This window comes from Amycolatopsis sp. NPDC059657 (assembly GCF_042734395.1).
Taxonomy (GTDB): domain Bacteria; phylum Actinomycetota; class Actinomycetes; order Mycobacteriales; family Pseudonocardiaceae; genus Amycolatopsis.
Genome location: NZ_JBHWEB010000031.1, coordinates 4,014 through 85,477 on the forward strand (window position 1 = coordinate 4,014; position 81,464 = coordinate 85,477).

The window sequence follows — 81,464 nt, forward strand, 5'->3', positions numbered from 1 at the left end:
GGGCTTGTTTTTTGTTCGTGGTTTTGGTTTGGCCGTTACCCACCCCCACAACCAACCCACGACCCCAACTTGATCGAAGGCTCTGTTGACGTTGCGCCAATAGAGGAGGATGGTAGGAGGCTGAGCTTCTCGCCGAGGAGAGGTGCGCAGATGAGCAAGCTGCTCGATCGAGTACCGCCGTTGACCGCGCTGCCGCTGCCCCGCTCGGTCGACCGCCGCTGGCTCGCCAGCCAGGGCCCCGTCACCGAACTCGCGCCCGCACCGGAAGGCCTCAAGCCGATCCTCGGCGACGCCGGCGCGCCGATCGTCGGGCACTCGCTCAGTTTCATGCGCTTCGGCCAGGAATTCGGCCTGCACCGCTACGCCGAGTTCGGCCCCGTGTCGTGGATGGGCGCGTTCGGCAACCGCATCATCACGGTGACCGGCGCGGACGCCACACAGGCCGTGCTCACCAACAAGGACAAGGCGTTCTCCCAAGAGGCGTGGCAGTTCTTCATCGGCAAGTTCTTCCCGCGCGGGCTGATGCTGCTGGACTTCGCCGAGCACCACATGCATCGCCGGATCATGCAGCAGGCGTTCACCCGCGACCGGCTCACCGGCTATGTCGCACAGATGGGACCGACGGTCCGCGAAGGCGTCAAGGCGCTCGCCGCCGATCCGCATCCCCGGCTCTACCGCGCGCTCAAACAGCTGACCCTCGACATCGCGAGCCGCGTGTTCATGGACATGCCCAGCGGCAAGGACGCCGACGAGATCAACCGCGCGTTCGTGGACGCCGTCCGCGCCGGCACCGCGATCGTCCGCCATCCCGTGCCGGGCGGCCGATGGGCGGCAGGCCTGCGCGGACGCAAGACGCTCGAGGCCTACTTCGGGCGTAATCTCGCCGCCAAACGCCACAACGACGGCGCCGACCTGTTCTCCGCGCTGTGCCACGCGTCCACAGAGGACGGTGAGCGGTACACCGACGAGGACGTCATCAACCAGATGATCTTCCTGATGATGGCCGCGCACGACACGAGCACGATCACCAGCACGACCGCCGCCTACTACCTGGCGAAATACCCGCACTGGCAAGAAAAAGCCCGCGAGGAGTCACTGAAACTCGGCGACGGCATCCCGGACATCGAAGCGCTGGAGAGCCTCCAGACGCTCGAACTGGTCATCAAGGAGTCGCTGCGGCTGGTGCCGCCGGTGCCGACCATGGCCAGGCAGACCGTCAAGGACACCGAACTTCTCGGCTTCCACTTGCCCCAAGGCATGATGGTCAGCGTTTCGCCCACCGCCAACCATTTCGACCCCGCCCACTGGACGGACCCGCACGAGTTCGACCCGGAACGCTTCGCCGAGCCGCGCCGCGAGGACAAGGCACACCGGTTCGCGTGGATGCCGTTCGGCGGCGGCGCGCACAAGTGCATCGGGCTGCACTTCGGAATGCTGGAAGTGAAGGCGCTACTGCACGAGATGCTGCTCAGCTACGAGTGGCACGTGCCCGAGTCTTACACCGCGCGTTGGGACTATGTATCCTTGCCGGTGCCCGTCGACGGTCTGCCGGTGCACTTGGTCAAGCGTTAACACGGTTGGCATAACCCCCACCCGCCCAACGTCACGGAGAGTAGTCATCCCAGGCGTGATGATCACTCTTTCAGCCGGTAGACACCCCCCTTTCCACATGATGGCGTGGCATGACTCTCCGCCAGAATTGGTCTTGTGCCGACCGCACATGGCCTGACCTGGCGTTAATCCCCGTGTGAAGAGGTGGAGTGTGCCGGAACCTGGTGCCGCGCCAGGGTTGGTGGACGTCGCCCGCGAGTGGGCGGCGGCATTGGCTGACACTAAAGGAGTATCCCTTCCCCCGGAGGAGCTCGAAGGCATCCTGCTGAAGGTCGCGACCGACGCGATCGCCAGTACCCAGGCCGCGCAGTCCGCCGCGCTCCAGCGGTTCGCGGCGCTCTACTCCGCCTCACCGTCCGGCATCGCGCTGGCCGACCGCGACGGGATCATCGTCGAGGCCAACGACGCGCTCGGCGAGCTGCTCGGCTGCGCGCCGGAATCGTTGCGCGGCAGGACCATCAGCGGCCTCGCCGCCACCGAGCGCGACGCCACCACCCTGCGCATCGGGCTGGAAGACCTCGACTCCCCCTCGCTCAGCCGGTTCCGCGAGCGCGTGCTGCTGCAGCACGCCGAGGACGGCCAGCTCTGGACCGACGTCACGCTCGCGCACCTGCCGGGCGACGCGCCGGGCGCGCGATACCCGGTGCTGATGGTGTCCGACGCCAACGAGGTGCACCTGCTGCAGGAAACGCTGCGGCACCAGAACATCCACGACGCGCTGACCGGCCTGCCCAACGCCTCGCGTTTCAAGACGAAGCTCGAATCCGCGCTCGGCACCAGGGCCGGCGGCCAGATCGCGCTGATCTACCTGGACATCGACGGCTTCAAGGTGATCAACGACGGGCTCGGCGCCGGCGTCGGCGACCAGGTGCTGCGCGGCGTCGCGAGCAAGCTGTCCGCGGTGTTCACGCCGGTGCACGACGGCTTCGTCTCACGGCTCTCCGGTGACGGCTTCGGCATCCTGCTGCACGGCGCCGACATCGCCCCGACCGAGGTGATCGGGCTCGTCGAGCGCGCGCTCGAAGATCTCGCGGAGCCGATCTACCTGGGCGGCCACGGCATCGGGGTCAGCGCGAGCGCGGGCATCGTCGTCCGCCCGGTCACCGACGGCGGACCGGAAGAACTCTTGCGCGCCGCCGAAATCGCGTTGCACCGCGCGAAAGAGGCAGGCAAGGCGCAGTGGATGCTGTTCGATCCCGAGCTCGACGCCAGGGACCGTGCGCGCTATCAGCTCGGCGCCGTGATCGCGGGCGCGCTGGAGAACGGCGAGTTCTCGCTGATCTACCAGCCGACGGTCAAGCTCGCGAAGCCCGAGGAGCTCGCCGCGGTCAACGCCGGCCTGCGCTGGAACCACCCCGAGCTCGGCGAGCTCGACTCCGACGAGTTCTACCCGCTCGCCCAGACCACCGGCATGACCATCCCGCTCGGGCGCTGGCTGCTGGCCGAGTCGCTCGCGGCGACCTCGCGCTGGCGGTCCAGATTCGGCCCGGCGGCGCCGGATGTCTGCATCCGGCTGCCGAACCGGCTCGCCATCGACCCCGACCTGGTGCTGCTCGTCAAGGAACAGCTCGACCGGAACAACCTGCCCGCGCAGGCGCTGCGGCTGTGCACGGACCGCGAGTCCGTGCTCGACACCCGCGGCGAGGTGCTCGACTCGTTCGCGGTGCTCGCCGACCTCGGCGCCAAGCTGGTGCTGACCGTCACCGGCAGCGCCGACCTGGAGCTGATCCCGCAGCACCGGTTGCCGGTGCGGCACGTGATCCTGTCCGGCGCGGTCATCGACGCGCTCGCCGACACCCCCGGCGACGCGGCCGACCGTCACCTCGGCCAGCTCGTCACCCGTGCGCGCGAGCTGGGCCTGCGCATCGGCGCGGAGGGCGTGCGGCACGACGAGCAGGCCGCGAAACTCAAGTCACTCGGCGTGATCGCCGCACGCGGCGCGTTCGTCGCGGAGACGGCCACCGGCGACGAGGTCGACGAACTCATCGAGCGGCACGCCGACTAGATTCGGGCCAATCCCGGGCGGCAGCGGCGCCGAATACCGGAGAGAACCGCCGTCGACCCCGAAAGGACCTCCATGGACCAGGGAGACTTCGCCCCGGACTTCACCCTGCTCGACGACCAGGGTGAGGAGCGCAAACTGTCGGAGTTCCTGAACTCGGGTCCGGTGGTGCTCTTCTTCTACCCGGCCGCGATGACCGGCGGCTGCACGGCCGAGAGCTGCCACTTCCGCGACCTGGCCGCCGAGTTCGCCGAGGTCGGCGCGCAGCGGGTCGGGATCAGCCCCGACTCGGTCGCGAAGCAGCGGATGTTCTCGGAGGCCAACAACTTCGACTACCCGCTTCTGTCCGATGAGGACGGTGAGGTCGCGAAGCAGTTCGGCGTCTGGCGCCGCTTCAACCCGCTGCTGCACACGAAGCGGCACACGTTCGTCATCGACACGGACCGCAAGATCCTCGAGGTCATCAAGAGCGAGCTGAACTTCACGGTCCACGCCGACACCGCGCTCAAGGCGCTGAAGGCCCGCCAGGGTTCGTGAGCCGCCACACGACGTGGATGCCGTTGCAGGCCCAGCCACCGGGTTCGTCGGCCTCGTGCCGCTCGACCTCGGTGAAGCCCAGCCTGCGCGGGATCGCGCCGCTGCGGACGTTCTTCTCGTCGTGCATGATCTCGACCCGCGTGGCGCCCACCCGGAACGCCTCGTCGACGAGCACGCCGGCGACCCGGGTCATCAGGCCGCGGCCGGTGTGCTCGGGGGTGAGCCAATACCCGATCTCCAGGCCACCGTGCCCACGCCGGGTCATCAGCCCGCACGCGCCGGCCAGCTCGCCGCCGACGAGGATCTTGTAGTCGAAGGTCTTCCCTGCGTCCCAGGTCTCGCGGGCGCGGGTGATGAACTCGGTACCGTCGGCCATCGAGTAGCCGTTGCCGACCCAGCCGACCCAGGGTTCGAGGTGGCTCAGCGAACGGTTGACCGCACCGTGCACCAGCGCGACGTCGGAAGGCCGCCAGCGCTGTAGTTCGAAGCCGGGACCGGGCAGGGTTTCCGCGGGTCGCTCCATCGAAGCATCGTCCCGCGGAAACCCCGCCCGTGCCACCTAATTCACGATCACGTTGTCCGGGATCGCGGTGTCGTCGCGCAGCGCGTCGAACAGCGCCTTGGACTTGACCTTGTCCCACCGCTCGGCGGACGCGTCCGTGATCGGCACCGTGGTGGTGACGACGCCGCCGGTGGAGATGCCGCGCATCGCCATCGCCAGGCCCACCAGGTTGTGCAGGTGGTCACCGGAGTCGATGGTCAGCGCGTCCGGCGCCGTGGACAGCAGCGGGAACAGGTCGAACGGGTTGAGCAGCGTGGCGGGGCTGGCGATCTCGCTGACCATGGCGCCGATGAACTTGCGCTGGTTGGCCACCCGGTCGAGGTCCGAGCGCGGCGTCGCCGAACTGTGCCGCATCCGGACGAAGCCGAGCGCCTGCGCGCCGTCGAGGTCCTGGCAACCGGGTGCGAGCTTGACCCCGGTCATCGAGTCGTCCATTTCCTTGTCGAGGCACATGTTGACGCCGCCGATCGCGTCGACGATCTTCGCGAACCCGCCGAAGCCGATCTCGGCGTAGTGGTCCATCCGCAGCCCGGTCGCGCCTTCGACGGTCTCCAGCAGCAGCGGGGCGCCGCCGAGCGAGAACGCCGCGTTGATCTTGTTGGTGCCGTGGCCGGGAATCTTGACCTGTGAGTCACGCGGCAGGCTCAGCAGCGTCGGCGTGGTCGAGTTGTCGGGGATGTGCGCGACCATGATCGTGTCGGTGCGCTTGCCGCCACCGGCCGCCTTGCTGTCCCCTGTGGACAGACGCTCGATGTCGGCCTCGGTCAGGCCGTCGCGGCTGTCGGAGCCGACGATGAGCCAGTTGGTCCCCGAAGCGGCCGCCGGACGGCCCGAGTAATCGTGTACCGCGTCGGTGCGGTTGATCGAGAACTCGAGGTACACCCACACACCCGCGAGGAACACCACGAACACGAGCAGCAACGTGAGCAGCACGCGCCCGAAGCCCCATTTACGGCGCCTCGGCGGACGCTGGCCGCCCATCGGGGGCTGCTCCTGAGGCGGCATCTGACGGGGCGGAGGCGGCGGTGGCGGGGTGCGCACCGGTGAGTCGTCGTAGTACTCGCTTCGGCCGGATTGGCCTGGCAGCGGCATCATTCTGGTGTGCTGCCGTGGCCGCGGTGAGGACTGGCGAGGCCTCGCGGGCTGGCCGTAGCCGCCGTCGTTGCCGCCGTAACTCATCGCTCATCACCCGTTCTCATCGGCGTCTGGGGCCCCCAGTGAACCGCAGGCCCTCTGTGTAAGGACGCGCGGCACCCCGACAGGTTGGGTATTTGCCCGTTATCGGGCGAACCCAAACTGGTGCACCTTGAGGTAGCCCGAGCGGAAACCCGCCTCCGAGTAGGCGAGATAGAACTCCCACATGCGGCGGAACACCTCGTCGAAGCCATGTTCGGCGACCTCGGCCCACCGCTGGGTGAACCGCTCACGCCAGATTTTCAGCGTGCGCGCGTAGTCCTGCCCGAACTCACGCAGCCCATGCGGGGTCAGCCGCGCGTGCTCGGCCAGTCCCTGCTCGATCGAGGTGACCGACGGGATCAGCCCGCCGGGGAAGATGTACTTGTGCATCCAGGTGTACGACGCCGCGCTCGCCAGCATCCGGTCGTGGTTCATGGTGATGGCCTGCAGCCCGAACCGCCCGCCAGGCCGCAGCCGCTGCCCGATCGTGGCGTAGAACGCCGGCCAGTAGTCGGCACCGACCGCTTCGATCATCTCGACGCTCACGACGGCGTCGTACTCGCCCTCGGACTGGCGGTAGTCGCACAGCCGGACGTCGATCCGGTCACTGAGCCCCGCTTCGGCGATCCGGCGGGTCGCCAGCGCCCGCTGCTCCTCGGAGATGGTCAACGACGTCACCCGCGCGCCGCGCTGGGCCGCACGGATGGCGAGCTCTCCCCAGCCGGTGCCGATCTCGAGCACTTCACTGCCCTCGCGCACGCCCGCGTAGTCGAGCACGCTGTCGATCTTGCGGTGCTGCGCGGCGGAAAGGTCGTCCTCCGGGCCGAACAACGCCGATGAGTACATCATCGTCTCGTCGAGGAAGGTGGCGAACAGGTCGTTCGAAAGGTCGTAGTGGCGGTGGATGTTCGCCCGCGCGCCTTCGATGGTGTTGTGCTCGTCTGCCGGGTGCCGCCGGTCGACGAACCGCCGGAACCGTTGCAGCGTCGGCGGAATCAGCGTCGCCATCCGCGCGGCGAACGGGGTGAGCAGCTCCGCCAGCCGGTCGGAACTCCAGTCACCGGCCATATAGGACTCACCGAAGCCGATCTTCGCGTCGACCCCGAGCCGGTGGAAGAACGCCGACGGCCGGTGCAGCCGCATCTCGGGCGCGTCTTCGCCGCCCGAGCCCAGCACCTCACCGCCGGGGAAGACGACGCGCACGTCCAGCGGGCGCACGGCCCTGCGGAACAGGCTCTCGGCGATACGGGCGCGCAAGGGTGAACGCGGCGCGTCCGCCAGTCCCGGCCAAGGGTCCTCTTCGGACTCCCGGCGCGCGCTCCGGTCAACGCTCGACGTGGTCAAGGCACTTCCTCCCAACCTCATTCCGCCGATACCAATGGTATTCCAGCCCGGCGGTTCACACCGGGATTCGCAGCCGCTCCGGCGCCGGCTTGGTCCAGGCCGAGGCCAATGTCTCGTCTTCGGATTCACCCGATACGACGTCGAGCACGAACGCGACCACCAGCCGGGTCCAGACGGCGGCCCGGCGCAGCATCGCGTGCCCCTCGGCGGCCACCTCGAACCGGGCGAGCCTGCTCGCGCCCGGCTGGGCACGCCCCGCGTAGAAGAAGGATTCGGCCGGATCGGTCATCCGATCACTGGTGCCGTGCACGATCAGCACGGTCCGCCCGTCGAGCGCGCCGACCGGCTCCTTGGCAGGCGTCCACGGCGCGAGGCCGCACACGGCGACCACGGCCGGGTCGTCGGCGACGCGGAAGGCCACGCGTCCCCCCATCGAGTGGCCGATGAGGATGATCGGCACCCCGGGATGCTCCGCGTGGATGCGCTCCAGCGCCCACCGGGCGTCCTTGACCGGGTCGAGGTCGGGCGCGTTCCAGCCGCGGACGCGGTTGCGCAGCTGCCAGACCTCGGCACCCCGCTTGCGCGCCACCCGGTGCACCGCCTTGGCGAGCGGCACCATCCGCAGATAGGCCAGCCGCCACGGCTTGGTCGGGCTCAGCCCCCGTTCGGCGCCACCGTGCAGCACCAGTACCACCGCACGCACCGGTCCGGCCGCCCGCCTGACCGTCACCACCGGAAGCCCGTCACTCACCCGCGTACTCCTCCCGTCTGCTGGGACACGACCGCCCAGCTGGCCCAACCCGGTCATTCTGTCCCGCTGTTCCCCGCTCCCGCGCGATAGATTCGGCGCCGATCGTCAACTGGAAGGGCGGGTGTGGTGAGCACCACTCAACTGTGGGACCAAGCCTCGGAGATCCTGACCGAAGCGCAGCGTACGAACGAGAAGCAGATCGACGAGGCCGCCGGGCTGATCCTGGACACCATCCGCGCCGACGCGCTGGTGTTCAGCGCGGGCGCGGGGCACTCGCTGGCCGCGGTCGCGGAGACCTTCTACCGCGCGGGCGGCCTGGCCAACGTGTACCCGCTCTATCACCCTGAGCTGCTGCCGCTGCACGGCGCGCAGCACAGCACCGCCACCGAGCGCCGCAGCGGGCTGGCCGACGAGGTGCTCGACCAGAAGCCGCCGGGTCCCGGTGACGTGCTGGTCGTGTTCTCCACCTCGGGCGTCAACCCGTACCCGGTCGAGCTGGCCATCAGCGCCAAGAAGCGCGGCGCGTCGGTGATCTCGGTGACCTCGCGCGCGTGCATCGCGGCCGCGCCGAAGCGGTCTGTCTCGACGCTGGCCGCGGAGGGCACGGTCGTGCTCGACACCGGCATCAGGGTGGGCGACTCCAGTTACCCCGCGGAGTCACCTGTCACCGCGCCGCTGTCCACTGTGGTCAATGCCTATATCTGGAATCTCGTGCTGACGCGCGTGCTGGACCTCGGCACGGCGGCGGGCGTCGACGTGCCGCTGTGGCGAAGCTCCAACGTGGAGGGCGGCGACGCCGCCAACACTTCACTGCTTTCGCGTTATGTACCAAGGATTCCCGCCTTAGCGTAGCCGTACGGCTCCGGCTGGTAGTGCTCCTTGACTTCGGTCACAGCGGCTCACATGCTACGACATACCGACCAGTCGGTGTCCTCGCGTCAACGCTGACCAAGGGAGCGCCCCCATGGCGAACCAGACCCTCACAGTCCAGATACACGGCGAATGCGCCACCGGCTTCGAGCCGGTTCGCCAGGCCTTCGAGGAGAACTTCCACGCCAGAGGGGAACTGGGCGCCGCGTTCGCGGTGACCCAGCACGGTGAAACGGTCGTCGACCTGTGGGCGGGGTGGGCGGACGCGGGCCGGACCAGGCCTTGGGCGGCGGACACGCTGACCAACGTCTGGTCCACCACCAAGGGCGCGGTCGCGGTCTGCGCGCACCAGCTCGCCGAGCGCGGGCTGCTGGACCTCGACGCGCCCGTCGCCCGCTACTGGCCGGAGTTCGCGGCCGCCGGGAAGCAGGACATCCCGGTGCGGTGGCTGCTCGCGCACCGTTCCGGGGTGACCGGCGTCGGCCTCGATCACCCGATCGGCATCGAGACCGTCCTCGACTGGGACGCGATGACCGCGCTGCTGGCCGCGCAGGCGCCGCATTTCGAGCCGGGCACCGCGAGCGGGTACCAGGCGATGTCGTTCGGGTTCATGGTCGGCGAGGTCATCCGCCGCATCACCGGGCAGACGGTCGGCACGTACTTCCAGGAGAACGTCGCGGGCCCGCTCGGCCTCGACTTCCACATCGGACTCCCCGAGTCCGAGCACGCCCGCTGCTCCGAGATGGTCGAGCCGGTCCTGACCTCGGAGGCCGCCAGCGCGCTCGCGACGGCCTTCGCCAACGCCGGCCCGATCGCGCTCGCCGCGCTGGTCAACCCTCGGATCGAGGGCCACCACGCGAACGACCCGGCGTGGCGCTCCGCCCAGATCCCCGCCGCCAACGGCCACGCCACCGCCCGCGCGATCGCCTCGCTGTACGGCGCGCTGACCGACGGTTCGCTGTTGTCCCGGCAGACGGTCGAAATCGCGCGCACGGGCCAAGGCCGCGAGGTCGACCTCGTCGGCGGCCTCGGCAACGAGTGGGCGCTCGGCTTCTATCTCGGCAGCGAGGAGAAAGCGTTCGGCCCCAACCCGCGTGCCTTCGGCCACGACGGTTTCGGCGGCTCCACGGGTGGAGCGGACCCCGAGTCCGGTATCGCCTTCGGCTACACCATGAACCAGATGGGCCCGCTCCTGCGCGACGACCCCCGCAAAATGGCACTCGTGAACGCGGTCTTCGCCTCACCGGGGTCGTGAGTGGTATGGCCGGTTAGAACCGGCCGTACCACTCACGAGCCCTTATGCCGCAGCGGGTTCCTCGGCGAACTGGGTGTGGTAGAGGTCGGCGTAACGGCCTTCCAGTGCCAGCAGTTCGTCGTGGGTCCCGCGTTCGACGATCTCGCCGTGTTCCAGTACCAGGATCTGGTCCGCGGCGCGGATCGTGGACAGGCGGTGCGCGATCACCAAGGCGGTCCGGCCTTCGAGTGCCGACGAAAGTGCTTCTCCCACAGCGGCTTCCGACTCGGAGTCGAGGTGTGCGGTCGCCTCGTCGAGCACGATCACGCGAGGCTGCGCGAGCAGCAGGCGGGCGATCGTCAGGCGCTGGCGCTCACCGCCCGACAACCGGTATCCCCGCTCCCCCACCAAGGTTTCCAAGCCGTCGGGCAGGCTGCGGATCAGGTCCGCCAGGCGCGCGCGGTCCAGCGCGTCCCAGATCTCGGCTTCCGTCGCGTCCGGGCGCGCATAGGCCAGGTTCGCGCGGATCGTGTCATGGAAGAGGTGGCCGTCCTGGGTCACCACGCCCACGGTCTCCCGCAGTGACTCGAAACTCAGGTCGCGCACGTCCACATCGGACAGCCGGACCGAACCGGTGTCCACATCGTACAAACGCGGCAGCAGGGAGCCGATCGTCGACTTGCCCGCACCCGAAGAGCCGACGAGCGCGACCAGCTGACCGGCCTCGGCGCGGAAGCTGATGCCGTGCAGCACCTCTTCGCCGCCGCGGTGGTCCAAGGTGGACACGTCTTCCAGCGACGCGAGCGAGTACCGGTCCGCCGCCGGGTAGCCGAACCGCACGTCCTTGAACTCGACCGAGACACCCCCGGCGGGCACCCGCTCCGGGTCGGCCTTCTCCTTGATCATCGGGTCGAGGTCGAGCACCTCGAAGACGCGCTCGAACGACACCAGCGCGGTCATCACGTCCACCCGGACGTTCGCCAGCGCGGTGAGCGGAGAGTAAAGCCGGGTCAGCAACAGGGCAAGCGCCACAACGGTTCCTGGCGCGAGCTCACCCTTCAGCGCGAGCCAGCCGCCGAGCCCGTAGACCAGCGCCTGCGCCAGCGCGGACACCAGCGTCAAACTACTGAGGAACCAGCGGGTGAGCATCGCGGTCCGCACGCCGATGTCGCGGACCCGCCCGGCGCGCGCGGCGAAGTCGTCGGCCTCCACCTGCGGCCGTCCGAACAGCTTGACCAGCGTCGCGCCCGGCGCGGAGAAGCGCTCGGTCATCTGGGTGGTCATGCCCGCGTTGAGGTTCGCGGATTCCCGCTGCAGCGTGGCCATCTTGCGGCCCATCCGCCGCGCGGGCAGCACGAACACCGGCAGCAGCACCAGCGCGAGCGCGGTCACCTGCCACGAGAGCGTCATCATCACCGCGAGCGAGAGCGCCAGCTGGATCACGTTGGTCACCAGGCCGGACAGCGTCGCGGTGAACGTGCGCTGCGCGCCGATCACGTCGTTGTTCAGCCTGCTGACCAGCGCGCCGGTGCGAGTCCTGGTGAAGAAGGCGACCGGCATCTTCTGCACGTGCTCGAACACCGCGCGCCGCAGGTCGAGGATCAGGCCCTCGCCGATCCGTGCCGACTGCCAGCGTTCGGCCAGTCCCAATCCGGTGTCCGCGACCGCGAGCGCCGCGATCACCAGCGCGAGGCCGATCACCAGCCCGGTGTCGTGCCCGGCGATGATCCCGTCGACCACCTTGCCTGCCAGCACCGGCCCGGTGACCGCGAGCACCGCGGAGATCACGGTGAGGATCAGGAACACCGCGAGCCTGCGCCAATGTGGCTTGGCGAACCGGGCGACCCGGCGCGTCGTGCCGCGCGCCAGCGCCTTCGGCTTCTCCTTCATCGCCGAGCTCATCAGCGACCAGGTGTTGTCCATACCATCCCCAAATCTCTACTTAACCCTAGCTTTTTTCCGCATATTGCCTGGACAACGCGGGGTGCTACCGAAATCTTCCCGAACCGTACGCCTCTTTCCCGCACCGAGGCGACCTGGTTCCGGCCCGCTCGGTAACCTGCTGGTCAGCGGGGTTGACGGCGAAAAAACGGAGGTACGGGAATGCGGACGCTGACCGCGGGCGTCGGCACGGACCGCCGGGCGCTGTCCATCGACCTCGCGTTCTATCTGGGCTGTTTTGCCTTCGCCTTACCTACCGCGCTCGTTTCGGAGTTCTACGGCTATCGCGTGTGGGGCAATTTCGCGACCGTCGGCTATGGCATCGCCGCCGTTTACACCGGCTGGCTGCTTGCGAAGCCTATGCAAGAAAAAGCGTGGTCCCGCTGGGTCGGCATCGGTTCGATCGGTTTGTTCGCCATGGTGATCCCGCTCGGTGTGCTCGTCGTGCGGCGGCTCACCGGGGTGGACTGGCTGATCACGCCCTTCTCGTGGGCCGCGCAGCCCGAGGTGTGGGTGATCGAGCGCTCCGCACGGCTGCTGCTCGACCACGGCACGCCGTATGTCGACATCACCGCGCTCGGCCGCGCGCCCGAGGTCAACGACTACACGCCCTACGAGCCGGTGATGACACTGTTCGGCCTGCCACGGGCGCTGTTCGGCGGCAACCCGGTGACCAACGCGCTCACCGACGCGCGGCTGATGTTCGCGCTGGTGGCCGTTCTCTGTGTGCTGGCAACGCTTCGGCTGCTCAAGTGGCCGAAGATCCCCGTGCGCGGCGCCCAGCTGGCACTCGCTTGCCCGTTGACCACGCTGACCTGGGCGGTCGCCGGTCCCGATCTCGCGATCGCCGGGCTGCTGATCCTCGCCTGCGCGCTCGCGGCGCGCGACAAACCTGTCCTATCCGGACTCGTGCTCGCGCTTGTGGTCAGCGCCAAGGTGATCGTCGCACCCGCGCTCGTGGTGTTGGCCATTGTTGTGCTCAAGCGCTTGGGGAAACGAGCTCTCGGTGCGTTTTTGACCACCTTCACCGTGATCACGGCGGCGGTGAACGTTCCCGTGTTCCTGGTGGATCCGCGTGCCTACGTCGAGCACACGATCCGCTTCCCGTTCGGGTTCGGTGCGGTGACTTCGCCTGCGGCAAGCCCCCTGCCAGGGCATTTGATCGCCAGCCTAGGCCAAGTAGGCAAGGCGATGAGCTTCCTGCTGCTCGCCGCGGCGGCTGCCGCGATCCTCGTGTGGTTGGTACGCCGGCCCCCCGCGGCTGGCTGGGACGCATTGCTGCGTATCGCCACCGGACTCGGCGCCTTCACACTTCTCACGCCGGCGACACGATACGGGTACCTCGTCTACCCGCTCGTGCTGCTGGGCGCCATGCTTGTGTTTCGCGAGATGGAAGAGCCCCCCGCTCCCCTCCCGCAAGCAGCCTCAGCTACTTCTTCTTGACCCGGGTGGCGCCACCTCGCCCACGCAACTGGACGCCTGACTCCGAGAGCACGCGGTGCACGAAACCGTAGGAACGGCCGGTCGACTCGGCGAGCGCCCGGATGCTTGACCCTTTTTCGTACTTCTTCTTCAGGTCAGCGGCCAGTTTGTCGCGAGTGTTGCCGGTGATCCGTGCGCCTTTCTTCAGATCGGCCACGTCGATCCGCCTTCCGCCTGAGAGTGTTCTGGGCCACAATCAGCCCCTGCCGGGGCAATGATCGAACACTGAGCGCCGGAATGCCATACGACAGGCATAAAACTGCCGGAATTGCGATCACATTGGGCCATTCCAGTGCTTCTGGCGGACTCGCCTAGCACCCGAATGGCCGTATCGATCACGCAAGCTGGACAAGTTCGAGGTATTCGTCCGACCAATGATCCTCAGTGCCGTCCGGCAAGAGGATCACGCGCTCCGGTTCGAGTGCCTGCACCGCACCGGGGTCGTGCGTCACGAGCACCACGGCGCCCGCGAAGCTCCGCAGCGCGTCGAGAACCTGTTCGCGGCTGGCGGGATCGAGGTTGTTCGTCGGTTCGTCGAGAAGCAACACGTTGGCAGCGCTGGAGACCAGACCGGCGAGCGCGAGCCTCGTCTTCTCGCCACCCGAGAGCGTCCCGGCGGGCTGATCGAGCTGCTCGCCGGTGAACATGAACGAGCCGAGCAGGTTCCGCAATTCCTGCGCGCCTGTGTCGGGCGCGGCATGACGGATGTTCTCCCACACACTCGCTTCGTGGTCGAGTGTTTCGTGTTCCTGTGCGTAATAACCCAACCGCATACCGTGACCCGGAACCATCTCGCCGGTATCCGGCGTTTCCATTCCGCCGAGCAACCGCAAGAGCGTGGTCTTGCCGGCACCGTTCAATCCCAGAACGACGACCTTCGAACCACGGTCGATCGCGAGGTCGACTCCGGTGAAAATTTCCAACGAACCGTAGGATTTCGAAAGTCCCTCGGCGGTAAGCGGCGTTTTCCCGCACGGAGCCGGGTCCGGGAAGCGGATACGGGCGACCTTGTCGGCCACGCGCTGCTCGTCGAGGTTCGCCAGCATCTGGTTCGCACGACGTGCCATGTTCTTGGCGGCGACGGCCTTCGTCGCCTTCGCGCCGAGCTTCGCGGCCTGCTGCTGCAACGCCGACGCCTTCTTTTCGGCGTTGGCACGCTCACGGCGCCTGCGCTTCTCGTCGGTGGCGCGAGCGTCGAGATAGCGCTGCCAGGACATGTTGTAGTTGTCGAGTTCCCCGCGAGTGGCGTCGAGGAACCAGACCTTGTTGACGACATCGGCGAGCAGATCGACATCGTGGCTGATCACGACCAGGCCACCGTCATGCGACTTGAGGAACCCGCGCAGCCAGGTGATGGAGTCGGCGTCGAGGTGGTTGGTCGGCTCGTCGAGCAGCAGGATCGTCTCCGACTTGCCGCCAGCGCCCGCTTCCGCGGCGGCGAACAGGATCCGCGCCAGTTCCACGCGACGGCGCTGGCCGCCCGAAAGCGTCTGCAAGGTCTGCGAAAGAACCCGATCGGCGAGACCGAGATTCGAGCAGATTCGCGCGGCCTCGCTCTCGGCCGCGTAGCCGCCGAGCGACGCGAAGCGCTCCTCGAGGCGGCTGTACTTGCGGACGACCTTGTCCCGCTGGGCCTCGTCGACGAGTTCGGACATGGCGGTCTGCGCCTTCTCCATGTCCCGCACCAAGGTGTCGAGCCCGCGCGCGGAGAGCACGCGGTCCTTGGCGGTGACCGAAAGATCACCTTCGCGAGGATCCTGCGGCAGGTAGCCGAGTTCGCCGGTGCGGCGGACCTCGCCCGCGTGCGCCTCGCCTTCACCGGCGAGCACCTTCAGCGAGGTGGTCTTGCCGGCGCCGTTGCGGCCGACGAGGCCGATCCGGTCGCCCTGCTGGATGCGGAGTGTGGTGTCGGACAGGAGGATGCGCGAGCCAGCACGCAGCTCAAGGCCCGTGGCCGTGATCAAAGGAACTCCCAGAGATGGGGGTGGAGGTGGACAGCTTCGACGAGCCGATCGGCATGATCGGCACGGAGCTACTCCAAGAGGATGTCCACACGATCAGTGTACGGGGCCACGTCCACGGGTTTTCCACTTGGTGTCCGGCCTCACGGATACCGGGCGCCGTTGATGTTCACCCGCAGCGTGTAGAGCGAGCTCGAAGCGGTGATGAAGAGCTCGTTGCGGCGGGCTCCACCAAAGGTGAAGTTCGAGCAGACCTCCGGCATCCGCAGCTTCCCGATCAACGTCCCATCGGGCGCGAAACAGTGCAGCCCATCGCGCGCCGCGGACCAGACATTGCCCTTCGCGTCGACCCGGACGCCGTCGAAGCCGCCGCTGTCGCAGGTACCGAAGATCCCGCCGCCGGCGAGGCCCGCGCCCTTGACGTCGAAAACCCTGAGATGGCTGGGCTTCTGCCGGGTGTCGGCGATGTAGAGCTTCGACTCGTCGGCCGAGAAGGCGAGTCCGTTCGGCCTGACGAAGTCGTCGGCGACCATGGTCACGGAGCCGTCGGGGTCGGCGCGGTAGACGTTGCAGGCGCCGATCTCGCTCTCGGCCTGGTAGCCCTCGTAGTCGCTGTCGATGCCGTAGCTGGGGTCGGTGAACCAGAGCGAGCCGTCCGAGTGCTCGACGACATCGTTGGGGCTGTTGAGCTTTTTGCCGTTCCACGCGTCGGCGATGACGGTGATCGAGCCGTCGTGCTCGGTCCGCGTGACGCGGCGGGTGCCCTGCTCGCAGCTGACCAGCCTGCCCGTCCGGTCGACCGTGTGACCGTTCGCGTAGCCCGACGACTGGCGGAAGACGCCGACCTGGCCGGTCGTCTCGTCCCAGCGCAGCGTGCGGTCGTTCGGGATGTCGCTGAAGACCAGATAGCGGCCTGCCGGGAAGTACGCGGGGCCCTCGGTCCAGCGGCAGCCGGTGTGCAGACGCTGCATCCACTCGTCGCCGTTGATCCTGGCGAAGCGCTCGTCGAGCGACTGGAAGTCGGCTTTGACCATATCCATCGTGGCACCCCATACTCAGAATGATGTTCTGTATTCAGACTGCATCGCCGAAGCTGATATGGTCAAGGCGTGGATGATTTGGATCGCACTCTGCTGACGGAGTTGCAACGGGACGCCACCCAGGCGTATGCGGCGCTCGGCCAGGCAGTCGGCCTGTCGGCGGGCGCGGCGCATGAGCGCGTGCGGAAACTGCGGGACCAGGGCGTGATCCGACGCACCACGGTCGACGTCGACCCGGCCGCGGTCGGGCGCGGCGTGATGGCTTACGTGCTCATCGAAGCCAACGCGTGGATGGGCGACTCCCCCACGAAGACCGCGCTCGAGGAGTTGCCGGAAGTGGTGGAGGCACACGTGATCGCGGGTCCCGCGTCGCTTCTCGTGAAGGTGCGCACTTCCACGACCGAGGAACTCCAGGCCGCGCTGCGCAGGCTCTTCTCGATCGACGGCGTCACCGGAACCCAGACGATCGTCGTGCTCGAGTCCTTCTTCGAACGCCCCGTTGACGTGACTGGGTCGTGAGTGTTCCCGACGGTTAGAACCGTCGGGAACACGACCCTCAGCGAGCCAAAAGGTCCCTGAGATGGGAAAGCAGGTCGCTGCGGGTGGGTGCGCCGAGACGCTGGCGCATGCGGGCCATGTGGTGCTCGACCGTCTTGGCCGAGATGAACAGTCGCTCGCCGACCTGCTTGTACGTCAAGCCGTCCAGCACGAGCTCGGCGACCTCGATCTCACGGTCGCTCAGCTTCGGCGCGACGGCGTCCTCTGTGGACTCGGGTTCCGGGTCGCCGCGCAGCGCACGCGCGCAGTCCAGCAGCAGCACCATCGCCTTGCGATCCGAAGTCCGGATCGCCGCCTGACCCGCCAGTCGCGCGCCATCCCACCAAAGACCGGCCGCGTGCAGGCCACGCGCGGCCGCTTCGACCTCCACGGCGTCGACGTCGCCGCGCAACACCCGGAGCCAGCTGCGGGCCGCGGCCGCCAAGGCCGGCGGGAAATCGCCCAGCGCGGCCACGTGCTGCTCGGCTTCGGCCGGATGCTCGGCCAGGATCGCCGCGTGCAGGCCACTCCAGTGCAGCGGCGCCGACCACAGTGGAGGGTCGCCGAGCGCGGTCACCAAATCCCTGGCCTGCTTCAAATGCGGAGCGATCCTGGCCTCGTCGCCAAGTCGCGCGGCGGCCACTTCGAACTCGCCGAAGGCCAGCAGGGTGAACAGGTCGACGCGCTGCCGGATGACGGCTTCGCAGGCCTGGCCCCAGATGCGGCGCAGTGCGGTGAGATCGCTGCGGCGGCGGGCGAGTCCGACTTCCAGCGCGACCGACATCAGCCAATCACGCGGCTCCAAAGTGGACCCGGCCGCCGCGAGACGTTCGTCCGCGAGCGTCAAGTCGCCGCGGACCATCGCGATCCACGCCAATAGCAACCGGTGACGCGCGGCGAGAATCGTGCCGCCGGAACCGGCGGCCAGCGCGCGTTCCAGCACCGGCTCGGCGATCGACAACTCTCCACTGTGGAGCGCGACGATCGCGGCCAGCGCCGCCGGGGTGTCGGGGAGCAGCACCGAGTCGCCGACGGGCTCCAGCAACTCGGCCGCGGAGACCAAAGTGGACAAAGCGACCGCCGGTGATCCGGTGACCGACTCGGCGATTCCCCTTGCCATGGCGTCGATCGCACCGGACAGCAGTGTCGGCGGAGCGTCCTCATCGGACCCGCCGAGCTGAGCGAGCGCTTCGGCAAGTCGACCGGCGCCGAAGAAGCCGACCGCGGCGAACGCGCCCGACCGGGCCCAGCGGTGCAACTCCGCGCTGCGGTCGAGACTGCCCCGGTGTGCCAGCGCGACGGCCGCCACGCTAGCGGCGTCGCGGCGTTCCTCGGCCTCACGGTTCGCGACGACCTGGTCGGCCAGCCGGAGCGCCGTGTCGAGGTCCCCGGACCGGGCCGCGGCCTCGGCCCAGCGCGCGCCGATCTCGCCCGCGGGGGTGCCCGCGTCGACGGCCGCGCTGTACAAGCGGGCCGCCAGCGCCGGTTCGGCGGCCATCGCCTCACCAGCCGCCGACGTGAAGAAACCAGCGCAGTAGGTGCCGGAAAGCCCATCATCAAGCCAATTCCTGGCCATAGGCAGCAGTGGCCCGCCGCGCAGCAGGCTCAGTTCGGCCAGCCGCCGCCGTACCGCCTCGCGCTGTTCGACGGGCACGACCGCGCGCAGCGCCCGCACCGCGATCGGCAGCAAAGTGCCGTCTGGTCCCAACAGCCCGGTCGCCCTGGCCAGCTCGATCTGCCCGGCGACGTCGTCGAAATCCTCGGCGAGCAACTCGAAGTCGGCACCCGCCTCGATCGCGGTCAGCAGCCGCAGCGTGCCGGGATCAGAGTGGTCGAGGCTGTGTCCCAGCTCCGCGACATCGCGGCGCATCACCAGGCCCGGCACACCGCCGGTCTGCGCGTGCGTGAACGCCGCGCGCTCCGCGCCGACCGCCTGCTCGACCTGGCGCAGGTCGAAGGGCCGCAGCACGATCTGGCCCCGCATCCGGCCGAGCAGCTCGGTCAGCCCCGCCGGGCGTGGCCGTGGCCGGGCCGCGACGACGAGACCCACGTCCGAGTCCGAAGCCAGCTCGCTCAGCGCCGCGAGTTCGTCCACGCCGAGCAGGTGCGCGTCGTCGACGAGCCGGATTTTCGTGCTGTCGCACAGATTTCCGAGGTGATCGAGCAACGCGGTCTTGCCGTACTCCCCCGGCGCGACGACGGCGAGGCGGACGGGTGCGAGCGAGCCGTCGGCGATCGCTTCGCACAGACGCCTGGTCGGCTCGTCGAGGATCAGGTCAGTCATCGCGGCCGCCAGCTTTACGGCCGGGCAGCACGAAACGCTTCGGCGGTTCGAGTGGCGTGATCTCGACCGGCGGGCGCGGCGGCGGCTCCGGCTCGTCGTCGAAGACGGCCACCTCCTCGCGGACCGGGGGCGGGACGAACTCGGGCTGCGGTGCCATCCGGGGGCGCGCGGCGAGCGCGGCTCCCCGGCAGACGGCCGTGCCCGGATCGGGATCGACGATCACCGGGCAGCCGAATTTGTCCTGTGCCAGATCGGTGACCAGCGGAACGCGCGCGCTGCCGCCGACCAGCGCGACCGCGGCGGGCAGCGGGGTCGCGACGCGGCACAGCCGTTCGATCGCGGTGGCCAGCACCGGCCGCGCGAGATGTTCGAACTCCGCGCGGGTCAGCGGCATTTCGCCGAGCGCGCCCAGCGAAACCGAAACCTCCGGCGCCAGTGACAACCGTTCCTTCGCTTCCCGGCAGGCGGCTCGCAGGCCGACGGTCTCCGTGGCCTCGACTCCGGCCGTCTCGAGAACATAGTCGAACAGCAGGTCATCGAGCCGCGCGCCCGCACCCGAAGCGGAACCATCGACGTGCGTCAGGATCTCGAACCCGGCCGGATTCCGACGCAGGATCGCCGATTCGACGTGCTCACCGCCGAGACGGCAGGCCGCCAGGACCGATCCGACGTCGACCGCCTCGCGCACGAGCGGGCTTTCGGCGGCCGCGATCGGGCTCGGCAGCAGCAAAACCCCTGGCAGGCCCGCCGCTTCCAGAGACGCGTGCAAGACAGCGCGCCGATGTGGCCCCCACCCCGGCGGATGGGTCAGCACGATCCGGTCGGCCGGTCCGCCCTCGAGATCGGCGACCTCGTCGACCACCCAGCCCGCGAGCGTCGCGGCGAGCAGCTCCGCCGGGTACCTCGCCCCGCCGACGAGCATCGGGATGTCGTCACCGACCCGGCTCATGAACCCCCTGGCCAGGCCGTCCGGTTCGGCGACGGCGCGGCGCAGCGCGTCCTGCCCGATCAGCGAAGACCCGTCGCGCCCGACGTGCAGCACGGACTCGAACCAGCGTGCGCCGCCTTCGAAGGCCACGACGTCCGGATCACCCCAGGTGCCCTGCGCACGCCTGCACACCGCCGCGGTGGTGCGGGTGTGGCCGAGATCGATCCCGACGACATAGGGCACGCGCGAATCCTCCGAATGGGCGAGTAGAAGGTTCCCCTTCCTACCAAAGTCTTTCCCCGGGGGTGAATCCCCTAATCCCCTAACGGAGCAATCCCCGATCGGCCGGAGGGATACGGGGACGTTCCCCGATGCCACCCCCGGCCAAGATCCCTAACGTTGCGGCAAGCTCAAGGACGAACAAGGAGATACAACCGGTGATTCAGCAGCCGACCACCCTGCACGACTTCGTGTACAACCTGCTCACGGACGACGTGGCCCGGTCCGCGTTCGGCGCCGACCCCTCCGCCGCGCTCGCCGGCGCCGGTCTGCACGACGTCACCCCGCAGGATGTCCAGGAGGTCGTCCCGCTGGTCCTCGACTACGCCCCGGCCGGTGTGAACCTGCCCGTCGGCACCGACAGCGGCTCGGTCATCGACCAGCTCACCGCCGTCGCCAAGGCGGGCTCGCTGCCCCAGGTCGACGCCCCCGACGCCGGTTCCTTCGGTGGCGGCGTGCACGGCACCTCCCCCGCCGGTGACTACGAGGCAGGCCTCGTCGCCGACACCACCGGTTACGCCGCCGGTGGCTCGCTGACCAACCCCGCCGGTGACTTCGGCCTGGAGACCGCGGGCACCTTCGCCGACTTCGGCATCCCGGCCGTTCCCGCCGTGCCCAGCCTCCCGGGTGTCCCCGCCGTTCCGGGTGTCCCGGCCGTGCCGACCATCCCGAACGCCCCGGCCGACCCCCGCTTCGACCTGCCCGCCGACCCGGCCGGTCAGCTCGACGGCGCGCTGGACAAGGTCTCCGCCGGCACCATCGCCAGCTACGTCGCGGGCGGCGGCGACGCCTTCGCGGACATCGCGGGCTACGACGCCACCACCCTCGGTGAGTACCTGACCCGCACCGGCGTCCCCGGCGCCGACCACATCGCCCCCGCCGGCGGCCAGGTCGAGCACCAGCTCCACGAGGGCACCCACGCCGTGTCCGACCAGATCGCCAACGCGCCGATCCCCGACGCCGGCGCCCTGCCGGCCGTCCCCGGCGTCCCGGGTGGCCTGCCCACCGACCTGCCGCAGGTCCCGCACCTGCCGGTCGACCTCCCGCAGGTCCCGCACCTGCCCGTCGACCTGCCGCACCTGCCGGTCGCCAACCCGCTCCCCCACGCCGACGTCACGCACACCGTGACCGACGCCGTTTCGCACAGCCCTCTCGGTGACGTGGCAACTCCCGCCCACGACGCCCTGCCGCACGCGGTCGACGCGCCCACTGACCTCCTTGGTCACTGATTTACGACCGCGTGAGCGGGGCGGGTCCATCAACGGTGATGGACCCGCCCCGCTTCATTTACTGAGAGCAACAGGGCACACTGCTTGGCGATGAACGCACCAGCCTGGTTGCACCTAGTGGACGACACCATCCGCGTCTGCGCGGAGCATCGCCGCGCGGATCTGGCGCAAAGACTGCTGGACCGAAGAAGCGCGCTGCTCGACCCGAAGCTGCGCATCCTGGTCGTCGGCGGGCCGGGGCAAGGCAAGAGCCAGCTGATCAACGCGCTGGTCAACGCGCCCGTCTGCGCGGTCGGCGACGACATCACCACCCTCGCGCCCGCGATCGTCGAGCACGCGGCGCAGCCGGTGGCGACCATCGTGGTCGAGGAGACCCGCAAGGCCATCGAAGCCGGTGACACCGCCGGTGTGCCGGTCGAATCCGCGACGCGGCAAGCGAATCAGCAGGCAGCGAGCGCGCGCGGCGCCGTCGTGCGCACGCAGATCGGGCTGCCCAGGGAACTTCTGGCCGCCGGTCTCGTGCTCGTCGACACCCCCGCCGCCGCCGACTACACGCTGGCCGAGATCTGGCGTGCCGACGCGGTGCTGATGGTGACCGACTGCACGCACGACCTGACCGCGTACGAACTCGACCTGCTCACCAAGCTGGCGCAGCTGTGCCCGACGGTCGCGATCGCGTTGACGAAGATCGATCTGGTGCCGGGCTGGCGGGAAGTCGCGGAGCGTAACCGGACCAGGGTCGCGCGGGCCGGGCTTTCCGCCACGCTGATCCCGGTTTCCGCCGCGCTGCGGCTGGTCGCCGCGAAGACCGGCGACCGCGACCTCAACGCCGAATCCGGCTTCGGCGAGCTCGTCAAATGCCTGCACCAGGACTGGCTCGGCCAGTCGCAGCTGCTGACGCTGCGCTCGGCCGCCGCGCTGGCCGCGATCACCGTCGAGCAGGTCGCCGCGCCACTGCACGAGGAATACGCCGCGACACAGCAGCCGGAGACCGGCGACGCCGTCGCGCGCTGGCACGCCGCGGGCAAGCGGATGGAGGACCTCAACCGCGATTCCGCGCGCTGGCAGACCATGCTGACCGACGAGGTCTCGGATCTGTTGTCCGACCTCGAATTCGACCTGCGAGACCGGACCAGGCGGATCTTGCGCGAGGTCGACGAGTACTTCGACGCGGCGGACCCGATCCGCACCTGGGACGGGTTCGAGGAGTGGCTGCGCGGTCATCTCACCGAGGTCGCCGAGACCAACTTCGGCTGGCTGCTCGACCGGTTCGGCCACATCGCGGAGAAGATCGTCCGCCAGGTCGCGCCGGACCGGCCCGACCTGCTGCGTGACGCGCTGGACGTCGGCGATCTCGCCGACCAGGACCTGGGCCTGCGCATGCCGAGCGTGGAGAAGTTCGGCATCGGGCAGAAGCTGTTCGTCGGCATGCGCGGGTCCTACAGCGGCCTGCTGATGTTCGGCCTCGCGACGACGCTGGCCGGCTTCCCGCTGATCAACCCGATCTCACTCGGCGCGGGTGCCGCGTTCGGCGCGAAGAGCGTGTTCGAGGAGCGCGGACACCGGCTCAAACGCCGTCAGGCGAGCGCGAAGACGGCGGCGCAGCGTCACGTCGACGACTTCTTCCTTACCTATGGCAAGGAAAGCAAGGACACCGCGCGGATGTTGCACCGCGCGCTGCGTGACCGTTTCACGGCGTTCGCGGCGGCGCAGCGTGCCGAGATCAACGAGTCGGCGCGCGCGTTGAAGCAGGTGATCGACGAGGACGTCGCCAGGCGGACCAAGCGCGCCCAGGAGATCAAGGCGGGCATGGACGAGCTGGCCGCGTTGCGCAAGCGGGTGCGAGACATGGGCATGGTGCGGCCGCGGGGTCTCATCGCGTGACGGTCGCGGACAGGACGTGGGCGCTGCTCACCCAAGCGCTCGAGGTGTACCAGGAGAACCCGCGCGCGGTCGGCTGGCTGCAGACGCAATGCGCGCGCTTCGCGGAGCCGTTGCGGATCGCGGTGGCGGGCACGGAGGGAAGCGGTAAATCGACATTGGTGACCGCGCTCGTCGGCGCGCCGGTCACCTCGCCGATCGTCAGCTGGCCGAGCCGTGGGCTGGGCGACCTGATACTGGTCGACGAGCCGAGCCAGGACGCCGACGCGGTCCTGTTCCTGTTGCGGCACCCGGCGGACACGGTCCCGATGGACGGCGGCATGCACACGATCGCGGTCCTCTCGCACGCCGACGAACTCGGCGGCGGCCGCGTCGACGCCCTCATCTCGGCCCGCCAGATCGCGCGGCGGCGCCGTCGCGAACCGGAGATCGGCGAGGTCTGCGATCTGATCGCGGTCGCCGGTCTCGCCGCCGCCGCGGGCCGGATGGTCGACGAGGCCCAATTCGACGCGTTCGCGTTGCTGGCCGGTTGCAGCCGCGAAGACCTGGAGCCGTGGCTGCTCTCGGCCGACCGTTTCGTCCGCCCGGAATGCCCGGCCCCGGTGCAGCCCGAGGTACGTGCCGAGCTGGTGCACCGCTTTGGCTTGTTCGGTGTACGGCTCGCGATCACGTTGCTGCGTCAGGGCTGTGACACCGCGCCGAAGCTTTCCGCGCAGTTCCAGCAGCGCAGCGGATTGACCGAGCTGCGCGACGCGATCGGTCAGTGTTTCACCGAGCACGCCCCGGTTTTGAAGGCGCGGACGGCTTTGCTGGCGCTGGAAGCGTTGCTGCGCAGGGAACTTCAGCCGGGAGCGGGCGCTTTGGGGGTCGAGCTGGACCGGGTTCTGGCTGGCGCACACGAATTCCGCGCGCTGCGGGCATTGTCGTCTTTGCGCACCGGGCGGACGATTCTGACGCCTGAGCTCGCGGACGAGGCACGGCTCCTGCTGAGCGGCGCGCAAGTCACGCTGGACGCTTTGCCGCGCTGGAAGGAAATCGCCGAAGACTCGTTGCTGAGCTCGACTGATCGAGCGACGGCCAGGGTCGTGGTGCGCACCTGCGAGGAAGCGCTCGTGAGTGGTATGGCCGGTTAGAACCGGCCATACCACTCACAACCCACTCACGGGATGAACCACTCCTTCACGGCGGGGTTGCTGAGGCTGAACAGGATGCCGATCGCGATGCCGATGCCGATCAGGAGTGTGATGGCGCCGCCGCTGACCAAGCCGATCACGCCGGCGACCAAGGTGATGCCCTCGAGCGTCATGATCGTGGTGCGGACCCACGGCGCGTGACGCGAGATCATCACCGCGCACACGGCGAGCACCACCGCGATGATCAGCGAGATGATGCCGATCACCAGCGGCAACGCGGCGTCTTCGTCACCGTGGTCGAGTGCGTTCAGCGCGACCATCGTCACCAGTACACCGGCGAGGATGTTGGAAATCGCCTGGAACCACAGGAGAATCCGGACGTTCTTGAGCGGTCTGGGCATGATGGTCGCTTCGGTCATGCCGGACATTCTCCGGCGACCGGCCATCGCCGCTGACGGTATTTTCGACGTCAAGCGTCCTTGACCACGATGACGACACCCAGCACCCGCTCGGCCGCGTCGTCCAGCACGGTCCGCCGCGGCTCGGGGATGTCGAGCACCCGGGATTCGGCCCGCGCGAACAACTCCGCCAGCCGCCGGTCCTCGCGCAGCTCGTCCAAGGCCCGCCGATCGCCACCGAGAAACACACCGTCCATTTCGGACAGCCGGGGCACGAGCACCTCGAAGGCGTCATCGGCCGCGGCCCGCAGAGCCTGCCGCGCCTGGCCTTCCCGCCGTCGCGCGAACCGCTGCTGGGACCAGCCGCCCGCCGCCGACCGGCCGTGCACCTGATGCCGATCGGTCCGCGAGACGACGACCCGCCCGGAGCGCGCGAGCCCCAACGAGTGCCCGCCAAGCCGCACCAGCAGCAACCCGACTGTTCGCGGCACCGCGAGATGCTCGGCCAGCGCGTCCACGTGGAGCCCGTCGAAAACCCCGGAAACGGAAAGCGGGGGGAACGGGACGGCCACCTGGGCCGTTGTCCCGTTCCCCCCGCGCACGATCACTTCCGAGGCACGCGACTCCGTCGACACGACGCCGGAGTTGCGCTGAGCGAAGCGGGCGAACCAGCCGTCGAGCCTGTCCGGGGACACCTCGACGGCCAGTCCGCCACCTGCTACCTCACGTGCCTTCACCAGCTCACAGTACGTCCTACTGCGGCTTGACCGGTCCCGTGTGGACGCCGCCGGGACGCCCGGTGGCCGGACGCTGGGCAGCGCCCGCCTCCGTCGGTGTGACGAACCCGTTGACGTGCAAGGAAACCGAGCGGATGAACCCGGTGTCGCCGCCCGCGGCGTCGACCACGGCGAACGTCCAGGTGCCGTCGGCGACACCGACCAGGCCACTCAGTGGCTGGGTGCCCCGCCAGGTGCCGGTGAACGGGTTGTCACCCGCGGCCACCGAGCTGAACGGGCGCGCCGCGTCGTCGGCGAAGACGACCTTGCACAGGTTGTTGCCGCCGCCGCCGTTGCGCTGGAAGACCGTGGCCTTCTTGCCGGACGGCGAGGTCAGCGTGCCGACCAGGTCACCGAGGTACGAGTGGTTCAGGCCCACGGTCGTCGAGTTCTGGTCACTGCTGCACTCGGTGCCGTCGACCGACAGCGTCAGCTTCGACGCGCGGCCGACCCCGGCCACCGTGATCGGCACCGAGGCGCCGAGCGGGCTGTTGTCCGGGATCGCCACCGGCGCGCCCGCGTAGGCGAAGTCCTTCGCGACCGGCGACGGCTGGCCGACCGGGATCGAGAAGGTCTGCGTCGTCGGCGAAAGCGAGCCGGCGAAGGTCACCCGCGCGTTCAGCACCACCGGGTCGCCCAGCTGCTGCGTAGCGGGCACGGTGATGGTGAAGTCGTTGACACCGGTCTGTCCCGGGCTGATGGTGCCGTAGCTCTTCGAGCGCGGCGCCACCGTGACACCGGGGGTCGGGCTGGTCAGCACCACGCTGACCGACGAGGCGACGCCGTCACCGTCGTTGGTCACCGGCAGCGTCACCTTGGCCGAGTCGCCGGGGTCGAGGAACGCGCCACCGTCGGTCGGGGTGACCGTCGGCTTCGCCGCGATGGCCCGCGGCTGGGGGCTGGCGCCGGTGTACTGCAGCACCTTGTCGGCGAGGATGACGCCCGCGCCGGTCAGGTTGTCGACGCCGGGAGCCTCGATGTCGACCGCGGTGTTGATCAGCGCGCTGCGGACCTCCGCGGGCGGCAGGCCCGGGTTGCCCGAGAGCACGAGCGCCGCGATGGCCGCCGCGTGCGGGGCCGCCGCCGAGGTGCCGTAGAACGGGTTGAAGCCGCCGACGCTGGTGGACACGCCGTCCGCCGCCGCGATCTCGGGCTTCTGCCGCACCTCACCACCGGTCGCGCTGACGTTCCCAGGCGTGATCGGCGTGCCGTCGGCCTGGTAGAACACGCGGCGCGGGCCGTCGGAGCTGAACCGCTCGGCCTTGCTGCCCGCACCGTAGGCGGCAGGGTAGGGACCGGCCGGGTTGGCCGGGTCGCCCGGCTCGAGCGCACGCGGGAACGCCTTCGCCGCGGGCACCGCGGCGACGCTGAAGGCGGCACGCGCGGCCGAGTGACCGAGGGTCATGCCGGGGGTGGCGTACGCCTTGAGGCCGTCGGCCGAGTCCTTGAACCGGCCACGCAGCGCGGAAAGCGACAGGTAGCGGTTCTCGCCGGAGAACTTCACGATCGCCAGGCGCAGCCCGGCGCCGCCGGCGGTGTTGACCCGTTCGTACGGGTCCTCGGTGCCGGTCTGGTTGTTCTGGCTGAAGCTGACGACGTTGCCGGCCGAGTTGATCAGGTACAGGTCGTAGTCGTTGCTCGAGTGACCCAGCGGGTCGGACCAGTGCAGGGTCACCGGGACGCCGGAGCCGGAGGCGTCGGAGAGGGGTTCGTAGATCTGCAGCCCGGTGCCCGGCGCGAAGTTGTGCGCGGTGCCCGCGTACTTGCCGATCGGCTTGCCCGAGTCGTTGAAGTCGCCTTCCCAGTGACCCGAGGTGCCGTTCGCGACACTGCCCTCGTTACCGGCCGAGGAGAAGTACAGCGCGCCGGCCGCGGTCACGTCGTTGACGGCCTGGGCGATGATCCAGTCCTGGAACGGGGATTCCTTGAAGTACAGGACATCGTCCACGATGATGTCGCAGTGCGCGTCGAAGCGCAGCTTGCGGATGTTGTCCGCGAAGCTGGCGTCGGAGTTGAACGCGGTCGCGAAACCGAGCGCCGCGTTGGGTGCGAGATCGTGGATGATCTCCAGCATCGCGGTGCCTTCGTCGCCCGAGCCCTCCTGGCCGGGGATGACGTCGACATTGGCGGGGAGTTCGCCCTTCGCCTGCGAGGCGGCGAGCGAGTTGACACCGTCGGACAGCGCGCAGACCTTCACGCCGATGCCGGAGATGCCGAACTGCTGGCGGGCGAGGTCGGCGTTGTGCGCCCGGTCGCCCTCGCTGGTGATGACCGCGGCGGCGTCGGCACTGGTGCGCGCCGACTTGGCGGCGGTGGCCTTGGCGATCTCGGCGGTCAGCCGCTTCGAAAGGTCTTCCTTGGACTCCGGAACGCTGCCGGGGTTCGCCTGGTTCGGGCCACCGGGGTTGGCGAGCTGTGAGGCGGTCATCGCACCGTCAGCGACCTCGACCCGGCGGACGTCACTCCGCTGGCTGATCTGCGTCACCGCGTCGAGTGAGAGCTCGGCACGGATGCTGCCGGCCTTTTCGGACACCGCGCGGACGCCGGCGCCGAGCTTGACCAGAGTGTCGAGCAGGTCCTGCGACACCTTGTCGACCCTGATGTCGACGAGCGTGGTGCCGGCTGGAGAGAGTTCGGCCCCAGACTGAAGCTGCGGCACCGCCTGTGCGGACAGCGCGTGCTTCTGGATCTTCTGCTGGACCAGCAGCTTGCTGTCCACTTTGGACTCGGCCGCGGTCAGGCTCTTCTTCATCGCTTGCAGCGCACCGATTTGCTGCGCGGTGTTCTCCGCGATCGCGTCGGGTGCGATGACCGTCTCCGCCGACGCGGTCACGGGTGTCACTAGCCCCAGTGCGGCGATCAACGCCGCGGCCCCGGCCGCATAGGCCGTGGATCTTCCCCTAATCGTACGACTTGGACGCACGTACGCCTCCGGTTCTCCAGGCGCGTGCCCCGACTCACGCTCACTGATGCCGATGGTTACCGACTGGATCAACCTAGGTACACGGCGTTCACGGTGGCAGCACCCGTTAGAGTGACACCCACTCAGTGGGAGGAACGTTTTTTACGGGATTAGCCCGTTCAGAGCACGAAAGAGTCCGACCAAGGCTGGGAAGCCCGCCCTGACAACGCATCCAGCAGCGTGACCGCCTGCTTGTCGGTCAACGAAGCCACGAAGTCGACCACGGCGCGGCCACGCGCGAGCCCGCGCACGGCGTCGACGCCGTCCACCCGGTCACCGGTCGCGCCGACCAGCAACTCCGGCGCGGTACGGGCGAGTTCGCGGTATTCGCCATGCGCGAGTTCCACCAGGTCGTGCAACCGGCGCGGGAGCCGGTAAACCTCGTCGCGGTCACCGAGCCACGCTTCGAGCGCGTCGACCAGAGTGGACACCAGCGCCGCCTGCCCGCGTTGGTGCAGCGCGAGATCGGGGCGCAGCAGCACGAACCGGCGATGCACGAATTTCAGCACCTGAACCTCGTGCCATTGCGCGGTGTTCAACGTGACATGCCCCGACCGCGGTGGCGGCGAAGCGATCAGCGAAACGCCTTCGACGAGCCTGGAGGTCCACCGCGCGGAAAACGCGGCCGTCGCTTGTTCGGCCTCGAGCGAACCGTCGAAAGCGCTGCCGAGCAGGCCTTCCACCAACGCTTCGCGGACACGCGCCACCGATGCGCCGAACGCGTCGTCATCGACGATCCACGAGTCCTTCGCGTGCAGACGGCGGCGCAGCCGCTCGAGCGAGTACCCGGGGCGGCGGCTCCGTCCGGACACCGTCGCATCGTCCAATCGGGACAGTTCGCTGCGATGTTCGGCCCACTCGCCGAGCTCCGCGGCCACCGTCGCGTGCTGCAGAACGCCGATGCGGTGGAAGTCCTGCAGGTCGTGGATGGCGTAGGCGATGTCGTCGGCGGTGTCCATCACGGACGCTTCGACCGTCTGCTGCCAGTACTCGACCCTGGCCGCGAACGGCGCGCGCGCCTGCGCGAAGTCGTCGAGTTCGGTCACATAGGCGGAGAACTTGCTCGAGCCGGTGCCCGGTGCGTCGCCCGGCTCGGCCGCGCCGCGCGGCGGAACCTCCATCGTGGACGGATGCGGCACCGGCACGTGCAGCCGCGCCCACGGGTACTTCAGCACCGCGGCGCGCACGGCGGCGGTCAGGTCGAGCCCGGCGGCCGACGGGCCGCGCACATCGGTGGTGGTGATGATGCGGAACGTCTGCGCGTTGCCCTCGAAGCCGTCGGCGAGCCCGAACCGGTTGCGCGCGATGCGGTCCAGCGTCCGTTCGCCCAGATGCCCGAACGGCGGATGCCCGAGATCGTGCGCGAGCGAGGCGGCCTCGACGACGTCGGGATCGAGCCCGCCCAGCTTCTGCGCCAGGTCCGCGTCCGGCGAGCCGTTGATCCGCTCCGCGATGGCGCGCGCGACCTGGGCGACCTTGATGCTGTGCGTCAGCCGGTTGTGCAGCAGGCCGGAACCGCCGGCGCTGACCACCTGGGTCACCCCGCCGAGCCTGGCGAAGAACGGCGAGACGGCGATGCGGTCCCGGTCCGCGCGGGACGGGCTGCCCGCCAGGTCGGCGAACCCGGCGGTCTCACCGCCGGGGTCGCGCCGATGATCACGCGGGTCGAGTGCGGCCATGCGCATCACCGTATCCCCCGCGGGCATGATTCGATCGACGACGTGCCTGATGTCGTGATCGCCGGAGCGGGACCCGCGGGCTGGGCGCTGGCGTCGGCCTGCGCCCGGCTGGGCCTGGCCACCACCCTCGTCGACCCCGAGCCTCTTAGGCCTTGGCAAGCCACCTACGGGCTGTGGGCCGACGAGTTCCCGGACATCCCCGCGGCCGCGTCGCCGTCGGTCACCCTGGCACACGGGACCACCGAACACCGGCTCGATCGGCGCTATCTGGTGGTGGACAACACCGCACTTCGTGAATCGCTCACCGACTCGCGAGTGGATGTCCGGATCGGACACGTCACGGGCGCGGCCGTCGGACCGCACGGGGCGACGGTGACGATGCGCGAAGGCGGGCCGATCGCGGCCGCGGTGGCGGTCGACGCGACCAGCCATCGCCGCGCGCTCTCCGGCGGCCCGGTCCGCTGCACCGAGCAGACCGCGTACGGCGTGAAACTGACCGCCGAAGAGGCGTCCCGGCTGGTCCCCGAGGACACCGCGGTCTTCATGGACTGGGGCTCGGACGGCACCTTTCTCTACGCGCTCCCACTCGGCGACGGGCGCGTCCTCGTCGAGGAGACCTGCCTCGCACGTCGCCCGGGACTGCCGATCGAGGTGCTCGCCGGACGGTTGCACGCCCGTCTGGCCGCGGCCGGGATCGCCGTGCCCGACGCCACCGAACGCGTGCGCATCCCGCTGGACCTGCCGCGCCCGCGCGGTCTCGCGTTCGGCGTCGCCGCCGGGCTCGTGCACCCGGCGACCGGGTACAGCCTGGCCACCTCGCTCCGGCTCGCGCCGGTCGTCGCGGCCGCGCTCGCCGGCGGGCTCGGCGTGAATCCGGCGACCGCCGTGCGGGCGGCGCGCGACGCGATCTGGTCACCGCGCGCCCGGGCGGTGCACGCGCTGCGCGGCTATTGCCTGCGAGCACTGCTCAGGATGCCGCCGGAGCGTCTCGCCGGGTTCTTCGAACTGTTCTTCCGGCTGCCGATCGAGAGCCAGTGGGCGTTCACTTCCGGTCGCGAAGATCTCACCGGTACCGCCGGAATGATGACGGAACTTTTCCGGACGGCCCCCTGGGCGGTCCGGCGGCAGCTGATCGGGTGAACGCCGGTGCCAACGAAATGAACATCAGCCGACTTTGATTTCCCTTTCGCCGGGAACCGGCGACCATCGAACCGTGGGTATCGCCGCGAGTGTCCTCGAGAACACGGTCCGGTTCACCTTCCAGCCGCTGTACAGCCTGCACTCCGGTGGCGTCGTCGCGCTGGAAGCGCTGGCCCGCCCGGACAAGGGGACGGCGCGTGGCCTGCTGTCCACCGCGAGCCGCGAAGGCAGGCTCACCGAGACCGACATCGCGCTGGCCGCCGAGGCGGTCAAGCAGGAAGCCGAGCAGCACACGCTCCTGCCGTTGCACATCAACCTGACCGCGCCCTCGCTCGCCGCGCCCAAGCACGAATTCGAGCCGCTCCTGGACGCGCTGCTCACCGCGGGCAGGCGCACCCGTGAGGTGGTGCTCGAGATCGGGCCGCCGTTCTCCTACCTCAGGGGCGACAAAGCGCTCGCGGGCATGCAGCGGCTCAGCGAACTCGGCTTCCGGCTCGCTCTCGACGGCCTCGGCCAGGGCGACCTCCCGCTCGGCCTGCTCTCCACCGCCCCGGTCGACCTGCTGAAACTCGACCGCAGCGTGCTGCGCAGGCTGCCGGACGACCCGTCGGCCATCGCCGTGGTCGAGGCGCTGCTGCACTTCACCTCCCGCACGCACACCCGGCTCGTCGCCACCGGCATCGAGACCGAGGAACAGCTCGATGCCGTGGGCAAGCTCGGCGTGCGCATCGCGCAGGGCCACCTCTTCGCGCCTGCCGGTCCCGAACTCGAACTCGCCGGCCTGACCGGCTCCGCCATGCCGGAGCCCGACCAGCGGCTCGCGCCGGGCCCGCACACCGCTCCCCGCGTCCGCGACTTCCTGCGCCCGGCGAGCACGCTGCCGTCGACGGCGACCTGCGAGGACGTGCGCGCGGTGCTGGCGGTGGCCGACGGGCCGTCCGGCATCGTCGGCGTCGACGAGCACTACCGTCCACAATGGTCGATCAACCGCACGCGTTTCCTTTTGGCGGTCACAGGTCCGTACGGCCACGCGTTGCACGCCAAGCGCGGCGCGGAGCGTCTTGCCGACGCGCCGCACACCATCCACGCCGAGGCGAGCGCGCTGGAGTTCCTGGAACTGGTGACCGACGCGGACTGGAGCCGCACCGGCGACGACGTGATCGTGGTCGACGACACCGGCCGCTGCCTCGGTGTCGTGCTGGTGACCGAGGTCGTGCGCGGCGTCGCCGAGGTCAAGGTCGAGGAGGCCGCCGCGCTGAGCCCGCTCACCCGGCTGCCGGGCAGTGACACGGTGGCCCGCGACGTCGACCGCCGCATCGCCCAGTACGAGCCGTTCGTGGCGGCCTGGCTCGACGTCGACTCGTTCAAGACGGTCAACGACACCATGGGTTTCGCGGCCGGTGACGACCTGATCCGCGCGCTCGGCCGGACGCTCACCGAGCTGGCTTCCCGGATGCGCCGGATGACCGTCAGCCATGTCGGCGGCGACGATTTCCTGGTCGCCTGCGATGTCGACGAGATCGGCACCGTGGCAGGCACGCTGCTGGACACCCCGTGGTCGGCGGAGGGCATGCCGGTGACGGTGTCGCTGGCGACGCTGGTCTGCGGCAGCCGCACGATCGGTTCGTACCGTGAGGTGTCCCGGTTGCTCGCGCCGCTGAAGAAGCGCGCGAAGGCGGTGCCGGGGTCGAGCTGGGTGCTGGGCAGGCCGGGTGCCGAGCGCATCGAGGTCCTGCGCGGGATCGGCAAGCAGCGCGACCGGTCGAGCTCCCTCATTCGGCAGGCTTGACGAACCCCGACTCGTAGGCCTTGATCACGGCCTGCGTGCGATCACGCGCGCCGAGTTTCGCGAGCACGTTGCCGACATGGGTTTTGACCGTTTGCACGCCAAGGAAAAGCGTGCTGGCGATTTCCCCATTGGACAGTCCACTCGCGACCAGCCGCAGCACTTCCTGTTCGCGTTCGGTGAGGTTCGCGCGGACCAGCCGGTCACCGGTGGCCTGCCCGTTGCGCGCGGCGAGGCGCCGGATCGCGGCGGGGAACAGCAGCGACTCCCCCGCGTGCACGGTCCGGATGGCGCCGACGATCTCCTCGCCCCGCGCGCGTTTGAGCACGAACCCGCTCGCGCCGACCCGCAGCGCGTCGTAGACGTAGTCGTCGTTCTCGAAGGTGGTCACCACGATCACCTTCGGCGGCTTTTCGGTGGCGGACATCAGATGCGCGGTCGCGGTGATGCCGTCCACATCGGCCATCCGCACGTCCATCAGCACCACGTCCGGTCGCAGTTTCGCCACCAGGCCGGGCACTTCGGCGCCGTCGGCCGCCTCGCCGAGCACCGCCAGGTCCGGCTCGGAGTCGATGATCGCCCGCAGCCCGGCCCTGATCAGCTGCTCGTCGTCGACCAGCAGCACCCCGATCGTGCTCACCATGCCAGCCTCACCCGCACCTCCCAGCGATCGCCCGCACGTCCGGCCGTGAACTCCCCGCGCAGCACGTCGACCCGTTCGGCGAGCCCTCGCAGCCCACGTCCGCCGGACCGCCGCGCGCCGGGCTCGGCCGCGCCCAGCGGGTTGCCGACAGCGATCTCCAGCCGCCCGGCCGCGGCGTCGACGACCAGCCCGACCGGGACCTTACCGGCGTGCCGCAGCACGTTGGTCAGGCATTCCTGCACGATCCGGTACGCCTCCCTCGACACCACCGGCGGCACCGCGGTGAGGTCACCACGAAGATCGGCTTCGACGTCCAGCCCGGCGAGTCCGGTGGCCTGCAGCAACGAGGGCAACTCGGCGAGCCCGGCCTGCGGCGTCCGCGTCTGCCTCGCTTCCTCCCGCAGCAGCCCGAGCACGTGATCGAGATCGTCGAGCGCGGACCTGGCCGAGTCCTCGATCGCTTCCAGTGCCTTCTCGGTGAACTCGAGATCGGAGCGCAGTGTGCGCCGCGCGGCGCCTGCCTGGATGGTGACCACGCTCAGCGCGTGCCCGACGGAATCGTGCAGCTCACGCGCGAGCCGGTTGCGCTCGGCGAGCTGCCCGGCGCGGCGTTCCAGCTGCGCGATCCGCTCGGCGGCGGTCACGTCGAACAGCAGCCGCGCGGCCTTGGCGAGCGTGCCGCCCGCGGCCCACACGAGGTAGATCAGCGCGATGAGCGACAGGAAGAGCAGGGCGGGCAACCAGGTGCCCGGCCATCCTTTTTGGACTTTGGGCGTGTCTGGCCCGGTACCGATCGACAGCTCGCCGGTGAACAGTCCCGCGACGGAAAACGCCAGCAGCACAGGCAAAGTGAGACTGAGCAGGCTGACCAAGCCACCGACGAGCACATGCGCCATGAACATCGCCGCCATGCGCACCCGGCCGGTGTCCTTGCCGAAGGTCGCGTCCGGCACCGGATCGTCGAGCAGTTCCCGGATCGCGGCGCCTTCGAGCACCCGCACGGCGGGGATCAGCGAGGACCCGGCCATCACCACGAGCGCGAGCCCGCCCCCGAGCGGCAGCGCGTACCCGAAACTCGTGGCGATCGGCAGCAGTGTGGGCGCCAGCACCGACGCGAACAGCAGATACGGCACCAGCAACGCACCGCCGAGGATGAAGTACACCCACCGGCGATACGTCGCCCGGTCGAGCACCGGCCCCAGTATCCGCACGCCGTGATCGTCCCAGACGCGCGATCCAGGCGCCTCACTCCCAGGAGGGAGCTACGCTGTGCTTTCTAAGAAAGGGTCCTGAACTCCTGCGCAGCGGCGGTCAGGCCGTTGATGAAGTTCTGCTTCACCTGCGCGGCTTCCCGTGTGTCCGGCTTGGCGTTCAGGCACGAGGTGCCGGGGCCGTGCCCGGACATGAGCTCCGAGCAGGGGCCGGTGTAGTGATCCGGCAGGCCCAGGTTGTGGCCGATCTCGTGCGCGATGATCCGCGTCGGGCTGTACTGGCCTGCCTGGACGGTGTCGATCACGATCGTGCCCCGGCCGTGGCCGTTGGTGTTCGTGTAGGAGCCGCCACCGGTGACCTGGCGGAAGGTGATGGTGCCGGTGCTGCGCTTCACCAGCTTCACGTTCGGCACCGCGGCGTTCCAGTTGGCGATGGACTGATCGAGTTGCGCCTGGTAGCCCGGCAGGCCCGCCGGGTTGAGGTAGATGGTGGTGGTGACCGCCGCCTCCGCGCCGGGTGCGGAGACCAGCACCGGCGCCGCGATGGCCATGGCCACCCCGAATGCGCGCGCGAACCCGCGTCCGTTCATTGTTTTCTCCCTTTCACTGCCTGGGCGGAATGTGGGAAAGAAAGCAACCGCGCTCGCTGACGTTAGGGCTCGGTTAACGACGGCGGCCACGTCCGAAAGTAGGGGACTCACTCTCGAGAGGGAGGCGAGCCCACCTCGGGTACCGGGCGCGCGCGACGTTTCGATGGTCTGATCTTGGCGTGACCTCGCTGCTTCTCGGGCTGCTGACCCTGCCGACCTACCTGCTGATGCTGTGGCCATTGGTGGCCGCTTCCCGCCGGGTGCTCGGCGTGCACATCCGCGCGTCGCGCGCGCTGCTCGGCGCCGGCTTCGGCTGGCTGACCGCCGGCGGGGTGCTCGCCGCGATGCCGCAGGACGCGATCCGGAACCCGAAACTCTTCGCCGCACTGCTGATTCCCGTTGCGGGCAGCGCTTTTCTCGCAACCCTGCTGTTCCTGTTCGTCGCCGAGTTCGCGGCGCCGAGCGGCGAGGGCATCGGCCTGCTCGGGCGCCTGCGGTCCATCCGCGACCGGATCGGCCGGGCACGGCGCTACTCGCAGATCAGCCGGATCGCGGTGCGCCACGGTCTCGGCCCGTATCTGACCGGCCGCCGCGATCCCGGCGCCGCGCGTCACGCGAAATTGGCCCGTTCACTGCGGCAGGCGCTCGAAGAAAGCGGCGTCACCTTTGTCAAACTTGGGCAATTACTGTCGACTCGTCCTGATTTGCTGCCACCCGCGTTCATCGACGAATTGAGCAAACTGCAGGATCAGGTCGCCCAGGCGCCCGCGGCGGAAGTCCAGCAACTCCTGCGCGACGAACTCGGCGCGTCCCCGGAAGAGGTCTTCGCCGAATTCGACCCCACACCGCTCGCGGCCGCCTCCATCGCCCAGGTCTACCGCGCGAAACTGCGGTCGGGCGAGGACGTGGTCGTCAAGGTCCAGCGGCCCGGTGTCCAGCAGGTCGTCGACCGCGACCTCGACATCGTCCGCCGCGTCGCGGCCTCACTCGACCAGCGCGCGAAGTGGGCACACGCACTCGGCGTCATCGACCTCGCCGAAGGATTCGCCGAGGCATTGGCCGAAGAACTCGACTTCCGTGTCGAGGCCCGCAACATCGCGGCCGTGTCGGCGGCCTACGACTCGGCCGAGATCGGCCTGCCCACCGTCCACAAAGAACTGTCCACAGACCGCGTGCTGGTCATGCGCCGGCTCGACGGCCTTCCACTCGCCGCGGCGAAGGATGCTGTGCCGCTTGAAAAGCGTTCGGCGCTGGCCAAGTCCCTTTTGGACTGCCTGCTGCGCCAGGTGATGCTGCACGGCGTGTTCCACGCGGACCCCCACCCCGGCAATGTGCTCCTGCTGTCCGACGGCAGGCTCGGCCTACTCGACTTCGGCTCCGTCGGCAGGCTGGATTCGAGCCTGCGCGGAGGTCTCCAGAACCTCCTGCTCGCACTCGATCGAGGCGACGCGGCAGCCATGCGCGACGGCCTGCTCGAGATCGTCGACCGCCCCGACGAGATCGACGAGCGCCGCCTCGAACGCGCGCTCGGAGCGTTGGTGGCCAAGCATTTCCACCACGGCCAAGCCCCGGACGTGGAGATGTTCACCGACCTGTTCCGCGTGGTCGCCGAGTTCAGGCTCGCCGTGCCCGCCCCGGTGGCGGCGGTGTTCCGCGCACTCGCCACCATGGAAGGCACCCTCGCGCTCCTCGCACCGGGCTTCGACATCGTGGTCGAGTCACGCGCCTTCGCCACCGCGCAGATCGGCGCGGGTCTGCGCCCGGATTCCTTGCGGCGCACCGTCTCCGACGAGCTGATGACCCTGCTCCCGGTGATCCGCCGTCTCCCCCGCCGCCTCGACCGCATCGGCAGCGCGCTCGAGGAAGGCAGGCTTTCGGTCAACGTGCGCCTGTTTTCGGACGAGCGCGACCGCAAGGTGATCACCGGCCTGGTGCACGAGCTCCTGCTCGCGTTCGTCGGAGCCGCGACCGGGCTCATGGCGGTGCTGCTGCTGACGAGCACCGCGGGCCCGCGCGTCACCGCGGACCTCACGCTCAACCAAGCCTTCGGTTACAACCTGCTCGTGATCAGCGCACTGGTGGGCCTGCGGCTGCTTTTCGTCGTCTTCCGCCAGCACGGACCGCGAACACGATCACCCCGATGACGCCGACGCCCGCGACGATCCCGCCCAGCAACACCAGCGTCCGCAGCATGGGCAGCCCATTGTCCACTTCGGACTTCGCGCCCAACCCGGCAAACGCGGCCGTCGGTTCCAGCAGCTCCGGCGCCAGTACGTTCCCGGTAGCGACCACCCGCCCCCGCAATGCCGACAGCTTGACGCTCCCACCGCCGGGACCGTCCGCGAACAGCCGCGAGTCGACGGCGCCATCACGATCATCCCCCGCCAAGAACACCGAATCCGGCGCCACCGTGGCCTCGAACGCCATCTGGCCCGCCGACGGGATCGTCGCGTACGTCTCGACGATCTCCGTGCCGTTCACCGTGATGTGGCCCTTGTCCGTGCAGCAGCCGACCTTGTCCCCCGCGATCCCGATGATCCGCGTGACCCCCAGGCCCTGATCCGCGCCGGGCTCTCCCGTGAGCGCGCCCAGGTCCACGATCACGATGTCCCCGCGCCGGTACTCGGCCGTGCCCTTGGCGTCTTTCGCCAGCAGCACCGCCGACTTCGCGAAGGTCGCTCCCATGGCGCCGCCCGGGTACACCAGCCGCTGGTAGCCGAGCAAGCTCACGAAGCCGTACCCCGCAAGGCCGAGCCCGACGAGTGTCACGACGATCATGGCGAGCAGTGCTACGGACACCCGCCTGCGCGCGGGGCGAGGCGGCGGGTCGAACGCGGTTTCGGTCACGCCGCATCTTATGCGGCCCGATCGGCGACGCAGACCTTCCCGGTGCAGCCCTGCCCCGTAACTCCAACGAGTGAATCTGTGCGCAATGCGCACGAAATAGTGGCGGCCAGTGTCTCATGCCTCTACATTCGAACGTATGAGCGAACAACGAAGACGCATCAGTCCCTACACAGACCTGCCGCCGTCGGCGCTTCTCGCGGCAGACCTGTCCCCACTCAGCGCCGACGGCCACCTGGACGTGATCGCGGCGGCCGACGAAGCCCGCTCCCAGGCCGAAGCCGCCTACCTGCGCGGCGTCGACGGTTTCGCCGAGACACTCCGCGATCCCAGAGAGGCCGTGGATCTCCTGGCGGTCGAGCGCAAGATCTCGACCACACGCGCGGACCGCGACATCGCGTTGGCCCACAAACTCATGCACCTGCTTCCCGCCACCTTCAAGGCGCTGGCCGAGGGCAGGCTCAACCGCGCCCGAGTCGACATGATCGACCGCGCCACCACTGGGTTGTCCGACGAGACCGCCCGCGCCGTCGACGCCGCGATCAGCCCGCTCGCCTGGCTCAAGAACCCACAGCAGCTCGGCTACCTCCTCCGCCGCACCATCCTCACCATCGACCCGCAAGGCGCGGCCCACCGCCGAGCCATGGCGAAAAAGAACCGCAGCGTCTCCGTCGAGAACGACTACGACGGAATGGCCACCCAGCACTGGCACGACACGGCCGAGAACATCCACGCGGTCCAAGACCGCATCGACACCATCGCCCGCGAGCTCCGCCGCAAGCGCGACCCCCGCACCATGAACGAGCTCCGCGCCGACATCATGCGAGACCTGTTACTGGGCAAGTACTCCAGCAAGACCGTCGCCCACGTCTACGTCACCGGAAACGCCTCGACCATCCTCGGCCTCGACGACCTCCCCGGCACCCTGCGCGGCTACGGCCCCATCACCGCCGACCAGCTCCGCGAGATCGCCTTGGGCCTGCAGGCCACCTGGACCGGCGTCCTCGTCGACGACGGCGGCTACCCCAAGAAAATGGCCGAAAAGAAGTACCGCCCCAGCGCGGCCCTCAAGGAATTCGTCCAGCTACGCGACAACACCTGCACCTTCCCGGCCTGCTACCGCGTAGCCGACAAGACCGACTACGACCACCTGCGCCCCTGGCACCTTGGCGGCCCCACGGACAGCGCCAACGGCAGATGCGAATGCCGCCGCCATCACCTCGCCAAGCATTCCGGCCGCTGGAAGGTCGAGGTCGGGGCAGACGGCGAAGACATCTGGACTTCCGCGACGACGCGGCGCAGCTACTCCAAGACCCGCGAGCCCCTGGCCTTCGCGATGTAGTGTCCGGCTCCGCCAGGCCGAGAAGTCGTGAACCGCTTCACCATCTCAGGCAACGGCTCAACCCCGATCCCCACACCAGCGGAGCGCCCTCAGGCCAGGCGCGCACGCTCGTCGATCAGGTACGTTGGCTTGCCAAGGAACGGGTCACTCGCCGCAGAGCCGGCAACAAAGTTCAGCGTGTCGAGCCGGTACGACCAAGACCCGTCACAGCATCCGACGAAACGGTAGTTGATCTGCCAGCGCAGCCACTCGCCCGGCGCGAGCGCCACCGGCGGAGGACGGTGCCGCCGATACGGCCTGCCGAATCCGGAGGCTTTGAGCTGAACATGGAGCACGCCGTCTCCTTGCCGCAGCGCGACATCGGCGGGCAAGTGTGCACTCGTGCACATGCGCGGCTCGAACCCGTCGCGCTCATGCATCGACACTTCGTGCACCGGTTCTGTGCCGAGCACGGGAAACGCAACCGGGGCAGCATTACGGCGCGCCGCCCCGGCACCACCCCGTGACGCCTTGGTCCACGACGTCCGCACCCACTGCACCTGGAAGTCCACCTGACGATTCTGACGACTTCACACGGGATGCGCACCGGCTTTTTCGACAAAGGCGGACGAAGTGGAGCGAGTCGGCTCCCTTGCTCGCCCACCAGACCGATTCCCGCTACCTGCCGAATTAGCGCGAGTAAAGCACCCGCCGAGAAGTCGTGAACCGCTTCACCATCTCAGGCAACGGCTCAACCCCGATCCCCACCCCAGCGGGCACCCGCACATGCCCATCCTCCACAACGAACGGCTCAGTCAAGTCCTCGGCGAAATACCGGCTCGAAGCGGAAAGGTCACCCGGCAGCACAAAACCCGGCAGCGCCGCCAAAGCCAGGTTCGGCCCACGCCCGATCCCCGTCTCCAGCATCCCGCCACACCACACCGCGACCCCGTTCGCCACCGCGACATCATGGATCCGCCGGGCCTCCAGGTACCCACCGACCCGCGCGGGCTTCACGTTGATGATCCGGCAAGCATCCATAGCGAGAGCGGTGGCCGCGTCCCGGGCCGAGGTGATCGACTCGTCAAGGCAGATCGGCGTCCGCATCCGCTGAGCCAGCAACGCATGGCCGCGCATGTCGTCCTCAGGCAACGGCTGCTCGATCAGCAACAGGTCGAACTCGTCAAGCCGACGCAAATGCGCAGCGTCCGCCAGCGAGTAGGCCGTGTTCGCGTCCACCTGCAGCGGAACCTCGAACCCGAACCGCTCACGAACCGCACGCACCGGCGCGACATCCCAGCCAGGCTCGATCTTGAGCTTGATCCGGACGTAGCCCTCGCTCAGATACCGCTCGACATCATCCAGCAGCTCAGGTAAAGACGCTTTGATACCAACGGAAACCCCCGCTGGAACTCGATCAGCCGTCGCACCCAGGTAAGTACCCAGAGACATCGAGCAGCCACGAAGCTCCGCGTCCAAGACCGCCGTCTCCAGCGCTGCCTTCGCCAAATGATGCCCCTTGACGAACGCCATCGCGGGCCCCAGCCGAGCAGCAGACACCTCAGGCAGGGCAACGACACTCGGCACCAGACAAGAAGCGAGCACGATCTCCGCGCCTGCTACGAATTCCGAGCAGTACAACGGTTCCGGGTCGGCCGCGAACTCCGACCAGCCCTCGGCGCCGTCGGCGACGACGCGCACGAGGAACGTGTCCTTGCTCGTCATCGTGCCGAACGAGGTCCGGAACGGTGACACGAGCGGGATCGAGACGTGTACCAGTTCGACCAGGTCGATTTTCACGAGCCCGCTCCTCTGAGGGTGTACCAGCCGTCGCGGGACATCCCGACGACCCGATAGCCGCGGTCGAACGCGCCGGTGAACACCCCGCGCACCGCATTACGCCAGGCGAAAGCCGTTTCCGGGTCACGGCCGCGCAGCTCCACGATGTCCGGGGGGACCCGGCAAAAGAGCAGGTCGTCGCGATAGGCCGTGAGCGGCTTGCCATCGGGGGCGGTCAAGTCGAACGACGCGCCCGCGCGATCGTGATCGAGGGCGGGCGCGGCCGCGGACAGGTCCCAGCGGGCGGTCAAGCGGTCGCTTTCGTCGCCGGCGTTGAGGCCGTCGTTCATCGGGCCGTAGAAGTCGACCAGGTACTCGATGCCGACCGCGCCGAGTTTCGCCATGTTGAACCTCGCGTTCCGGCCGACCAGCGGGTCGAAGGTCCACGACATGAACAGCGCGCCTTCCCGCAACGCCCACACCCGCTGCGCTTGCTTCAGCGCGAAGCCGACTCCGCGGTCGGACGACGAGGCGCCGGCGAGCAGCGAATAGACCGCGCGCTCGCGAGGCGGCTCGAAGACGGCCACGGCCGCACCCGCGAGCCGGTCGTCGGCGTACGCCGCGATGACGGAGCCGCCCGCGTGCACAAGGCTGCGCAGTGTCTCGGCGGGCAGCGGCTCGTCGGGCGTCCGCCAGACCTCCGCGAAGAACCCGGCGACCCGAGCGATCCCGTCGACGTCCTCGACCAGCCGGACCCGGACGCCGGCCGCGACCGCCGCTTGCTGAGCCACCGTTTCCGCGTTCACCCGTCCGAGTCTGGCCAAGAACACCACCTACTCGAACTGGCCGGTCCGCCAACAGCGGTACTCGCTCATTGGCGTTCCGGCCAACGAGGCGGGGTACCGTATTTGACCGTGACCCTCGAATCGGATCGGCCGAGCACGCTCGCCGCGCTGGTCGATGTGCTTGGCGAGGCGGTGATACGGCTGGTCACCGCCATGGATCGCGAGGTACGTGCGGCGATCCTGTTCGACGCGCAGGCTCCGCTGCCCGAAACCCGCGACGGGCTGCTGCTGGCCGTCGGCGTCACCCAGCGCGCGGCGCGGGCTGTGATCCGCGACGCCGCGAAGGCGGGCTTCGCCGGTGTCGTGATCAAGGACTACGGCGAGCCGCTCGGCGACCTCGCGGCCACCGCCGAACGGGCGGGGATCGGGCTGCTCGCCGTCGGTGACGAGGTGCCGTGGCACAGCGCCCACCTGCTGATCTCGTCGACGCTGTCCACCGGGGCGACCGGGGCCGCGACCGGGCCCGCGCTCGGTGACCTGTTCGCGCTCGCCAACGCCATCGCGGCCGCCTCCGGTGGGGCGACCGCGATCGAGGACCCGCAGCAGCGCATCCTCGCCTACTCGACGCTGCGCGGGCAGGACGTCGACGACGACCGGCGGCAGGGCATTCTCGGCAGGCAGGTGCCCGGCGGCGACGCCAACACCGAGCAGTACCGGATCCTGTTTCACGGCAACGAGGTCCGGCATTTCCCCGCGCTCGGCGACGGCCTGCCCCGGCTGGCGGTGCCGGTGCGCGCGGGTGGCGAGGCGCTGGGCTCGATCTGGGTGGTCGACAGCGGCTCGCTCGCGCCGAACGCCGAGGAGGTGCTCAGCGGATCGGCGGCGACGGCCGCGCTGCATCTGCTGCGGATCCGCGCCACCGAGGAACTCGCCCGCCGCCATCAGGGCAGGCAGCTGCGAAGGCTGCTCGAAGGCGAAGCTGGCCCGTCCGATGTGGACGAGGACGTTCCGGTCAGGGTGGCGGCGTTCGCGATCACCGGTTCGGAGTCAGGCCCTGGCCGCGAACAGGCGACGCTCAGGTTGCTCGATCTTGTCGCGTTGCGCTGCGAAGCACGCTACGGCCGTCAGTCCTGTGTCCTCATCGGACGGACGGTCTACGCATTGCTCCCCGGCAAGGACGATCAGCGCAAACTCGCCGAAGACATCGTCGCGCAAGCGTTTTCGTCCTTGCGCGTTCCCGTCGTCGCCGGGCTCGGCGGTGTCGTCGCGACCCCGGCCGATGCCGCCCAGTCCCGCGAGGACGCCGACTTGGTGCTGCGCGTGGTGCCTCAGGCCGAGGTCGCCACCGTCGAAGACGTCAGTGGCCAGGTCGCCATCCTCCGCTTGAGAGCGGCGCTCTCCACCGATACCCGGCTACGGCAAGGGCTGTGGCAACGGCTCGTCGACCACGACGAGCGGCACGGCACCGAACACGCCAGGACCGTGCTCTGCTATCTCGACTCCGCCTGCGACGTCGCCGCCACCGCGCAGCGGCTCGCCGTGCACCCGAACACCTGCCGCTACCGGTTGCGCCAGATGCAGGACCAGCTCGGCTTCGACCTGGCCGACCCCGACGAGCGCCTCGTGCTGTGGCTTCAGCTGCGGACGCTGGCCGGGATCAAGCTACCGGGTCGTTGAGCCGGGACCGCTTGATGCCGTAACCGAAGTACAGCGCCAGCCCGCCGACCATCCACAGCCCGAACGCGACCCAGGTGATCGCGCCGAGGCTGAACATCATGTACACGCAGAACCCGACTCCGAGCAGCGGCGTCACCGGCGAGAACGGCACGCGAAACGTCCGCCGCGCGTCCGGGTTGCGCCGCCGCAGCAGGATCACGGCCAGGTTCACCAGCCCGAACGCGAACAGCGTGCCGATGCTGGTCGCGTCGGCGAGGCCGCCGAGCGGGACGAACGCGGCGAGCACCGCGATGAACAGCGACACCAGCACGGTGTTCGCCGCCGGCACGCCCTTGCGGTTGACCTTGGCGAACACACCGGGCATCAACCCGTCGCGCGACATGGCGAACAGGATCCGCGTCTGTCCATAGAGGACCGTGAGCACCACGCTGGAGGTCGCCACGACCGCGCCTGCCGAGAGCAGCACCGGCCAGATCGAGCCGCCTCCCGCGGCGTCGGACAGCACCTGGCTCAGCGCCGCTTCGGCGCCTTCGAACCGGCCCCACGGCATCGCGCCGACGGCAGCGAGCGCGACCAGGCAGTACAGCGCGGTGATGATCACCAGCGAGAGCACGATGGCGCGCGGCAGGTCGCGCTGCGGATTCTTCGCCTCCTCGCCCGCGGTCGACGCGGCGTCGAAACCGATGTAGGAGAAGAAGAGTTTCGCGCCGCCCGCACTCATCCCGGCCAGTCCCAGCGGAAAAAACGGGGTGAGATTCCCGGCGCGCAACGCGGTGAACGCGACCGCGCAGAACATCAGCAGCGCGCCGATCTTGATCGCGACCATGACCGCGTTGACCCGCGCGCTCTCCTTCGCGCCGCCGAGCAGCACGACCATCGCGAGCACCACCACCGCGACCGCGGGCACGTTGACGACCCCGCCCGCGCCTGGCGGCTGGCTGAGCGCGTCCGGGATCGCGAAGCCGAACAGCAGTTGCAACAGCTCGTTCAGGTACTGGCCCCAGCCGACCGCGACGGCCGCGACGGACACCCCGTATTCGAGGACCAGGCACCAGCCGCAAACCCACGCGATGAGCTCGCCGAGCGTGGCGTAAGTGTACGAATAGGACGATCCCGATGCCGGGATCATGCCCGCGAGTTCCGCATAGGACAGTGCGGAGAACAACGCGGTGATCCCCGCCAGCACAAAGGAGATCACGATCGCCGGGCCCGCGACGGGCATCGCCTCGCCCAGCACCACGAAGATCCCGGTGCCTAGCGTCGCGCCGATGCTGATCATCGTGAGGTGCCCGAGGCCGAGCGAACGCTTGAGGCCGTGCGCGGGCTCGGACATCAGGTCTTCGAGCGGCTTGCGGCGCACGAGCCGGGTACGCAGCCTGGTTCCAACCTGCTCCACCACACCGGGTCCCTTCGTAGGTGTTCAGAGCAGGGTGCGCCAGGCCACCTGGTCAGGTGACTGGCGAAACCGCCAAACACTGGCCACCGCACTTGGCCGATCAGCTAACGGGCTCAGCCGAGCAGCTGCTGGATCGCCTGCCGCGCGTCGTGGACCTGCGACTTCACCGTGCCGAGCGGGCTCGCCAGCTCCTCGGCGATCTCGGCGTAGGTGAGCTGGGAGATGTCGCGCAGGATGAACGGCCGAACGACCTGCGGCTTGGTCGCTTCGAGCTTCTCGAGCGCGTCCAGCAGGTCGAGCCGCGAGCCCGCGATGACGCTGGTCGTGCGCGGATCGGGCCGCAACTCGAGGAGTTCGTCGCTGAACTGCCGATCCGAGCGTCGCTTCAACGAGCGGTACGTGCTCAAGGCGCTGTTGGACACGATGGTGTGCAGCCAGGTGCTGAACTTGCTGCGCCACTGGAACTCCCCCAGGTTCGCGGCGACTTTCAGCAGCGCGTCCTGGCAGGCTTCCTCGGCGTCCTGGCGGCAGGGCAGGAACCGCGCGCAGCGACGCAAGACCTCGGGTTCGATGCGGCGCAGCAGCCGATCCATCGCCGCCGGATCGACCGCGGCCTCGGCCGCCAGCGTCTCGACGTCCGCGTCCATCCCCCGCGCCCCCTCGTACCGATTAGCATTCAGGCGGGGAATCGTATCCGGGGGTGGATCATCGAACAGATCGGGCGCTATCCCGTCGAGCGCCTGCTGGGGGCCGGCGCGTTCGCGTCGGTGTGGCTGGCGCGCGACGAGGAACTGGGGTCGCCGGTCGCCATCAAGCTGCTGGCGGACAATTGGGCGTCGCGGCTCGACGTGCGCGAACGGTTCTTGACTGAAGCGCGGCTGCTGCGCCAAGCCGACTCAGAGCGGGTACTGCGTGTGCTCGACATCGGTGAGCTGCCGGACGGTAGGCCGTACTTCGTCACCGACTTCGCCGACGGCGGCAGCCTCGAAGACCGTCTTGACGGGCCGATGCCCGCCGACGAGGCGCTGCCGATTCTCCTCGACGTGGCCGAATCCGTCTGTGTGCTGCACGCGATGGACGTCGTGCACCGCGACCTCAAACCGTCCAATGTGCTCTTCCAGGGTGAGCGGGTGGTGCTCGCGGATCTGGGTCTCGCCAAGGCATTGGCGCAGAGTTCCGGCTTGACCCAGATGGCGGGCTCGCCCGGTTACATGGCGCCCGAGCAATCGAGGCAAGCCGGGGTCGTCGATGAGCGCACTGACGTTTACGGCCTCGGCGCGCTCGCGCATCGGCTGCTGACCGGCACGATCGTCGGCGACCCGGACGCACCGCCGATCCCGAAATCACTCGACGGCGCCATCCGCAAGGCCCTCCAGCCCGATCCCGCGAAGCGCTGGCCGACGATGCGCGCGCTCGCCGACGAGCTACGTGGCGACCTCCCGCGCAAGCGGTCGAAGCGAGTGCTGGTCGTCTCGCTGTGCGCGACACTGGTACTCATCGGCGCAGGCGCGGTGTGGTGGCTCGTACCCCGCGACGCCGGTACGCAGACGGCCGCGGTGGCCAGTTCGGCACCGTCGACCACAGCCGAACCGACCCCCGCGCCCACGACGACGGCAAGCTCCTCGCAACCGCCTTCGAGTTCTTCGTCGTCCTCGAGTCCGGCACCGCCGAGTTCGACGAAAACCCCGGTGGACCCGAAACTGTGCACCGCCGCGGAGGTCAAGGTGACCCACAACGAAGCGGGCGCCGGTCTGGGGAACGACATCCGCTGGGGCGCGGGGCTGTTCTTCGAGGCCAAGACGCGGGCCTGCGACGTGGACGGCTACCTCACGGACTTCCGGCTCGTGACCACGGACGGCAAGGTGCTGCCCCGCAAGCTCGGCGACGGCACCGGAGCACCCTCGCGGGTCACCCTCACCGTGGGCACCGGTGGCGCCCCTGGTGTCACGGCCGAGGTTTCGCTGAACTGGTCTGTCGAGAACAACACCGACGGTTCCGCACCGCCGACGCCGGCCCGCGCCGAGTTCCGCCTGCCGGGTTCGAGCACGTGGATCAGGGTGCCGTGGGGAATGGGCCCGGTCAGCGACCGGATACCGGTGGAGGTCGGGCCGTTCGGGCCCGCCGTGAACTAGGTCACAGAACTCGTCCCAACTTTCCGCTCCCCAGCGGCATCTCACCTGAGGTCAGACACAAACCACTTTGGGGAGAAGATCATGGGGATCAGGACCAAGCTCACCGCGCTGGCTCTCGCGGGCATCGCCGCCGCGGCTGTCTTCACCGGCGCGACCTCGGCCGAGGCGGCGGTCAAGAAATGCGACTGGACGGACATCCAGCTCGATGCGAACGGCCCGGACAACCACAACGGCACCAAGGGATCCGGCCTGTTCTTCGGCACAGTCGCCCCGACCTCGCAGTGCTCGATCACCGGCCATGTCTATGACGTACGACTGCTGAACGAAGACTGGGAGCCGATCCCCGCGATCGCGACCCGCGACACCTACTGGCCGGTCGAGAAGATCATCGTCGACGGCTATGGAGGCGCCGAAGTCGGTCTGCACTGGACTGACGGCGACACCGTGCCCGCTTACTTGGAGATCCGCCTGGCAGGCGCCGAGGAGACGAACGCGGTGCGCTGGATGGGTGGCGGCATCGATCTGAGCAAGCCGCTCTTCCACGCCGCCATCCACGGCCCGATGAACTGAAAACGCGTGAAGGGAGCCTTCACCAAGCCAAGCTTGGTGAAGGCTCCCTTCACAAAAAGTCAGACAGTGAAACCCAAGGCGCGCAGCTGCTCGCGGCCGTCCTCGGTGATCTTCTCCGGGCCCCACGGCGGCATCCAGACCCAGTTGATCCGGAAGTCGCTCACCAGGCCACCGGAGCCGCCGCCGGTCAGCGCGGCCGCGGTCTGGTCCTCGATGACGTCGGTCAGCGGGCAGGCCGCCGAGGTCAGCGTCATGTCGATGGTGGCCGAGTTGTCCGGCTCGACGCGGATGTCGTAGATCAGGCCGAGGTCGACGACGTTGATGCCCAGTTCGGGGTCGACGACGTCGCGCAACGCCTCTTCGACGTCCTCGAGCTTGGCCAGTTCGACGGCGGGCTCGACCTGGTCCGGCAGGTCGGCGGCGGTGCGACCCTCGCGGTGTTCAGGGGTCTCGGTCTCGGTCATGCCGTTTCAACTCCACTATCGGTTCGGGCTACCGCGTCTTTGAAGGCCATCCAGCCGAGCAACGCGCACTTGACGCGCGCGGGGTACTTCGCGACGCCGGCGAAGGCGATGCCGTCTTCCAGCACGTCCTCGTCGGGCTCGATCTGTCCTCTGCCCTGCATCAGCTCGACGAACGCGTCCATGGTGGTGAACGCCTCTTCGACCGTGTGCCCGACGACGAGCTCGGTCATGACCGAGGTCGAGGCCTGGCTGATCGAACAGCCCTGGCCGTCGTAGGACACGTCGGCGACCTTGCCGTCGTCGACCTTCACGCGCAGCGTGACCTCGTCGCCGCAGGTCGGGTTGACCTGGAACGACTCGGCGTCGAACGGCTCACGCAGGCCGCGGCCGTGCGGGTTCTTGTAGTGGTCCAGGATGATCTCCTGGTACATGCTCTCCAGGTTCACTTACGCCACCCCAAAGAAACGCTGCGCCTCACGCACACCCTTCACCAGGGCGTCCACTTCGGACAGTGTGTTGTAGACGTAGAACGAGGCGCGCACGGTCGACGCGACACCGCAGGCGCGGTGCAGCGGCCAGGCACAGTGGTGCCCGACGCGCACGGCGATGCCGAGGCTGTCCAGCACCTGCCCGGAGTCGTGCGGGTGCACGCCGTCGATGACGAACGACACCAGCCCGCCGCGGTCTTTCATGTCGGTCGGGCCGACGACGCGGACGCCGGGGATCTCGCCGAGACCGGCGAGTGCGGCTTCGGTCAGCACGTGCTCGTGCGCGGCGACCCTTTCCATGCCCAGCACGGAAAGGTAGTCGACGGCCGCGCCGAGGCCGACCGCCTCCGAGGTCATCGGGGTGCCTGCCTCGAACCGCTGCGGCGGCGGGGCGAACGTGGTGCCCTCCATCCGGACCAGCTCGATCATCGAGCCACCCGTGAGGAACGGCGGCATGGTCTCGAGCAGCTCGCGGCGTCCATAAAGGACACCGATGCCGTACGGGGCCAGCATCTTGTGGCCTGCGAAGGCCGCGAAGTCGACGCCGAGCTCACGGAAGTTCACCGGGAAGTGCGGCACCGACTGGCACGCGTCCAGCACGACGAGCGCGCCGACCTTGTGCGCGGCGTCGACCAGCGTCCTAACTGGATTGATCGTGCCGAGCACATTGGACTGGTGCGTGAAAGCGACCACCTTCGTGCGCTCGGTGATCAGTTCGTCCAGATTGGACAGATCGAGGCGCCCGTCGGCGGTGATGCCGAACCACTTCAGCGTCGCGCCGGTGCGCTGGCACAACTGCTGCCAGGGCACCAGGTTCGCGTGGTGCTCCATCTCGGTGATGACGATCTCGTCACCGGGGCCGATCACGAAACGCGAAGCCTCGGGACCGGCGGTGGCGGCGTTGCTCATCGCGTACGCCACCAGGTTGATGCCTTCGGTGGCGTTCTTGGTGAACACCAGCTCGTCAGGGGAGGCGCCGACGAACTCCGCGGTACGGGCGCGGCCGTACTCGTAGGCGTCGGTCGCCTCTTCGGCGAGCTGGTGCGCACCGCGGTGGACGGCCGCGTTGGAGGTCTCGAGGAACCGGCGCTCGGCGTCGAGCACCTGCGTCGGTTTCTGCGAGGTGGCTCCGGAATCGAGGTACACCAAGGGTTTCCCGTCGCGCACGGTGCGGGACAGGATGGGGAAGTCGGCCCGGATGGCCGCCACATCTAAGGGCACAGAGTTAGCCGTGGTGGTGGTCATCGGGCCAACTCCTCTCGGTGTAGTCGCGACTGTGTTGTCTACAAGAATGAACTAGACAGCGGCGGGCTCGACCTTGCCGGTGTACTTCACGTAGCCGTTCTCCTCGAGCTCGTCGGCGAGCTCCTTGCCACCGGACTCGACGATGCGGCCGTCGGCGAAGACGTGCACGAAGTCGGGGGTGATGTGGCGCAGGATGCGGGTGTAGTGCGTGATCAGCATGACGCCGGCGTCGTTGTTCGACTTGAACTCGTTGACGCCCTCGGAAACGACGCGCAGCGCGTCGACGTCCAGGCCGGAGTCGGTCTCGTCGAGGATGGCGATCTTCGGCTTGAGCAGCGCCAGCTGCAGGATCTCGTGGCGCTTCTTCTCGCCGCCGGAGAAGCCCTCGTTGACCGAACGCTCGGCGAACTCCTGCGAGATCTCGAGCTTGTTCATCTCCTCCTTGACCTCCTTGACCCAGTGGCGCAGCTTGGGGGCCTCGCCACGGACCGCGGTGGCCGCGGTGCGGAGGAAGTTGGACATGGACACGCCCGGAACCTCGACCGGGTACTGCATGGCCAGGAACAGGCCGGCGCGCGCACGCTCGTCGACGCTCATCTCGAGCACGTTCTCGCCGTCCAGCAGGACTTCACCGGAGGTGACTTCGTACTTGGGGTGACCGGCGATGGCGTAGGACAGCGTGGACTTGCCCGAGCCGTTGGGGCCCATGATCGCGTGCGTCTCGCCCGACTTGATGGTCAGGTTGACGCCCTTGAGGATCTCCTTGGGGCCTTCCTCGGTCGTGACCGAGGCGTGCAGGTCCTTGATTTCCAGCGTTGGCATATCTCTTTTTCCTAAAAGTCTGTTGTGGACTGACGCTCAGGCGCCAACGGCTTCGAGCTCGGCTTCGATGGCGGCCTCGAGGCGCTCGCGCACCTCGGGAACGTCGATCTTGACCAGGATCTCGTGGAAGAACCCGCGCACGACCAGCCGCCGCGCGGCCTCTTCGCCGATTCCGCGCGACTGAAGGTAGAACAACTGCTCGTCGTCAAACCTTCCCGTGGCGCTCGCGTGGCCCGCGCCCTCGATCTCGCCGGTCTCGATCTCCAGGTTCGGGATCGAGTCGGCCCGCGCGCCCGGCGTCAGCACCAGGTTGCGGTTGAGCTCGTAGGTGTCGGTCGCCTCGGCGGCCGCGCGGATCAGCACGTCGCCGACCCACACGGTGTGCGCGTCGTCGCCCTGCAGCGCGCCCTTGTACATCACGCGCGACTTGCAGTTCGGGACGGCGTGGTCGACGAAGAGCCGGTGCTCCTGGTGCTGGCCCGCGTCCGCGAAGTACAGCCCCAGCATCTCGACGTCGCCGCCGCGGTCGGCGAAGGTGGCGGTCGGCGAAACGCGGACCAGGTCACCGCCGAGCGTGATGACGATGTGCTTGAGCTTGGCGTCGCGGCCGAGCTTGAGGTGCTGCTCGGACACGTGCACCGCGTCGTCGGCCCAGTCCTGGACGCTGACCACGGTGATGTTCGCCGAGTCGCCGATGACGAACTCGACGTTGTCCGCGTAGGTGCCGGAGCCGACGTGGTCGAGCACGATCGTGGCCTTCGAGAAGGCCTCCGCCCGCACCTGCAGGTGCCCGAAGGCGACCTTGCCTTCGCCGGGACCGTTGGTGCGCAGCACCGCGGGCTTCGCGGCGCTGGTCTCCTTCGGCACGGTCACGATGGTGGCCTTGGCGAACGCGGAGTACGCCTGCGCGGCGATCCGGTCGCTGGGCACACCGGCGACACCGAGCCGGGAGTCGTCACGGCCCACGGTCTCGACGACCAGCTCTTCGGCGGCCTCGATCTCGACGGTTGCTTCGCCTGAAGCGACCGCGGAACCGTCGTGCAGGCCGCGCAGCCGCTTCATCGGGGTGAAACGCCAGTTCTCCTCACGACCACGCGGCGCCTCGAAGGCCTCCACGTCGTACGAGGTGAACCGCTCCGCGCGGGAGGCCGCCGGAATGACGGCCCCCTCGCGCAGAGCTTCGGCAACGTTGTTGTCTGCCACTAGCCGACGGACCCTTCCATCTGGAGCTCGATCAGGCGGTTCAGCTCGAGCGCGTACTCCATCGGCAGCTCGCGCGCGATGGGCTCGACGAACCCGCGCACGATCATCGCCATGGCCTCGGCCTCGTCGAGACCGCGGGACATCAGGTAGAACAGCTGCTCTTCGCTGACCTTCGAGACCGTGGCCTCGTGGCCCATCGACACCTCGTCGTTGCGGATGTCCACGTACGGGTACGTGTCCGAGCGCGAGATGGTGTCGACCAGCAGCGCGTCACAGACGACGCTGGAGCGCGAGTGGTGCGCCCGCTTCGCGACCTTGACCAGGCCGCGGTACGAGGTGCGGCCACCGCCGCGCGCCACCGACTTCGACACGATGGTCGAGGAGGTGTGCGGCGCGAGGTGCTCCATCTTGGCGCCGGCGTCCTGGTGCTGGCCTTCGCCCGCGAACGCGACCGAGAGGACCTCACCCTTGGCGTGCTCGCCCATGAGGAAGACCGACGGGTACTTCATGGTCACCTTGGAACCGATGTTGCCATCGATCCATTCCATGGTCGCGCCCTCTTCGCACTTGGCGCGCTTGGTGACCAGGTTGTACACGTTGTTCGACCAGTTCTGGATGGTCGTGTAGCGGCAGCGGGCGCCCTTCTTCACGATGATCTCCACGACCGCCGAGTGCAGCGAGTCGGACTGGTAGATCGGCGCGGTGCAGCCCTCGACGTAGTGCACGTAGGCGTCTTCGTCGACGATGATCAGGGTCCGCTCGAACTGGCCCATGTTCTCGGTGTTGATCCGGAAGTAGGCCTGCAGCGGGATGTCCACCTTGACGCCCTTGGGGACGTAGATGAACGAGCCGCCGGACCACACGGCCGTGTTCAGCGCGGAGAACTTGTTGTCACCGGCCGGGATCACGGAGCCGAAGTACTCCTGGAACAGCTCCGGCTGCTCGCGCAGCGCGGTGTCCGTGTCGAGGAAGAGCACGCCCTGCTTCTCGAGGTCCTCGCGGATCGAGTGGTAGACGACCTCGGACTCGTACTGGGCCGCGACGCCCGCGACGAGGCGCTGCTTCTCCGCCTCGGGGATGCCGAGCCGGTCGTACGTGTTCTTGATGTCCTCGGGCAGGTCTTCCCAGGAGGTCGCCTGCTTCTCGCTGGACCGCACGAAGTACTTGATGTTGTCGAAGTCGATCCCGGAGAGGTCCGCGCCCCAGTTGGGCATCGGCTTCAGGTCGAAGAGCTTGAGCGCCTTGAGTCGCGCTTCGCGCATCCACTCCGGTTCGGACTTCTTGTCGGAGATGTCGATGACGACGTCTTCGTTGAGTCCGCGACGGGCGCTGGCGCCCGCGGCATCGGAGTCGCTCCAGCCGAACGCGTACTTGCCAAGGGAGTCGATGGTCTCTTCTTGGCTCAGCGGCGTTGTGGTGGGAGTGCGCTGCTCGGCAGCGGCAGTCATGCGGGTTTCCCTCCATCCGGGATCCGTGCTTGTGGTGCAATACCCGTCTTGGTGACAGGTACGTGTGTGGTGCACACGTTGTCCCCGTGTGCGATGGTCGCCAGCCGCTGCACGTGTGTGCCCAGCAACTTCGCGAAAGCCTCTGTTTCGGCTTCGCACAGCTGCGGGAACTCCGCGGCGACGTGGGCGACCGGGCAGTGGTGCTGGCAGAGCTGCTCGCCGTGCCCGACCTCGCGGGTCGAGGCAGCGTAGCCTTCCTTGGTCAACGCGGCGGCAAGCGCCTCCGCGCGCGCGGTGGGCTCGTCCGCCTTGGTAATGGCCTCGCGGTGCGGCTCGACGAGCGCGGCGACACGGCTCTCGGCGAAGGCGCGGACAGCGTCCTCGCCAGCGTGCTCCGCGAGGAACCGGATCGCCGACACGGCGAGGTCGTCGTAGGCGTGGCCGAAGCGGGCGCGGCCCGACTCGGTGAGCAGGAAGACCTTGGCGGGGCGGCCACGGCCGCGGGGGCCGCGGCGGGGCGCGTCCTTGGTCTCGGCCTGGCCGTCGGCGACCAGCGTGTCGAGGTGACGGCGGATCGCCGTGGGGCTGATGCCGAGGTGCTCGGCGACCACGACGGCGCTCATGGGACCCTGCTCGAGCAGCAACCGGGCCACTTCGTGCCGGGTGCGGCCCTCCGCGCCGACCTGCGCGGGCACGGCGGGGGACATGGTCGTCCCCGCCTGGTCCTCGGCACCGGTCTTTTTCACAACACAAGTGTGTCGTATTTCCGTTCGAAGAGCAAAGGCGGGGTGCTAACCCAGTGACCGGTATCACCGCAAGAGCGAGTCGATACCCTTCCGGCGTGGCAGTGGACGAGACAACGGCGGTGGCGACAGTCACTCCCCCGCGCCCGCACGACACGGAGCCGTTGAACGCCGAGGAGACGCGCGCGCTCACCGTCGTGCGCAGGCTCGGCACGGTCGGCACGCTGTTCCTGGCGTTCGGCTCGCTCGGCGCGGGCGCGGCCCCGATCGCGAACCCGGTGATGGAGATCCCGGTGCTCCGCCTGTTCGCGCGCATCCCGACGGTGTCGCTGGCGATCGCGTTCACCGGTGTCGGCCTGCTGGTCTTCGCCTGGGTCCTGCTCGGCCGGTTCGCCAAGCCGTCACGCGAACGGCTGGCCTCGCGCGGGCAGCTCGCGCGCACGCTCGCCATGTGGGTGGCGCCGCTGCTGTTCATCCCGCCGCTGTTCTCCCGCGACGTGTACTCCTACCTGGCGCAGAGCGAGATCGTGCGGCGCGGCATGGACCCGTACGCGCTCGGCCCCGCCATCGCGCTGGGCCAGGCGGACCCGTTCACCAACAACGTCTCCGGCATGTGGCAGCAGACACCGGCGCCGTACGGGCCGGTCTTCCTGCGGATCGGCGGCTGGCTCAACGAGCTCGCCGGCAACCACGTGGCGACCGGCGTGCTGCTGCAGCGCGCGCTGGAACTGGTCGGGCTGGCGCTGATCGTGTGGGCGCTGCCGCGGCTGGCGACCCGGTTCGGCGTGCAGCCCGCGACCGCCATGTGGCTCGGCGCGCTGAACCCGCTGGTGATCTTCCACCTGGTCGCGGGCACCCACAACGAGGCGCTGGGCATCGGGCTGATGATGGCCGGGCTGGAGATCGGCATCCGCAGGCTGCCGGTGCGGGTCAAGGGCGACATCCCGCCGCCACTGGCCAAGGGTGAGCTGCTGTTCATCGTGCTGGGCGCGGCGGTGATCACGCTGGGCGCCATGGTCAAGATCAACGCGTTCCTCGGCCTGCCGTTCTTCGGCGTGATGATCGCGCGGCGCTGGCACGGCAAGATCGCCGACCTGCTGCGCGCGGCCGCGCTGATGCTGGCGGTGTTCGCCGTGGTGACGGTGGCGCTGTGCCTGGGCAGCGGGCTCGGCTTCGGCTGGATCGGCGCGCTCGGCACGCCGGGCATCGTGCGGTCGTGGATCTCGCCGGTGAACGAGCTGGCGAGCCTGTCCGGTGTTCTGGGCATCACTCTGGGGCTCGGCAACCACACGGACTCGCTGGTCGCGATCATCGGGCTGATCGGGTACGCGGTCGCGGCGGCGATCACGATCAAGTTCCTCTGGGACAGCTTCCGCTGGCGCTACCGGCCGATCATCGGGCTCGGCGTGTCCATGGGCGCGTTCATGATGCTGCACATCGCGATGCAGCCGTGGTGGCTGCTGTGGGCGGTGATCCCGCTGGCCGCGGCCGCCGGGACCTCGCGGTTCCGGCACGCGGCGATGGTGGTCAGCGTGGTGCTGCCGTTCCTGACACCGACCACCGGGAGCACGTTCACCGGCCGGACGTACGTGGTGCCGTTCGCGTACCTGGCCGGGATCGTGGTGATCATCCTGGCGGCGCTGCTCGTGCGGCACCTGGCGCCGATGCTGTTCAAGCGGTCCGCCCCGTCGACGGCGGTGCCGGGTTAAGCCGTATCGTTGCGTGTCGTGAGCACCCCCGCCGTCGAGATCACCGGGCTGGTGAAGCGATACGGATCCACCACCGCCGTCGACGGTCTCGACCTGCGGATGGAGCGTGGACGGCTGCTGGCGTTGCTCGGCCCCAACGGGGCTGGCAAGACCACGACCGTCGAGATCTGTGAAGGCTTCTTGAAGCCCGACGCCGGCGAGGTGCGCGTGCTCGGCCTCGATCCGGTGCGCGAAGGCGCTTCGCTGCGACCGCGGATCGGCGTTATGCCGCAGGGTGGTGGCGCTTATCCCGGAGTGCGCGCTTCGGAAATGCTGTCGCTGGTCGCGGCCTGCTCTTCTTCGCCGCTGGATCCCGCCTGGCTGCTTGACGTGCTCGGCCTTTCCTCGGTGCGGCGAACGCCTTTCAAGCGCTTGTCGGGCGGGCAGCAGCAGCGGCTTTCGCTGGCGTGCGCCATCGTCGGCAGGCCGGAGCTGGTGTTCCTGGACGAGCCGACCGCAGGCATGGACCCCGCCGCGCGGCGCGTGGTGTGGGACCTGCTCGGCGCGCTGCGCGCGGACGGCGTGAGCGTGCTGCTGACCACCCACCTGATGGAAGAGGCCGAGGCGCTCGCGGACGACGTGGTGATCGTCGACCACGGCCGCGTCATCGCGTCGGGCTCGCCTGCCGACCTGACGTCGGAGGAGACCGCCCAGCTGCGCTTCAAGGCGCGCTCGCGTCTCGACACCGTGTTGCTCGCCGCCGCGCTGCCGGAGGGGTACCTGGTGCGCGAGCTGTCACCGGGCTCGTACGAGATCGAAGGCCATGTCAGCCCCCAGGTCGTGTCGGCCGTGACGGCCTGGTGCGCGCAGCAGGGCGTGCTGGCGGAAGAGCTCCACGTCGGCAGGCGCGGGCTCGAAGAGGTCTTCCTGGAGCTGACCGGACGGGAACTGCGCTCATGACGGTCTTCGAGCCGGGAACGTTCAAGCCGGCACCGGGCCGCGGCCGCCTCGGCCGCATGCTCCTCGCCCACGCCCGCGTGGAAGCCAGCCTGACGCTGCGCCACGGCGAGCAGATCCTGCTCACTTTGCTGATCCCGCTGGCACTTCTGCTCGGCCTCTCGCTGCTGAACATCCTGCCCGCCGAGGACGGTCTGTCTCGTGTGGACTCAGTGACGCCGCGAATCCTCGCGCTGGCGGTGATGTCGTCGGCCTTCACGGGCCAGGCGATCGCACTCGGCTTCGATCGGCGTTACGGGGTTTTGAAGCGTCTCTCCGCGACCGCGTTGCCGCGCTGGCTTCTGGTCGCGGGACGGCTTGTCGCGGCTCTGGTCGTGGTGGCCTTGCAGGCGTTGGTACTCGGCATCGTCGCGGCTTTCCTGGGCTGGTCACCGTCCGGCCTGTTCGGCGCGGTGGTGTTCCTGTTCTTGGGAACCCTGAGTTTCGGAGCACTGGGCGTACTGCTCGGCGGAGCGCTGCGCGCCGAGGCGGTGCTGGCGCTGGCGAACATCGTCTGGTTCGTGCTCCTGCTCGCGGGCGGCATCCTCCTCGCGCCCGCTTCGCTCCCCTCCGGCGTCGCCACCGTCGTCGAGCTCATCCCCTCGGGCGCGCTCGCCCAAGGCCTCCACGCGGCCACGGTCGACGGAACCTTCGCCTGGGGCCCCGCGCTCGTGCTCACCCTCTGGGCCGCGGCCGCCGCCGCCCTCGCCAGCAAAACCACCCGCCTCACGTAGCGGGGGTCGTGAGCGGTACGGCCGGTTCTAACCGGCAAAAACACTCACGACTCCTTTGCCCTGGTTGCCAGCCGAAGCGCGCCAGCACGGCGGTCACCTCGCGCGCCACGCCACACGGGTCGCCGTGTACGTCGTGCCAGCCGTAGACCAGGCGTGACCTCCCCGCCAACTCGGCCGCGTTGTCGCGCCGACGGTCGCGGAACGCCACACTGGCCATGCTGTGGCTCGCCCTGCCGTCGAGCCGCACGGTCAGGGGAACACCGATGCCGTCGTAAGTGACGTCCTCCCAAAGGGTCTTGCCGTCGACGGCGAAGGGCGACTGCCTGTCGCCGTTCGGAAGCCCGTGTGCCCGCTCGACGCGGTCGAGATACTCGACCTCCAGCGCCGACATCAGCCCGCGCCTCACGAGATCCAGGCCTCGGGCAATCGCCGTGCGGTGGCGCTGCGGCGGACGGCACTCCACGCAAGCGAGCATGCCCGGCACGGAAACCGCGTGCTTGCTCACGAGATCGACGACCAGATTGAGTGCGTCCTGCCCGGTGTCCTGGGCGACCGCGAGATCGACGATCGTGTCCGTTCGCCGCGTTCTCGGCGGGTTCGTCGCCAACGCCGTGTGCCGCAGCGCGCGCGATCGATGGACTTTCGTAAAGGGCAGCTGAGAAATGGCCGAACTGCCGTAGGGAACGGTGATCTCGATCGGCCCGTCCGTTATCGGCAGCATTCCCCACTCTTCCGCAGCGGTGCGATGACTCAAAGTGGCGTGACGGCCGCCATAGAGAACAGCGGCTTGCAATTTCGCCATGCGACTCAGTGCGCCGGTGAAGGTCGCGTACGTGCGAGGAAGCACCTGCTGCCAGCGGCCTGCCTCGACATTCGCGGCGATGTCGTGCCTGGTGTGACCGAAGCTCCGCAATTGCGCGCCTGAAACGACTCCGTGCTGCTCGTCGACCAGCGATTGCCAGCTGCCGAGCTGCTCGGACGGGATTTTGGTCGATTCGGACCAGCGAGGATTCTTGGGCATCACTCCACTTTGCGGCGCGGAACGGCCGCTGGAAGAGGCGCGAGCAAATCTGTGGATGGCTGAGGGCGATGTGGATAACTGTCGTGAGTGGTACGGCCGGTTAGAACCGGCCGTACCACTCACGAGTATTATTCGCGCGTGCTCCGGAACCTGGTCGGCCGTCTGCCCCTTCCGTCGCGGCGCGTGCAGCGCGCGGTGGCCATCGCGGCCGTGGTGGCCCAGGGGGGCATCGGGGTCACCGGGTCCGTGGTGCGGGTGACCGGGTCCGGGCTCGGGTGCCCGACGTGGCCGCAGTGTGTCGGCGGGAGCATCGTTCCCGAGGCGCACCCCGAGTACGCCGCGCTGAACCAGTGGATCGAGTTCAGCAACCGGATGCTGACCGGGGTCGTCATCCTGGTCGCCGCGTTGTGCGTGATCACCGCGTGGCGGGTGCAGATCGACCAGCCGCGGCGGAAGCGTCTCGTCAAGCTCGCGTGGGCGATGCCCGGCGGTGTCGTGCTGCAGGCCGTCGTGGGTGGCATGACCGTGCTGGCGAAGCTCGAGTGGTGGACGGTCGCGATCCACTTCCTGGTCTCCACTCCCCTGGTCTGGATGGCCGTCCTGCTGCTGCACGCCTTCAACGAGGGCGACGAGGAACCGCGCTGGCTCGCCCCGAAGTCGACTCTCACCGCGCTGGTCGTCGTGATGTGGGCCGTGCTCGCCGCGGGCACGACCGTCACCGGGGCCGGGCCGCACGGCGGCGGTCCTGACACGCATCGCCTCGACGCGCCGATTCAGGCACTCGTGCAGGTGCACGCCGGGCTGCTCGTGGCCTACCTGATCGTCCTCGCCGTCTTCGGCATGCAGCTGATGCGGCAAAACACGCCGAAGACACTCTGGCAGCGCTACGTCCTCGTCTGGGTCGTCGCGGTCGCGCAGGGTGGACTCGGGTCGCTGCAGTACGCGCTCGGGGTGCCCGAGGCGCTCGTTTCGTTCCACGTCTTGGGCTCGGCGCTGGTCATCATCGTGACCGCCGCGCTCTGGTGCGCGGCTCGGGACCGGGGGCCGGTCACGGCGAATACGCCTGCCGCACCCGAGGTCGCCACCGTTCCGTAACTCGGGCGCTGAGCGGGACAGTTTAGGCTGCCCTTGCCCCGGGTGTTTCATACTGAACACCCGATTCCCCCGCCTGACCCCGAGGTGCACCTATGACAGCCGTGCCCGCATCCGAGCCGAAGCCACTTGTGCAGGGGCAGCGTTCGACGCTCGAAATGATCGTGCTGAAAGCGTTCCTGCTGATCCCGTTCGCCGCGCTGGTCGCGGCCGTGCCGATCATGTGGGGCTGGGGGCTCGGCTGGGTCGACCTCGCGCTCGCCGCGGTGTTCTACACGCTCGGGACGCTGGGCGTGACCGTCGGCTACCACCGCTACTTCACCCACGGCGCGTTCAAGGCAGGCCGTCCGCTGCGGGTGGCGCTGGCCGTCGCCGGCGGGATGGCCGTGCAGGGTTCGGTGATCTTCTGGGTCGCCAGCCACCGGCGGCACCACGCGTTCGCCGACCGCGAGGGTGACCCGCACTCGCCGTGGCTGTTCGGGACGTCCGCCTCGGCGCTCGTCAAGGGCTTCTGGCACTCGCACATGGGCTGGATGTTCAAGCGCGAGGTGACGAACTATGAGCGTTTCGCGCCGGACCTGCTGGCCGACGAAGACCTCAAGGTCGTCAACCGCTACTTCTGGCTGTGGACCACACTGAGCCTGGCGCTGCCCGCGCTGCTCGGCGGCCTGCTGACCTGGTCACTGTGGGGCGTGGTGACCGCGTTCTTCTGGGCGGGACTGGTGCGTATCGCGTTCCTGCACCACGTGACCTGGTCGGTCAACTCGATCTGCCACCTGTTCGGCGAGCGCCCGTTCGCCAGCCGGGACAAGGCGGCGAACTTCTGGCCGCTGGCGATCCTGTCGATGGGCGAGTCGTGGCACAACTCCCACCACGCCGACCCGACCTGCGCCCGCCACGGCGTGCTGCGCGGTCAGATCGACGTGTCCGCGCGGGTGATCTGGATGTTCGAGAAGCTCGGGTGGGCGAGCAATGTGCGCTGGCCCAAGCCCGAACGTCTCGCGGCCAAGCGGGTCACGGCGAGCTAGAGCGTGTTTCTTGGGCCTCGTTCGATGAGAGTCGAGATCCAGGTGGTTCCTGGCGGTGCCGTGGGAGCGTCCTCGTAACGGGTTACTCGGGGGCTCCCACGGTGCCGCCAGGGGCCGCCTGGGCTCGGCTATCGCGAACATGGGCCCAAGAAACACGCCCTAGGGGAATCGGCGGTCCAGGTAGGTTTCCAGCGCTCTTTCGAGCGCTCGTCTGTCGGTCTCGCCCGGCGCGCTGACGGCGCCGAGGCCGAGGCCGTCGACCATGCCGAGCACGAGCAGCGCGTCGGTCTCCGGATCGGGCGCGCCCGCGTCGGAGAAGATCTTGGTGAAGCCGCCACGGATCTGTTTGAGCGTCTCGGCCTGGACTTCGGCGAGCGCGGGCGAGGTCGCCGCGCGGGCTGAAAACGCCAGGTAGACGGTCGCCTCGGCCCGGCGAACGTCATCCAGCGGCAGCAGCTCGCGCAGGATCCTGGAGAGCCGGACCCGCACGTCGGGTTCGGGCTCGACGGCCGTCACCCGTTCCATCGTCCGATCGACGATGCGGGTGAAGGCGAACGACAGCATTTCGTCCTTGGTGGAGAAATAGTGCTGCACAGTGCCGATGGCGACGCCTGCCTCGTTGGCGACTTCGCGGACACTCGCCTGTTCGAGGCCGCGGGTGGAGGCAATACGGATGACGGCATCGGCCAGCGCGGTGCGCCGGTCTCCGAACGTTGACATCTCAGCCATGAGCGGAACGTACACTCGTATGGGTGACTTATACAAGCGTACGGGCCAGCTTGTTACACGGTGTTCAACGCTTGGCCCTCGGCCCGGCCATTTTGCGGCGGTGAGCTGCGCCGATCCGGGTGGCGTTGATGGTCGCGGTGTCCCACTCAGCGGGCTCCAGGTCCTCGACCGCCTCGACGAGCGCCTCACCGGTGGCGACGGCCGGGACGATGACGTCGCCCATCGCGCCGTCGGCGCCGACGAGCACGACCCGCGCGCCGGCGTTGCCGATGTTCTCCACCACGGCCTTGGACGGCTTTCCGTGCCGCGCCACGAATTCGCGGGCCGCGGCGAGCTGGCGGGAGGTCGGGGCGATGGTCTTTTCAGTCTCTTCAGCCACGTCCGGAGCTTAACCGCCCAGTAGCCGGACCGCGGAACAACCGGACTAGCTTCACAGTTACTTCTGGAAAACGAGGAGGACGAATGCCCACAGTGATCCAGGTCCGGCAGACCGGCGGCCCGGAGGTACTCGAAATCGCCGAGGTCGAGATCGGCGCACCCGGTCCGCGCGAGATCCTGGTCGACGTGGCCGCGGCGGGCGTCAACTACATCGACACCTATCACCGCGCAGGCATCTATCCGATCCCGACGCCGTTCGGGCTGGGCCTGGAAGGCGCGGGCACCGTCAAAGCCGTCGGCAGTGAGGTCACCGAGTTCGCGCCGGGCGACCAGGTCGCCTGGCAGGGCACGTTCGGCAGTTACGCGCAGCAGGTGCTGGTCTCCGCCGACGTCGCGGTCCGGGTGCCGGACGGCGTCTCGCTGGACGTCGCCGCCGCGACGCTGCTGCAGGGCATCACCGCGCACTACCTCGTCCGGTCGACCTACGAGGTCAAGGTCGGCGACACCGTCCTCGTGCACGCGGCCGCCGGCGGTGTCGGCCTGCTGCTCACCCAGCTCGCGAAGGCACAGGGCGCGCGCGTGATCGGCACGGTTTCGACCGAGGAGAAGGAAAAACTCGCCCGTGAGGCGGGCGCGGACGAGGTGATCCGCTACGACCAGGTCGACTTCGCCGAAGAGGTCAAGAAACTGACCGGCGGCGAAGGCGTGCACGTGGTCTACGACGGCGTCGGTAAGTCCACTGTGGACGGAAGCATCGCCAGCCTGCGGGTGCGCGGCTACTTCGTCCTGTTCGGCGCGGCCAGCGGTCCCGTTCCCCCGCTCGACCCGCAGCGGCTCAACGCGGGCGGCTCGCTCTACCTCACCAGGCCGACGTCGGCGCACTACACGCGCACCCGCGAGGAGCTCGACTGGCGCGCGGCGGAACTGTTCTCGGCCATCAAGGACGGCTCGCTGTCGATCCGGATCGGCGGCCGCTACCCGCTCACCGAAGCGGCCCGCGCGCACGAAGATCTCCAGGGCCGCCGCACCACCGGCAAGCTGCTGCTGATCCCGTGAAGGTTCCCGACGAGGTCCGCCTGACCGGCGAGGACCTGATCCTGCGCGAGTGGGCCGACGAGGACGTGGCGGACATGGTCGCCTTGTTCGACGACCCCACGGTCGCCCATTTCACCCCGCTGGTGACGCCGTTCGACCGGCAGGCGGCCGTCGCCTATCTGGCGAAGGCCCGGCGCGGCCGCGCGGAAGGCAAGCGGCTGCAGCTGGCGATCACCGAAGACGGCCAGAAGCCGCTCGGTGAGGTGCTGATGTTCCACGGCAAGGACGGTTCCGCGCCAGGGCTCGAACTCGGCTACGCGGTGGGTTCCGCCTACCGCGGGCGCGGGCTCGCCGGGCGGGCGCTGCGCGTGATGACCGCGTACGCGCGGGAACTCGGCTTCGACGATCTCGAGCTGATGATCGAAGACGCGAACGCGGGCAGCCAGGGTGTCGCTCGCTCGGCGGGCTATCACCTCAGTGACAGCCCGCCGGAGCGGCTGATCGAAAAAGGCCGGGAGGTCACCCTGTTCCGCTGGGTGCACCAGGCCTAGCCGTTACTCGGTACGCACCGACGCCACGCGGGCGGCGCCGCGCAGTGACGGCAGTGTCACGGCCGTGACCAGCAGCACCAGCGCGGCCGCCGCACCGCTGAGCACCGTGACCGCGAGCCAGTCCACGGTGAACGCCGCCCCGGTGAGCCTGGCGCCGAGCGCGGACAGGCCGAGCCCGGTCGCGACCGCGATGCCGATTCCCAGCACGAGCGGGATCGCGTTCTGCCACACCATCGAGCCTGCCAGCACCCGCACCGGAACCCCGGTCGCGGCGAGCATCCCGATGGTGCGGCGACGCTCGCGGAGCTGTTCCAGGCCGAGCACCAGCAGGCTCACCCCGGCCAGCAGCAGCGTGAACACCGACGCGGCCAGCAGACCGGCACGGATCGCGAGATACGCCTGCTGCGTCGGGGAAAGCTGAAGTGGCGGCGTGGGCACGAAGAGCGAGGCGTGCCAGGTGAACGGCGCGAGCGCGTTGCGCGCGTGTTCGGCGAAATCCGGGTCGTCCGAGGTCATCCGGACGGTCGCGGATCCCCAGACCGGGCTCAGGTCGATGTCCGCCAGCGCGCCCGGCGTCGCCAGGATGGCCGAAGAGGAGTACGACGGGGCGTTCGGCTGACGGGTCACCGGCACCAGGGCAGGCACGGTCCAGTCGCCGATCCCCCTGTCCTGGTCGTCGTAGTACCTGACCTCGTACGACTGTCCTGATCGGACGGTCGAATCCGCGCGCGTGTCCCGGTACACGGCGCCGTCGCGGCAGTTCTCGATCCCGGCCACCGCCAGCCAGGTCTCGCAGTCGGCGATGCTGACACCCTCCATCCGGCCCGGATCCGCGCCGCGCAAGTGCACCTGGCGGACGAGGTACGGCGTGGTGAGCCCCGGCAGCTTCGCCAGCGCGGCCACGGCGCCGGGACCCGCCTGCGCGTCGGCGCTCAGGTTCAGCTCGGTGATGGTCCGAGCGGCCAGCAGGCCGGGGTCGAGCGCCTTGGCCTGCCCGGCCAGCAGCGACTGCAGCGCGATCGCACCGGCGAGCACCACCGCGAGACCGGCGACGACCCGCGCCGGTGTCCCGCTGTCGAGCTGCAGGCGCCGCACCGCCAGCTGGATCGCCGGGCGCCCGCCGTGGAACCGGGCGACCGCGCGTTCCAGCAGCCACGGCAGGATCGCGGGCACGCCGATGAGCAGGCAGGCGACCCCGATACCGACGGCCACCGTGGCCAGCTTCGACCCGTCCCGCAGCGACAAGGTGACCAGCGGCACGACCCCGACCACGATCGGGAGCAGCCGCCACCACAGGCGGCGCCGCACCGGCTTCGCGCGCCGGACGACACCGAGCGGTTCGATCGCCGTGCCACGCAACGCCACCAGCGCGCTGGCCACCGACAACGCGGGCACCGCCAGCACGATCACGACCACCAGCGGCCACGGCGGCACGACGTCGGCGGCGAACAGGCTCCCGTCCCGTACCCGCACGGACGGGGTGAGCCCGCGCAACGCCAGGAACGCGGCGGTGCCGAGCGCCAGCCCGCAGGCCGCGGTCACCAGCGATTCGGCGGCGGCGATCCGGCGTACCTGCGGCAGGTCGGAGCCGACCAGGCGGAGCGCGGCGAGCCGCTGGTCCCGCTCGGCGCCCGCGACCCGCGCGGACGTCGCCACGAAGACGAACACGGGCGCCAGCAGCGAGACGATCCCGATCAGCAGCAGTGTGAGCAGGCCAGGGTCGAGGCCATCCGGCGGGGCCGGGGAACCGAAGGCGTACACCGCGTTCCCCGTCAACGAGGCGTCGGCGCCGATGTACGCGCGCAGGTCGTCCGGGTTGACCAGGCCCGCGACGCCGATGGTCCCGATCCGCGGCCCGGCGAACCGCGGCCGCAGCAGCGAACCGCTTTCGGAGTGCAGCAGGTCGGCGAGCGCCGGGGACAGGACCAGCTCGCCCGGCGCCGGGATCCGGTCCAGCCCCGGTGGTTTCGGCGAGTTCGCCCCGCCGGCATGGACGTAGCGGACGGAGATCCGCTTGTCCCGGAAGGAGGTGCTCCCGTCGCGCATGGCGAGCGGCACGACCCCGGCGATCGGCGTGCTGTCCGGCACGCCGGCGAGTTTCCTGGCCTCACGTCCGGAGATCGCGTGGTCGGCTGAGGCCGCGAACAGCAGCACGGTGACCGCCAAGCCGATGCCGATCGTGCCGAGCAGGAGCCTGGCCACCCCGGTACCGGAGGTCCGGCCGCCCCCGACGGCCAGCCGGATTCCCAGTGCCAAGTCTCCCGCCCAGGCGCCGAAGCGAGGGCGTGACGTCGTCGTCATCGCGGAGCTCCCGTGAGCCCGATCTGGCGTGACTTCCCGTCCCGCACCACGATTTCGCGGTCGGAGTAGGCGGCCACCCGCGCTTCGTGGGTCACCAGCAGCACGGCAGCGCCGGTCTGCTTCGCCGCGTCGACCAGCAGGCGCATCACCCGCTCGCCGTTGAGCGAGTCGAGCGCGCCGGTCGGCTCGTCGGCGAACACCACCTTGGGCGTGGTCACGAGCGCCCGCGCGACGGCGGCGCGCTGCCCCTGCCCGCCGGAGACCTCACCAGGGCGCTTGTCCGCGATGTCACCGACCTCCAGCCGGTCCAGCCACTCGCGGGCGAGCTGTTCGGCGGGCCGCCGCTTGGTTCCGTCGAGCCGCAGCGGCAGCGCCACGTTCTCCACGCAGGTCAGCTCCGGGACGAGCTGGCCGAACTGGAATACGAAGCCGAAGTCGGTGCGGCGCAACGCGCTGCGCTCGCGATCACCCATCGCCGACAGCACCTCGCCCGCGTACCTGACCTCGCCGTCGTCGGGCTGGATGATGCCGGCGAGGCAGTGCAGCAGCGTCGACTTCCCTGACCCGGACGGCCCCATCACGGCGACCACCTCGCCAGCGCGCAGGTCCATCCCGGCGCCGTCGAGTGCCTTGGTCTGCCCGAACGACTTGTGCAGGTCGATGCCGCTCAGCAGCGGCGCGGCGTTCGTGGTCATGACTTCAGCCGCTCTGCCAGCTCGCCCAGCCTGGCCGCGGTCAGCTCCAGCCAGCGCAGGTCCGCCTCCAGGTGGAACAACGCGTGGTCGCAGATGAGCTGATCGGCCAGGTCGCCCTCGGTCTTGCGGGTGGTCAGCTCCCGCATCGCGCGCAGGTGCGCCGACCGCTGCGAGTCGAGCACGTCGGTGGCGTCACGGTCGGACAGCAGCGCGAGAACGACCTTGGTGTACAAGGTGTTCTGCAGATACAGCGAAGGGTTTTCCGGGGTGCTCAGCCATTCCTCGACGTTCGTCACGCCCGCGTCGGTGATGGCGTACCGCTTGCGATCGGGGCCGTCGCCCGGTTCGACCCCTTTCTCCTCGACGAGCCCGTTGCGCAGCAGCCGGGACAGCGTCGAGTAGACCTGCCCGTAGTGCAGCGGGCGGTCCCGCTGGAAGCGCTCGTCGTAGAGCCGCTTGAGGTCGTAGCCGTATTTCGGCCCGCTCTCGAGCAGGCCGAGCAACGTGTTGGTGATCGACATGCCACCAGAATACACGGGGTGTATACACCTCAGCTATACACCCCGCGTATAGCTGGTCAGAGCGAGAAAGAAGGCCTCGCGCGCCTGTTTTACGGAGCGGTCGGGTCGCCGACCTTGACCGCGTCGACGACGAAGACCAGCGTCTCGTTCGGCTGGATGCCCTGGCCGCCCTTGCCGTAGCCGAGGTCGGGCGGGATCACCAGCAGCTGGCGGGTGCCCTGCTTGATGCCGACGAGGCCCTGGTCCCAGCCCTTGATGACCCGGCCCTGGCCGAGCACCAGCTTGAACGTCTCGCCGCGGTCGAAGGAGCTGTCCAGCTTCTTCTTGTCCGACCAGGTGACGAGCGAGTAGTTCATCTCCAGCTCGCTGCCGTTCTTGGCGGCGGCGCCGTCGCCCTTGGACAGGTCGACCGCGAGCAGCTTCTTCGGCGGGTCGCAGCTGTCGGGGATGGTGATCGTCGGCGCTTCGCCGAACTTCCCGGTCGTCTTGATGTCCTCGGCCGTGCACTCCCTGCCCTTGCTCGCGGTCTGGCCTGCCGGCGCGCCGACGCTGGGCGGAGCGGGGGTCTTGGTCGGGGTGGGCTGAGCGGCCACGTCCTGGCCCTTGTCACCGCAGGCGGTGAGGGCCAGGACGCCCGCGACGGCGACCGTGATCTTGGCGAATGTGCGCATGCCGCGCAGATTAGCCGAGCGTTTGTAATGCCGGTACAAGATCACCTGTCTGTACCACGCCGAGTCGCTGGGTCGCCCTGGTCAGTGCCACATAGAGATCGTTCAGGCCCCTGGGCGACTCCGCGACGACCTCGTCCGGCGACAGCACGACGACCGAGTCGAACTCGAGTCCCTTGGCCGTGTCGACGGTCAGGACCGAGACCCGCTCGTCGACACCGGCCAGCGCCTCGCGCACGTCCGCGATCCGCTCGGCCGGGCTCAGCACGGCGACCGTTCCACCGTCCACCGCGGACAGTTCCTTGTCCACAAGCGACGGCAGCTCGACCAGCATCTCGTTGGGAGACAAGCGCTTCAGCCACGGCGCGACTCCGGTCTCCCGCACCGAGACCGGCGCTTCGAGCTCCGGGTTGACCTCGGCGAGCACGCGAGCGGCCACCGCCATGATCTCGGCGGGCGTGCGGTAGTTGACGGTCAGCTCCTCCAGCCGCCAGCGGTCCTCGACGTACGGCGAGAGCACCTCGCCCCACGACTTCGCGCCGCCGGGCGTGCCGGTCTGCGCGACGTCGCCGACCAGCGTCATCGACCGGTTCGGCGTGCGGCGCATCAGCAGCCGCCAGTCCATCGCGGACAGCTCCTGCGCCTCGTCGATGATCACGTGCCCGAACGTCCACGTCCGGTCGAGCGCCGCGCGCTGCGCCGCGGTCAGCTCGCTGCGCCGCTCCTGGCGCTCGGCGAACATCTCGGCGTCGAGGACGTCGCTGACCCGCAGCAACTCCTCGTCGATGATCTCCTCGTCCTGCTCCAGGATGTCGAGCACGCCCTCGGCGTACGCGCGGTCCTCGCGCTCGCGGCGGGCTTCCTCGGCACGCGCCTCGGTGTCGTCCTCGCCGATCAGCTCGGCGAGTTCGTCGAGCAGCGGGACGTCGGCGGGCGTCCACTTCGCGTCACGGCCGCTTTCCAGGTGCGCGCGATCGGCTTCGCTGAGGAGTTTCCCGGCCGCGGTGCGCAACCGTTCGCGGTCGGCGAACAGGTCGTCGAGCAGGCTTTCCGGGGTCAGCTCCGGCCAGAGCGAGTCCAGCGCGGCCGCGACGCCACGGTCGGCGGACAGCTCCTCGCGCATGTCCTCGATGTCGCGCGGGTCGAGCAGATCGGCGCCGAGCTTGCGCGCGGCCTGCCTGGTCAGCGCGTCGAGCAGCTCGGAACGGAAGATGCGCCGCGCCTGGTTGTGCGGGCGGCGCGAGCGGCGGGCCCTGGCGCGCGCGTCGGACGCGGTCTTGCGATCGAGGCGCAGCAGGTCGCGCTCGTACTCGATCTCCAGCACCGGCTCGGGCACCTGCTGACGGTCCTTGACCGCGTTCGCCAGCACCTCGGCCATCACGAGCCGCCCCTTGATCTCAGCGGCTTCGCGGGTGTCGACGCCCTTCGCCTCGACGCCCGGGTAAAGCTGGCCGACCGTGGCCAGGAGCACACCGGTCTCACCCAGCGACGGCAGCACCTGGCCGATGTAGCGCAGGAACGTGCTGTTCGGGCCGACGACCAGCACACCACGCGTGGTGAGCTGCTGCCGGAAGGTGTACAGCAGGTACGCCGCGCGGTGCAGCGCGACCGCGGTCTTGCCGGTGCCCGGGCCGCCCTGGACGACCATGACGCCGTTCAGCCCCGAACGGATGATGCGGTCCTGCTCGGCCTGGATGGTCGCGACGATGTCGCTCATCTCGCCGGTGCGCTTGCGTTCGAGCGCGGCCAGCAGCGCCGCCTCCCCCGCCAGCCCGAGGTCCTGGCCCTGGTCGGCGGCGTGGAGGTCGAGGATCTCGTCGTCGAACCCGGTGACCTTGCGGCTCAGCGAGCGGATGTGACGGCGTCGCCGCACACCTTCCGGCGAGGCGGCGGTCGCCAGGTAGAACGGCCGCGCGACCGGCGCGCGCCAGTCGATCAGCAGCGGCCGGTAGTCGTCGTCCTCGTCGAACAGCCCGAGCCGCCCGATGTAGGCGGTCTCCTCTTCGCTTTCGGGCGTGAAGTCCAGCCTGCCGAAGACCAGGCCCTGCTCGACGGACCCGAGCTGGGCCAGCCTGTCGCTGTACAAGGTCGTCGCGACGTCGCGCTCCGTGCGTGCCTGCGGCGTGCCGCCGGTCAGCTGGAGCGTTTCGGTCAACCTGCGCTGCGCGGTCTTCCGCTCGGCGTCGAGCTTGTCGTACACCGTGGAGACGTAAGCCTGCTCGCGGGCGATCTCTTCGGTTCTGTCTAGTTCCCGTTCCGGGGACACGGACAACTGCAGCCCACTTTCTTTACATACACAGTCAGGTCAGGGGACAAAGCACCAGGAAGAGTCAACGACTCGCGTCGCCATGGAATTCCCTGGCGGCGGCAGGTCCCATGATCCCACGTCGGCCGTTTTGTACGTCGCTTGTATCGCCCGTGGTCACGCTGAGCCGAACGTACCAACGCGATCCAAGGAGACAACGAACATGAAGGTATGGCCGAAACTACTGGTGAAGGTCGGCCTGCTGACCGCGACGGCGGCGACCTCGTTCGCGGTGGCCGCGCCGCTGCAGGCCGTGGCGCTGCCCGCGGTGAACATGGAAGCCGTGCTCAAGGCCGCCCAGATCGACCCCCGCCGCGCCGACAGCGCGATCACGCCGGGCGCCAAGGACAGTGTCCTGGCCGTCGAGCAAGCACTCAACGCGAAGGGCCTGCTGGACTCGCAGTACGTGGACGGCCACTTCGGCACCACGACCATCACAGCCTACTCGCAGTACCAGAAGTCCTTGGGCTACACCGGAATCGACGCGTCCGGCTTCCCTGGCAAGACCTCGCTGGAGAAGCTCGGCACCTCTCGCTACACGGTGACCAACCCGGTCAGCGCGGGCGCGCACGTGACGTATCACGGCCAGACGCTGAACACCCGCACCAAGGCGATGCTCGTCGAGGCGGAGCGTCTGCTCGGCTTCCAGGTCACCCTCTCGCAGGGCTCGTACAACCCTGGCGGCGTCGGCGCTTCGGCGGGCACCCATGACGGTGGCGGCGCGATGGACATCGCCGCGGCCAGCATGAGCGGCACGACCAGGACGAACGTCGTCCGCGCACTGCGCAAGGTCGGCTTCGCGGCTTGGCTGCGCACGCCGGACCAGGCTGACTGGGGCTACCACATCCACGCGATCGCGCTGGCCGACCCGGACCAGTCCTCGGGTGCGCAGCACCAGTCGGGTGACTACTACCTGGGCATGAACGGCCTCGCGGGCCGCGGCCCGGACGACGGCCCGGCCGTCACCAAGGTCACCTGGGAGGAGTACCAGCGCGCCTGAGCTTTCGGGGGTCGTGAGTGTTTTGGCCGGTTAGAACCGGCCGTACCACTCACGACCCCTTCTTCAGGTTCAGGTTGGTGAAGGGCCCTCACGAGGTCCGGCTGGGTGAGGGACTCCTTCACCCAGCCCAGCTGGCCAAACTGGGCCCTCACGCCACCGGCGATCCGGACCAAAGCGACATCAGCAGACAAAAGGGCGCGCATTAAGTCCTTTGTGGACTTCCTAGCCCGTCACTGTCCGGAAACGTCAGAACGGCAGGCCCAGCACCGGCAGCCCGATCGCCGAGTCGACGGCCAGCGCCACGAACACGATCATCAGGTAGGTGTTCGACCGGTGGAACAACGCCATCGGCTTGTAAGTCTCACCACGCCGCACCGACGCGTACAGCGAGTGCGCGTAGAAGAGGAACCAGCCACCCGCGACCAGTGCGAACGACGTGTACAGCCACGAAGTCGCGGGCGCGAGCAGTAGCGTCCAGAGCACCATCACCCACGAGTAGATGACGATCTGCTTGGCCACGTGCTGGGCGGTCGCGACCACCGGCAGCATCGGGACGCCCGCGCGCTCGTAGTCGTCGCGGTACTTCATCGCCAGCGCCCAGGTGTGCGGCGGGGTCCAGAAGAAGATCACGCCGAACATGACGAACGCGGGCCACTGCACGGTCTCCGTCACCGCGGCCCAGCCGATCACGACCGGCATGCAGCCCGCCGCGCCGCCCCACACCACGTTCTGTGACGTACGGCGCTTCAAGACCAGGGTGTAGACGAAGATGTAGAACAGGATCGTCGCGATCGCGAGGATCGCCGAGAGCAGGTTCACCGTGAAGTAGAGCACGGCGAACGAGGCGACGCCGAGCACCAAGCCGAAGATCAGCGCGCCGCGGCGGGGCACCGAGTCACGGACCAGTGGCCTGCGCTTGGTGCGGTTCATCACCTTGTCGATGTCGGCGTCGATCACGCAGTTCAACGCGTTCGCGCTGCCCGCGGCCATCGTGCCGCCGACCAGTGTGGCGAGTACCAGCCACGGCGAGGGAATCCCACGCCCGGCCAGGAACATCGCCGGAATCGTCGTGACGAGCAACAGCTCGATGACACGGGGTTTGGCAAGTGCGGCGTACGCGCCGGCCACCTGGCGGATGGTTCGCCGGCCAGCGTGCGGTCGTTCGCCCGTTGGATGCACGGCGCTGGTTTCACCGCGTCCGTGCGCGGCGTTCACCAACGACATTTCACTCCCTGCGTCAGATGACGGGCCGTTGCCTCGTGGTGGATCCGCAAGGCCCGAACCGATGTTAGACGTGGTGATCGCGCAGGGTCATCCCGGGTCCACGCGTGTCGGCGGCGGGTCCACCGGGTAGCCCAACCACTAGGCTGACCGTGAACGGTGCGCGCAGATCATGCGTACTACTCACAGCAGGAATATCGTCCCATCGGGATCGATTGAGATAAGTAGTACCGACCAGATGACGGGGAGTTCGAGTTCAGTGTCCGAAACCGCCTCTACCAGCGAGAACAACCCACTCCTGCGGCGCGTCACGCCCGATGACTGGACCGCGACGGACACCAGGGCCGTCGACACGGCCCGTGTCCTCGCCGCGGACGCCGTCGAGAACTGCGGTAGCGGGCACCCCGGCACGGCGATGAGCCTCGCGCCGCTGGCCTACACCCTCTTCCAGCGCACGATGCGTCACGACCCGGCCGACCCGGAGTGGGCGGGCCGCGACCGCTTCGTGCTCTCCGCGGGCCACAGCAGCCTGACCCTGTACATCGAGCTGTACCTGGCCGGGTTCGGCCTGGAGCTCGACGACCTGAAGTCGCTGCGCAAGTGGGGTTCGCTGACCCCCGGTCACCCCGAGTACCACCACACCAAGGGTGTCGAGACCACCACCGGCCCGCTCGGCCAGGGCCTGGCCAACGCGGTCGGCATGGCGATGGCCGCCCGCCGTGAGCGTGGCCTGTTCGACCCGGACGCCGCCGCCGGCGAGAGTGTTTTCGACCACCATGTCTACGTCATCGCCTCCGACGGCGACATCGAAGAGGGCGTCACCGCCGAGGCCTCCTCGATCGCGGGCCGCCAGGAGCTCGGGAACCTGATCGTCTTCTGGGACGACAACAAGATCTCGATCGAGGACGACACGAACATCGCGCTGTCCGAGGACGTCGTCAAGCGCTACGAGGCGTACGGCTGGCACACCCAGATCGTCGAGGGCGGCGAGGACGTCGTCGCGATCGAGGCCGCCATCGCCGCCGCGAAGGCCGAGACGACCCGTCCGTCGTTCATCGCGCTGAAGACCGTCATCGGCTACCCGGCGCCGACCAAGATGAACACCGGCAAGGCGCACGGCGCCGCGCTGGGCGCCGAAGAGGTCGCCGGGGTGAAGAAGATCCTGGGCTTCGACCCGGAGCGGAACTTCCAGGTCGACGACGAGGTCATCTCGCACACCCGCCAGGCGCTGGACCGCGGCAAGGTCGCGCACGCGCAGTGGCAGGAGCGTTTCGACGCGTGGGCCGCCGCGAACCCGGAGCGCAAGGCGCTGTTCGAGCGTCTCTCCACCCGCTCGCTGCCCGAGGGCTGGGCCGCGAACCTGCCGAGCTGGGATGTCGACCCCAAGGGCGTCGCCACCCGCAAGGCCTCCGGCGAGGTGCTGAACTCGCTCGCCGACGTGCTGCCCGAGCTGTGGGGCGGTTCCGCGGACCTCGCGGAGAGCAACAACACCACCATGAAGGGCGCCGACTCGTTCGGCCCGCCGTCGGCCACCACCGGCATGTGGAAGACCAGCCCGTACGGCCGGACGCTGCACTTCGGCATCCGCGAGCACGCGATGGGCTCGATCCTCAACGGGATCGCGCTGCACGGCGGGACCCGCCCCTACGGCGCGACCTTCCTCATCTTCTCCGACTACATGCGCCCGCCGGTCCGGCTCGCCGCGCTGATGGGCCTGCCCGCGATCTACGTGTGGACGCACGACTCGATCGGGCTCGGCGAGGACGGCCCGACGCACCAGCCGGTCGAGCAGCTCTCCGCGCTGCGCGCGATCCCTGGTCTCAACATCGTCCGCCCGGCGGACGCCAACGAGACCGCGTACGCGTGGAAGGCCGTCATCGAGGACGTCCACCACCCGTCCGGCATCGCGCTGACCCGCCAGAACGTGCCGGTGCTGGAAGGCACCAGCGCCGAAGGCGTCGCCAAGGGCGGTTACGTCCTCGCCGACTCCGACGGGACGCCGGACGTCATCTTCATCGCGACCGGCTCCGAGGTTCAGCTGGCCGTCGCGGCGAAGAAGGCGCTCGCCGAGGAAGGCGTCCAGGCCCGCGTCGTCTCGATGCCGTGCCAGGAGTGGTTCGACGCGCAGGACGCCGAGTACCGCGAGTCGGTCATCCCGGCAGCGGTGAAGGCCCGTGTCTCCGTGGAAGCCGGTGTCGCCCAGTCGTGGTACCGCTTCACCGGTGACTCGGGTGCCAATGTTTCTCTGGAGCACTTCGGCGCTTCAGCCGACGCCGGCACGCTGTTCCGTGAGTTCGGTTTCACTCCGGAGAACGTCGCCGACGCCGCGCGCCGCTCCATCGCCAAAGCCAAGAACGCCTGACAAAACATCCGAAGGGGATGACACAGTCATGAGCACCACCAATCGGCTCGCCCAGCTGTCCGACGCCGGTGTCTCGATCTGGCTCGACGACCTGTCGCGCGAGCGGCTCGACTCCGGCAACCTCGCCGCGCTCGTGCGCGACAAGCACGTCGTCGGGGTCACCACGAACCCGACGATCTTCGCGAACGCGCTGGCCAAGGGCGACGCCTACGACGCACAGGTCCGCGAGCTCGCCGCCCGCGGCGCCGACCTCGACGCCGCGGTCCGCGAGCTGACCACGACCGACGTGCGCAACGCCGCGGACCTGTTCCGCGACGTGTACACCGCCACGAACGGCGTCGACGGCCGCGTGTCCATCGAGGTGGACCCGCGGCTGGCCAAGGACACCGACAAGACGGTGGCCGAGGCGCAGGACCTGTGGAAGACCGTCGACCGGCCGAACGTGCTCATCAAGATCCCGGCCACCGAAGAGGGCCTGCCCGCGATCACCCGCACGCTCGCCGAGGGCATCAGCGTCAATGTCACGCTGATCTTCTCGGTCGAGCGCTACCGGGCGGTCATCGAGGCGTACTTCGCCGGCCTCGAGCAGGCCAAGGCGAACGGCCACGACCTGCGCGGCATCCACTCGGTCGCCTCGTTCTTCGTGTCCCGTGTGGACACCGAGATCGACAAGCGGCTCAACGAGATCGGCACCCCCGAGGCCAAGGCGCTGCTCGGCAAGGCGGCCATCGCCAACGCCGTGCTCGCGTACGCGGCCTTCGAGGAGCTCTCCGCCACGGACCGCTGGAAGGCTCTCGCGGCCGAAGGCGCGAACGCGCAGCGCCCGCTGTGGGCGTCCACCGGTGTCAAGGACCCGAGCTACTCGGCCACCCGCTACGTCGACCAGCTCGTGGTCGCCGACACGGTCAACACCATGCCGGAGAAGACCCTCGACGCGGTCGCCGAGCAGGCCGAGATCACCGGTGACACGGTGACCGGCAAGGGTGAGGAAGCCCAGGCCCTGTTCGACAAGCTCACCGCTGTCGGCATCGCCATCCCGGACGTCTTCCGCGTGCTCGAGACCGAGGGCGTCGAGAAGTTCGAGAAGTCGTGGGAAGAGCTTCTCGAGTCCGTGACCGGCCAGCTCGACAAGGCGAAGGGCTGATACGAGTGGCCTCAGAACCGCTAGGCGTCGAGCTGGTCGACGCCGCACTGGCCGAAAAGGCCGCGCCGCTGGTGGAGAAGCTGGTCGCCGACCAGGTCGCTTCGAAGCTGACCGCGCAGGACCCGACGCTGTGGGGGCCGGACGCCGAGTCCGAGTCGGCGATCAGGCTGTCGTGGACGACGCTGCACAAGTCGTCGCGGCCGCTGATCGGTGAGATCGCGGCATTGCGGGCGGAACTGCACGCCGAGGGCGTCGACCGCGTGGTGCTCGCGGGCATGGGCGGCTCTTCGCTCGCTCCCGAGGTGATCACCGGCACCGACGGCGTCGCGCTGACCGTGCTCGACACCACCGACCCCGGCCAGGTCGCCGACGCGCTCGCCGGTGACCTGTCGCGGACGGTGCTCGTCGTGTCGTCGAAGTCCGGCGGCACGGTCGAAACCGACAGTCACCGCCGGATCTTCGCGAAGGCGTTCGCCGCGTCGGGCATCGACGCGGCGCGGCGGATCGTGGTCGTCACCGACCCCGGCTCGCCGTTCTCGAAGCTGGCCGAGGAAGAGGGCTACCGCAAGACCTTCCTGGCCGACCCGAACGTCGGCGGGCGCTACTCGGCGCTGACCGCTTTCGGTCTGGTGCCTTCGGGTCTCGCGGGCGCGGACATCGCGCGCCTGCTCGACCAGGCGGCCGCCGCTTCGGATCTGCTCAGCGCGGACTCTCCGGACAACCCGGCGCTTCGGCTGGCCGCGGCTCTTGGCGCGGCTCACGTGGAAGGCGCCGAGAAGGTCGTTTTCGCGGACACCGGCTCGGGCATCAAGGGTTTCGGTGACTGGGCCGAGCAGCTGATCGCCGAGTCAACCGGCAAGCAGGGCACCGGTCTGCTGCCGGTGGTCGTCGAAGGCCTTGGCGCGCCGGGGTTCGCCGACGCCAAGGACGACGCGACGACCGTCGCGATCGGCGCTCCCGCCGATCCGGCCGAGATCTCCGTCACCGGGCCGCTCGGCGGGCAGTTCCTGCTGTGGGAGTACGCGACGGCGATCGCCGGGCGCCTGCTCGGGATCAACCCGTTCGACCAGCCGGACGTCGAGGCCGCGAAGAAGGCCGCGCGTGCGCTGCTGGACAACCCCGAGGCGCTCAACGGCGGCGAGGAAGCGTCCAATGTGGACGGATTCGTGCAGATCTTCGGTTCCGAAGGTGTTGCCACCGAAGGAAAACTCGTCGACGTGCTGCGCGCGTTCCTCGGGTCCGCTCCGGAGGCAGGCTACGTCTCGGTGCAGGCGTACCTCGACCGTCTCGACGACGCTTCGGCCGCGCTGCTGCGTGCCGAGGTCGCCAAGCGGTCCGGCCTGCAGGCCACGTTCGGCTGGGGACCGCGGTTCCTGCACTCCACCGGGCAGTACCACAAGGGCGGGCACCAGAACGGCGTCTTCCTGCAGCTGACCGGCGCGGTCGAGAACGACCTCGACGTGCCGGACCGGCCGTACACGCTCGGCGTCCTGCAGCACGCGCAGGCGCTCGGCGACGGCCAGGTGCTCGCCGAGCACGGCCGTCCCGTGCTGCGGCTGCACCTGACCGACCGGGCCGCGGGGCTCGCGGAACTGGTCCGTGCCCTACAGGAGGTGGACGCGTGACCCAGTGGGAAAACCCGCTGCGGGATCCCCGCGACAAGCGGCTGCCACGCATCGCCGGGCCGTCGAGCCTCGTGATCTTCGGCGTGACGGGCGACCTCGCGCGCAAGAAGCTGATGCCCGCGATCTACGACCTCGCGCACCGCGGGCTGCTGCCCGCCGGCTTCTCGCTGGTCGGCTTCGCTCGCCGGGACTGGGAGCACCAGGACTTCGGCGAGCTCGTGCACGATTCGGTGAAGGAGCACGCGCGGACGCCGTTCAAGGAGTCCGTGTGGAACCGGCTCGCCGAGGGCATCCGGTTCGTCCAGGGCACCTTCGACGACGATGACGCCTTCGACCGGCTCGCGCAGACGGTCAAGGACCTCAACACCGAGCGCGGCACCGGCGGCAACACGGCGTTCTACCTGTCGATCCCGCCCGGCGCGTTCCCGGTGGTCGTCAAGCAGCTCGCCCGCTCCGGGCTCGCGCACGCGGACGAGGAGACCTGGCGCCGCGTGGTCATCGAGAAGCCGTTCGGGCACGACCTGGGCAGCGCGAAAGAGCTCAACGCGATCGTCAACGAGGTGTTCCCCGAGGAGTCGGTGTTCCGCATCGACCACTACCTCGGCAAGGAGACCGTGCAGAACATTCTGGCGCTGCGCTTCGCGAACCAGCTGTTCGAGCCGATCTGGAACGCCAACTACGTCGACCACGTGCAGATCACCATGGCCGAGGACATCGGGCTCGGCGGCCGCGCGGGGTACTACGACGGCATCGGCGCGGCGCGGGACGTCATCCAGAACCACCTGCTGCAACTGCTCGCGTTCACGGCGATGGAGGAGCCGATCTCCTTCGAGCCCAAGCAGTTGCGCGCGGAGAAGGTCAAGGTTCTCGCGGCGACCAAGCCGATGGAGCCGCTGAGCGAGTACACCGCTCGCGGGCAGTACACCGGCGGCTGGCAGGGCGGCAAGAAGGTGCCAGGCCTGCTGCAGGAAGAGGGCTTCGCGAAGGACTCGAAGACCGAGACGTTCGCGGCCGTGGCACTGGAAGTGCAGAACCGCCGCTGGGCGGGTGTGCCGTTCTACCTGCGCACCGGCAAGCGGCTCGGCCGCCGCGTCACCGAGATCGCGGTCGTGTTCAAGCGCGCGCCGCACCTGCCGTTCGACTCGACGTCGACCGAGGAGCTCGGGCAGAACGCGCTGGTCATCCGCGTGCAGCCGGACGAGGGCATCACGCTGCGGTTCGGCTCGAAGGTGCCCGGCACGACCATGGAGGTCCGTGACGTCACGATGGACTTCGGGTACGGCCACGCGTTCACCGAGTCCTCGCCGGAGGCGTACGAGCGGCTGATCCTCGACGTGCTGCTCGGCGTGCCGTCGCTGTTCCCGGTCAACGAAGAGGTCGAACTGTCCTGGGACATTCTCGACCCGATCCTGGAGCACTGGGCGACCGAAGGCGCACCCGAGCCTTACCCGCCCGGTTCCTGGGGACCGCCCTCGGCCGACGAGATGCTCGAACGCAGCGGCCACACCTGGAGGCGTCCGTGATCATCGACCTGCCATCCACCACGACCTCGCAGGTCAACGCCAAGCTCGTCGAACTGCGTGAGCGCGGCGGCGCCGTCGCGCTCGGCCGCGTGCTGACGCTCGTCATCGCGGCGGACGACGACGACAAGCTCGAAGAGGCGATCGAGGCGGCCAACGAGGCCAGCCGCGAGCACCCGTCGCGGGTGATCGTGGTGGCCAAGGGCTCCAAGACGGCCGCGCCGCGCATCGACGGCCAGATCCGCGTCGGCGGCGACGCCGGCGCGAGCGAGGTCATCGTCATGCGGCTCTACGGCCCGCTGGCGAACCAGGGCCAGAGCGCGGTCGTGCCGCTGCTGCTGCCGGACGCGCCGATCGTCACCTGGTGGCCAGGCGAGGGACCGAAGGCTCCGGCCGAGGACCCGCTCGGTCAGCTGGCGCAGCGCCGGATCACCGACTCGTCCGCCGAGAAGAACCCGATCAAGGCGCTGACCACGCGGGCGAAGTCCTACGTCGAGGGCGACACCGACCTCGCGTGGACCCGGCTCACGAACTGGCGCGCGCAGCTCGTCTCGGCGCTCGATCTGCCGCCGTACGAGAAGGTGCTGGGCGCGACGGTCACCGGCGAGGCCGACTCGCCGTCGACCGAGCTGCTCGCGGGCTGGCTCGCGGAGTACCTGAACGCACCGGTCAAGCGCGTGAAGAGCTCCAGCGCGCAGGGCATCATCTCGGTGACGCTGGACCGGCAGTCCGGTCCGGTCGAGCTGCACCGTCCCGACGGCCGGGTCGGCACGCTGACCCAGCCTGGCCAGCCGACGCGCCGGATCTCCTTGGCGCGGCGCAACAACCAGGACTGTCTCATCGAGGAGCTACGGCGGCTCGACCCGGACGAGGTGTACGAGGCGTCGCTGCACGGGCTGAACAAGATCGGCGGGCCGGTCGCCAAGACCGCGAAGGCCGCGCCGAAGAAGAAGGTGGCGGCCAAATGAGCAAGACCGAGGTCGTCGTCTACAGCAACGCCGACCTGCTCGCCGCGGCCGTCGCCGCCCGGCTGGTGACCAGGCTCGTCGACGTCCAGGCCGCCAAGGGCTCGGCGTCGCTGGTGCTCACCGGCGGCAGTACCGGTATCGCGGTGCTGCGGGAGCTGCGTGATTCGCGTGCCCGCGACGCCGTCGACTGGTCGAAGCTCGACATCTACTGGGGCGACGAGCGTTTCGTCGCCCGCGACAGCGACGAGCGCAACGAGAAGCAGGCCCGCGAGGCGCTGCTCGACCACGTCCCGCTCGACCCGGCCAGGGTGCACGCGCTCGAGGCGTCCGACGGCAAGTTCGGCGACGACGTGGACAGCGCCGCCTCGGCCTACGCCGAGGTGCTGGCCCGCAACGCGCAGCCGGAAGACCACTTCGACGTGCCGACGTTCGACATCACCCTGCTCGGCCTCGGCGGCGAGGGCCACACGGCCTCGGTCTTCCCGGAGTCCCCCGCGGTGTACGAGACCGAGCGGACGGCGGTGGCGGTCCGCAACTGCCCCAAGCCGCCGCCCACCCGGATCTCCCTCACCCTGCCCGCGCTCCGCCGCTCCCAGGAGATCTGGCTCATGACCGCCGGCGCCGAAAAGGCCGACGCGGTCGCGCTCGCGCTGGCGGGCGCCGGCGAGATCCAGATCCCGGTCGCGGGAGCCCGAGGCCAGCGCCGCACCCTGTGGCTGCTGGACCGCACGGCCGCCGGAAAACTCACCAAGGTCTACCGCCCGCCCCTCTCCTGACCCGGGTTCGTGGACCCCAGGGCCGGTACGCGAACCCTCGCGTACCGGCCCTTCCCATTCCCCCACCTCCCACCTCGAAGGCTCGCCCCGCGTACCCGAAGAGTCGGCACACGTACCTGGACGGGGGGGGGGGGGGCCCCCCGGGGGGGGGCGCGGGGCGGCGCCGGGGGGGGGGGGGGGCGCGGGGGGGGGTGGGGGGGGGCGGGGGGGGGGGTTATAGAA

70 protein-coding genes are annotated in these 81,464 nt (G+C 69.2%); 31 read left to right on the forward strand and 39 right to left on the reverse strand.

Translation table 11 applies throughout. The features are described from left to right. The first annotated feature begins 150 nt into the window (after positions 1-150). The 3 genes from ACFV15_RS18650 to ACFV15_RS18660 all read left to right on the forward strand — a co-directional run bounded on the left by ACFV15_RS18650 (position 151) and on the right by ACFV15_RS18660 (position 4,150). Positions 151-1,572 (forward strand): cytochrome P450, encoded by a 1,422-nt coding sequence (locus ACFV15_RS18650; RefSeq protein ID WP_378351715.1) that lies wholly within the window; start codon positions 151-153, stop codon positions 1,570-1,572. Between the two features lie 190 nt (positions 1,573-1,762). Beyond that, positions 1,763-3,616: a diguanylate cyclase domain-containing protein gene (locus ACFV15_RS18655; protein WP_378351716.1), complete on the forward strand. Its 1,854-nt coding sequence runs from the start codon at positions 1,763-1,765 to the stop codon at positions 3,614-3,616. 72 nt (positions 3,617-3,688) lie between these two features. Further along, the gene (locus ACFV15_RS18660; protein WP_378351717.1) at positions 3,689-4,150 is read left to right on the forward strand and encodes a peroxiredoxin; all 462 of its coding nucleotides are present in this window, start codon (positions 3,689-3,691) and stop codon (positions 4,148-4,150) included. Here ACFV15_RS18660 and ACFV15_RS18665 read toward each other — a convergent pair. From ACFV15_RS18665 to ACFV15_RS18680, 4 genes are all read right to left on the reverse strand, one after another. Next, a complete protein-coding gene (locus ACFV15_RS18665) occupies positions 4,119-4,673 on the reverse strand; it encodes a GNAT family N-acetyltransferase (protein WP_378351718.1) in 555 nt (184 codons plus the stop codon). The two genes, ACFV15_RS18660 and ACFV15_RS18665, sit on opposite strands and share 32 nt — an antisense overlap. Before the next feature lie 36 nt (positions 4,674-4,709). Beyond that, on the reverse strand, positions 4,710-5,891 hold the full coding sequence (locus ACFV15_RS18670; RefSeq protein ID WP_378351719.1) for an LCP family protein: 1,182 nt from the start codon (positions 5,889-5,891) through the stop codon (positions 4,710-4,712). Between the two features lie 99 nt (positions 5,892-5,990). Next, entirely contained in the window at positions 5,991-7,232 is a 1,242-nt protein-coding gene (locus ACFV15_RS18675; RefSeq protein ID WP_378351720.1) for a class I SAM-dependent methyltransferase, read from the reverse strand. 55 nt (positions 7,233-7,287) lie between these two features. Beyond that, a complete protein-coding gene (locus ACFV15_RS18680; protein WP_378351721.1) occupies positions 7,288-7,983 on the reverse strand; it encodes an alpha/beta hydrolase in 696 nt (231 codons plus the stop codon). Between the two features lie 123 nt (positions 7,984-8,106). Here ACFV15_RS18680 and ACFV15_RS18685 point away from each other — a divergent pair, with 123 nt between their 5' ends. Further along, positions 8,107-8,835: an SIS domain-containing protein gene (locus ACFV15_RS18685; RefSeq protein ID WP_378351722.1), complete on the forward strand. Its 729-nt coding sequence runs from the start codon at positions 8,107-8,109 to the stop codon at positions 8,833-8,835. A 112-nt stretch (positions 8,836-8,947) separates the two neighbouring features. Further along, a complete protein-coding gene (locus tag ACFV15_RS18690; RefSeq protein ID WP_378351723.1) occupies positions 8,948-10,108 on the forward strand; it encodes a serine hydrolase domain-containing protein in 1,161 nt (386 codons plus the stop codon). Between the two features lie 42 nt (positions 10,109-10,150). Here ACFV15_RS18690 and ACFV15_RS18695 read toward each other — a convergent pair whose 3' ends face one another. Beyond that, a complete protein-coding gene (locus ACFV15_RS18695) occupies positions 10,151-12,010 on the reverse strand; it encodes an ABC transporter ATP-binding protein (protein ID WP_378351724.1) in 1,860 nt (619 codons plus the stop codon). A gap of 180 nt (positions 12,011-12,190) precedes the next feature. On the opposite strand from ACFV15_RS18695, the gene ACFV15_RS18700 reads away from it, so the two are divergent. Then, positions 12,191-13,471, forward strand: a complete 1,281-nt coding sequence (locus tag ACFV15_RS18700; protein WP_378351725.1) for a glycosyltransferase 87 family protein — start codon at positions 12,191-12,193, stop codon at positions 13,469-13,471. Here the strand turns inward: ACFV15_RS18700 and ACFV15_RS18705 are convergent. The 3 genes from ACFV15_RS18705 to ACFV15_RS18715 form a co-directional block, all read right to left on the reverse strand. Continuing rightward, entirely contained in the window at positions 13,458-13,667 is a 210-nt protein-coding gene (locus tag ACFV15_RS18705) for a helix-turn-helix domain-containing protein (RefSeq protein WP_003071237.1), read from the reverse strand. The two genes, ACFV15_RS18700 and ACFV15_RS18705, sit on opposite strands and share 14 nt — an antisense overlap. Positions 13,668-13,845: 178 nt before the next feature. Then, positions 13,846-15,474, reverse strand: a complete 1,629-nt coding sequence (locus ACFV15_RS18710) for an ABC-F family ATP-binding cassette domain-containing protein (protein WP_378351726.1) — start codon at positions 15,472-15,474, stop codon at positions 13,846-13,848. Positions 15,475-15,614: 140 nt separating this feature from the next. Continuing rightward, entirely contained in the window at positions 15,615-16,511 is an 897-nt protein-coding gene (locus ACFV15_RS18715) for an SMP-30/gluconolactonase/LRE family protein (RefSeq protein ID WP_378351727.1), read from the reverse strand. Positions 16,512-16,580: 69 nt separating this feature from the next. Between ACFV15_RS18715 and ACFV15_RS18720 the strand changes: the two genes are divergently transcribed. Continuing rightward, positions 16,581-17,030, forward strand: a complete 450-nt coding sequence (locus tag ACFV15_RS18720) for an Lrp/AsnC family transcriptional regulator (protein ID WP_378351728.1) — start codon at positions 16,581-16,583, stop codon at positions 17,028-17,030. Positions 17,031-17,067: 37 nt separating this feature from the next. Here the strand turns inward: ACFV15_RS18720 and ACFV15_RS18725 are convergent, their stop codons facing one another. Continuing rightward, complete coding sequence (locus tag ACFV15_RS18725) at positions 17,068-19,332, reverse strand: LuxR C-terminal-related transcriptional regulator (protein ID WP_378351729.1); 2,265 nt, start codon at positions 19,330-19,332, stop codon at positions 17,068-17,070. Then, positions 19,325-20,503 carry an Hsp70 family protein gene (locus ACFV15_RS18730; RefSeq protein WP_378351730.1) on the reverse strand — a complete coding sequence of 393 codons (1,179 nt, stop codon included), beginning with the start codon at positions 20,501-20,503 and terminating at the stop codon, positions 19,325-19,327. Before ACFV15_RS18730 ends, ACFV15_RS18725 begins: the two co-directional genes overlap by 8 nt. 194 nt (positions 20,504-20,697) lie before the next feature. Between ACFV15_RS18730 and ACFV15_RS18735 the strand changes: the two genes are divergently transcribed. The 3 genes from ACFV15_RS18735 to ACFV15_RS18745 all read left to right on the forward strand — a co-directional run bounded on the left by ACFV15_RS18735 (position 20,698) and on the right by ACFV15_RS18745 (position 24,782). Then, a complete protein-coding gene (locus ACFV15_RS18735) occupies positions 20,698-21,768 on the forward strand; it encodes an IniB N-terminal domain-containing protein (RefSeq protein WP_378351731.1) in 1,071 nt (356 codons plus the stop codon). Positions 21,769-21,858: 90 nt separating this feature from the next. Further along, positions 21,859-23,652, forward strand: a complete 1,794-nt coding sequence (locus ACFV15_RS18740; protein WP_378351732.1) for a dynamin family protein — start codon at positions 21,859-21,861, stop codon at positions 23,650-23,652. Continuing rightward, positions 23,649-24,782, forward strand: a complete 1,134-nt coding sequence (locus ACFV15_RS18745) for a hypothetical protein (RefSeq protein ID WP_378351733.1) — start codon at positions 23,649-23,651, stop codon at positions 24,780-24,782. Before ACFV15_RS18740 ends, ACFV15_RS18745 begins: the two co-directional genes overlap by 4 nt. Positions 24,783-24,808: 26 nt before the next feature. Here ACFV15_RS18745 and ACFV15_RS18750 read toward each other — a convergent pair whose 3' ends face one another. The 4 genes from ACFV15_RS18750 to ACFV15_RS18765 all read right to left on the reverse strand — a co-directional run bounded on the left by ACFV15_RS18750 (position 24,809) and on the right by ACFV15_RS18765 (position 30,597). Beyond that, complete coding sequence (locus tag ACFV15_RS18750) at positions 24,809-25,201, reverse strand: hypothetical protein (RefSeq protein WP_378351734.1); 393 nt, start codon at positions 25,199-25,201, stop codon at positions 24,809-24,811. Between the two features lie 50 nt (positions 25,202-25,251). Next, positions 25,252-25,920, reverse strand: coding sequence for an acVLRF1 family peptidyl-tRNA hydrolase (locus ACFV15_RS18755; protein WP_378351777.1), 669 nt, complete (start codon positions 25,918-25,920; stop codon positions 25,252-25,254). A gap of 13 nt (positions 25,921-25,933) precedes the next feature. After that, entirely contained in the window at positions 25,934-28,798 is a 2,865-nt protein-coding gene (locus ACFV15_RS18760) for a S8 family serine peptidase (protein WP_378351735.1), read from the reverse strand. A 239-nt stretch (positions 28,799-29,037) separates the two neighbouring features. After that, entirely contained in the window at positions 29,038-30,597 is a 1,560-nt protein-coding gene (locus ACFV15_RS18765; protein ID WP_378351736.1) for a deoxyguanosinetriphosphate triphosphohydrolase family protein, read from the reverse strand. Between the two features lie 42 nt (positions 30,598-30,639). Between ACFV15_RS18765 and ACFV15_RS18770 the strand changes: the two genes are divergently transcribed. Both ACFV15_RS18770 and ACFV15_RS18775 read left to right on the forward strand, forming a co-directional pair. Further along, positions 30,640-31,737, forward strand: coding sequence for a lycopene cyclase family protein (locus ACFV15_RS18770; RefSeq protein WP_378351737.1), 1,098 nt, complete (start codon positions 30,640-30,642; stop codon positions 31,735-31,737). Positions 31,738-31,810: 73 nt separating this feature from the next. Continuing rightward, positions 31,811-33,526 carry an EAL domain-containing protein gene (locus ACFV15_RS18775; RefSeq protein WP_378351738.1) on the forward strand — a complete coding sequence of 572 codons (1,716 nt, stop codon included), beginning with the start codon at positions 31,811-31,813 and terminating at the stop codon, positions 33,524-33,526. Here the strand turns inward: ACFV15_RS18775 and ACFV15_RS18780 are convergent. From ACFV15_RS18780 to ACFV15_RS18790, 3 genes are all read right to left on the reverse strand, one after another. Next, positions 33,510-34,166, reverse strand: coding sequence for a response regulator (locus tag ACFV15_RS18780; protein ID WP_378351739.1), 657 nt, complete (start codon positions 34,164-34,166; stop codon positions 33,510-33,512). The genes ACFV15_RS18775 and ACFV15_RS18780 overlap by 17 nt on opposite strands. Continuing rightward, a complete protein-coding gene (locus tag ACFV15_RS18785; protein ID WP_378351740.1) occupies positions 34,160-35,377 on the reverse strand; it encodes a sensor histidine kinase in 1,218 nt (405 codons plus the stop codon). The genes ACFV15_RS18780 and ACFV15_RS18785 overlap by 7 nt, the downstream gene beginning before the upstream one ends. A 65-nt stretch (positions 35,378-35,442) precedes the next feature. Beyond that, on the reverse strand, positions 35,443-35,967 hold the full coding sequence (locus tag ACFV15_RS18790) for a snapalysin family zinc-dependent metalloprotease (RefSeq protein WP_378351741.1): 525 nt from the start codon (positions 35,965-35,967) through the stop codon (positions 35,443-35,445). Positions 35,968-36,194: 227 nt separating this feature from the next. On the opposite strand from ACFV15_RS18790, the gene ACFV15_RS18795 reads away from it, so the two are divergent. Beyond that, a complete protein-coding gene (locus ACFV15_RS18795; RefSeq protein ID WP_378351778.1) occupies positions 36,195-38,111 on the forward strand; it encodes an ABC1 kinase family protein in 1,917 nt (638 codons plus the stop codon). Here the strand turns inward: ACFV15_RS18795 and lepB are convergent. Next, positions 38,035-38,814, reverse strand: a complete 780-nt coding sequence (gene lepB, locus ACFV15_RS18800; protein ID WP_378351742.1) for a signal peptidase I — start codon at positions 38,812-38,814, stop codon at positions 38,035-38,037. The genes ACFV15_RS18795 and lepB overlap by 77 nt on opposite strands. A gap of 136 nt (positions 38,815-38,950) precedes the next feature. Between lepB and ACFV15_RS18805 the strand changes: the two genes are divergently transcribed. Further along, positions 38,951-40,153 (forward strand): DUF222 domain-containing protein, encoded by a 1,203-nt coding sequence (locus tag ACFV15_RS18805; protein WP_378351743.1) that lies wholly within the window; start codon positions 38,951-38,953, stop codon positions 40,151-40,153. Positions 40,154-40,242: 89 nt separating this feature from the next. Here the strand turns inward: ACFV15_RS18805 and ACFV15_RS18810 are convergent, their stop codons facing one another. From ACFV15_RS18810 to ACFV15_RS18820, 3 genes are all read right to left on the reverse strand, one after another. Next, positions 40,243-40,704 carry a hypothetical protein gene (locus ACFV15_RS18810; protein ID WP_378351744.1) on the reverse strand — a complete coding sequence of 154 codons (462 nt, stop codon included), beginning with the start codon at positions 40,702-40,704 and terminating at the stop codon, positions 40,243-40,245. Between the two features lie 118 nt (positions 40,705-40,822). Beyond that, entirely contained in the window at positions 40,823-41,932 is a 1,110-nt protein-coding gene (gene menC / locus ACFV15_RS18815; protein WP_378351745.1) for an o-succinylbenzoate synthase, read from the reverse strand. Next, positions 41,929-42,717: a hypothetical protein gene (locus tag ACFV15_RS18820; RefSeq protein ID WP_378351746.1), complete on the reverse strand. Its 789-nt coding sequence runs from the start codon at positions 42,715-42,717 to the stop codon at positions 41,929-41,931. Before ACFV15_RS18820 ends, menC begins: the two co-directional genes overlap by 4 nt. Positions 42,718-42,825: 108 nt before the next feature. Here ACFV15_RS18820 and ACFV15_RS18825 point away from each other — a divergent pair, with 108 nt between their 5' ends. Beyond that, positions 42,826-44,373, forward strand: coding sequence for a helix-turn-helix domain-containing protein (locus ACFV15_RS18825; RefSeq protein WP_378351747.1), 1,548 nt, complete (start codon positions 42,826-42,828; stop codon positions 44,371-44,373). Here ACFV15_RS18825 and ACFV15_RS18830 read toward each other — a convergent pair. Both ACFV15_RS18830 and ACFV15_RS18835 read right to left on the reverse strand, forming a co-directional pair. Next, positions 44,354-45,706, reverse strand: a complete 1,353-nt coding sequence (locus ACFV15_RS18830) for an amino acid permease (protein WP_378351779.1) — start codon at positions 45,704-45,706, stop codon at positions 44,354-44,356. The two genes, ACFV15_RS18825 and ACFV15_RS18830, sit on opposite strands and share 20 nt — an antisense overlap. A gap of 176 nt (positions 45,707-45,882) precedes the next feature. Continuing rightward, complete coding sequence (locus tag ACFV15_RS18835) at positions 45,883-46,416, reverse strand: RNA polymerase sigma factor (RefSeq protein ID WP_378351748.1); 534 nt, start codon at positions 46,414-46,416, stop codon at positions 45,883-45,885. Between the two features lie 93 nt (positions 46,417-46,509). Here ACFV15_RS18835 and ACFV15_RS18840 point away from each other — a divergent pair, with 93 nt between their 5' ends. Together ACFV15_RS18840 and ACFV15_RS18845 are read left to right on the forward strand one after the other, a co-directional pair. Further along, positions 46,510-47,901: a protein kinase gene (locus tag ACFV15_RS18840; RefSeq protein ID WP_378351780.1), complete on the forward strand. Its 1,392-nt coding sequence runs from the start codon at positions 46,510-46,512 to the stop codon at positions 47,899-47,901. 81 nt (positions 47,902-47,982) lie between these two features. Further along, positions 47,983-48,471, forward strand: coding sequence for a hypothetical protein (locus tag ACFV15_RS18845; protein WP_378351749.1), 489 nt, complete (start codon positions 47,983-47,985; stop codon positions 48,469-48,471). 59 nt (positions 48,472-48,530) lie between these two features. On the opposite strand, the gene ACFV15_RS18850 is transcribed toward ACFV15_RS18845, so the two are convergent. From ACFV15_RS18850 to ACFV15_RS18880, 7 genes are read right to left on the reverse strand one after another with little or no spacing between them, the layout of a single operon-like run. Next, a complete protein-coding gene (locus ACFV15_RS18850) occupies positions 48,531-48,935 on the reverse strand; it encodes a metal-sulfur cluster assembly factor (RefSeq protein WP_378351750.1) in 405 nt (134 codons plus the stop codon). Next, entirely contained in the window at positions 48,932-49,381 is a 450-nt protein-coding gene (sufU, locus tag ACFV15_RS18855) for a Fe-S cluster assembly sulfur transfer protein SufU (protein ID WP_378351751.1), read from the reverse strand. Before sufU ends, ACFV15_RS18850 begins: the two co-directional genes overlap by 4 nt. Then, positions 49,382-50,668, reverse strand: coding sequence for a cysteine desulfurase (locus tag ACFV15_RS18860; RefSeq protein WP_378351752.1), 1,287 nt, complete (start codon positions 50,666-50,668; stop codon positions 49,382-49,384). Between the two features lie 51 nt (positions 50,669-50,719). Next, positions 50,720-51,490, reverse strand: a complete 771-nt coding sequence (gene sufC, locus ACFV15_RS18865; RefSeq protein WP_378351753.1) for a Fe-S cluster assembly ATPase SufC — start codon at positions 51,488-51,490, stop codon at positions 50,720-50,722. Between the two features lie 36 nt (positions 51,491-51,526). Continuing rightward, positions 51,527-52,693 (reverse strand): Fe-S cluster assembly protein SufD, encoded by a 1,167-nt coding sequence (gene sufD / locus ACFV15_RS18870; protein ID WP_378351754.1) that lies wholly within the window; start codon positions 52,691-52,693, stop codon positions 51,527-51,529. Beyond that, the gene (sufB, locus tag ACFV15_RS18875) at positions 52,693-54,141 is read right to left on the reverse strand and encodes a Fe-S cluster assembly protein SufB (protein ID WP_378351755.1); all 1,449 of its coding nucleotides are present in this window, start codon (positions 54,139-54,141) and stop codon (positions 52,693-52,695) included. The genes sufD and sufB overlap by 1 nt, the downstream gene beginning before the upstream one ends. Continuing rightward, positions 54,138-54,887 carry a helix-turn-helix transcriptional regulator gene (locus tag ACFV15_RS18880; RefSeq protein ID WP_378351756.1) on the reverse strand — a complete coding sequence of 250 codons (750 nt, stop codon included), beginning with the start codon at positions 54,885-54,887 and terminating at the stop codon, positions 54,138-54,140. Before ACFV15_RS18880 ends, sufB begins: the two co-directional genes overlap by 4 nt. A 101-nt stretch (positions 54,888-54,988) precedes the next feature. Here ACFV15_RS18880 and mptB point away from each other — a divergent pair, with 101 nt between their 5' ends. From mptB to ACFV15_RS18895, 3 genes are read left to right on the forward strand one after another with little or no spacing between them, the layout of a single operon-like run. Next, entirely contained in the window at positions 54,989-56,593 is a 1,605-nt protein-coding gene (mptB, locus tag ACFV15_RS18885; protein ID WP_378351781.1) for a polyprenol phosphomannose-dependent alpha 1,6 mannosyltransferase MptB, read from the forward strand. 18 nt (positions 56,594-56,611) lie between these two features. Then, entirely contained in the window at positions 56,612-57,532 is a 921-nt protein-coding gene (locus tag ACFV15_RS18890; protein WP_378351757.1) for an ABC transporter ATP-binding protein, read from the forward strand. Beyond that, positions 57,529-58,302 carry an ABC transporter permease gene (locus ACFV15_RS18895; protein WP_378351758.1) on the forward strand — a complete coding sequence of 258 codons (774 nt, stop codon included), beginning with the start codon at positions 57,529-57,531 and terminating at the stop codon, positions 58,300-58,302. The genes ACFV15_RS18890 and ACFV15_RS18895 overlap by 4 nt, the downstream gene beginning before the upstream one ends. Here the strand turns inward: ACFV15_RS18895 and ACFV15_RS18900 are convergent. Beyond that, positions 58,295-59,323 (reverse strand): hypothetical protein, encoded by a 1,029-nt coding sequence (locus ACFV15_RS18900; protein ID WP_378351782.1) that lies wholly within the window; start codon positions 59,321-59,323, stop codon positions 58,295-58,297. The two genes, ACFV15_RS18895 and ACFV15_RS18900, sit on opposite strands and share 8 nt — an antisense overlap. A 138-nt stretch (positions 59,324-59,461) precedes the next feature. Here ACFV15_RS18900 and ACFV15_RS18905 point away from each other — a divergent pair, with 138 nt between their 5' ends. Continuing rightward, positions 59,462-60,418 (forward strand): heme A synthase, encoded by a 957-nt coding sequence (locus tag ACFV15_RS18905; RefSeq protein ID WP_378351759.1) that lies wholly within the window; start codon positions 59,462-59,464, stop codon positions 60,416-60,418. Between the two features lie 92 nt (positions 60,419-60,510). Beyond that, the gene (locus ACFV15_RS18910) at positions 60,511-61,443 is read left to right on the forward strand and encodes an acyl-CoA desaturase (protein ID WP_378351760.1); all 933 of its coding nucleotides are present in this window, start codon (positions 60,511-60,513) and stop codon (positions 61,441-61,443) included. Between the two features lie 159 nt (positions 61,444-61,602). Here the strand turns inward: ACFV15_RS18910 and ACFV15_RS18915 are convergent, their stop codons facing one another. Together ACFV15_RS18915 and ACFV15_RS18920 are read right to left on the reverse strand one after the other, a co-directional pair. Then, a complete protein-coding gene (locus ACFV15_RS18915; RefSeq protein WP_378351761.1) occupies positions 61,603-62,172 on the reverse strand; it encodes a TetR/AcrR family transcriptional regulator in 570 nt (189 codons plus the stop codon). 64 nt (positions 62,173-62,236) lie between these two features. Further along, positions 62,237-62,551, reverse strand: a complete 315-nt coding sequence (locus ACFV15_RS18920) for a hypothetical protein (protein WP_378351762.1) — start codon at positions 62,549-62,551, stop codon at positions 62,237-62,239. Positions 62,552-62,634: 83 nt separating this feature from the next. Between ACFV15_RS18920 and ACFV15_RS18925 the strand changes: the two genes are divergently transcribed. Then, positions 62,635-63,606 (forward strand): quinone oxidoreductase family protein, encoded by a 972-nt coding sequence (locus ACFV15_RS18925; RefSeq protein ID WP_378351763.1) that lies wholly within the window; start codon positions 62,635-62,637, stop codon positions 63,604-63,606. Next, positions 63,603-64,136, forward strand: a complete 534-nt coding sequence (locus tag ACFV15_RS18930; protein WP_378351764.1) for a GNAT family N-acetyltransferase — start codon at positions 63,603-63,605, stop codon at positions 64,134-64,136. Before ACFV15_RS18925 ends, ACFV15_RS18930 begins: the two co-directional genes overlap by 4 nt. Before the next feature lie 3 nt (positions 64,137-64,139). On the opposite strand, the gene ACFV15_RS18935 is transcribed toward ACFV15_RS18930, so the two are convergent. The 5 genes from ACFV15_RS18935 to ACFV15_RS18955 all read right to left on the reverse strand — a co-directional run bounded on the left by ACFV15_RS18935 (position 64,140) and on the right by ACFV15_RS18955 (position 70,599). Then, entirely contained in the window at positions 64,140-66,437 is a 2,298-nt protein-coding gene (locus tag ACFV15_RS18935) for an FtsX-like permease family protein (RefSeq protein ID WP_378351765.1), read from the reverse strand. After that, the gene (locus ACFV15_RS18940; protein WP_378351766.1) at positions 66,434-67,132 is read right to left on the reverse strand and encodes an ABC transporter ATP-binding protein; all 699 of its coding nucleotides are present in this window, start codon (positions 67,130-67,132) and stop codon (positions 66,434-66,436) included. Before ACFV15_RS18940 ends, ACFV15_RS18935 begins: the two co-directional genes overlap by 4 nt. Then, positions 67,129-67,653: a PadR family transcriptional regulator gene (locus tag ACFV15_RS18945; protein WP_378351767.1), complete on the reverse strand. Its 525-nt coding sequence runs from the start codon at positions 67,651-67,653 to the stop codon at positions 67,129-67,131. Before ACFV15_RS18945 ends, ACFV15_RS18940 begins: the two co-directional genes overlap by 4 nt. Positions 67,654-67,742: 89 nt before the next feature. Beyond that, entirely contained in the window at positions 67,743-68,324 is a 582-nt protein-coding gene (locus ACFV15_RS18950; protein WP_378351768.1) for an FKBP-type peptidyl-prolyl cis-trans isomerase, read from the reverse strand. Between the two features lie 10 nt (positions 68,325-68,334). After that, entirely contained in the window at positions 68,335-70,599 is a 2,265-nt protein-coding gene (locus ACFV15_RS18955) for a HelD family protein (RefSeq protein WP_378351783.1), read from the reverse strand. Positions 70,600-70,789: 190 nt separating this feature from the next. Here ACFV15_RS18955 and ACFV15_RS18960 point away from each other — a divergent pair, with 190 nt between their 5' ends. Next, positions 70,790-71,626, forward strand: a complete 837-nt coding sequence (locus ACFV15_RS18960) for a peptidoglycan-binding protein (RefSeq protein ID WP_378351769.1) — start codon at positions 70,790-70,792, stop codon at positions 71,624-71,626. A gap of 246 nt (positions 71,627-71,872) precedes the next feature. On the opposite strand, the gene ACFV15_RS18965 is transcribed toward ACFV15_RS18960, so the two are convergent. Continuing rightward, the gene (locus ACFV15_RS18965) at positions 71,873-72,850 is read right to left on the reverse strand and encodes a heme o synthase (protein WP_378351770.1); all 978 of its coding nucleotides are present in this window, start codon (positions 72,848-72,850) and stop codon (positions 71,873-71,875) included. A 256-nt stretch (positions 72,851-73,106) separates the two neighbouring features. Here ACFV15_RS18965 and tkt point away from each other — a divergent pair, with 256 nt between their 5' ends. The 6 genes from tkt to pgl are packed head-to-tail and all read left to right on the forward strand — an operon-like array spanning position 73,107 to position 81,242. After that, positions 73,107-75,209 (forward strand): transketolase, encoded by a 2,103-nt coding sequence (gene tkt / locus ACFV15_RS18970; protein WP_378351771.1) that lies wholly within the window; start codon positions 73,107-73,109, stop codon positions 75,207-75,209. Between the two features lie 28 nt (positions 75,210-75,237). Continuing rightward, complete coding sequence (tal, locus tag ACFV15_RS18975) at positions 75,238-76,353, forward strand: transaldolase (RefSeq protein WP_378351772.1); 1,116 nt, start codon at positions 75,238-75,240, stop codon at positions 76,351-76,353. A gap of 5 nt (positions 76,354-76,358) precedes the next feature. After that, positions 76,359-77,978 (forward strand): glucose-6-phosphate isomerase, encoded by a 1,620-nt coding sequence (locus tag ACFV15_RS18980; RefSeq protein WP_378351773.1) that lies wholly within the window; start codon positions 76,359-76,361, stop codon positions 77,976-77,978. After that, the gene (gene zwf / locus ACFV15_RS18985) at positions 77,975-79,501 is read left to right on the forward strand and encodes a glucose-6-phosphate dehydrogenase (protein ID WP_378351774.1); all 1,527 of its coding nucleotides are present in this window, start codon (positions 77,975-77,977) and stop codon (positions 79,499-79,501) included. The genes ACFV15_RS18980 and zwf overlap by 4 nt, the downstream gene beginning before the upstream one ends. Next, the gene (gene opcA / locus ACFV15_RS18990) at positions 79,498-80,466 is read left to right on the forward strand and encodes a glucose-6-phosphate dehydrogenase assembly protein OpcA (protein ID WP_378351775.1); all 969 of its coding nucleotides are present in this window, start codon (positions 79,498-79,500) and stop codon (positions 80,464-80,466) included. Before zwf ends, opcA begins: the two co-directional genes overlap by 4 nt. Then, entirely contained in the window at positions 80,463-81,242 is a 780-nt protein-coding gene (pgl, locus tag ACFV15_RS18995; protein WP_378351776.1) for a 6-phosphogluconolactonase, read from the forward strand. Before opcA ends, pgl begins: the two co-directional genes overlap by 4 nt. The last annotated feature ends 222 nt before the right edge of the window (positions 81,243-81,464 follow it).

Excerpts from the sequence above, each read along its gene's own strand:
- ACFV15_RS18650 (WP_378351715.1), top strand. The coding sequence starts at position 151 with ATGAGCAAGCTGCTCGATCGAGTACCGCCGTTGACCGCGCTGCCGCTG.
- ACFV15_RS18660 (WP_378351717.1), top strand. The coding sequence starts at position 3,689 with ATGGACCAGGGAGACTTCGCCCCGGACTTCACCCTGCTCGACGACCAG.
- ACFV15_RS18665 (WP_378351718.1), bottom strand. The coding sequence starts at position 4,673 with ATGGAGCGACCCGCGGAAACCCTGCCCGGTCCCGGCTTCGAACTACAG.
- ACFV15_RS18670 (WP_378351719.1), bottom strand. The coding sequence starts at position 5,891 with ATGAGTTACGGCGGCAACGACGGCGGCTACGGCCAGCCCGCGAGGCCT.
- ACFV15_RS18690 (WP_378351723.1), top strand. The coding sequence starts at position 8,948 with ATGGCGAACCAGACCCTCACAGTCCAGATACACGGCGAATGCGCCACC.
- ACFV15_RS18695 (WP_378351724.1), bottom strand. The coding sequence starts at position 12,010 with ATGGACAACACCTGGTCGCTGATGAGCTCGGCGATGAAGGAGAAGCCG.
- ACFV15_RS18700 (WP_378351725.1), top strand. The coding sequence starts at position 12,191 with ATGCGGACGCTGACCGCGGGCGTCGGCACGGACCGCCGGGCGCTGTCC.
- ACFV15_RS18715 (WP_378351727.1), bottom strand. The coding sequence starts at position 16,511 with ATGGATATGGTCAAAGCCGACTTCCAGTCGCTCGACGAGCGCTTCGCC.
- ACFV15_RS18725 (WP_378351729.1), bottom strand. The coding sequence starts at position 19,332 with ATGACTGACCTGATCCTCGACGAGCCGACCAGGCGTCTGTGCGAAGCG.
- ACFV15_RS18740 (WP_378351732.1), top strand. The coding sequence starts at position 21,859 with ATGAACGCACCAGCCTGGTTGCACCTAGTGGACGACACCATCCGCGTC.
- ACFV15_RS18750 (WP_378351734.1), bottom strand. The coding sequence starts at position 25,201 with ATGACCGAAGCGACCATCATGCCCAGACCGCTCAAGAACGTCCGGATT.
- ACFV15_RS18765 (WP_378351736.1), bottom strand. The coding sequence starts at position 30,597 with ATGGCCGCACTCGACCCGCGTGATCATCGGCGCGACCCCGGCGGTGAG.
- ACFV15_RS18780 (WP_378351739.1), bottom strand. The coding sequence starts at position 34,166 with ATGGTGAGCACGATCGGGGTGCTGCTGGTCGACGACGAGCAGCTGATC.
- ACFV15_RS18790 (WP_378351741.1), bottom strand. The coding sequence starts at position 35,967 with ATGAACGGACGCGGGTTCGCGCGCGCATTCGGGGTGGCCATGGCCATC.
- ACFV15_RS18795 (WP_378351778.1), top strand. The coding sequence starts at position 36,195 with ATGCTGTGGCCATTGGTGGCCGCTTCCCGCCGGGTGCTCGGCGTGCAC.
- ACFV15_RS18805 (WP_378351743.1), top strand. The coding sequence starts at position 38,951 with ATGAGCGAACAACGAAGACGCATCAGTCCCTACACAGACCTGCCGCCG.
- ACFV15_RS18830 (WP_378351779.1), bottom strand. The coding sequence starts at position 45,706 with ATGTCCGAGCCCGCGCACGGCCTCAAGCGTTCGCTCGGCCTCGGGCAC.
- ACFV15_RS18835 (WP_378351748.1), bottom strand. The coding sequence starts at position 46,416 with ATGGACGCGGACGTCGAGACGCTGGCGGCCGAGGCCGCGGTCGATCCG.
- ACFV15_RS18845 (WP_378351749.1), top strand. The coding sequence starts at position 47,983 with ATGGGGATCAGGACCAAGCTCACCGCGCTGGCTCTCGCGGGCATCGCC.
- ACFV15_RS18850 (WP_378351750.1), bottom strand. The coding sequence starts at position 48,935 with ATGACCGAGACCGAGACCCCTGAACACCGCGAGGGTCGCACCGCCGCC.
- ACFV15_RS18860 (WP_378351752.1), bottom strand. The coding sequence starts at position 50,668 with ATGACCACCACCACGGCTAACTCTGTGCCCTTAGATGTGGCGGCCATC.
- sufC (WP_378351753.1), bottom strand. The coding sequence starts at position 51,490 with ATGCCAACGCTGGAAATCAAGGACCTGCACGCCTCGGTCACGACCGAG.
- sufB (WP_378351755.1), bottom strand. The coding sequence starts at position 54,141 with ATGACTGCCGCTGCCGAGCAGCGCACTCCCACCACAACGCCGCTGAGC.
- ACFV15_RS18895 (WP_378351758.1), top strand. The coding sequence starts at position 57,529 with ATGACGGTCTTCGAGCCGGGAACGTTCAAGCCGGCACCGGGCCGCGGC.
- ACFV15_RS18900 (WP_378351782.1), bottom strand. The coding sequence starts at position 59,323 with ATGCCCAAGAATCCTCGCTGGTCCGAATCGACCAAAATCCCGTCCGAG.
- ACFV15_RS18910 (WP_378351760.1), top strand. The coding sequence starts at position 60,511 with ATGACAGCCGTGCCCGCATCCGAGCCGAAGCCACTTGTGCAGGGGCAG.
- ACFV15_RS18915 (WP_378351761.1), bottom strand. The coding sequence starts at position 62,172 with ATGGCTGAGATGTCAACGTTCGGAGACCGGCGCACCGCGCTGGCCGAT.
- ACFV15_RS18925 (WP_378351763.1), top strand. The coding sequence starts at position 62,635 with ATGCCCACAGTGATCCAGGTCCGGCAGACCGGCGGCCCGGAGGTACTC.
- ACFV15_RS18935 (WP_378351765.1), bottom strand. The coding sequence starts at position 66,437 with ATGACGACGACGTCACGCCCTCGCTTCGGCGCCTGGGCGGGAGACTTG.
- ACFV15_RS18940 (WP_378351766.1), bottom strand. The coding sequence starts at position 67,132 with ATGACCACGAACGCCGCGCCGCTGCTGAGCGGCATCGACCTGCACAAG.
- ACFV15_RS18945 (WP_378351767.1), bottom strand. The coding sequence starts at position 67,653 with ATGTCGATCACCAACACGTTGCTCGGCCTGCTCGAGAGCGGGCCGAAA.
- ACFV15_RS18950 (WP_378351768.1), bottom strand. The coding sequence starts at position 68,324 with ATGCGCACATTCGCCAAGATCACGGTCGCCGTCGCGGGCGTCCTGGCC.
- ACFV15_RS18960 (WP_378351769.1), top strand. The coding sequence starts at position 70,790 with ATGAAGGTATGGCCGAAACTACTGGTGAAGGTCGGCCTGCTGACCGCG.
- ACFV15_RS18965 (WP_378351770.1), bottom strand. The coding sequence starts at position 72,850 with ATGTCGTTGGTGAACGCCGCGCACGGACGCGGTGAAACCAGCGCCGTG.
- tal (WP_378351772.1), top strand. The coding sequence starts at position 75,238 with ATGAGCACCACCAATCGGCTCGCCCAGCTGTCCGACGCCGGTGTCTCG.
- pgl (WP_378351776.1), top strand. The coding sequence starts at position 80,463 with ATGAGCAAGACCGAGGTCGTCGTCTACAGCAACGCCGACCTGCTCGCC.